This is a genomic window from Pseudomonas sp. M30-35, assembly GCF_002163625.1.
Classification (GTDB): Bacteria; Pseudomonadota; Gammaproteobacteria; order Pseudomonadales; family Pseudomonadaceae; genus Aquipseudomonas.
Map to the genome: position 1 here is coordinate 3,215,293 of NZ_CP020892.1, position 115,343 is coordinate 3,330,635.

108 protein-coding genes, 4 tRNA genes and 3 pseudogenes (2 of these 115 only partly in view) are annotated in these 115,343 nt (G+C 54.4%); 34 read left to right on the top strand and 81 right to left on the bottom strand.

The window, feature by feature from the left end; all coding sequences use genetic code 11:
- The 46 genes from B9K09_RS14810 to B9K09_RS15035 all read right to left on the bottom strand — a co-directional run.
- Positions 1–179, bottom strand: the start of a protein-coding gene (locus B9K09_RS14810; protein ID WP_087517534.1) for a chemotaxis protein CheA. The gene continues 2,071 nt to the left of window position 1, outside the view; only the first 179 of its 2,250 coding nucleotides appear in the window; the start codon lies at positions 177–179; the stop codon falls past the left edge of the window.
- A gap of 12 nt (positions 180–191) precedes the next feature.
- Positions 192–980, bottom strand: a complete 789-nt coding sequence (locus B9K09_RS14815) for a protein phosphatase CheZ (RefSeq protein ID WP_087517535.1) — start codon at positions 978–980, stop codon at positions 192–194.
- A gap of 19 nt (positions 981–999) precedes the next feature.
- Complete coding sequence (locus tag B9K09_RS14820; RefSeq protein WP_177345177.1) at positions 1,000–1,374, bottom strand: chemotaxis response regulator CheY; 375 nt, start codon at positions 1,372–1,374, stop codon at positions 1,000–1,002.
- Between the two features lie 148 nt (positions 1,375–1,522).
- The gene (fliA, locus tag B9K09_RS14825; protein ID WP_087517536.1) at positions 1,523–2,269 is read right to left on the bottom strand and encodes an RNA polymerase sigma factor FliA; all 747 of its coding nucleotides are present in this window, start codon (positions 2,267–2,269) and stop codon (positions 1,523–1,525) included.
- Positions 2,266–3,096, bottom strand: a complete 831-nt coding sequence (gene fleN / locus B9K09_RS14830; protein ID WP_177408670.1) for a flagellar synthesis regulator FleN — start codon at positions 3,094–3,096, stop codon at positions 2,266–2,268. The genes fliA and fleN overlap by 4 nt, the downstream gene beginning before the upstream one ends.
- Positions 3,097–3,209: 113 nt before the next feature.
- Positions 3,210–4,508 carry a flagellar biosynthesis protein FlhF gene (gene flhF / locus B9K09_RS14835; RefSeq protein ID WP_087519122.1) on the bottom strand — a complete coding sequence of 433 codons (1,299 nt, stop codon included), beginning with the start codon at positions 4,506–4,508 and terminating at the stop codon, positions 3,210–3,212.
- A gap of 55 nt (positions 4,509–4,563) precedes the next feature.
- Positions 4,564–6,693 carry a flagellar biosynthesis protein FlhA gene (gene flhA / locus B9K09_RS14840; RefSeq protein WP_087517537.1) on the bottom strand — a complete coding sequence of 710 codons (2,130 nt, stop codon included), beginning with the start codon at positions 6,691–6,693 and terminating at the stop codon, positions 4,564–4,566.
- Positions 6,694–6,843: 150 nt separating this feature from the next.
- On the bottom strand, positions 6,844–7,980 hold the full coding sequence (gene flhB, locus B9K09_RS14845) for a flagellar biosynthesis protein FlhB (RefSeq protein ID WP_087517538.1): 1,137 nt from the start codon (positions 7,978–7,980) through the stop codon (positions 6,844–6,846).
- Positions 7,981–7,989: 9 nt separating this feature from the next.
- Positions 7,990–8,766: a flagellar biosynthetic protein FliR gene (fliR, locus tag B9K09_RS14850; RefSeq protein WP_087517539.1), complete on the bottom strand. Its 777-nt coding sequence runs from the start codon at positions 8,764–8,766 to the stop codon at positions 7,990–7,992.
- A gap of 2 nt (positions 8,767–8,768) precedes the next feature.
- Positions 8,769–9,038 carry a flagellar biosynthesis protein FliQ gene (gene fliQ / locus B9K09_RS14855; RefSeq protein WP_087517540.1) on the bottom strand — a complete coding sequence of 90 codons (270 nt, stop codon included), beginning with the start codon at positions 9,036–9,038 and terminating at the stop codon, positions 8,769–8,771.
- Positions 9,039–9,040: 2 nt separating this feature from the next.
- Entirely contained in the window at positions 9,041–9,787 is a 747-nt protein-coding gene (gene fliP, locus B9K09_RS14860; protein WP_256574320.1) for a flagellar type III secretion system pore protein FliP, read from the bottom strand.
- A gap of 8 nt (positions 9,788–9,795) precedes the next feature.
- Positions 9,796–10,224: a flagellar biosynthetic protein FliO gene (gene fliO / locus B9K09_RS14865; protein ID WP_087517542.1), complete on the bottom strand. Its 429-nt coding sequence runs from the start codon at positions 10,222–10,224 to the stop codon at positions 9,796–9,798.
- Between the two features lies 1 nt (position 10,225).
- Positions 10,226–10,705, bottom strand: coding sequence for a flagellar motor switch protein FliN (gene fliN, locus B9K09_RS14870; protein WP_087517543.1), 480 nt, complete (start codon positions 10,703–10,705; stop codon positions 10,226–10,228).
- 117 nt (positions 10,706–10,822) lie between these two features.
- A complete protein-coding gene (fliM, locus tag B9K09_RS14875) occupies positions 10,823–11,794 on the bottom strand; it encodes a flagellar motor switch protein FliM (protein ID WP_087517544.1) in 972 nt (323 codons plus the stop codon).
- Between the two features lie 13 nt (positions 11,795–11,807).
- Complete coding sequence (fliL, locus tag B9K09_RS14880) at positions 11,808–12,326, bottom strand: flagellar basal body-associated protein FliL (protein ID WP_087517545.1); 519 nt, start codon at positions 12,324–12,326, stop codon at positions 11,808–11,810.
- A 216-nt stretch (positions 12,327–12,542) separates the two neighbouring features.
- Positions 12,543–13,823: a flagellar hook-length control protein FliK gene (locus B9K09_RS14885; protein ID WP_087517546.1), complete on the bottom strand. Its 1,281-nt coding sequence runs from the start codon at positions 13,821–13,823 to the stop codon at positions 12,543–12,545.
- Between the two features lie 164 nt (positions 13,824–13,987).
- Positions 13,988–14,338, bottom strand: coding sequence for an Hpt domain-containing protein (locus tag B9K09_RS14890; RefSeq protein ID WP_087517547.1), 351 nt, complete (start codon positions 14,336–14,338; stop codon positions 13,988–13,990).
- A gap of 106 nt (positions 14,339–14,444) precedes the next feature.
- Positions 14,445–14,894 (bottom strand): flagellar export protein FliJ, encoded by a 450-nt coding sequence (gene fliJ, locus B9K09_RS14895; protein ID WP_087517548.1) that lies wholly within the window; start codon positions 14,892–14,894, stop codon positions 14,445–14,447.
- Positions 14,891–16,258, bottom strand: a complete 1,368-nt coding sequence (fliI, locus tag B9K09_RS14900) for a flagellar protein export ATPase FliI (RefSeq protein WP_087517549.1) — start codon at positions 16,256–16,258, stop codon at positions 14,891–14,893. The genes fliJ and fliI overlap by 4 nt, the downstream gene beginning before the upstream one ends.
- Positions 16,248–17,054 (bottom strand): flagellar assembly protein FliH, encoded by an 807-nt coding sequence (fliH, locus tag B9K09_RS14905; protein WP_087517550.1) that lies wholly within the window; start codon positions 17,052–17,054, stop codon positions 16,248–16,250. The genes fliI and fliH overlap by 11 nt, the downstream gene beginning before the upstream one ends.
- A 6-nt stretch (positions 17,055–17,060) precedes the next feature.
- On the bottom strand, positions 17,061–18,077 hold the full coding sequence (gene fliG / locus B9K09_RS14910; RefSeq protein ID WP_087517551.1) for a flagellar motor switch protein FliG: 1,017 nt from the start codon (positions 18,075–18,077) through the stop codon (positions 17,061–17,063).
- Positions 18,070–19,866, bottom strand: a complete 1,797-nt coding sequence (gene fliF, locus B9K09_RS14915) for a flagellar basal-body MS-ring/collar protein FliF (RefSeq protein WP_087517552.1) — start codon at positions 19,864–19,866, stop codon at positions 18,070–18,072. Before fliF ends, fliG begins: the two co-directional genes overlap by 8 nt.
- A gap of 16 nt (positions 19,867–19,882) precedes the next feature.
- On the bottom strand, positions 19,883–20,212 hold the full coding sequence (fliE, locus tag B9K09_RS14920) for a flagellar hook-basal body complex protein FliE (RefSeq protein ID WP_087517553.1): 330 nt from the start codon (positions 20,210–20,212) through the stop codon (positions 19,883–19,885).
- Between the two features lie 234 nt (positions 20,213–20,446).
- Positions 20,447–21,862 carry a sigma-54 dependent transcriptional regulator gene (locus tag B9K09_RS14925; protein ID WP_087517554.1) on the bottom strand — a complete coding sequence of 472 codons (1,416 nt, stop codon included), beginning with the start codon at positions 21,860–21,862 and terminating at the stop codon, positions 20,447–20,449.
- A 5-nt stretch (positions 21,863–21,867) separates the two neighbouring features.
- A complete protein-coding gene (locus tag B9K09_RS14930; RefSeq protein ID WP_087519123.1) occupies positions 21,868–23,043 on the bottom strand; it encodes a PAS domain-containing sensor histidine kinase in 1,176 nt (391 codons plus the stop codon).
- Positions 23,044–23,280: 237 nt separating this feature from the next.
- A complete protein-coding gene (locus B9K09_RS14935; RefSeq protein WP_087517555.1) occupies positions 23,281–24,753 on the bottom strand; it encodes a sigma-54 dependent transcriptional regulator in 1,473 nt (490 codons plus the stop codon).
- Between the two features lie 270 nt (positions 24,754–25,023).
- A complete protein-coding gene (gene fliT / locus B9K09_RS14940; RefSeq protein WP_087517556.1) occupies positions 25,024–25,320 on the bottom strand; it encodes a flagellar protein FliT in 297 nt (98 codons plus the stop codon).
- A 175-nt stretch (positions 25,321–25,495) separates the two neighbouring features.
- A complete protein-coding gene (gene fliS, locus B9K09_RS14945; protein WP_087517557.1) occupies positions 25,496–25,873 on the bottom strand; it encodes a flagellar export chaperone FliS in 378 nt (125 codons plus the stop codon).
- Between the two features lie 240 nt (positions 25,874–26,113).
- The gene (gene fliS, locus B9K09_RS14950; RefSeq protein WP_087517558.1) at positions 26,114–26,497 is read right to left on the bottom strand and encodes a flagellar export chaperone FliS; all 384 of its coding nucleotides are present in this window, start codon (positions 26,495–26,497) and stop codon (positions 26,114–26,116) included.
- A gap of 3 nt (positions 26,498–26,500) precedes the next feature.
- Complete coding sequence (gene fliD / locus B9K09_RS14955) at positions 26,501–27,913, bottom strand: flagellar filament capping protein FliD (RefSeq protein ID WP_087517559.1); 1,413 nt, start codon at positions 27,911–27,913, stop codon at positions 26,501–26,503.
- A 123-nt stretch (positions 27,914–28,036) separates the two neighbouring features.
- The gene (locus tag B9K09_RS14960; RefSeq protein ID WP_087517560.1) at positions 28,037–28,408 is read right to left on the bottom strand and encodes a flagellar protein FlaG; all 372 of its coding nucleotides are present in this window, start codon (positions 28,406–28,408) and stop codon (positions 28,037–28,039) included.
- Positions 28,409–28,484: 76 nt separating this feature from the next.
- Positions 28,485–29,663 carry a flagellin gene (locus tag B9K09_RS14965; protein WP_087517561.1) on the bottom strand — a complete coding sequence of 393 codons (1,179 nt, stop codon included), beginning with the start codon at positions 29,661–29,663 and terminating at the stop codon, positions 28,485–28,487.
- Between the two features lie 368 nt (positions 29,664–30,031).
- Positions 30,032–31,279: a flagellar hook-associated protein FlgL gene (flgL, locus tag B9K09_RS14970; RefSeq protein WP_087517562.1), complete on the bottom strand. Its 1,248-nt coding sequence runs from the start codon at positions 31,277–31,279 to the stop codon at positions 30,032–30,034.
- 106 nt (positions 31,280–31,385) lie between these two features.
- Positions 31,386–33,422, bottom strand: a complete 2,037-nt coding sequence (gene flgK, locus B9K09_RS14975; protein ID WP_087517563.1) for a flagellar hook-associated protein FlgK — start codon at positions 33,420–33,422, stop codon at positions 31,386–31,388.
- A gap of 8 nt (positions 33,423–33,430) precedes the next feature.
- Positions 33,431–34,645 (bottom strand): flagellar assembly peptidoglycan hydrolase FlgJ, encoded by a 1,215-nt coding sequence (flgJ, locus tag B9K09_RS14980; RefSeq protein WP_087517564.1) that lies wholly within the window; start codon positions 34,643–34,645, stop codon positions 33,431–33,433.
- An 11-nt stretch (positions 34,646–34,656) separates the two neighbouring features.
- Positions 34,657–35,760 (bottom strand): flagellar basal body P-ring protein FlgI, encoded by a 1,104-nt coding sequence (locus tag B9K09_RS14985; protein ID WP_087517565.1) that lies wholly within the window; start codon positions 35,758–35,760, stop codon positions 34,657–34,659.
- A gap of 11 nt (positions 35,761–35,771) precedes the next feature.
- Positions 35,772–36,467, bottom strand: a complete 696-nt coding sequence (gene flgH, locus B9K09_RS14990) for a flagellar basal body L-ring protein FlgH (RefSeq protein ID WP_087517566.1) — start codon at positions 36,465–36,467, stop codon at positions 35,772–35,774.
- 61 nt (positions 36,468–36,528) lie between these two features.
- Positions 36,529–37,314 (bottom strand): flagellar basal-body rod protein FlgG, encoded by a 786-nt coding sequence (gene flgG, locus B9K09_RS14995; protein WP_087517567.1) that lies wholly within the window; start codon positions 37,312–37,314, stop codon positions 36,529–36,531.
- A 46-nt stretch (positions 37,315–37,360) separates the two neighbouring features.
- The gene (locus B9K09_RS15000) at positions 37,361–38,101 is read right to left on the bottom strand and encodes a flagellar basal body rod protein FlgF (RefSeq protein WP_087517568.1); all 741 of its coding nucleotides are present in this window, start codon (positions 38,099–38,101) and stop codon (positions 37,361–37,363) included.
- Positions 38,102–38,298: 197 nt separating this feature from the next.
- Positions 38,299–39,606, bottom strand: a complete 1,308-nt coding sequence (gene flgE, locus B9K09_RS15005) for a flagellar hook protein FlgE (RefSeq protein WP_087517569.1) — start codon at positions 39,604–39,606, stop codon at positions 38,299–38,301.
- Between the two features lie 44 nt (positions 39,607–39,650).
- A complete protein-coding gene (flgD, locus tag B9K09_RS15010) occupies positions 39,651–40,328 on the bottom strand; it encodes a flagellar hook assembly protein FlgD (RefSeq protein WP_087517570.1) in 678 nt (225 codons plus the stop codon).
- A gap of 21 nt (positions 40,329–40,349) precedes the next feature.
- Positions 40,350–40,793 (bottom strand): flagellar basal body rod protein FlgC, encoded by a 444-nt coding sequence (gene flgC, locus B9K09_RS15015; protein ID WP_087517571.1) that lies wholly within the window; start codon positions 40,791–40,793, stop codon positions 40,350–40,352.
- A gap of 14 nt (positions 40,794–40,807) precedes the next feature.
- Positions 40,808–41,215 (bottom strand): flagellar basal body rod protein FlgB, encoded by a 408-nt coding sequence (gene flgB / locus B9K09_RS15020; RefSeq protein WP_087517572.1) that lies wholly within the window; start codon positions 41,213–41,215, stop codon positions 40,808–40,810.
- 306 nt (positions 41,216–41,521) lie between these two features.
- On the bottom strand, positions 41,522–41,986 hold the full coding sequence (locus tag B9K09_RS15025; RefSeq protein WP_087517573.1) for a bacteriohemerythrin: 465 nt from the start codon (positions 41,984–41,986) through the stop codon (positions 41,522–41,524).
- Positions 41,987–42,182: 196 nt separating this feature from the next.
- The gene (gene cheR, locus B9K09_RS15030; RefSeq protein ID WP_087517574.1) at positions 42,183–43,010 is read right to left on the bottom strand and encodes a protein-glutamate O-methyltransferase CheR; all 828 of its coding nucleotides are present in this window, start codon (positions 43,008–43,010) and stop codon (positions 42,183–42,185) included.
- Between the two features lie 148 nt (positions 43,011–43,158).
- Positions 43,159–44,094, bottom strand: coding sequence for a chemotaxis protein CheV (locus tag B9K09_RS15035; RefSeq protein WP_087517575.1), 936 nt, complete (start codon positions 44,092–44,094; stop codon positions 43,159–43,161).
- Positions 44,095–44,166: 72 nt separating this feature from the next.
- On the opposite strand from B9K09_RS15035, the gene flgA reads away from it, so the two are divergent.
- From flgA to B9K09_RS15055, 4 genes are all read left to right on the top strand, one after another.
- Positions 44,167–44,925 (top strand): flagellar basal body P-ring formation chaperone FlgA, encoded by a 759-nt coding sequence (flgA, locus tag B9K09_RS15040; protein ID WP_087517576.1) that lies wholly within the window; start codon positions 44,167–44,169, stop codon positions 44,923–44,925.
- 282 nt (positions 44,926–45,207) lie between these two features.
- Positions 45,208–45,549: a flagellar biosynthesis anti-sigma factor FlgM gene (gene flgM, locus B9K09_RS15045; protein ID WP_087517577.1), complete on the top strand. Its 342-nt coding sequence runs from the start codon at positions 45,208–45,210 to the stop codon at positions 45,547–45,549.
- A gap of 72 nt (positions 45,550–45,621) precedes the next feature.
- The gene (locus B9K09_RS15050) at positions 45,622–46,089 is read left to right on the top strand and encodes a flagella synthesis protein FlgN (RefSeq protein ID WP_087517578.1); all 468 of its coding nucleotides are present in this window, start codon (positions 45,622–45,624) and stop codon (positions 46,087–46,089) included.
- 87 nt (positions 46,090–46,176) lie between these two features.
- Positions 46,177–46,926 carry a flagellar brake protein gene (locus B9K09_RS15055; protein WP_087517579.1) on the top strand — a complete coding sequence of 250 codons (750 nt, stop codon included), beginning with the start codon at positions 46,177–46,179 and terminating at the stop codon, positions 46,924–46,926.
- Positions 46,927–46,984: 58 nt separating this feature from the next.
- On the opposite strand, the gene B9K09_RS15060 is transcribed toward B9K09_RS15055, so the two are convergent.
- The 4 genes from B9K09_RS15060 to B9K09_RS15075 all read right to left on the bottom strand — a co-directional run bounded on the left by B9K09_RS15060 (position 46,985) and on the right by B9K09_RS15075 (position 51,420).
- Complete coding sequence (locus B9K09_RS15060; protein WP_087517580.1) at positions 46,985–47,599, bottom strand: TIGR04282 family arsenosugar biosynthesis glycosyltransferase; 615 nt, start codon at positions 47,597–47,599, stop codon at positions 46,985–46,987.
- On the bottom strand, positions 47,596–48,288 hold the full coding sequence (locus B9K09_RS15065; RefSeq protein WP_087517581.1) for a TIGR04283 family arsenosugar biosynthesis glycosyltransferase: 693 nt from the start codon (positions 48,286–48,288) through the stop codon (positions 47,596–47,598). Before B9K09_RS15065 ends, B9K09_RS15060 begins: the two co-directional genes overlap by 4 nt.
- A complete protein-coding gene (locus B9K09_RS15070; protein ID WP_256574045.1) occupies positions 48,285–49,826 on the bottom strand; it encodes an MFS transporter in 1,542 nt (513 codons plus the stop codon). Before B9K09_RS15070 ends, B9K09_RS15065 begins: the two co-directional genes overlap by 4 nt.
- Positions 49,827–50,178: 352 nt before the next feature.
- The gene (locus B9K09_RS15075; protein ID WP_177408729.1) at positions 50,179–51,420 is read right to left on the bottom strand and encodes a glutamine synthetase family protein; all 1,242 of its coding nucleotides are present in this window, start codon (positions 51,418–51,420) and stop codon (positions 50,179–50,181) included.
- A gap of 443 nt (positions 51,421–51,863) precedes the next feature.
- Here B9K09_RS15075 and B9K09_RS15080 point away from each other — a divergent pair, with 443 nt between their 5' ends.
- Positions 51,864–52,400 carry a phage infection protein gene (locus B9K09_RS15080; protein WP_087517583.1) on the top strand — a complete coding sequence of 179 codons (537 nt, stop codon included), beginning with the start codon at positions 51,864–51,866 and terminating at the stop codon, positions 52,398–52,400.
- A 72-nt stretch (positions 52,401–52,472) separates the two neighbouring features.
- Here B9K09_RS15080 and B9K09_RS15085 read toward each other — a convergent pair whose 3' ends face one another.
- Positions 52,473–53,138, bottom strand: a complete 666-nt coding sequence (locus tag B9K09_RS15085) for a YceH family protein (protein ID WP_087517584.1) — start codon at positions 53,136–53,138, stop codon at positions 52,473–52,475.
- 317 nt (positions 53,139–53,455) lie between these two features.
- Here B9K09_RS15085 and sstT point away from each other — a divergent pair, with 317 nt between their 5' ends.
- The gene (gene sstT / locus B9K09_RS15090; RefSeq protein WP_087517585.1) at positions 53,456–54,682 is read left to right on the top strand and encodes a serine/threonine transporter SstT; all 1,227 of its coding nucleotides are present in this window, start codon (positions 53,456–53,458) and stop codon (positions 54,680–54,682) included.
- Positions 54,683–54,734: 52 nt separating this feature from the next.
- Here the strand turns inward: sstT and B9K09_RS15095 are convergent.
- From B9K09_RS15095 to B9K09_RS15105, 3 genes are all read right to left on the bottom strand, one after another.
- Positions 54,735–54,809: transfer RNA gene (locus B9K09_RS15095), tRNA-Arg, on the bottom strand.
- Between the two features lie 141 nt (positions 54,810–54,950).
- Positions 54,951–56,006 (bottom strand): Glu/Leu/Phe/Val dehydrogenase dimerization domain-containing protein, encoded by a 1,056-nt coding sequence (locus B9K09_RS15100; RefSeq protein ID WP_087517586.1) that lies wholly within the window; start codon positions 56,004–56,006, stop codon positions 54,951–54,953.
- A 75-nt stretch (positions 56,007–56,081) separates the two neighbouring features.
- Positions 56,082–59,549: an indolepyruvate ferredoxin oxidoreductase family protein gene (locus B9K09_RS15105; protein WP_087517587.1), complete on the bottom strand. Its 3,468-nt coding sequence runs from the start codon at positions 59,547–59,549 to the stop codon at positions 56,082–56,084.
- A 197-nt stretch (positions 59,550–59,746) separates the two neighbouring features.
- Here B9K09_RS15105 and B9K09_RS15110 point away from each other — a divergent pair, with 197 nt between their 5' ends.
- On the top strand, positions 59,747–60,214 hold the full coding sequence (locus tag B9K09_RS15110) for an Lrp/AsnC family transcriptional regulator (RefSeq protein ID WP_087517588.1): 468 nt from the start codon (positions 59,747–59,749) through the stop codon (positions 60,212–60,214).
- Positions 60,215–60,237: 23 nt separating this feature from the next.
- Here B9K09_RS15110 and phnN read toward each other — a convergent pair whose 3' ends face one another.
- Together phnN and phnH are read right to left on the bottom strand one after the other, a co-directional pair.
- Positions 60,238–60,804: a phosphonate metabolism protein/1,5-bisphosphokinase (PRPP-forming) PhnN gene (gene phnN / locus B9K09_RS15115; RefSeq protein ID WP_087517589.1), complete on the bottom strand. Its 567-nt coding sequence runs from the start codon at positions 60,802–60,804 to the stop codon at positions 60,238–60,240.
- A 126-nt stretch (positions 60,805–60,930) separates the two neighbouring features.
- Positions 60,931–61,578 carry a phosphonate C-P lyase system protein PhnH gene (gene phnH, locus B9K09_RS15120; RefSeq protein WP_087517590.1) on the bottom strand — a complete coding sequence of 216 codons (648 nt, stop codon included), beginning with the start codon at positions 61,576–61,578 and terminating at the stop codon, positions 60,931–60,933.
- A gap of 508 nt (positions 61,579–62,086) precedes the next feature.
- Here phnH and B9K09_RS15125 point away from each other — a divergent pair.
- Positions 62,087–62,413, top strand: a complete 327-nt coding sequence (locus tag B9K09_RS15125; RefSeq protein ID WP_087517591.1) for an Arc family DNA-binding protein — start codon at positions 62,087–62,089, stop codon at positions 62,411–62,413.
- 104 nt (positions 62,414–62,517) lie between these two features.
- Here B9K09_RS15125 and B9K09_RS15130 read toward each other — a convergent pair whose 3' ends face one another.
- The 4 genes from B9K09_RS15130 to mgtE form a co-directional block, all read right to left on the bottom strand.
- Positions 62,518–63,654: a sodium ion-translocating decarboxylase subunit beta gene (locus tag B9K09_RS15130; protein ID WP_087517592.1), complete on the bottom strand. Its 1,137-nt coding sequence runs from the start codon at positions 63,652–63,654 to the stop codon at positions 62,518–62,520.
- Between the two features lie 9 nt (positions 63,655–63,663).
- A complete protein-coding gene (gene oadA, locus B9K09_RS15135) occupies positions 63,664–65,448 on the bottom strand; it encodes a sodium-extruding oxaloacetate decarboxylase subunit alpha (RefSeq protein WP_087517593.1) in 1,785 nt (594 codons plus the stop codon).
- 24 nt (positions 65,449–65,472) lie between these two features.
- Positions 65,473–65,727 (bottom strand): OadG family protein, encoded by a 255-nt coding sequence (locus B9K09_RS15140; RefSeq protein WP_087517594.1) that lies wholly within the window; start codon positions 65,725–65,727, stop codon positions 65,473–65,475.
- Positions 65,728–65,989: 262 nt separating this feature from the next.
- Positions 65,990–67,432 carry a magnesium transporter gene (gene mgtE / locus B9K09_RS15145; protein WP_087517595.1) on the bottom strand — a complete coding sequence of 481 codons (1,443 nt, stop codon included), beginning with the start codon at positions 67,430–67,432 and terminating at the stop codon, positions 65,990–65,992.
- Positions 67,433–67,903: 471 nt separating this feature from the next.
- Here mgtE and bamE point away from each other — a divergent pair, with 471 nt between their 5' ends.
- Positions 67,904–68,383: an outer membrane protein assembly factor BamE gene (bamE, locus tag B9K09_RS15150; protein ID WP_087517596.1), complete on the top strand. Its 480-nt coding sequence runs from the start codon at positions 67,904–67,906 to the stop codon at positions 68,381–68,383.
- Between the two features lie 79 nt (positions 68,384–68,462).
- Here the strand turns inward: bamE and B9K09_RS15155 are convergent.
- The 16 genes from B9K09_RS15155 to B9K09_RS15230 form a co-directional block, all read right to left on the bottom strand.
- A tRNA-Arg gene (locus tag B9K09_RS15155) sits at positions 68,463–68,539 on the bottom strand.
- Positions 68,540–68,611: 72 nt separating this feature from the next.
- A tRNA-Arg gene (locus B9K09_RS15160) sits at positions 68,612–68,688 on the bottom strand.
- A 107-nt stretch (positions 68,689–68,795) separates the two neighbouring features.
- A tRNA-Ser gene (locus B9K09_RS15165) sits at positions 68,796–68,886 on the bottom strand.
- A gap of 61 nt (positions 68,887–68,947) precedes the next feature.
- Positions 68,948–69,133: a carbon storage regulator CsrA gene (gene csrA / locus B9K09_RS15170; protein WP_010490393.1), complete on the bottom strand. Its 186-nt coding sequence runs from the start codon at positions 69,131–69,133 to the stop codon at positions 68,948–68,950.
- A gap of 187 nt (positions 69,134–69,320) precedes the next feature.
- Positions 69,321–70,556, bottom strand: a complete 1,236-nt coding sequence (locus B9K09_RS15175; protein WP_087517597.1) for an aspartate kinase — start codon at positions 70,554–70,556, stop codon at positions 69,321–69,323.
- Positions 70,557–70,638: 82 nt separating this feature from the next.
- Complete coding sequence (gene alaS, locus B9K09_RS15180) at positions 70,639–73,263, bottom strand: alanine--tRNA ligase (RefSeq protein ID WP_087517598.1); 2,625 nt, start codon at positions 73,261–73,263, stop codon at positions 70,639–70,641.
- A 226-nt stretch (positions 73,264–73,489) separates the two neighbouring features.
- On the bottom strand, positions 73,490–74,494 hold the full coding sequence (gene ltaE, locus B9K09_RS15185) for a low-specificity L-threonine aldolase (RefSeq protein ID WP_087517599.1): 1,005 nt from the start codon (positions 74,492–74,494) through the stop codon (positions 73,490–73,492).
- A 115-nt stretch (positions 74,495–74,609) separates the two neighbouring features.
- Positions 74,610–75,617, bottom strand: a complete 1,008-nt coding sequence (astE, locus tag B9K09_RS15190) for a succinylglutamate desuccinylase (RefSeq protein ID WP_087517600.1) — start codon at positions 75,615–75,617, stop codon at positions 74,610–74,612.
- A 114-nt stretch (positions 75,618–75,731) separates the two neighbouring features.
- Complete coding sequence (locus B9K09_RS15195; protein WP_087517601.1) at positions 75,732–76,022, bottom strand: topoisomerase II; 291 nt, start codon at positions 76,020–76,022, stop codon at positions 75,732–75,734.
- 14 nt (positions 76,023–76,036) lie between these two features.
- The gene (gene astB, locus B9K09_RS15200) at positions 76,037–77,386 is read right to left on the bottom strand and encodes an N-succinylarginine dihydrolase (RefSeq protein WP_087517602.1); all 1,350 of its coding nucleotides are present in this window, start codon (positions 77,384–77,386) and stop codon (positions 76,037–76,039) included.
- Complete coding sequence (gene astD, locus B9K09_RS15205; RefSeq protein WP_087517603.1) at positions 77,383–78,846, bottom strand: succinylglutamate-semialdehyde dehydrogenase; 1,464 nt, start codon at positions 78,844–78,846, stop codon at positions 77,383–77,385. Before astD ends, astB begins: the two co-directional genes overlap by 4 nt.
- 72 nt (positions 78,847–78,918) lie before the next feature.
- Positions 78,919–79,935, bottom strand: coding sequence for an arginine N-succinyltransferase (astA, locus tag B9K09_RS15210; RefSeq protein ID WP_087517604.1), 1,017 nt, complete (start codon positions 79,933–79,935; stop codon positions 78,919–78,921).
- A 9-nt stretch (positions 79,936–79,944) separates the two neighbouring features.
- Positions 79,945–80,964, bottom strand: coding sequence for an arginine/ornithine succinyltransferase subunit alpha (aruF, locus tag B9K09_RS15215; RefSeq protein ID WP_087517605.1), 1,020 nt, complete (start codon positions 80,962–80,964; stop codon positions 79,945–79,947).
- 196 nt (positions 80,965–81,160) lie between these two features.
- Positions 81,161–82,381 carry an aspartate aminotransferase family protein gene (locus tag B9K09_RS15220; protein WP_087517606.1) on the bottom strand — a complete coding sequence of 407 codons (1,221 nt, stop codon included), beginning with the start codon at positions 82,379–82,381 and terminating at the stop codon, positions 81,161–81,163.
- 238 nt (positions 82,382–82,619) lie between these two features.
- Positions 82,620–83,828 (bottom strand): patatin-like phospholipase family protein, encoded by a 1,209-nt coding sequence (locus tag B9K09_RS15225; RefSeq protein ID WP_087517607.1) that lies wholly within the window; start codon positions 83,826–83,828, stop codon positions 82,620–82,622.
- A gap of 58 nt (positions 83,829–83,886) precedes the next feature.
- On the bottom strand, positions 83,887–84,825 hold the full coding sequence (locus tag B9K09_RS15230) for a lipid A biosynthesis lauroyl acyltransferase (protein WP_087517608.1): 939 nt from the start codon (positions 84,823–84,825) through the stop codon (positions 83,887–83,889).
- Between the two features lie 313 nt (positions 84,826–85,138).
- On the opposite strand from B9K09_RS15230, the gene minC reads away from it, so the two are divergent.
- The 4 genes from minC (at position 85,139) to B9K09_RS15250 (ending at position 87,826) form a co-directional block, all read left to right on the top strand.
- Positions 85,139–85,885 (top strand): septum site-determining protein MinC, encoded by a 747-nt coding sequence (gene minC, locus B9K09_RS15235; protein WP_087517609.1) that lies wholly within the window; start codon positions 85,139–85,141, stop codon positions 85,883–85,885.
- Between the two features lie 101 nt (positions 85,886–85,986).
- Positions 85,987–86,802 carry a septum site-determining protein MinD gene (gene minD, locus B9K09_RS15240; RefSeq protein WP_087517610.1) on the top strand — a complete coding sequence of 272 codons (816 nt, stop codon included), beginning with the start codon at positions 85,987–85,989 and terminating at the stop codon, positions 86,800–86,802.
- Positions 86,799–87,053, top strand: coding sequence for a cell division topological specificity factor MinE (gene minE / locus B9K09_RS15245; RefSeq protein ID WP_087517611.1), 255 nt, complete (start codon positions 86,799–86,801; stop codon positions 87,051–87,053). The genes minD and minE overlap by 4 nt, the downstream gene beginning before the upstream one ends.
- A gap of 137 nt (positions 87,054–87,190) precedes the next feature.
- Positions 87,191–87,826, top strand: a complete 636-nt coding sequence (locus tag B9K09_RS15250) for an RluA family pseudouridine synthase (RefSeq protein ID WP_087517612.1) — start codon at positions 87,191–87,193, stop codon at positions 87,824–87,826.
- A 109-nt stretch (positions 87,827–87,935) separates the two neighbouring features.
- Here B9K09_RS15250 and B9K09_RS15255 read toward each other — a convergent pair whose 3' ends face one another.
- Both B9K09_RS15255 and B9K09_RS15260 read right to left on the bottom strand, forming a co-directional pair.
- Entirely contained in the window at positions 87,936–89,540 is a 1,605-nt protein-coding gene (locus tag B9K09_RS15255) for an ATP-binding protein (protein ID WP_087517613.1), read from the bottom strand.
- Positions 89,537–90,256: a winged helix-turn-helix domain-containing protein gene (locus B9K09_RS15260; protein WP_087517614.1), complete on the bottom strand. Its 720-nt coding sequence runs from the start codon at positions 90,254–90,256 to the stop codon at positions 89,537–89,539. Before B9K09_RS15260 ends, B9K09_RS15255 begins: the two co-directional genes overlap by 4 nt.
- A gap of 832 nt (positions 90,257–91,088) precedes the next feature.
- Between B9K09_RS15260 and B9K09_RS15265 the strand changes: the two genes are divergently transcribed.
- Complete coding sequence (locus tag B9K09_RS15265) at positions 91,089–93,998, top strand: ribonucleoside-diphosphate reductase subunit alpha (RefSeq protein WP_087517615.1); 2,910 nt, start codon at positions 91,089–91,091, stop codon at positions 93,996–93,998.
- 407 nt (positions 93,999–94,405) lie between these two features.
- Positions 94,406–95,659: a ribonucleotide-diphosphate reductase subunit beta gene (locus B9K09_RS15270; protein ID WP_087517616.1), complete on the top strand. Its 1,254-nt coding sequence runs from the start codon at positions 94,406–94,408 to the stop codon at positions 95,657–95,659.
- Between the two features lie 292 nt (positions 95,660–95,951).
- On the opposite strand, the gene B9K09_RS15275 is transcribed toward B9K09_RS15270, so the two are convergent.
- Positions 95,952–96,731, bottom strand: coding sequence for a class I SAM-dependent methyltransferase (locus B9K09_RS15275; protein WP_087517617.1), 780 nt, complete (start codon positions 96,729–96,731; stop codon positions 95,952–95,954).
- Between the two features lie 727 nt (positions 96,732–97,458).
- On the opposite strand from B9K09_RS15275, the gene B9K09_RS15280 reads away from it, so the two are divergent.
- Positions 97,459–98,715: an OprD family porin gene (locus B9K09_RS15280; protein ID WP_087517618.1), complete on the top strand. Its 1,257-nt coding sequence runs from the start codon at positions 97,459–97,461 to the stop codon at positions 98,713–98,715.
- A gap of 86 nt (positions 98,716–98,801) precedes the next feature.
- Here B9K09_RS15280 and B9K09_RS15285 read toward each other — a convergent pair whose 3' ends face one another.
- Positions 98,802–99,545 carry a class I SAM-dependent methyltransferase gene (locus B9K09_RS15285; RefSeq protein WP_087517619.1) on the bottom strand — a complete coding sequence of 248 codons (744 nt, stop codon included), beginning with the start codon at positions 99,543–99,545 and terminating at the stop codon, positions 98,802–98,804.
- A gap of 306 nt (positions 99,546–99,851) precedes the next feature.
- Between B9K09_RS15285 and B9K09_RS22965 the strand changes: the two genes are divergently transcribed.
- The 3 genes and pseudogenes from B9K09_RS22965 to B9K09_RS22975 all read left to right on the top strand — a co-directional run bounded on the left by B9K09_RS22965 (position 99,852) and on the right by B9K09_RS22975 (position 101,418).
- Positions 99,852–100,289, top strand: a complete 438-nt coding sequence (locus B9K09_RS22965) for an MCP four helix bundle domain-containing protein (RefSeq protein ID WP_371917409.1) — start codon at positions 99,852–99,854, stop codon at positions 100,287–100,289.
- A gap of 1 nt (position 100,290) precedes the next feature.
- Positions 100,291–100,512, top strand: a pseudogene (locus B9K09_RS22970) (methyl-accepting chemotaxis protein); the annotation flags it as partial.
- Between the two features lie 201 nt (positions 100,513–100,713).
- Positions 100,714–101,418, top strand: a complete 705-nt coding sequence (locus B9K09_RS22975; protein ID WP_371917465.1) for a methyl-accepting chemotaxis protein — start codon at positions 100,714–100,716, stop codon at positions 101,416–101,418.
- A 44-nt stretch (positions 101,419–101,462) separates the two neighbouring features.
- On the opposite strand, the gene B9K09_RS15295 is transcribed toward B9K09_RS22975, so the two are convergent.
- The gene (locus B9K09_RS15295) at positions 101,463–103,529 is read right to left on the bottom strand and encodes a bifunctional diguanylate cyclase/phosphodiesterase (RefSeq protein WP_087517620.1); all 2,067 of its coding nucleotides are present in this window, start codon (positions 103,527–103,529) and stop codon (positions 101,463–101,465) included.
- 238 nt (positions 103,530–103,767) lie between these two features.
- Between B9K09_RS15295 and B9K09_RS15300 the strand changes: the two are divergent.
- The 15 genes and pseudogenes from B9K09_RS15300 to B9K09_RS15370 form a co-directional block, all read left to right on the top strand.
- Positions 103,768–103,869, top strand: a pseudogene (locus B9K09_RS15300) (GNAT family N-acetyltransferase); the annotation flags it as partial.
- Positions 103,870–103,893: 24 nt separating this feature from the next.
- Positions 103,894–104,553, top strand: a pseudogene (locus B9K09_RS15305) (sterol desaturase family protein); the annotation flags it as partial.
- Positions 104,554–104,643: 90 nt separating this feature from the next.
- Positions 104,644–105,198: a sigma-70 family RNA polymerase sigma factor gene (locus tag B9K09_RS15310; RefSeq protein WP_087517622.1), complete on the top strand. Its 555-nt coding sequence runs from the start codon at positions 104,644–104,646 to the stop codon at positions 105,196–105,198.
- 2 nt (positions 105,199–105,200) lie between these two features.
- Positions 105,201–106,151, top strand: coding sequence for a FecR domain-containing protein (locus B9K09_RS15315; protein ID WP_087517623.1), 951 nt, complete (start codon positions 105,201–105,203; stop codon positions 106,149–106,151).
- A gap of 114 nt (positions 106,152–106,265) precedes the next feature.
- Positions 106,266–108,767 carry a TonB-dependent receptor gene (locus tag B9K09_RS15320; protein WP_087517624.1) on the top strand — a complete coding sequence of 834 codons (2,502 nt, stop codon included), beginning with the start codon at positions 106,266–106,268 and terminating at the stop codon, positions 108,765–108,767.
- A gap of 268 nt (positions 108,768–109,035) precedes the next feature.
- The gene (locus B9K09_RS15325; protein WP_087517625.1) at positions 109,036–109,326 is read left to right on the top strand and encodes a DUF3649 domain-containing protein; all 291 of its coding nucleotides are present in this window, start codon (positions 109,036–109,038) and stop codon (positions 109,324–109,326) included.
- Positions 109,323–110,960, top strand: a complete 1,638-nt coding sequence (locus tag B9K09_RS15330; protein ID WP_087517626.1) for a PepSY domain-containing protein — start codon at positions 109,323–109,325, stop codon at positions 110,958–110,960. Before B9K09_RS15325 ends, B9K09_RS15330 begins: the two co-directional genes overlap by 4 nt.
- Entirely contained in the window at positions 110,960–111,304 is a 345-nt protein-coding gene (locus tag B9K09_RS15335) for a DUF3325 domain-containing protein (RefSeq protein ID WP_087517627.1), read from the top strand. Before B9K09_RS15330 ends, B9K09_RS15335 begins: the two co-directional genes overlap by 1 nt.
- A gap of 123 nt (positions 111,305–111,427) precedes the next feature.
- Positions 111,428–111,676, top strand: coding sequence for a hypothetical protein (locus B9K09_RS15340; RefSeq protein WP_087517628.1), 249 nt, complete (start codon positions 111,428–111,430; stop codon positions 111,674–111,676).
- 92 nt (positions 111,677–111,768) lie between these two features.
- A complete protein-coding gene (locus B9K09_RS15345; protein WP_087517629.1) occupies positions 111,769–112,050 on the top strand; it encodes a peptidylprolyl isomerase in 282 nt (93 codons plus the stop codon).
- Between the two features lie 475 nt (positions 112,051–112,525).
- Complete coding sequence (locus B9K09_RS15350) at positions 112,526–113,227, top strand: YebC/PmpR family DNA-binding transcriptional regulator (protein ID WP_087517630.1); 702 nt, start codon at positions 112,526–112,528, stop codon at positions 113,225–113,227.
- 190 nt (positions 113,228–113,417) lie between these two features.
- Positions 113,418–114,044, top strand: coding sequence for a hypothetical protein (locus tag B9K09_RS15355; RefSeq protein WP_087517631.1), 627 nt, complete (start codon positions 113,418–113,420; stop codon positions 114,042–114,044).
- 29 nt (positions 114,045–114,073) lie between these two features.
- A complete protein-coding gene (locus B9K09_RS15360) occupies positions 114,074–114,508 on the top strand; it encodes an NUDIX domain-containing protein (RefSeq protein ID WP_087517632.1) in 435 nt (144 codons plus the stop codon).
- A gap of 111 nt (positions 114,509–114,619) precedes the next feature.
- Positions 114,620–114,877 (top strand): hypothetical protein, encoded by a 258-nt coding sequence (locus B9K09_RS15365; RefSeq protein ID WP_087517633.1) that lies wholly within the window; start codon positions 114,620–114,622, stop codon positions 114,875–114,877.
- A 158-nt stretch (positions 114,878–115,035) separates the two neighbouring features.
- On the top strand, positions 115,036–115,343 hold the 5' portion of the coding sequence (locus B9K09_RS15370) for an ankyrin repeat domain-containing protein (RefSeq protein WP_087517634.1). Its footprint extends 217 nt past the window's final position; 308 of the gene's 525 nt are visible here — the first part of the coding sequence; its start codon is at positions 115,036–115,038; the stop codon falls past the right edge of the window.

The following is a 115,343-nucleotide window of genomic DNA, read 5'->3' on the forward strand; positions in this document are numbered from 1 at the left end:
AGCTGGAGAAACCCGGCACCGCCTTTAACTGTGTGAAATCCCCGAAAAATCGCATTGAGCAGATTCATATCATCCGGGCGGCTTTCAAGCTCAACCAACTGCTCGGATAATTGTTCGAGTATCTCGCCGGCCTCTACCAGAAAGTCCTGGAGAATTTCTTCATCGGCGCCGAAGCTCATAGGGTCGTGCTCCTAAAATCCCAAACTGGACAACAGATCGTCGACGTCATCTTGACTAGATGCGACGTCATCAAGCTTATCGGCATGAATCTGCGGACCTTCACCCTGAGATGGATTTTTTTCTTGTTGTTTTTCTGCACGCAATGCTTCTTGGTCATGTTCGATGCCCGCATAGCGGTCAACCTGGGTGGCCATTAGCATCAATTTGAGCAAGTTGCTCTCAACTTCAGTCACCAGTTGGGTGACACGCTTGATCACCTGACCGGTTAGGTCCTGATAATCCTGAGCCAACAAAATATCGTTCAGATGACCCGACAGCTTGCCACTGTCACGCTCGCTATTAGCCAGAAACAACTCAACTCGTTTGGCCAGCTCACGGAAATCCTCAGCGCCCATCTCGCGGCGCATGAAACGCCCCCAGTCGGCACTCAGGCTTTGTGCTTCAGTACGAATATCGTTAACCAGCGGCGCACTTTGCTCGACCAGATCCATGGTTCGATTGGCCGCATCTTCGGTCATCGTCACCACGTAATTGAGGCGTTCAGTTGCGTCGGTAATTTGCGAAACTTCAGTTGCATGCGGTAAACGCGGATCAAGCTGGAAGTTGACGATTGCGCTGTGTAGCTCGCGAGTCAGCTTGCCGACTTCATGGTAAAGACCACGGTCGCGCACTTTATTAAGTTCATTGATGACCTGAACCGCATCGCCAAAGTTGCCGCTCTCAAGGCTATCAAGCAATTGGCGAGCATTACTTTTCAGCGTCGACTCAAACTCACCCGCTTGGGAATCATCGTGTTCCATAACAACCTCACCGCAGACATCAGCCGTTTACACGCTCAAAGATTTTTTCTATCTTTTCTTTCAGCACCTGAGCAGTGAATGGCTTCACCACGTAGCCATTCACACCGGCTTGAGCTGCCTCGATGATCTGGTCACGTTTGGCTTCAGCGGTCACCATCAGTACCGGCAACTGTTTCAAACGTTCATCCGCACGCACTGCACGCAACAGATCAATACCGGTCATGCCAGGCATGTTCCAGTCGGTCACCAGAAAGTCGAAACTGCCGCTTTGCAGCATCGGCAATGCGGTTGTGCCGTCATCGGCTTCAGCAGTGTTGGTAAACCCCAAGTCACGCAGGAGGTTTTTGATAATGCGGCGCATCGTTGAAAAGTCATCAACGATGAGGATCTTCATGTTCTTGTCCAAGTCGACCTCCGTACATTCCCCAGCGCATTCAGCAACCTGAATGCACCCTATAATCGTGAAACCGGCCTGGCTGGGCGCCTAGGAATCCCTAGAGCTGCGCCCCGCTATACAAGGTTTTCAGTATCTGACTACACACTTATCTGGCTCGCCACTCACCTAAACGCGCGCGCAAACGAGCGGCGCATTGGCTATGTAACTGGCTAACCCGAGACTCACTCACCCCTAACACTTCACCGATTTCCTTGAGGTTGAGCTCTTCGTCGTAATACAACGAAATCACCAGTTGCTCACGCTCTGGCAGGTTGCCGATTGCATCCGCAAGCGCTGCCTGGAAGCGTTCTTCCTCAAATTCACGTGAAGGCCCGGATTGACTGTTACTGACATCCTCATGCAGGCCGCTGTTTTCACCGTCCTCAAGCAGGTCGTCAAAACTGAATAAGCGGCTGCCCAAAGTGTCGCCAAGAATGCCGTAGTAATCTTCGAGACTCAATTGGAGTTCGGCAGCAACTTCGTGATCTTTAGCGTCACGACCTGTTTTTGCCTCAATTAATCGAATTGCATCACTGACCATGCGGCTATTGCGATGCACAGAACGCGGAGCCCAATCGCCCTTGCGCACCTCATCCAGCATTGAGCCACGGATGCGAATACCGGCAAAGGTCTCGAAACTCGCGCCTTTTGAGCCGTCGTACTTTTTTGAAGCTTCAAGCAAGCCGATCATTCCGGCTTGAATCAAATCATCGACCTGAACATTCGCTGGCAAGCGCGCCAACAGGTGGTAGGCAATTCGCTTAACCAGTGGCGCATAACGTTCGATTAGCTGATGTTGCAAGTCTTTACCTTGCGTTTTGCTATACATTCGAAGTCCCGACGCCGTTGTCATGCCGGCGTGTCAGTAGCGGGTTGTTGCACCAAGCGCTCGACAAAAAACTCCAGATGCCCGCGTGGGTTTGCGGGTAATGGCCAGGTGCAGACCTTCTGGGCAATTGCTCGAAACGCTGCGGAGCATTTTGATCGTGGAAAGGCTTCAAAAACCGCACGTTGTTTCTGCACTGCTTTGCGCACCGACTCGTCATAAGGCACGGTGCCAACGTACTGCAAGGCAACGTCGAGAAACCGATCCGTTACCTTACTCAGTTTAGCGAACAGATTTCGCCCTTCTTGCGGGGTGTGCGCCATATTGGCCAACACACGGAAACGGTTCATACCGTAATCGCGATTAAGCAACTTGATCAATGCATAGGCGTCAGTAATCGAGGTTGGCTCATCACAAACCACCACCAGCACCTCTTGGGCGGCGCGCACGAAGCTGACGACTGAATCGCCGATCCCGGCGGCAGTATCAACAATCAGCACGTCGATATTTTCACTGATATCGCTAAACGCCTGAATCAGGCCAGCGTGCTGCATCGGTGTTAATTGCACCATGCTTTGCGTGCCTGAAGCGGCTGGCACAATACGGATACCGCATGGCCCCTGGATTACCACGTCACGCATGTCGCATTCGCCACTGATGACATCTGCCAGCGTGCGCTTTGGGGTAAGCCCGAGCAGTACATCAATGTTGGCAAGACCCAAGTCAGCGTCCATCAACATGACGCGTCGGCCCTGCTCCGCCAAAGCCATCGCTAGATTGACGGACACGTTGGTTTTACCAACCCCTCCCTTACCGCCAGTAACAGCTATTACTTGAACTGGATGCATAGCCATTTAATTACGCTCCTTGTTCGCGTTAGCCAGGTGCACATTATCCACTGTGCGCCAGCTAAGATGAACACGCCCAGCTTGCATACAAGCTGGGGAAAAATTCATGGGGTACTGCATCAGCTCGCCCGTTTAGCCGGTTGTTGGTGAAGGCCCGCAAAGACGTCAGCCATGGTGTCCTCACTCGGCTCTTCCTGAGCTTGGAGACCCACTGCGCGGCTGACCAACTGATGGCTGCGCGGCAACTGCAAATCATCCGGAATCCGCGGCCCATCGGTCACATAAGCAACCGGCAAACGCTGGCTAATCGCCAAGCCCAAAACTTCACCCATACTCGCAGCTTCATCCAGTTTAGTCAGAATACAACCCATAAGCCCACAGCGCTTGTAGCTATGATAAGCCGATTTGAGTACCTGACTTTGACTGGTTGCGGCCATAACCAAATAGTTTTTCGCATTAATCGATCGACTTGCCAAGGCTTCTAGCTGCATACGCAGCGCCGGATCATTGGCAGGCAGGCCTGCAGTATCAATTAAAACCACACGCTTGCGCATCAACGGCGTGATGACCTGAGTCAGTGACTGGCTTGGATCAACCAAAGTCACAGGCACATTGAGAATGCGGCCCAGGGTTTTCAACTGCTCCTGGGCACCAATGCGATAGCTGTCCAAGCTGACCAGCGCAATATTCTGTGCGCCAAACTTGAGTACATAGCGAGCTGCGAGCTTGGCGATTGTAGTGGTCTTGCCCATACCGGCAGGACCCACCAAGGCGATGACACCGCCATCTTCAAGCGGCTCTTGCTTAGGCACTTGAATAGCATGGGCCAAATGCGCCAGCAACATGCGCCATGCTTGACGTGGTTCACCAATATCGTTGACCCGCTCCAGCAGTGGCCGGGCGACATCGGCTGGCAAGCCCATGCGCTGCAGACGGCGCCACAGATTGGCTTGCTGAGGACGACGGCTTTGCATTTGGCCCCAGGCAATCGAGCTGAGCTGGACTTCAATCAACTCACGCAGCCCTGAAAGCTCAGAGCGCATTGCATCGATAGTGCTTTGATCAACCGCTGCAGCCGCTGCTTTGGATGAGGCACGCACGGCGATATCCAGCGGGCTTTCAACCGGTTCTAACTCGGTAAACAATTGCAGGTCTTTTGCCACCTCAGGCTCAACACGCAAAGTGAGCTCAGCATGGGCCTCAGCAATTTTTGACTGGGTTTTGCGCAGCTCGGCTTCCAATGCAGGATTTGGCTGGCGTGCCGGGGCCGCTGGAATCTGGTAATCCAACGCAGCAGTCAACTCAACTCCGCCGGCAACGCGGCGGTTACCGATGATCGACGCATCAGCGCCCAGCTCTTCACGAACCAGCTTCATGGCTTGACGCATATCGGCAGCAAAAAAGCGTTTAACCTGCATACCTGTGACCTCGGTTTTGCGGCGGCTGGACAACATCTGTGCGACTCAGCACCGCTTAATTCTGACCCACCGTCGCAACGATGGTGACCTGCTTGTTATCGGGTATTTCCTGGTAAGCCAACACATGGGCGTTGGCTACCGCCATTCGTGCAAACCGCGAGAGCATCGCCCGAACCGGTCCAGCTACCAACAGAATCACTGGCTTGCCGAGCATTTCCTGGCGTTGCGCTGCATCAATCAAAGAACGTTGCAGCTTCTCTGCCATACCCGGCTCCAGAAGAATGCCTTCTTCCGAACCTTGACCGGCCTTCTGAACACTATTTAGCAATATCTGTTCCAACCTTGGCTCCAAGGTGATCACAGGCAGCTCGGGCTCTAGTCCCACAATGCTTTGCACGATTGCACGGGATAATGAAACTCGCACCGCCGCAACCATCGCGGCGGGATCTTGACTCTTTGGCGCTACGTTGGCGATGGCCTCGGCAATGGTGCGAATATCACGCACCGGCACTTGTTCTTGCAGCAGCGCTTGCAACACCTTGAGCAAAGTCGATAGCGACACAAGCCCCGGCACCAACTCTTCAGCCAGCTTTGGTGAGCTTTTAGCCAATAACTGCATCAGTTGCTGGACCTCTTCATGGCCCAGCAGCTCATGAGCATGCTTGTGCAAGACCTGATTGAGGTGGGTGGCAACCACGGTGCTGGCATCGACCACGGTATAACCCAGCGACTGCGCCTGGTCACGCTGATTAACGTCGATCCACACGGCCTCAAGGCCAAACGCCGGATCTTTGGCGGCAATCCCATTAAGGGTGCCAAATACTTGCCCAGGATTAATCGCCAGCTCGCGATCCGGGTAAACCTCGGCTTCAGCCACGCTAACGCCCATCAAGGTCAGGCGATATGCATTTGGCTGTAGGTCAAGGTTGTCGCGGATATGCACCGAAGGCATCAGGAATCCCATCTCCTGCGACAGCTTTTTGCGTACACCCTTGATCCGCGCAAGCAACTGGCCGCCCTGGTTGCGATCAACCAGCGGTATCAGCCGGTAACCAACCTCCAGCCCAACCATATCGACAGGCATCACATCATCCCAGCCCAGCTCTTTAACGTCTTGAGCACGCTGCGCAGGCAACAGCTCTTGTTGGCGCTGAACCTCTTTAACTTCTTCCTCGTTGACTTTGCGCTGCTTGTTGGCGATCCAGTACGCAGCACCGGCAGCCACCAGACCCAGGCTGATAAAGGAGAAGTGCGGCATGCCCGGCACCAGCCCCATCGTGATCATAATCGCGGCGGCCACCGCCAACGCACGCGGCGAGGCGAACATCTGGCGATTAACCTGCGCGCCCATGTCTTCCGAACTGGAAACTCGAGTGACCATGATTGCCGCCGCAGTCGACAGCAACAGCGACGGAATCTGCGCAACCAGACCGTCACCAATGGTCAGCAGCGTGTAGACCTTGCCAGAATCAGCGAAGCTTAAGTTGTGCTGGAAAATACCGATGGCGATACCGCCAATCAGGTTGATGAAGAGAATCAGCAGACCGGCAATCGCATCACCGCGAACGAATTTGCTGGCACCGTCCATCGAGCCGTAAAAATCCGCTTCCTGAGACACTTCAGAACGACGTTTTTTTGCCTCAGCCTGCTCAATCAGCCCTGCATTGAGATCAGCATCGATCGCCATTTGCTTGCCGGGCATGGCGTCGAGGGTAAAACGCGCACTTACTTCCGAGATACGCCCAGCACCCTTGGTAACCACCACGAAGTTGATGATCATCAGGATCGCGAACACCACGATACCCACAACGTAGTTGCCGCCGATCACCACTTCACCGAAGGCTTGAATCACCTGCCCCGCTGCGGCATGCCCGTCATGACCGTGGAGCAGCACGACTCGCGTGGAGGCGACGTTAAGCGCAAGCCGCAGCAAGGTTGCCGCGAGCAGGATGGTTGGGAATACCGCGAAATCGAGCGGACGCAAGGCATAGATACTGACCAGCAGCACCACAATTGCCAAGGCGATGCTGAAGGTGAACAGCACGTCGAGCAGAAACGGCGGAATTGGCAGCATGACCATGCCAAGCATGACCAACAGCAATAACGGGATGCCCAGGTTGCCCTGGCGTAAGCCCGAAAGATTACTGCGCACGTTACCAATAATCTGTGAGTGATCTACCGCCACATCGTTACCCCAGCTGGTTCAATCTTTTGACGCAAAGGCGTCTTTAGCTGGGGTTTTGCAAGATCCCGTCCAACTTTGCCCTGCAACTGAAAATTCATTCAACTTGACTGGTTGAGCCGCTCAAAAGCGCAAAATAAACAGGTGTGTCAATCAGTCGTCACGGCGCAAATCAGGAGGAATCGGTAGATCCTTGAGCGTATCTGGACGCTTGGCCTTACCCGCCTGGTACTGGCGCAACTGGTAGACATAAGCCAGCACCTGAGCCACTGCCAAGTACAAACCTGCCGGGATTTCCTGGTCGATATCGGTCGAATAGAACACCGCCCGCGCCAGCGCCGGAGACTCCAGAAGCATGACGTCATGTTCTTTAGCGATCTCGCGAATTTTCAGCGCGGTAAAATCGCCGCCCTTGGCCAGCATCACCGGGGCATTGCCCTTGGTCGGGTCGTACTTTAACGCCACCGCAAAATGCGTCGGGTTGGTGATCACCACGTCAGCCTGCGGCACGGCCTGCATCATCCGGCGCTCGGTCATCTCACGCTGCAACTGACGAATACGCTGTTTGACCTCAGGCTTGCCCTCGCTGTCCTTGTACTCGTCGCGCACTTCTTGCTTGGTCATCTTCAGCTTTTGCTTGTTGTCCCAGATCTGGAACGGCACATCCACAGCGGCAATCACAATCAAGCCACAGGCAATCCACAACGCGCTCCAGCCCACCACTTGCGCGGCATGCATGATGGCGTTTTCCAGCGGCTCATGGGAGATGGCCAACAGCGCATCGAGGTCTGATGCCAGCACCGCGAGAGCAACAATCAAGATCACTGAAAATTTGCCCAGCGCCTTGACCAGCTCGACCAGAGCCTTGGTCGAGAACATCCGCTTAAGCCCCGCCCCCGGGTTCATCCGACTGAATTTAGGCGCCATCGCCTGCGCCGAAAACAACCAGCCACCCAAGGCAATCGGCCCCACAATCGAGGCAATCAACAAGGTTATAAACAAAGGAATCAGCGCCTCGACCGCGACCTGCCCCGCCGCCATCAGCCAGATGCCCATATTGCGCTCATCGAGAATCACTTCGCGGGGCAATGAGAAACTGCCGCGCATGACATTGAGCATGGCATTCCCCAGAGCGCCACCGCTGGCCAGCAAGCCGCCCGTACCGGCCAGCATGATTGCCAAGGTGTTGAGTTCACGCGAGCGTGCTATCTGTCCCTTGTCACGGGACTCACGCAGGCGTTTCTCCGTGGGTTCCTCGCTTTTTTCAGCGCCACTTTCGGATTCAGCCATTGATCGACCTCACCTCGCCTGTGCCAATTCGCGAAGAAACAATAACGCTTCACGGGCGAAGACTTGATACTGCACCAGAATATCGGCCAGACCGATCCAGATAATCACTAAACCCAGCACCACTGTCAGCGGGAAACCGATAGTAAAGATATTGAACTGCGGTGACGCCCGGGTCATTACACCGAAGGCCAGGTTAATCACCAGCAAGGCGGTAATCGCCGGCAAGACCAGAATCAGTGCCGCGCCAAATACCCAGCCGAGCTTGGTCGCGATATCCCAATACTGATTAGTCAAGAATCCGCCGCCGACCGGCAAGGTGACAAAGCTTTCCGCCAGCACCTCAAATACCACTAGGTGTCCGTTCATTGCCAGAAATAGTAGCGTCACCAACATGGTAAAAAACTGGCCAATTACCGGCACTGAAATACCGTTGGTAGGGTCAACCATCGAGGCAAAGCCCAAGCCCATTTGCATCGAAACAATTTGCCCGGCAATCACGAATGCGTGGAAAAAAAGCTGCAAGGCAAACCCGAGCATTACGCCGATAAGGATTTCCTGAGCAATCAGGATCAAGGTTTGCAGGCTAAGCGCATCAACCTGCGGCATCGTCGGCAAGGTCGGCAACAACACCAGACAAATCGCCAGCGACAGGTACAAACGCACCCGCATCGGAACCAACTGAGTGCCGATAACGGGCATGGTCATCAGTAACGCGGCGATGCGAAACAGCGGCAGCAGATAACTGCCAACCCAACCACCAATCTGCGTATCGGTCAGCTCAAGCATGGTCAGCCAATGAGCGAGGGAATGTTCATGATCAAGGTACGCGAATAGTCCATCAACTCACGCACCAGCCAGGGGCCAGTGAAAATCAGCGTGAGGAAAATAACCATCAAGCGCGGTAAAAAGCTCAGGGTTTGTTCGTTGATCTGGGTGGCGGCCTGGAACATCGCAACCAGCAAACCGACGAGCAAACTCGGCACAACAATAGTTGCGACAATCATTGAGGTCAGCCACAACGCTTCACGAAACAGGTCGACTGCCACCTCTGGAGTCATGGCTATATTCCTCCGAAACTGGCGGCAAGCGTGCCCATGATCAACGCCCAGCCATCAATCAACACAAACAGCATGATCTTGAACGGCAGCGAGATAATCAGCGGCGAGAGCATCATCATACCCATCGCCATCAGGATGCTCGATACAACCAAGTCGATAATCAAGAACGGGATAAAGATCATAAAACCGATCTGAAATGCAGTTTTCAATTCAGACGTTACAAACGCTGGCACGAGGATGGTCAACGGTGCTTCATCCGGGCTGGCAATGTCAGTGCGCTTGGACAGGCGCATAAATAAATCAAGATCACTTTCGCGAGTTTGCGCGAGCATGAAATTCTTGATTGGCCCTTCGGCTTTGAGAATCGCCTCCTGCGCCGGTAACTGTTCATTCAGATAGGGCTGCAGCGCGTCCTTGTTAATCTGCTCAAACACCGGCGCCATAATGAACATAGTCAAAAATAGCGCCAGCCCGACCAGTATTTGGTTCGATGGCGTCTGCTGCAAGCCAAGCGCCTGACGCAAAATCGAAAAGACGATGATGATCCGGGTAAAGCTGGTCATCAACATCAGGAACGCTGGGATAAAACTCAGCGCGGTCATGATCAGCAGAATCTGCAGACTGACCGAATACTCCTGCTGCCCCTCAGCATTGGTGCTTAGGGTGATCGCCGAAATAGACAACGGATCATCCGCGCCCAGCGCCATTGGCGCCACTAGCATGAACAACGAAAGCAACAACAGGCGCATCGCGTTCATCAAGTCTTGTCCTTATGGTCTTTCCCCAACAGCTCCATCAGGCGCTGGGAAAACTCGGTCGGCGCAGGCTTGCTCTCGCTACTGTCCACCGGATCTTTAAGCACATGCAAAGGGGTAATCCGCCCCGGTGTCAGGCCCAACAGCACCTGCTCATTACCGACTTGCACCAACAGCAGACGGTCACGCGTGCTCAGCGCCTGACTGGAGATAATCTTGATTGCCTGTCCACCGCGCGGGGTAATCTGCTGCACTCGGCGCATCAGCCAAGCCAGCAAAAAGATCAACCCGATAACCAGTAGCAAACCCAACAGCAGCTGGGTCAATTGCCCGGCGATGTCGCTGCCGGCCATCGGCGTGACCGCCTTGGCAGCAGGTTCAGCGGCCAGCGCAGTTAACGGCAAAGCGAGCAGCAGACCGAGGCTTTTCATGTCAGCGCAGCTTCTTGATTCGTTCGCTCGGGCTGATCACGTCAGTGAGACGGATACCGAACTTCTCGTTAACCACGACCACTTCACCGTGGGCGATAAGTGTGCCATTAACCAGCACATCCAACGGCTCTCCAGCCAGACGATCAAGCTCAATAACTGACCCCTGATTGAGCTGCAACAGATTGCGGATAGTAATGTCGGTATTACCCACTTCCATCGAAATCGACACCGGGATATCCAGAATTACATCGAGATTCGGCCCCTCAAGACTGACCGGCAAGTTGTTTTTCGGCACCCCACCAAACTCTTCCATCTCGGCAAGTGAGGCTGCTGGCGTTGAACTGCCGCCCGCATCACCCACGCCCGCGAGCATCGCATCGATGTCATCCTGATCAGCATCGCCCGACTCGGACAGCGCTGCGGCCCACTCGTCGGCTAATGCCTGCTCTTCGGGTGAAGTCGCTTCATTTTCATCTGCCATGATCTTTCCTCGGATGGCGTAAATAGCTGGAGATTTCCTGCAAGGCTTTGCGCTGGCGCTTATGGCGCTCGGCTGCCCTGCGGAGAATCACCTGATTACTCAGTGTTGCAGCCGACGCTAGCGGCCACGGTTAATCGGGTCGAGCACTTGCAGCGCTAAATTACCTTTATGCGCCCCCAGCTTGACCTTGAATGAAGGCACACCGCTTGCGCGCATAATCACTTCGTCTGGCAATTCAACCGGAATCACATCACCGGGTTGCATATGCAGAATGTCGCGTAACTTTAGTTGGCGACGGGCAACTGTCGCCGATAACGGCACACGGACATCAAGCACGTCTTCACGCAGCGCATTGATCCAGCGCTCGTCATGATCCCCAACATCGGACTGGAAGCCCGCATCGAGCATTTCACGAATCGGCTCGATCATCGAATAAGGCATGGTCACATGCAGATCACCACCGCCGCCGTCCAACTCGATGTGGAAGGTCGACACCACAACCACTTCACTTGGACTGACGATGTTGGCCAACGCGGGGTTAACCTCGGAATTAACGTAATCGAAGTTAATATCCATCACCGCATGCCAAGCTTCTTTGAGGTCGACAAACGCTTGGTCCAACACCATGCGCACCACGCGCAATTCCGTTGGAGTGAACTCACGGCCTTCGATCTTGGCGTGACGACCATCCCCGCCGAAGAAGTTGTCGACCAGCTTGAACACCAGTTTGGCGTCAAGGATAAACAGGCTGGTGCCACGTAAAGGCTTCATCTTCACCAGGTTGAGGCTGGTCGGCACGTACAACGAGTGCACGTACTCACCAAACTTCATCACCTGGACGCCGCCCACTGAAACATCCGCAGAGCGGCGCAACAGGTTGAACATACTGATGCGGGTATAGCGGGCAAAGCGCTCGTTGATCATTTCCAACGTCGGCATGCGCCCACGGACGATGCGGTCCTGGCTGGTCAGGTCATATTGTTTGACGCTACCTGGAACCCCAGCGTCTTCAGTTTCAACCATTCCGTCATCGACACCATGCAGCAAGGCATCAATTTCGTCCTGGGAAAGCAGGTCTTGCACGGCCATCTATGGCTCCCGACTACTGCAACACGAGGTTAGTAAATAACACTTGTTCGACTACGGTCTTGCCGACTTCCTTTTGCGCCAACTCCTGCACGCTGGCAGTCGCTTGTTGGCGCAGCATTTCTTTGCCGACCGGAGTCACTAAACTAGTGAAGTCTTGGCCAGAGAACAACATAACCAAACGGTTACGCAGCACCGGCATATGTACTTTAAGGGCATCCAACGCGGCTTGATCACGAGTCATCAACGCAACGCTGACCTGCATGTAGCGAGCGCGCCCGCCTTGGGTAAAGTTGACGACAAAAGCTGGCGTCAGCTCTTCGTAAATGGCCGCCTGCTTGACCGGGGCAGCGTCCTCTTGCGTAGTTTCAGCAGCTTGCGGCTTGTCATCTTGCTTACTGAGGAACAACCAAGTTCCTGCAATCGTCAAACTTATCACCAGCAACAGGACGACAATGGCCAGAATAATGACCTTGATCTTACCGCCCGACTTGCCCTCGGCTGCGGGGTCTTCCGGTTTATCTTTCTTCGCCATGCCAATAATCCGTCACAAATTCAGGTTAGCTGCTATTAAAGCCTGTTCGAGCAAGTGTTATGCCAGATTAGCTTTATTGCTTTTGATAACTGCATAAACAGCTTTTGATAACTGCATAAACAAGTTCGCCCGACGCTTTTCAACGTCGGGCGAAGTAATCCCAGTTTAACCGGGTATCCCAGCTTTTAGGGAACGGCTACATGCATTCAGGGCAGCTTATGCGTAGTAGTCGACCATGCTGCGAGGAATGTCATACGTCATTGCCCGCTGCTCGACATTGGCAATCGACAATTCCTCGTCATGGCCGCCACCAAGTGATGATCCGGAAGCGTCACGATTGCTGTCACTGCCCGCCTGCTGTTGATTCTGTCCCTGACCTTGCCAACCTCGCCCCTGGTTTGGGTCTGACACGGTAACGTCCTGCAGGTTGATGCCTTGCTGAGTAAACATCTCACGCAAACGATGCATCTGGCCTTCAAGGCTGTCACGTACTGCCGCGTTGGCACTGGCAAAGGAAACCTGAGTTTGATCATTGTTCATGTGTATACGCACTTCCAAACGCCCCAACTCCACAGGATCAAGCTGAATCTCCGCAGACTTGAGGTTTTGGCTCGACAGATACATGACCCGATCCACTACTGCTTCGGTCCAGCCACCTTGCTGCATGGCGATAGGCGTACCCACAACAGGGGTTTTCGGCGTCAGTGCCGTTTGCTGGGTAATCGCCTGACTCAGCGCATTGAGCTTACTGACAAAGTTCTCCGGCGGGGTATCAGCGGAGCTTTCCTTGAGGCTGTCGAGCGCCTCGGCGGTTAGATCAGTCAGGTTGAATTCGCCAGCTAAGGTTTTCTCTGTTGATTGCAGCTTGGAGCCCATTGCACTAGCAAACGTCTGGCCGGGGTTAAGCGCTGCTTGTGCTGCAACTGCACCCGGCGATTTCTGCTCGGCATTTGCCGCCGCCTGCGCTTTGCCGATATCAAGCGCCATCTTCACCGCTGGCAGCTGGTTCATGGCATCCAGATCCGCATCAAAACTGGCATCGGTCATGCTCGCCGGCCCCGAACTCTTGAAGTTCGCCGTGACTGCAGTCATCCCTTCAAGCTGATCGGCATTCAACTGCAAAGCAAACAGCTCGTCACCCTCTTCAGTTGATGGCTGCGTGTCGGTCTGTGCGTCCAGCCCCTCACCTTCGCCCTGCGTCATCGCCGGATCAGTCGGCAAGGAATTGCCGCTATCGGCAACCGCTGGCGTTTGAGTGTCGCCATTGGCCTGTGGCTCAGCATCGTCCGCCGCCTTGGCTTTTTGCTCATTAGCCGCTTTTGCCGAGCTGTGCGCACGCTCAGCAGACTTGGCCTGGCGCTCATTGGCGTAGACCTCAGCAAAGCTCGAAGCCTCGCGTCCACGGGGCTCAGCCGGTTTTGCTTGAGGCTTGGCCGCCGCAACCCTGGGCTTTAAATCAACTGCTGGTTTGAGCAGTAAGTCAGCTGCACCGGACATCGGCACTCTCCATACGGATTGGTTCGTACTGGGAGATAGCAAGAGCCAGGCCAAGTTGACCCGCGACGTTTGAAAAGAGCTTTTAATTACGCGAAGCAGACAAGGAAACAGCCGCTAGCAGGGCTATCCAGCGTATCCGCTGCAACAAAAACGCAGGGTTTGGCTCAGGTGGAAGACGCTTGAATTTCGAGTAGAAAAATGGATTTGACTGCGGCCAGCTCAGTTTTAATCTGGGTAAAAACCGCATCAATCATTGGCTGACTTTGCTGATCAACTGCGAGTTCAAGCTCAAGGCACAAGCGCGCAAGTTCAAGCGCGCCAATGTTGCCACAGCTGCCTTTGAAACTATGAATAGCCAGACTCAAAGCGGCCATATCATGTTCTGCAATAGCCTGCTCAGCCAGTGCTATGCGCTGATCAGAGTCGACCAGATAGGCATCAAGCAAAACCGGGTACTGGTCACCCATGAAGTCCTTTAATCCAGCAATCACTGCCTTATCTACATGCGCATCCACGCGTGACACTCCCTGACCCGCCAACAACAGAAAAAACCTGCGCACACACTAACGTCGCCCATGCAGAAGACCAAATGCTTTTAATCGATTTCATCCAGACGGTCGCTTAAAACCGCTCGCGCCCCGCCAACCGTTGCGACAACTCATCGAGCATTTTTTGCTCACGCTTATCCTCAAGTTGACGCGCTTCATCCTGGTAGCGCTGGATCAACTTACGCAGACCTTCGAGGCGGGCATAACGTTGCTGCCAGGCTTGACGAAATTTATCGACGTTGCTGCGATGCCAATCAAGGCTTTGCTGCTGCTGAGCAATGGCGGTTTCCAGCTGTGATAGAAAACGCTGGTAGTTAAGCAACCATTGCCCGGAAACACCTCGCTGCCCCTCTGTCATCCATTGCTGCTGATAATCGGCGCGATAGCGTTCAAGCTCACCCAGTTTGACCTCTGCCTGCCCCTGTTGTGCTTGCGCACGCCCCAGTTGCACGGCAGCTTCGCGCTCAGCGCGCTCAGCCATATCGACCACTGGCGCCAACTGCTGTGAACGGCGCTTACTCATGCCTGAGCATTGTTAACGGTTGGGTTGAACGTAGTTGCCAGCTGCGAGGTGCTGGTTTGCAAGCTCACACTCTCGTCGAGCGCCTGGCGCAAGAAAGCCACCATTTGTGGACGCTTGGCAATGGCCAAGTCAGTGTCTGCATCGCCACCTGGCACATAAGCGCCAACACTGATCAAGTCACGGCTTTGCTGATAGCGTGACCACAGCTGTTTAAACCGCTGTGCTTGCTGCTGGTGTTCACGGGTCACCACTTGCGGCATTACCCGGCTGACTGAGGCTTCAATATCAATCGCTGGATAGTGACCCTCTTCCGCCAGGCGCCGACTCAATACAATGTGCCCGTCGAGCACACCGCGTGCGGCATCGGCAATCGGATCCTGTTGATCATCACCTTCGCTCAGCACGGTATAAAAAGCGGTTATGGAGCCACCGCCCTCTTCGGCGTTGCCCGCGCGTTCGACCAACTTTGGCAGCTTGGCGAATACTGACGGCGGATAACCTTTGGTGGCTGGCGGCTCACCGATGGCTAAAGCAATTTCACGCTGAGCCTGGGCAAACCGGGTCAGGGAATCCATGAGCAGCAGGACATTCTTACCCTTGTCGCGAAAGTATTCGGCGATTCGTGTGCAATAGGTGGCCGCGCGTAAGCGCATCAGCGGCGCATCGTCAGCGGGCGAAGCCACCACCACTGAGCGTTTAATGCCCTCTTCACCGAGAATCTCCTCGATGAACTCCTTTACCTCACGGCCCCGCTCACCGATCAGGCCGACCACAATAATCTCTGCCTCGGTAAAGCGCGTCATCATGCCCAGCAGCACACTTTTACCCACGCCCGTACCGGCAAACAGCCCCAAGCGCTGGCCACGCCCCACTGTCAGCAGCCCGTTGATTGAGCGAATGCCCACATCCAGCGGTTGATCAATCGGATGGCGTTTCATCGGGTTGATTTGCGGGCCATCCATCGGCACCCAATCTTCGGCTTTCATCCGACCCTTGCCATCCAGAGCCGCACCGGTGCCGTCAAGTACGCGGCCAAGCATCGACATCCCCATCGGCAGACGCCCGGTATCCGGTAACGGCACAACCCGCGCCCCCGGAGCAATTCCAGCCAAACTGCCGACCGGCATCAGAAAGATTTTGCCATTAGCGAAGCCCATCACCTCGGCTTCGACTTGCAGCGGGTGATAACTGCCTTCGTTGATCACCATGCAACGGCTGCCCAACGAGGCGCGCAGACCTTCAGCTTCAAGGGTCAAGCCAACCACGCGAAGCAAGCGGCCCTCGACTACCGGCACAGCAGGTAACTGGATCGCCTCACTGTAGCCACTGAGACGCTTACCAAAGCTTACGCGCTCAAGTCTCACTGGCAGGTGTTTCCGGCGTTACCAGCGGGATATTCATATCGGCCTCAAGCGGATGTACTGCCTGCTCGCGCTGCTGCTCAAATAGTTGCTTGAACGCTTGGGAAATGCGTGTTTCAACAGTCGCATCAATCCGGCAGTTGGCACACTCAACCCGACAGCCGCCGGGCAGCAGTGCCTCATCCTCAAGAATCCGCCAGCTTTCTTCGTGGCGGTCACGCAGGGCTTTGATGATGTCGTAATCTTGCGGGTTAAGATGAATCCGCACGTTGTCATCACCAATCGGCAGCAGCTTTAACGCCTCGCGCAGCACCTGGCGAATCTGGCTGGAGTCACGATCGAGCTCACGCTGAATCACCTCACGGGTGATACGACTGACCAAGTCAATCATGGCCGCTTCAATCTGCTGATCCTGCTCGGCAATGGGTTCAAACAGCTGGCTCATTACCCGTTCAAGCCCTTCCAGCTTGCTGGCCAACGCGGCGTCGGCCTCATGCTTGGCCTTGAGTTGACCGGCGTGGTAACCGTCGCGCTCGCCGGTCAATAAGCCTTCGTTGTAGGCTTCCTGACGAATCGCTTCCAATTCATCCAGCGTCAGCGGTTTGACTTCGTCCAGAGCAACATCTTCGCTGTCGGCGGGTACGCTTGCCGATGCTGCATGCGCATCAGCCTGCTGTTCAGATTCAGTAGAGTTGTGCTCAGCGGTTTCGACGTGCTGATCGAAACTCGGCAACGACCAAACATCGAGCGCATTGATATCGCCGGCGCGAATAAGCTCGCTCTGTACTTCTTTAGCCATGTTGGCTTAAACCATTTCTTCGCCGCCCTTGCCACCAAGGACGATTTCCCCGGCTTCGGCCATGCGGCGGGCGATGGTGAGAATTTCTTTCTGCGCAGTCTCAACATCACTGACGCGCACAGGCCCTTTGGCTTCAAGATCGTCACGCAGCAGTTCAGCCGCTCGCTTGGACATGTTCTTGAAGACTTTCTCCTTGATCGCCTCGTCAGCACCTTTCAGCGCCAGCACCAGCACATCAGAAGACACCTCACGCAGCAACGCTTGAATGCCGCGATCATCTACATCTGCGAGGTTATCAAAGACGAACATCAGGTCTTCGATCTGCGTCGACAAGTCTTCATCGACCTCACGAATCGAATCCATCAACTGCCCTTCAACCGAGCTGTCGAGGTAGTTCATGATATCCGCAGCACGCTTGATCCCGCCAAGGCTGGCGCGACTGGTGTTGGAGTTACCCGAGAACTGTTTCTCCAGAATCAGGTTCAATTCTTTAAGTGCCGCTGGCTGCACGGTGTTCAGCGAAGACACGCGCAGCACGATATCCAGACGCACTTTGTGGTCGAAGTGGCTAAGCACCTCACCGGCTTGGTCCGGGTCGAGATACGCCACGACAATTGCCTGGATTTGCGGGTGCTCGTAACGAATCACGTCAGCCACTGCACGCGGCTCCATCCACTTCAAGCTGTCGAGGCCGCTGGTGCTACCGCCGAGTAAAATCCGGTCAATCAAGTTGCCGGCTTTATCTTCGCCAAGCGCTTGGGTGAGCATTTTGCGAATGTAGCCATCGGCGCCAACGCCCAAGCTGGTCTGATCACCGACAATGTCGACAAACTCGCCCATCACCAATTCAACCTGGTCACGGTTGATATTGCGCATGCCAGCCATGGCCACGCCGACTTTCTGTACTTCTTTCGGGCCGAGATGACGCAACACCTGCGCAGCGTCGGTCTCTCCCAACGACAGCAGCAGAATTGCGGCCTTCTCGACCTTATCTAATTTGGCGTTCGCGCGACCTTCACTCATCGTCGTTGATCCACTCTTTAACTACTTGGGCAACCCGGCCCGGATCTTCGGCAACCAGACTTTTAATTGCGTTGAGCTGCGCGTCATAACCTTCGCTAGGGCTTGGCAGCAAAATGCTTTGCGGGCCGCCAAGGCTAACCCGATCAGCCGCCAAGCCTCCAGCCATGTCACCCAACTCTACATCGCCACCCGCACCACCCGCCACTGACATTTCGCGACTCTTGCCGCCGCCAGTGATGTTGTTCAATACCGGACGCAGCACACCAAATACCAACACCAGAATAAACAGCACGCCCAGTACTTGTTTAACCGTATCCCAGAACCAGGGCTGGGTGTAGAACGGAATGTCTACGATTTCTTCGCCAGTGACCGCGGTGAACGGGGTATTAATTACGCTGACGCTGTCGCCACGGCTGGCGTCAAAGCCGACAGAATCCTGGACCAACCGGGTAAAGCGCGTTAGCTCATCGCTGGTCCAGGGTATGTGGGTGGCTTCACCGGTTGCGGGATCAACCTTGACTTGATCATCAACCACCACTGCGACAGATAACCGACGCAGACGACCTTGCTGTTGCTTGGTGTGACTAATCGAACGATCCAGCTCATAGTTACGCGTTGCTTGCAGACGCTTGTCCGCAGGGAACGGCGCCAACATGGGCTGACCGGTCGCGGGGTCCATCACTTGTTGACCATTGGCGTCGAGCAGCGGCTGACCGGCTGCAACCGGACCAGCCGGTCCTGCTGCGGCGGGCGCGTTAGCTTGCTGTGGCGCATTGGCGGGCACCGGCGGCTGATTGCTCAGCGCGCCCGGCACGCCTTGCGGCGGCAGGCTGCTGCTGCGTTGTTCATCCGTTTTCTGTTCACTGCGCAGAGCGGGTTGGTCTGGATTGAACATCTCTGATGTCGACTCAACGGCACTGAAGTCAACGTCAGCAGAGACTTCCGCTTTATAGCGGCCTGAACCTAAAACAGGCTGCAGAATATTGTGCACACGCTGAGTCAGCATGCTTTCCAGACGACGGCTGTAGTCGAACTGCTTGCCAGCCATGGTCAGCGCAGAGTTCTCTTGCTGATCGCTCAGCAGATTGCCCTTTTGATCAACCACGGTAACCTGTGACTTATCGAGCTCGGGAACGCTGGTTGCCACCAAATTGATGATCGCCATCACTTGGCTCGGCTCAAGCCCACGACCAGAATACAACTCAACCAATACTGAGGCGCTCGGCTTGCGATCATCGCGCACGAACACCGAGCTTTTCGGAATGGCCAAATGCACACGAGCAGCCTTGACGTTGTTGAGGCTGGAAACTGTGCGTGCCAACTCACCTTCGAGGCCGCGACGATAACGCGTAGCTTCCATGAACTGGCTGGTGCCCAGGCCCTGCTCCTGGTCAAGAATCTCAAAACCCATGGTTTTGTCGCTCGGCGCCACACCTGCAGCGGCCAGACGCATGCGTGCACGCGCCATGTCTTCGGACTTGACCAACAACGCGCCTGAGTTTGGCTCGATGGTGTAGGTAATGTCAGCCATCGACAGCGTTTCCATCACTTGCGATGCATCCATACCGTCGAGGCTGCCATAAAGCGGACGGTAGTCCGGCTGCTGCGACCATAAAACCACGGCAAAACCAATCGCCACGCTGGCCGCCAAACCGACCATGAGGCCGACCTGACGAAGCATGGTCATTTCGGATAGATTTTCCAGAAATGTCAGACCAAACAACGGTTTCCTGGAGCCGTCAGAGGCGCCGGTGGTAGCGGGCATATTTGCCGAGAGTGCGTCAGCCATGATTCAAAATCCGCCTTTAAACCGGCATCTGCATGATGTCTTGATAAGCCTGAACCAGTTTGTTGCGTACCTGGGTCATGGCTTGGAATGAAACACTGGCCTTCTGCGACGCGATCATCACGTCGGTCAGGTCAACACCGCTTTTACCCATTTCGAAAGCTGTCGCCAGTTGCTTGGAAGCCTGTTGGGTTTCATCAACCTTGCCAACCGCTTGACTCAGCATGTCAGAAAAGCTCGGAGCGCCTGGCTCGGGTGTTGCTGACACAGGGTTTGGACGCGCCATGGCATCCGCCTGCATGGAGCGCATTTCCAACATCAGTCGATTAAATTCAATGCCTTGGCTCATAACACTTCCTCCACTGGCCGCTTTCTTTTTGACACTTCGCAGCGCTATGCATGGTTATTAGCAACAACGATGCCAGTTAAGCGGTGGCGGATAATAATTCTGGTGCGAACAGATGATTGACGCTTTGCAGCGGCGAATTTCGAAGTATGGGTTGCGCCTTGGTGGACAAGCTTCGCGTTGTCGCACCCTACGCGATGGCGGATGACGCTTTTCATCCACCATTGATGATGGGGCTTAACTGGCGTAGAGGTACGCCTCTACATCCATACCGGCATCCCGCATTTGCGCCAGCTTGTAGCGCAAGGTTCGCGGGCTGATACCCAAGCGTTCTGCAGCCTCTTTACGCCGACCTCGTTCAGTTCGCAGGGTATCGATAATCACCTGAAACTCGCGCCGACGAAGATCCTCACCCAAAGCACCCGACTCCTGCGGAGTCACCTCTTCAATCACCACCTCAGTTGGCGCTGCCATACTGACTGGCGAGGCTGGCACCGCGATATGCGCCAGAGAGCTGGCACCTACCGGCGCCGCTAGACACAGGTCTTGCGGCTGGACCCAACCACCTTGTTGCAAAATCAACGCACGCTGCACAGCATTATCCAGCTCACGCACATTGCCTGGCCAAGCGTGCGCCAACAAACTGGCCTGGGCTTGCGCAGAAAACCGCACCGGCGCGTGATTCATCTTTTTGACGTGCTTGGCCAGCAGTCGCTCAGCCAAAGGTACGATATCCGCCGGACGTTCACGCAATGGCATCCACGCCAACGGAAACACCGAAAGCCGGTAGTACAAGTCTTCACGGAAGCGCCCCGCCGCGACATCGCCCGCCATGTCACGGTTACTGGTGGCGAGCACGCGAATATCCAACTCAATCGGCTTACGCCCGCCAACGCGCTCAACCTCACGCTCTTGCAGCACACGCAGCAGCTTGGCTTGCAGGGCTAACGGCATTTCAGAAATTTCATCGAGCAGAATCGTGCCGCCGTTGGCCAACTCAAACTTGCCCGGCGCGCTGGTAACGGCCCCGGTGAACGAACCCTTCTCATGACCGAACAAGGTCGCTTCGAGCATGTTGTCGGGAATCGCCGCGCAGTTGATCGCAATAAACGGTTTGCTCGCACGCGGTGATTGCTCATGGATATAACGCGCCAGAACTTCCTTACCGGTTCCCGACTCGCCAGTAATCAATACCGTAGAGCCACTGCGTGCAACTCGCGCTGCAAGGTCAAGCAACTGCACGCTAGCGGGTTCAACCGCGATGGGGCCTTCCTGGTCGCCATCAGCGATAACCCCACGCGCGTGACGATCGACCAAAGCCAACAGGGCTTTCGACTCAAACGGTTTAACCAGGTAATCAGCGGCGCCTTGACGCATCGCATCAACCGCTCGCTCAACGGCACCGAAAGCAGTCATCAACAGCACCGGCATTTGCGGCAGACGCTGACGAATAGCCGCCAGCAATTGATGGCCGTCCATGCCCGGCATATTGACGTCAGTCACCACCAGGCCAAACGCTTGCTGCTCCAGCGCCAGTAACGCCGCCTCAGCGCAATCCACTGCCTGGTAGTCATGTCCACCAATACTCAAGGTATCAGCCAGTGCCTCACGCAGTGCGCGGTCGTCTTCGACCAATAAAATTTTAGCGGCCATGGCGGTTACTCCTGAACAATCATTTGCGCCGTGGTAATCAACGGCAGAATCAATAACGCGCTAGTCCCGCGCCCCGGCTTGGACAGCAACTTCAGTTCACCCTGATGGGCTTTAGCCACAGCCTTTACCACCGCAAGCCCGAGCCCGGTTCCTGTGGTTTTAGTGGTAAAGAATGGCTCACCCAGACGTGCCAGAGTCAGAGCATCAATACCGGGACCGTCATCACTGATACACAGTCGCAGGGTGTTAGCACGGCTGTATAAATGTATTTTCAAACGCGCCTCGCGCCCGGAGGCTTGGATGGCGTTCTCAACCAGGTTCAGCGCGGTGCCGACCAGGGTGTCGCGATTACACAGCAACTCGCCGTTGTAACTGTCGCACTGCCAGCGCACTTGCATGCCCTGCACATGGGTTTCACCCGCAGCGCGCAAAGCATTGAATAAAGCCTTTGGCGTGATTCGATCCGGCAACGGTAGATCGCCACGGGCAAAAATCAGCATGTCGCGAACCTGGTGTTCAAGCTCGTGCAGACGCTCTTTCAGGCGCCCGGCAAAGCGCTGTTGCTGCTCTGCTGGCAGCACTTGTTCAGTCAAGTGGCTGGCGTAGAGCAAGGCGGCCGAGAGCGGCGTACGGATCTGGTGAGCCAAGGAAGCGACCATTCTGCCCAGCGCCGATAATCGTTCATGGCGTGACAGCTGATCTTGCAGGCGGCGGGTTTCTGTCAGGTCGGTGAGCAACACCAACTGGCCCGGTTCGCCGTGCAGCGAGCGAGTCGCGATTGCCAGGCGCCGACCATCTTTCAGTGAGACTTCATGGCCATCATCTTCACGCGGGGCGAAACTACGCGCGATGACCTCACGCCAGAGCATGCCAGCAAGCGGCTTGCCTAACAGGTTGCGTGCCACAGGATTAGCTTCGCGCACTACGCCTTGGCCGTCGATAACGATAACCCCGCCCGGCAGCAAATCGAGCAAGCTCTGCAGGCGCAACGCCAAGCGTTCTTTCTCAGCCAACTCCTGCATGCGTTGCGCACTGACCAAAGCCAGCTGACCTTTAAGCTCAGTGACCCGTGACTCAAGCAAGCTATAAGACTCGCTGAGCTGGCTGGACATCTGATTAAACATCTCAAACGCCTGCTCCAAACTCGCACGGCCCGCTTGTTCGACCGGTTCGGCAGGCATCTTTTCGGTGTTTTCAGCAATTTTGGCAGGGCTAGTCATTCTTCTATCTCGCGCAGCGTGCCGTCATAAGACAGTCAGTTGCATGAGTGTTAGCAATACCCGTGCCGGAAAAAATATCGTTTATTATCAAGCGGATAAAAAATAAGGCCGAAGGTAGCGTCAAACCTTCGGCCTTATTTCAAGGGATCGCGCCAAGCGAATGACTCATCAGCCGCCGCGACTTAGTGTTTTTTCAGACTAGTCGTCCATGCCCTCTTCATCGCGACGATTCATGTTGTATTTGCGCATTTTCTCAACCAGCGTCGTACGCCGAATACGCAAGCGCTCAGCAGCCCGCGCAACGATGCCGTTGGACTCATCCAGTGCCTGCTGGATCAAACCTTGTTCGAGGTTACCCAAGTAATCCTTAAGGTCGATCCCTTCGGCCGGAAGTTGCGGTGCCGTTTCCGGGCCTGGCAGACCGGCGAAGATTGCTGCGCGCTCTTCAAACTCGTCCAGCAAGGTTTCGTGCAAGTGCTCATCTTCATCATCGACGTGACGGAACTTCTTCGGCAACTCACCCACACCGATCACCCCGTATGGATGCATGATTGCCATGCGCTCAACCAGGTTCGCCAGCTCACGCACGTTGCCTGCCCAGTCGTGGCGACACAGCGACATGATCGCCGCAGAGTTGAAACGAATCGAACCGCGCTTTTCGTGCTCCATGCGCGAAATCAATTCATTCATCAGCAGTGGAATGTCTTCGATCCGCTCACGCAGCGGTGCCATCTCGATTGGGAACACGTTCAAGCGGTAATACAAATCCTCGCGGAAGGTGCCGGCCTCAATCATGTTTTCAAGGTTTTTGTGGGTCGCGGCAATGATGCGCACATCGGCGGTCTGGGTTTTGTTGCTCCCCACACGCTCGTACGTGCGTTCCTGCAGCACACGCAGCAGCTTGACCTGCATCGGTAACGGCATGTCGCCAATTTCATCGAGGAACAACGTACCGCCGTTAGCCAGTTCAAAGCGCCCAGCTCGGCTGGTGATCGCCCCGGTAAAGGCGCCTTTCTCGTGACCGAACAGCTCGCTCTCGAGCAGTTCAGCAGGGATGGCACCGCAGTTGACCGGAACAAATGGCCCTTCACGGCGCTTGGAGTGGTAATGCAGGTTACGCGCGACCACCTCCTTACCCGTGCCTGACTCACCGAGAATCAACACGCTGGCTTCGGTGTCGGCGACTTGCTGCATCATCTGCCGTACTTGTTGAATAGCGCGACTGGTGCCGACCAGGCTGCGGAATAGATTGGTTTCACGCTGACGGCCGCGAGCGCGAGCTTCGTCATACATTTCGCGGTAAACCTGAGCACGGTGCAGCGAATCAAGCAATTTGTTGTAGCTGGGCGGCATCTCAAGGCTCGCCAGCACACTACGGCGATTATCCTCGGGCCAGTCCGCAGGTATCGACTCGTCGATCAGCAGCACCGGCAAGAACTCGTCCCAACTCACTAAATGCTTTACTTGCTCAAGCAGCTCCCCACTGCCTTGAACATCACCCAGCATGACACAAAGCACTGCGCGACTAGACTCAAGGCCAGCCACCGTGGCTTTCCATGAAGCGCTATCGCACGCCAAATGCTCCTCGCCCAAGAAATTTAAAATCACCGCAAGGTCGCGGCGACGCTCAGTATTGTCATCAATCAACAGAATTTTGGTTTCACGCCACATAGCTTTACTTCATGTCCGGGAGTGAAAAATCGGCTGTCCCACTATTTGAACCGCCAGCATATCGCTATTAAGTTAAATCAATTAACTCGGTAGATGTCAATTTTATGGCGTGTTTTATTTTTTGCCCGACCAACGCCAATATTGACGCTAAATCGTTGGCGTGGATCACACCGCATGGAGAGACACTGAGGAAGGCGCCTTGAGCGAGCGTCAAGGCGAATACACAAGCGCCACACGTAGCGTGTGGCACAACTCAGGCAGATGGCTATATTAGCCGAACAGCTGATAAACCTTGGCACCGCTGTGCGCTTGATTAAGCTGCACCAACTCACCGGCAAGGCGCTTTTGCTCTGACTGGCAAACGTTGACCAGTTCGCGGTACAAGTCGAGCAACTCGGTCATCCGCGTACGCAGCGTTTCTTCGTCATCGGCGACATCCAGCATGGCTTCATCAATGGCCTCGCGGCACTGTAGATCCAGGCTGCCAATTGCAGTCCAATCCTGAGTCGCCAAGGCACTGCGCAGTGCAGTTCCGGTGTCTTGTAGACGCTGTACTGGTGAATTCATAACTTACTCCGCATTCTGAGGGCCCCCCTGAAAAAGGTAGCGAGCGACGATAGGACAAGGCAAAAAACTGCGAAAAATCGACCGAGGTCGCGCTCGACTTTACGTATTGTAAATGAGCATTTTGAGCAGTTTTTTAACGCAGTAATATCGAGCGCAGTAGTTTTTCAGAGGTTCCTTAGCCGATCGCGTCCCAACCGGATTTAATATTACGCAACAGACCTGCAACTTCTTCAAGCGGCTCAACTTGGTTCTTGACGTTGGCCTCAAACAAACGCGCCGACATGTACTCATACAGACTGTCGAGGTTTGCTGCCAGTTCACCACCTTGCTGCAAATCCAGACCGTCGCGCAAGCCGCCAACGATAGCAATTGCCTTACCAATCAACTCACCCTTGAGAGCAACCTGACCACGCTCCATGGCGCCACGCGCTTGGGCGATACGGGTCAAGCCACCTTCCATGAGCATCTGAATCAACCGATGCGGGCTCGCATCAACAGCCTGAGCCTGAGTATTAACAGCTTGGTACTGTTTCATCGCTGCCATCGCGTACATTGTCGCTCTCGCTTATATCTGTGCCTGATGCTTAGCTATCGGCGCTGTTGCGAGAAGCTTTAACGATTTCTGATTGAAAATAATGCTTAAAAAATTTGGAGATACCCAGGATGGAAGACGCTTTTTTCATCCACCATTTATGGCGGCGGATTCAATTGAAAACGCAGCGATAAAGAGCCGACCGCTAGACCTATGGTGGACAAGCTTCGCGTTGTCACACCCTACGCGGATGAACCATGGTTAGGCGGTTTCGACTTCAGGCGCGATTGCATCCCAGGCGGATTTAATCTCGCCCAGCAACGCTTCCACTTCGTCCAGCGAGCGCGGGGTTTTATCCAGCGCAACGCCGGCCAGGCGGCGGGTCATGTAGTCGTAAAGTGAGTCGAGGTTTTGCGCCAACTCACCGCCCAACTCCATATCCAGGCTGCCTTGCAGGGCACCAATGATACTGAGCGTGCTGCTGACCGCCTCACCGCGTATACCGGGGTTGTTGTCTGCCTGGGCTTTACGGGCCTTACGTAGACGCTCAATAGCGCCCTCAAGCAGCATCTGAACGGCGCGGTATTGGCTAACCTCTTGGCTGACGGCAACCTGCTTGTACATATCAATCGGTTGTTGGCTCATGCCTTACTTATCCTTTTTGACGAAACCTGGCAGCGCTTCAAGCGACTGGGTCAAGCGATCACTGGTCTGGGTGAGCTGGCTAACCAGTGCATCCATTGCGTTGAACTGCGTATACAGGCGATCCTGAACCGACAGGATACGGCGGTTCAGGTCTTCTCTTTGCTTGGTGATATCGTCTAAGGTGGTTTGCAATCCGCTTATGCGTTGCTCAAGCACACCACCACCTTTAGAAAAGCCATCAACACTTTTATCCAGTCGGCTAGTCAAGCCAGTGTCGCCGGTGAAAAACTTGCCGACGTCATCAAAATTGTTTTCCAGTGCAACCTTCAACTTGTCATCATCAATCGCCAAGGTGCCGTCTTTTTGGGTAGAAATCCCCATATCGGCGAGCACCCGAATACCCGATTGAGCCGAGGGATCAACCAACTCATTGCGCACGGCGCTAAGCAAGTTGCGCACACTGGAGTCACCAACCAGGCCGCCGACAACAGGCTCTTTGCCCTCACCTGCACTGACCACACTGGTTAATTTATTGCTGGTGGTAATCAGCTTGTTGTAAGCATCGACGAATTTCTTGATGTTATCGGTTACAGCAGTTGTGTCTTCGCCTACTTTGACCGTCAGCGGCTTGCCAGCTTCAGTCTTGGCAACCAGCTCCAGCGTCACCTCTGGAATAGCGCCGGTAACACTGTTGGTTGAGCTATTAAGCACCAGACCATCAATGCTGAATTCAGCGTCAGTGGCCTGAGTGATGTAGCCCGCGCTGCCAGGATTCGCGCTGTCCAATGCTTGGCTGCCGTCAGCGTTTAGCGCGGACAAGTTGCCCGTACCGCTGACAATCACATCATTGCCAGCGCCAGTGGTGGTCGAGCTAAAGACCAAACGCGATTCGCCAGTACTTGGATTGCTGACGATGTTTGCGCTGATGCCCTGCTCTTTCAGCGCGGCGTTGAGTTGGTCGCGGGTGCTGGCAAGATCGGAACCTGCGGTAATGTTGACATTGGTCACATCACCGGAAGCGCCGAGCTTGACCGAGATCGTTTGATCGCTTGCGCCGCTGCTGAACGAACCGGCAACCGAAGCTGTAGCCACTTTGCTTGAGCTGGCCAGGCGGATCACATCAATCGAGTAGCTACCGGGTAGCGCGTCCTTGGTGGCAGTCGCCGTCAATGAACTGGTGTTGGATGAGGTGGCCGTGCGGTTCTCAAACAACTTGATGTCGTTGAGCCCGGCCAGTGCGGTCTGAAACTCACTCAAGGCACTCTTGAGCGTCCCCAGCGCAGTAAACTTGGTAGTTGAGGTATCTTCGAGGCGCTTTAGCTGCGCTTCTTTAGGTGCTTTCTCGGCATTAACCAAGGCACCGACAATAGCGTCGATGTCCAGACCGGAACCACCAAGACCTGTAATACCTACCATGTTCTCCACCTCGTCATGGGTTTGACGCTAAATCGTCTAGTACCAAACCCTTTCAAAAATCATGCCGTCTACTCAACAAATCCTACCCAACAAATAAAGCGTCTGAGTAGTAACGCGGCTTTTTTACGCTTCGGCTTTAAACAACAAGCTGCGCACCGCTTCCAGGTTTTCGGCAAGCTTAAGTGCATCTTCAGACGGAATCTGTCTGATGACATCACCGGAAACTGAATCAGTTACTTTGACCACAACCCGGCCAGAAGAATCATCAACTGCAAAGTTCAGGTCACGGCGAATAGACTGCACGTATCCCTGAATGGATGAAGCCGCCTGCTCAACGGTTTGAGCCGAAGACTCGGGCTCTTGCTCGGTTACCCGTTGTTCACTGACCGCAACCGGATCAGTTTGAGCATTATCAGAACGAATACCTGTACCGACCACCGGAGCTTTTGCCCCGCTATTCACCAACGACAACGTACTGCTGATTGCTACGTCCATCGTTAAACCCTCTGAATGGCAAGACGGGGAGAAGCGCTAATGCACTTCCCCCCGCGATGTTTGCCTAAGCTAAAACTTACTGCAGGAGGCTGAGAACAGCCTGTGGCAGTTGGTTAGCCTGGGCCAGAATCGCAGTACCGGCCTGTTGCAGAACCTGGTTCTTGCTCAGGTTTGCTGTTTCAGCGGCGAAGTCGGTGTCTTGGATGCGACCACGAGCGGCCGATACGTTTTCACCGATGTTCTGCAAGTTAGCAATGGTGTTGTCGAAACGGTTCTGCACCGCACCGAGGTCAGCACGCTGGGAGTCGATCTGCTTCAAAGAAGCGTCGATCAACAAAACTGCTTTCTGTGCGCCTTCAGCGTCTGAGATATCAAGATCGTTGATTGACCCAGTAGTTGCAGCGTCATCAGCGGTCGCAGTAACGGTGCCTGGAGCAGCGATACCAGTTGGTGCAGCAACGTTATCGGTGATTACCAAGCTAGTAAATGCGTTAGTTTGATCAGTCGTCTGAGTAGAAATCAGGTTGATACTGTTGTCGTCTTGGACAAATGCACCGATACCAGAGTTGGTGTCGTTGATGGCAGCAGCAATTTTTTGGTTAATTGCCTTCTCATCATCACCGGCCTTGATCGACACACTAAATGTAGTGGCGCCCTGATCAGTTGTTAAAGCGATGTCCAGCTTACCGTCAACAGGAGTACCTGAAACCGCTGTTGCTCCCAGCGCTTGCTCGTAGTATGCACCCTTCAGCGAAGTGGAGCTCATTTCGTCAATGCCGACGCTAATAATTTCGTTAGCAGCCGAACCCACTTGGAAGCCAGTAGTCCCGAAAGAACCGTCAAGCAACTTACGACCACCGAAGGTAGTGGTGTTGCTGATACGATCCAGTTCTTTTTTCAGTTGGCTAACTTCAGAGTTCAAAGCTTCACGCTCTGAAGTGCTGTTCGAACCGTTAGCCGATTGCAGGGACAGGTCACGCATACGCTGCAGCAAGTTAGTCGATTGTTGCAGAGCACCTTCAGCGGTTTGCGCCAGAGAGATGCCGTCGTTGGCGTTCTTGACTGCAACACCCAGGCCGTTGATCTGGCTGGTCAGACGGTTGGAAATCTGCAGGCCAGCAGCGTCGTCTTTAGCTGAGTTGATACGCGAACCAGTAGACAAACGCTGCAAGGAGTTAGCCAGCGAATTGGAAGACGAGTTCAGGTTGCGCTGAGTGTTCAAGGACGCAATGTTGGTATTGACTGTAAGGGCCATGATGTTTGCCTCCAATAGGCTAGTGTCTTAGGTATCTGGGTGTTGCGAGCTGTGGGCTTGAGCCTTGCTCCGGCACCCAGTTACTTCGCATTCGTAAGTTGTATCGGCGCTACTGGCAGGAGCTTTAGATTTTTTTTCAAGGGTTTTCGAATTATTTTTTAAAGCCTTATAAAACAAATACTTAAATTAAAAAACGCCAGCCAGCCTACAGACTTTGTAGGGCGGGCAAGGCGAAGCTTGCCCGCCACGACACTGCGATTAACTGAATATTGAAGGCTGCAAATGGTGGGTGAAAAAGGCGCCACCCACCCTACGCAATGGATACAAGCGAGTAACCGAATTTCAATGGCCAACTTGCCGTGGTCGTATCAGAGCTTATTAAACAGGTTCAGGCTGCTGATCTTCACGTAGCTCTGCTGCGCCGCTTCAAGCACGATGGTTTGGAATGTAAGCCGCGACAGCGCCTCGGCGTAATCCAGCTCGCGCAGATCCGCCTGTACGCTTTTGTTGACCAAGGTGACGTTCTCATTATCGGTCTGGGTCGACTCAATAATGTTAAGACGCGCGCCAATATTGCCGCGCGCTTTATCCACCGTGCCAATACCGTTATCCAGATTGGTTACCGCCAGCGCCAAGGCATCACGAACCTCTCGATTGCCTGTCGGTGTATCGTCGGCAGTTTCAAGCGATTGGCGCAAACTGGCGATGGTATTGAGAATACCGATCGAGCTTTGTGGCGGCGTTGCCGGATTGGCGTCTGGGCCTTCAATGGTGAAACTGGAAGACGCTGGCGGCGTACCGTTGACGAAAAAGGTCGCACCGGAAAAGTGAACCTGTGTGTCGTTTTCATCATCCAGGCGCCCGGTTGTTGTAGTGCCCGGCATTGGCAATGTGGTGATGGTGTAATTGAGCGGATCTACTGCATCAAAGTCGAGTTGAATGCCGCCTGCCGGAAAATTGGCAAAGGCAACATCATCTTCAACCAGCAAACCACTGATACTGTTTGCCGGAGCCGCAGGCACAGAGTTATCGGTCAAACTTAACCGACCACCATTAACCACGTCCTGAAACACCGCCTTGCCGCTGTCGTTAATCGCCAGCTCCAGGGAGCTGGCAACTTGCAACTTACGTTGGCCGTCATCACCGGTGTAGGAATAGGTGCCATCAGGGTTCTGCACAAAGGGTTGCGACTTACCCTGAAAACCTGCAAACAGGTATTCACCACGGGCGTTGCGCGAATTCATCAAACCCAGCAACTCATCTTCACGCTGTCCCAACTCGGCAGATATCGACTGCCGATCCTCTTGGCTCAGGGCACCGTTACCCGCCGACAGCGCTAGCTCGCGCACCCGCTGCAAAATGGTGTTGACCGAGTTAAGCGTGCTCTCTTCCTGAGCCAGGCTGTTCTTGGCTGCCGTCAGGTTCGAGTTGTACTGATTGAGCACATTCTGTTGCTGCTCAAGTTGCAGCAAACGTACTGAGGCCACCGGATCATCAGCGGGCGACAGAATACGGTTGCCGGTGCTGATTTGTTCCTGAGTGCGCGTTACATTCGAATAATTGCGCTGCAGCCCGGACACGCCATTATTGAACGCTTGAATGGTAGAAATACGCATGTCAGGGCCTCATCAAACAATTGGCTTTTCAGCTATTGGTTGCTAACGAATCAAATGGCTCGGGCTGTTATTAGCGCCAAGCCCACAATTAATTTTAAAAACGGAATTATCTAAACGCACCGATCAGGGTATCGAACAAAGAGCGCGCAACTTGAATCACTTGTGCCGAGGCGTTGTAGTACTGCTCGAACTTGATCAGGTTGGCCGCCTCTTCATCCAGACTCACACCCGACAATGAATCGCGGTTGTCGGTTGCTTGCTTGAGGATGGAGCTGGTGGCGTCGCTGTCTTGGCGGGCTTGTGCGGTCAAGGTGCCGACCCGCTCGACCAAATCTCCATAGCCATCGGTAAAGCTCAGCCCGGTGGAGCCAGTGACTGTTGGGTCGATGCCTATGGTTTGCTGGCTTTGCAAATCCGCCAGTTTCAAGGCGTTACGGTTATCCGAAACACCGCCTTCGTTAAAGTCGATGGTGAAGGTATCGCCATTCTCTGGACGACCGCTGACGCTGAATGTGACGATGTTGCCGCCGCCCATATCCAGCTCAAAAGTATTCTTTTGTCCCGGCTGAAAAGTACCGCCGCCAACCAGGGTCAACCCGGGCACCGGCGTACCCGGCGGGTTTTCAAAACCGCCAGCGCCGTTATAAGTCAGCGCCACCGGCAAAGCGCCTTTGATCGCAGCCAAGTCAATTGGACTGGAACCTGCACTGGTTAAATCGGGTTGTGAAATCGCACCGGTACCGCGATTACTACCAGTGATGTTGCCATTGGCGTCCAACGCACCGTTGACCGCGCGAACTGGCGCGGCAAACCCGAGCTGATCCGCCTGATCAAGCACAGTCGAAATAGAAGTTGCGCCGCGGCGGGTTGGCTGCAGCGCAAAGGTATCCCCGGCAGCGGGCGCGGGTGTACCGACGACAATCTGAAAGCCTTGATCGCGCCCACCGCTGTCGGTGAAGCTCAATGTGCCCGGCGGATTTTCAGTCACCGCCATCGCTTGGTTGTCGCTCAAACGTCGGGCGGTGTAGTTGGTGCCGTCAAACTCGAGACGATAATCACTGGTGGTCAAAATCGAGGTATCGGTGATATTCAGCAGTGGCTGGGCGTTGCTGGTATTGCTCGCATAGCTTTTAACCCGCAGTGCCGCCAACTCCGGACTATTAAAGTCGCCAAACAACGCTGAACCCACTTGCCCCTTGAGATCGACACCCTCGCCCAGCTGCGTGTTGATCTGATCGCTCACCGACAACGCTAGCCGCCCAAGCGAGTTAAGCGTTGGGTCAAGGGTTTCTGAACGGTAACGAAGCAAACCGCCCAACTCGCCGCCACTCAGTTGCGTGGTAATACCCTGACGTGAAGCACCGCTGACAAATTCAATCTCAACCCGGTTCGGATCACCCTTACCCGCGACGGTTTCCAGGCGACTGGCCGTGCTGCCGACAACCAACGGCTGGCCACTGCCGATGAACACGTTCATCGAGTTGTCGTCTTGCGGCACAACGGTCACACCGACAAATGACGAAAGCTGGCGAACCGCTTCTTCACGCGCATCAAGCAGGTCATTAGGCGCCTGCCCGGTTGCCGACGCTTTGGCAATGGCATCGTTTAAACTGGCGATGGAGCCAGCCAGACGATTGACCTGATCGGTTATCGCTGACATCTGCTTATTGATGAAGGTGTTTTGCTCATCAATCCGGTCATAAACCGTGTTGAAACGACGACTCAGGCCTTCAGCCTGGGACAGTACCAACTGCCGGGCAGGCCCGTTGGATGGGTCTTCAGCAGCGGTTTGCAACGACGAAAAAAACTCCTGCAACGACGGTGTGATACCGGTGGTAGAGCCCGCCAACAATGAATCGAGTTGTTCAATCTGGCTTTTATACGCTTCTACATCACTGCTCAATGCGGTACTGGTACGCACTTGCGTGGTCAGGAACTCGCTGTAGGTACGGCGAATATCGACCAATGTGGTGCCTGAGCCGATAAAACCAGCCCCACTGAACTGCGGCGCACGCGTGCCTTGCAAAGCGTCCTGACGTGAGTAGCCTGGGGTGTTTACGTTGGTGATGTTGTGCCCGGTGATGGACAGCTGAGTCTTGTTCGACGACAGTCCTGATAAACCGATGTTGAGTAAGTCAGACATTATTCAGCTCATCCACGGGTAGGCGTCGTATCGACGGAGGCAACAGTTTGATAGACCGCCATTTTCCGCGCGATCTGCGAAATCTTGCGCGCGTATTGCGGGTCAGTGGCGTAACCGGCTTTCTGCAATTCTTTAACGAACTGTTCCGGGTTTTGCGTGCTGCCCAAGGCCTTCTCGTACCGGCCATTGGTTTGCAGGAAGCTGACGTAATCCTCAAAGCTTTGGGCGAAAGAATCATAGGAGCGGAACGAAGCCGCCTCTTTCACGGCCTGGCCGCCTTTGTATTCGGTGGTCATCACCTTGGCCGACTCGCCACTCCAACTGTTGTGGCTTTTGATGCCGAACAGGTTATGGCTAACGGTGCCGTCTTGCTGGCGAATAATCGACTTGCCCCAACCCGTTTCCAGCGCTGCCTGAGCCACCAAATAGCGCGCTTCAACGCCGATCTTTTCCGCAGCCTTTTCAGCCATCGGCAACATGGTCGCAATGAAGTCAGCCGGCGAGGTAAATTCCGAGGCACCTTTACCGCCCTTCTGAGCCAAACGAGCGCCGCTAATGGCATCGCTACCGTTAATGCTCAGGCCTTTATCCTTGGGGGCGGCGTGGGCAATTGCCGGAATCCAATCGTTATTAGCCAGGGCCTGCACCGCGGCGGTGTCGGTTGTTGGGGTGATGCCAGCAAGCAAACGATCAGCTAACTTGCCCGGCAATGAAAGGCGACGCTTGTTGATCAGGCTGGAGTCATCGCGACGGCTATCAACCTGAGCAGTCGGTTTAACCGCATCGGTGCTGCTGGCTGCAACTGCGCCAGGCGCCCCGATGCTCGCGCTGGTCACGGCGTTATCTGGATGAGCGAACGGATTAGGCCGGTCACTGTGGCTTTTCATTTTGCTCATCTGGCGGGCCAGTACGTCCGCCAGACCAATACCGTTCTTGTTGTTGGACATGGTCACAGCCAATTGCTGGTCATACATGCCCTGATAGGTTTTACCCTCTTCACTGTTCATGAAGTTGCCTTCGCTAAAACCTTCGTTAGCGGAGCGCATGGCTTTAAGCATTTCATTGAGAAACAGCGACTCGAACTCTTTCGCGACTTTGCCGATATTGGCTTCGCTATCACCACCGACTTTAAATTTATTGAGTCGGTTAAGGTCAGTTGCCGCGCCGCCATCCAGTGAGCTGGTGCCAGCGCTGGCGAGTCCTGCAGAGAGTCGAGAATCCATCGATCCGCCCCTTAAATAACGATCAAGTCAGCCTGCAAAGCGCCTGCTTGTTTCAGCGCTTCGAGGATGGCCATAAGGTCGGAAGGCGCAGCGCCAACCTGGTTTACCGCACGGACGATTTCATCCAGCGTGGTGCCTGGACCAAAGCGGAACATCGGCTTGGCCTCTTGCGTTGCATCTACACGTGAGCGGGGTACGACAGCCGTCTGACCGCCCGACAAAGCGCCCGGCTGGCTGACGATTGGGTCTTCGGTGATGGTCACGGTCAGGCTGCCGTGGGTTACCGCTGCCGGCTGCACGCGCACGTTCTGACCGATGACGATGGTGCCGGTGCGCGAGTTGATAATCACCTTGGCCACCGCTTGGCCTGCAACCACCTCAAGATTCTCGAGGATCGACAAGTAATCAACGCGCTGGTTAGGGTCCAGCGGCGCACTGACGCGCACCGAGCCGGCGTCAATCGCCTGCGCAACGCCAGGGCCAAGCAGCTCGTTGATCTGATCAACAATATGTTTGGCCGTGGTGAAATCTGGACGGTTCAGGTTGAGCGTCAGGCTATTACCTTGATCGAAACCACTTGGCACTGAACGCTCAACCGTGGCGCCAGAAGGAATACGCCCAGCCGATGGGATATTGACGGTGATGCGCGAGCCGTCACCGCCTTCAGCATCGAAGCCGCCGACCACCAGATTACCCTGAGCGATGGCGTACACATTGCCGTCGATACCTTTCAACGGCGCCATCAACAGGCTGCCGCCGCGCAGGCTTTTGGCGTTACCAATCGAGGACACGGTGACGTCGATGGTTTGGCCCGGTTTAGCAAACGCCGGAAGATCGGCATGAATCGAAACCGCAGCAACGTTCTTCAACTGGACGTTGCCACCGACCGGCACTTTGATCCCGAACTGAGCGAGCATGTTGTTGAACGTCTGCACGGTAAACGGTGTTTGCGTGGTTTGGTCACCACTGCCGCTCAAGCCAACGACCAGACCATATCCAATCAGTTGGTTGCTTCGCACGCCTTGAATACTGGCCAGATCTTTAAGCCGTTCAGCCTGCGCTGCAGCACTTAGCAACAGCACAGAGAGCAGTACGAGATATTTGCTTAGGCGCATGGTTGCAGCCCTCAAAACGGAAACAGTGGGCTGAGGAAGAAGCGATCAAGCCAGCCAGGTTGACTGGCGTCGGCAAAGGCGCCAGTTCCGGAATAGGTGATGCGCGCGTCAGCGATACGGGTTGATGACACCGTGTTGTCGGTGGCGACATCATCGGCACGCACCAGGCCGGCAATCCGTACCAGTTCATCACCGGTATTGAGCGTCATCCACTTCTCGCCGCGCACCGAAAGAATGCCGTTTGGCAGCACTTCAGCGACGGTCACGGTTACCGAGCCCGTCAAGCTGTTGCCCTGCGCGGCCTTGCTGTCGCCTTGGGTATCACGATTGCCGCTGTATGACGCGCTCAGCGACAGGTCGCCATCAGAGAATGGGTTGGAGCCTGTTACCGAACCGCCGAACAATGAGGTCAGACCGAGGCTGGTTTTGCTGTCTTTGGAAATTTGCGAACCGGCGTTTTTGCTGGCCTGGGTTTTCTCATTCAAGGTGATGGTGATGATGTCACCCACCCGATACGCCTTGCGATCGGTAAACAGATTGTTATCAAAACCGGTTTGATAGATGGAGCCGTTATTCTGCGCAGCGGGCAGCGGTGTACGCGGCAACACAGGCGAGTAATATGGATCATTCGGCTTGGCTACAGGCGCAACGCAGCCACTTAGCAGCGTGGTGCACAACAGTAAGGAAACAATAATTAGCCGGTTCATAAATCCACCCTCGCGGTGTAACAGTTAACGCAAAGGCCAGCTAACAGCCTGGCCAAAACCATCAAAGATTCTGAGTAATAAAGGACAACATTTGGTCAGCGGTTGAGATGACTTTGGAGTTCATCTCGTAGGCGCGTTGAGTGGTGATCATATTCACCAACTCTTCAACCACGCTGACGTTGGAGTTTTCCAAGGTGTTTTGCAAAGTCGTACCCAAGCCATTCAAACCAGGTGTACCCACTTGTGGAGCGCCGCTGGAAGCGGTCTCAAGAAACAGGTTGCTGCCGATGGCTTCAAGACCCGCAGGGTTAATAAAGTCAGCGGTCTGCAAGTTGCCGATAACTTGCGGCTGAGGATTACCGGCGGTGGTTACCGAAACCGTGCCGTCCTCACCCACGGTGAAGGTTTTAACTTCGTTGGGCAGCACCATGGCGGGCTCCAACGGAAAGCCATTGGAGGTCACAACCTGGCCATCGGAATCCAGGTGGAAGCTACCGTCACGGGTGTAGGACACCGTGCCGTCCGGCATCAACACCTGGAAGAAACCACGGCCGTTGATCGCCATATCCAGCGGCTGCTCGGTAGTCTGCAAGCTGCCAGCGGTGAAGATCTTCTGAGTGCCAACAATTCTCACACCGGTACCCAGCTGCAAACCTGAAGGCAGCTCACTGTCTTGGCTCGACTGGCCGCCTGGCTGACGACGGATCTGATAAAGCAGATCCTCAAATTCAGCGCGATCGCGTTTGAAACCCGTCGTCGAAACGTTGGCCAGGTTGTTGGAAATAGTGGTCAGGTTCATGTCCTGAGCGGACAAACCGGTTTTGCTGACCCACAGTGCCGGAATCATATTGGTTCTCCTCGGGTGACGTTTTCACGTCGCCGCGTACTGATAATTAGCTAAGTTGCAAAACCCGCGCCATTGCCGACGCATTGTCTTCGGCGGTGCGCATCATCTTTACTTGCAGCTCGAATTGGCGGGACAACGACATGATCGCGGTCATCTCTTCCACCGCGTTGACGTTGCTTGATTCGAGAAAACCCGAAGTCAGTCGCACGCTCGCATCGGCCTGCACTCGCTGGCCACTCTTGAGACGCATCATGCCGTCGGTGCCCTTCTCCAACTGCTTAGGGTCCGGGTTAACCAGCTTCAGTCGATCAACCTCTGCCAGCACATTTGGCGCCTCACCCAATGCACGAATACTGATGGTGCCGTCCTGACCGATATCGATCCCCTGCTCTGGCGGCACGGCAACTGGCCCGGCATTGCCCATAACCGGCAAACCATTGCCAGTGCGCAGCACGCCTAGCGCGTCGACATTCAAGCTGGCAGTACGCACATAAGCTTCGCTGCCATCGGGCGCCTGCACGGCAAGCCAGCCATGACCGCCGATTGCAACGTCAAGGTCGCGTCCTGTTTCCTGCATGGAGCCCGGAGTAAAGTCAGTACCTGGACGCTCACTCATTGCATAAACGCGCGACGGATACACATCACCGAATGATGAAATAGCCCGCGCCTGCTCAAAGTCACGGCGAAAGCCGCTGGTTGAAATATTCGCCAAGTTGTTGGCGTGCGCGCGCTGTGCCAGCGTGTTGTTCTGAGCGCCAGTCATGGCGACGTAAAGCATTTTATCCATGGTAACTCTCCGAGATAGGCGTGCTGCCTTGTGCTCTATACAGGCAATATTGCAAAGCCTGTGCCACACTCGAAAATTAACCGTAAACCATTGATAAAATTAGATTTTATAAAACAAAAAAGCTCCAAAAGGAGCTTTTTAATAGAGCGAACGGCGAGACTTTGCCGCGAACGGCAAAGCCATGTCGGCCAGCTGGATCAACGCAGGTTGATAATGGTCTGGGTCACCGCACTTTCAGTCTCGATGGTTTTTGCATTCGCCTGATAATTGCGCTGCGCAACGATCAAGTTAACCAACTGGTCAGACAGTTCGACGTTTGAGTCTTCCAGCGCTCCCGACTGCAAAGCACCCAAGGTGCCGCTGCTTGGCGTGCCGATCACCGGCTCACCCGATTCAAATGACTGCACCCATGCCGTTTTACCCACCGGCGTCAGACCTTGCATATTGGCAAAGTTGGCCAACACCACTTGCCCCTGCACCTTCGACTGGCCGTTGGTGTAGCGCGCAAAAATCACACCGGTGTCATCAATCTCAAGGCCCGCCAGCTCACCCGTGGTGTAACCGTTTTGGTCAACACTATTCACCGCAAACAAACTCGAATACTGGGTCGTGCCACGGAAGTCAAAATTAACCCCAGTCGCACTAGCCGTTGCACCGTTACCACTCCAGACCGGAGGCGTACCACCATCGGATGCGGCGGGAACCCAGTTGGTCATATTCAACGTACCATTTGCAGCCACAGTGAAATCTGCCGATGTCATCGCTGCGGTATCCAACTGGCCTGCCGCATTAAAGGTCAGGTTGGCCGTGTACGGGTCGGTCGATGTCGGGTCCGCCGGGTTGCGCCCATCGACCAACACATTCATCTGCCAGGTATTAGCACCGGTTTTGATGTAATACTGAGTAAATGCGTGTGAGTTGCCCTGCGAGTCGAAGATATTGACCGAGGTCGACGAGTTAAATGTGGTTGGATCATTCGGATCAAACGGCGTTGTCGTCGGCACTTCGTTGGTCGAGTTCAGGTTGAAAGGCTGAGTAATGGTACTCGTCGGCTTCGGTGCCTGGCTGGCCGTCTCAACTTTAAGATCAGAGATGATGCCGTTTTGCAGATTGCCGTTGCCATCCACCGCATAGCCTTGCAGCTTGTAGCCGAAGTTATTGACGATATTGCCAGCGCGGTCAGTACCGAAATAACCGGCACGGGTGTAGCTGATATCACCATTGTTGCTGGTGCGGAAAAAGCCGTTACCGTTAATCGCCAAATCCAATGAGTTCTGCGTGTAGTTGACGTTGCCCTGATTGAATTGTTGCGAAACGTCACTGAGCAACACCCCGCTACCTTGGGCGTTCTTGCCGGAGCCAAGCACCGAAGCCGCATACACGTCAGCAAACTCCGCCCGCGACTGTTTAAAGCCGGTCGTGCCTGCGTTGGCGATGTTATTACCCGTAACGTTGAGATCGCTGGTCGCTGCGCGCAGACCGCTAAGCCCGATATTGAACGCCATGGAAAACTCCTTTGCCGGAACAGCCGGCCATTAAATCGTGATGATTATTGACCGATGACCTGAACCTGCGAGAGCGGCACACTGCCCAGCCCTGCCAAATTCAGCATGAGTTCGCTGCCGCCCAAAGTGACACTGTCAACGTTGGCCGGAAGCATGGTGTAAAGACCCTTGGTTTCACCCGCGTAGGTCGCTTCCGCCTCAAAGGTGTAAGTGCCCGGCGGCATAAGATTGCCGCTTGAATCCTTGCCATCCCAGATGAAGCTGATGTTGCCTGCTTCCTGCTCACCCAGGTTGACTCGGCCAACCACTGACCCGGCGCTGTCTTTAACATTGACGTAGACGTTGCTACTGCTGGTCGGCAGAACCAGGCTGGCCTTGAAGCTCTCACTGGTATCCACTACCGCAGTGTCAGTCGGAATAATAACTTTGCGCCCAACCAGCGACGAAGCCTGCAAGGCCTGCGATGACTGATAACCCGACAGCAATGTATCGACGCTACCGTTCAACTGCTGAATACCGTCTACCGTACTGAACTGTGCCAATTGCGCGATGAACTCGCCGTTACCTTGCGGCTCCAGTGGGTTCTGGTTATTCAATTGGGCGACCAACAGATTCAAGAACTCGTCTTTACCAAGCTCTTTATCTGTACCGGTACTGGACGAGTTAATTTGCAGCTGATCAAGGACCGAACTGCCAACGCCACTGGTGCTATCAACGCTCATTTAGCGTTCCTCATTGATGGCTTACTGACCCAGGGTCAGCACCTTCTGTAACATTTGTTTAGCGGTATTCATCATTTCAACGTTGGTCTGGAAGGCCCGGCTGGCAGAGATCATGTCAGCCATTTCTTCAACCACATTGACGTTGGGGTAGTACACATAACCGCTCTCGTCCGCGGCCGGATGGTTAGGCTCGTAACGTGGCATCAGCGAACTTTGATCCTCAACAATGCCGAGCACCTGAACACCGCTGCCAGCTGCATCTTGCTCAGCAAACAAGGAGCCGCCATCAGAACCCTGGGCCTGATTAAACACAGTGGCGAAAACCGGGTGGCGAGCGCGGTAAGTCTGGTCAATGTTGGAAGACACAGACTCGGCGTTGGCGATGTTGCTGGAGATGGTGTTGAGACGCGTGCTTTGCGCGCTCATACCGGACCCGGCAATATTGAATACACTGGTTAGTGACATGGCATCAGTCTCCGTTAGTCGCCGCGCAGGGCGCTGACCAGCCCTTTGAATTTGCTATTGAGTAAGGTGAAGCTGGCCTGAAAGTCGACGGCGTTTTGCGCGTAATTCGACTGTTCTAGCTGGGTATCGACTGTGTTCTGATCAAGCGAAGGGCTCATCGGAGTTCGATACTTAAGCTCAGCCTCAGCGCTGGCCAGACCTTCAGCACTGATGTGATGTGCATTGGTGCGGTTCAGGCTAAAGGTGCCGCCCTGAGTCTTGGCATTTTGCTCGGCAAGCACTGAGGCGAAATCCAGATCACGCGCTTTGTAGTTAGGCGTGTCTGCGTTCACCATGTTATTGGCCAACACTTCTGCACGCTGAGCGCGAAAGCTCAGTGCTTGTTGGTGAATGCCGAGTGCGCTTGCGAAGCTGATACTCATGGTTTGTACCTTTGCCGTTTGCCGAAGCAGTTTTCCGTGCAAGCAACAAAGCAAACCCTGTGCCAATATATTTAACCGTTTAAATACAATGACTTATGATAAAACCTATTGAGTAAAAAGACTAAAGCGGCAATGGATTTCCGCTTGCGGCAATGCCTCTGCCTATTTACCCGCCCCGCACTTGCCGCTCAAACTGGAGGCAGATAAATGCCTGGCGCCCTCACGCCATTACCAAATGGCCAAGCAATTATCTGTGGTTAGACGTTGAGCGCAATTGGCTCATAAGAAGATGCTGCGCCGCTGAGATTAGCCAAAAAACTTGCGCATTGAACGCGACAACCAGCCCGCAGGTTGCGTGTCCTGAGTAATCCGGTTCATGTTGTCGATAACCACCTTGGCATAAGCGGCGTCGTCATTGCGGATGTGGTTGAACAGCCAGCGCGACAACAAACCGATCAACTCAGTGGTTATATCCTCGCCTGCCTTGAAGCGAGTGTTGTACTCATTAACCTTGCCAATGAACACCTCATGCACACGCTTGTGTGGACGGGTAAAACTGTAGCCGGACTCTTCCAGCAGCGACTCTTCAAAGGCAAAGTGCGAGAGCGTGTAATCAACCAGATCATTAAGCACGCCACCGACTTCGCTGCGGCTATGCCCCTGCTTTTGCGCCAAGATCAGCAAGTTGATCATATCGACAATCCGTCGATGCTGATTGTCGATGACCTCGATTCCGGTGTTGAGGTCACTTTGCCAAACAAGTAATTCCATTAACCCAGTCCTTAAGCGTTCACTCGAGTAGGTTCGAGCGCTGGGCAACTTTATCGACAGTACGTGCGCCAGGGACTGACTTGAATCAAGCCAGTTACCATTATCCGGGCACTAAGGAGCAGGCAGGCAGACGCTTGCACAATCCTATGTAAACAGCAGGCTCTGGGCCTGCTGCTTGCAGTGATCCACACAAGGCTTATTTGACTTTATAAATGATGCCCGGACTGCATTGCACCATCTGATACAGGTCCGGCAGTGCATTGAGCGCCTCGGAAGCGCCCAGGAACAAATATCCGCCCGGCTTCAAGGTCGCATGGATACGCGTGAGAATGTCTTTCTTCACTTCAGCTGAAAAGTAGATCAGCACGTTACGACAGAACACCACATCAAACTTTCCCAAGCCGGCGTAGCTTTCCAGCAGATTTAGCGGACGAAATTCGACACGGCTTTTGATCGGTGCCTTGACCACCCAGCGTCCCGGCGCCTTCGGCTCAAAGTAGCGCTGCAAACGTTCTTGTGAGAGGCCACGACCAATTGCCAGACTGTCGTACTCACCTGATTTACAGTTGGCCAGCATCGTCGGTGACAGGTCTGTGGCGACGATTTGCGCACCACCGCGCAACTGCCCGATATTGCTCTTCTCGAACTCATCAATTGTCATCGACAGCGAATAAGGCTCTTGCCCTGACGAACAAGCTGCCGACCAGATACGCAAACGCTGCCCCGCGTTAGCCTTGAGTAATTCAGGCAACACACGCTTTTTCATCACTTCAAAGGGATAGGTATCACGAAACCACAGGGTTTCGTTGGTGGTCATGGCATCGACCACTTGCTCACGCAAGCCGCTGCGCGGCATGGCCTGCATACGCTGCACCAACTCACCGAGCGTCTTGATACTGTTCTGTTCCATCAACTTATTAAGCCGACTGGAAACCAGATACTGTTTATTGGTGCCTAGCAAAATCCCGCAGGCTTTTTCGAGGAAGCTCCGGAACTGTTCAAAATCCAAATTTCCTGACGTCACTCGCACTGCCCCGCAAAATAATAGTGTTGGTCTATGAGACACCCACCGAATATAAACATTCTAGGCAGCATCTGATGCACCATCACAGCTTAAAGACACAGCTAAACCCTTTGGTTATCCAGCCATTTGTCGCATGGGTTGGCGCAGCTTACTCGCCACGATCAACCGCGTTGATTCGCTCAACCACTCTTGAGGCTAAATCATCGGGCCGGAATTTGGCGAGAAAATCATCCGCACCGACCTTTTTGACCATCGCTTGGTTGAATACACCCGACAATGAAGTGTGTAGCAACAGGTGCAATCCCTGCATCCGCGCATCACTGCGAATAGCAGTGGTCAATGTATAGCCATCCATTTCTGGCATTTCAATGTCAGAAATAATCATCAGCAACTCATCGGCCGGGCGACGCCCTTCATCAGCCATCTTGCGCAAATAATCCAGCGCTTCACGCCCATCATTCAGCGTCGTCACTTCCACACCAACGGCTTGCAAGCAACGTAACACCTGCTTACGCGCCACTGATGAGTCATCAACAATCAACACATGCTGTTTAACCGCTTTACCATGAGTAGCCGCATCCACCACACCCTCAGATATCGCTTCAGAGGTGGGTGAAACTTCAGCCAGAACCTTTTCTACATCGATGATCTCAACCATTTGCTGATCAAGATAGGTCACCGCCGTCAGGTAATGATCACGCCCCGTACCCTTTGGCGGCGGCAGGATCTCTTCCCAGTTCATGTTAACAATGCGCTCAACTGCGCTCACCAAAAAACCCTGAGTCTTGGTGTTGTACTCAGTGATGATCACAAAGCTATTTTGCAAATCAGCCAGTGGCTTGCAGCCCGTCGCCAGGGACAGATCAATAATCGGAATGGTTCCGCCGCGGATATTGGCGACTCCACGCACCACAGAACTGGACTTGGGCATTACGGTCAGGCGCGGGCACTGCAGCACCTCTTTGACCTTGAATACGTTAATCCCATACAACTGTTTGCCATCAAGGCGAAACAACAGCAGCTCTAAACGGTTTTGGCCGACCAACTGAGTGCGTTGATTCACCGAGTCCATGACACTAACCATGCCCATACTCCTTATTTAAGCGCCCGTAAAACTGAAGTTAGCAGGCGGCACGGGCCTTGCACGCTAATATATATGACCGTAGAAACGACGTTTTATCGACATATGTGGGCAAAAAGCCACCAACTGATTCTGGCTTTATTAATACCTGCAGCCGCCTGCTTCAGCTCAACTGCTGTGGCAACTTCAACCCTGCCTGACCAGCTTATCGGCGCCGCCCACACTTTTCTTGAGGTTACTGTGGCCGACTATTTACAACGAAGCGATATCAGCGGCCGGCATGAGATTGAAATCAACCGCCTTGACCCTCGGTTACGACTGCCGCTGTGCGACAGAGATTTGACGACCACGCTGGAAAGCCCAGCAGAACCCATTGGCCGCGTCACATTGAAGGTTCGCTGCGACGGCTCTGCCCCCTGGACTATTTTTGTCCCGGCGCAGGTTCGCCTTTATCGTGAAGTGGTGACGGCAACACGCCCGCTCAAGCGTTCCAGCGTAATTAGCGAATTCGACGTAACATTGGCGGAGCGCGATGTCGGGCAGCTTAATCATGGATATCTGACCTCAGTTCAGCAGGCAATCGGCAAAAAGCTGACGCGCCCTGTCCGCCCGGACCAGGAGTTAACCCCGGTCTATGTCGAGCTAGCTGAAGTTATTCGACGTGGCGACCAGGTCGTAATCAGCGCAAAAACCGGCACGATTAACGTGAGGATGCCGGGCGAAGCGCTGTCCGACGGGGCTTTAGGCAGACAAATTAATGTTCGCAACCAGCGCTCACAGCGTATTATCAAGGCGCGGGTAACCGGTCCAGGACAAGTCGAAGTGGCAATGTAGGCATGAATCTTGATTAGGCTCTTGTATAGTGGTCTTGATAGCGGCCTTGATTGTGTTAGCCAAGACGTTTTCTTGGACGGCGGCATACAGGTCTATAGATTCAGAACTTATTGCAGCGTTTATGGCTCAAAGAAATGCTCTGAAATTTATCGCCAGCGACGATTTAACTGAGCATTTTCAGTACTGACTCAGCAATGTAATATTTTTCAGAAAGTCGCTAAAGTTTTATCGCGCACGGCCGACAGACAGGTAAGCGTCCAAACAAATCAGAGGTTTACGATCATGGTCATCGACTTCAACCGACCAAGCAACGCACCTACCCCGGCTAACTCCGGGCGGACCAGCGGCGCCCAGTCAGGAGTTCGCAGCACAGGAGCGGATGAAAAAGCATCCAACCCGGCAAGCGTAACCAATACCCCTGCCGAGTCGAGCAAGAGCGGTGAGTCTGTGCACCTCAGCCAAGAAGCTCAGCAACTGCAGAGCATTGGCGATAAACTTAATGAGCTGCCAACCGTGGATAAAGAACGCGTTGCCCAGATCAAGCAGGCCATTGCTGACGGCACCTATAAAGTAGATGCCCAGCGTACAGCCAGCAAACTGCTCAATTTCGAGTCCCAGCGCTGAACCTAAAGCCTGTTTCATCAGGCTTTAGCTGCTGCACTGGAATGTTGGACGCCTAACTTCCAAGAGCCTACGATGTACGACTCAACAATGCTTCAGCTGTTCAAAGACGATATCGGCATCAGCGAGCAATTGCTTGAACTGATCGACAGCGAGCATCAGGCGTTGGGCGAGCGTGACCTCGACAGCCTGCAGCACATTCTCAATGCCAAGCAGCCTCTCCTCAGCCAGCTCGCACAGCACGCGCAGAGCCGCGCGCAGCTCCTGCAGAGCTTGCAGCTAAGCGCCGACCTTGAAGGCTTGCAAGCACTTGCCGCGCGCAGCCCACTGGGCAGCGAATTGCTCGTACAAAGCGATACGCTGACCCAATTACTAGAACGCTGCCAAACCGGCAATCTGCGTAATGGCCGCTTGATCCGTTCGAGCCAGACGTCTACCCGCAGCATGCTCAGCATTCTCAGCGGCAATGAAACACCAAGCCTCTATGACAGCAGCGGCAGCGCCTCACGCGGTGTTAACCAGCGACCTCTGAGCCAAGCTTAATATCTCTGCACTTTGCGTACCCATAATGTCATTTTGACAGTATGCTAGCGCCATAATAATTAGTTTGGATTTGGAGTAGACAGTACCGTGTCCAACCCATTTGCCGAAGAAGACGGCCCTCAACCCCCAAAAGTGCTAAAAGCGCCAATGGAAATCGCAGCCACACTGCGTCAACTCGAACAGAACCATGATCCGTTGGTAATTAGTTTTCATGAAAGAAGCCAACGCTTTCAAAGCTTCTTGATTGAGGTTGATCCAGATAAAGGCCGGCTGATTTTTGACGAATTAGTGCCAAATGATGGTGAGCGCTTCCTGAAAAATGCTGAGCCATTCAGCGTTGAGTCATCCCGTGACGGCGTACGCGTTGCCTGGAAGTGTGAAGACTCTGCACAAATTAGCGAACACAACGGCTTGCGCTGCTATTTCTGTGCAACACCTTCAGAGGTTATATATCACCAACGTCGCAGCGCCTTCCGTGCGGAGTTGAAGCGCAGTGAGTTGGTAGCAATCACCCTCACAGGTGAGAAGTTAGTGAAGCCGTTAAACGGCCACATGCTGGATATATCGGCAACTGGCTGCAAAATCCGCATCGCTGGCGATGCAACTCACAGTCTCAAGCCGGGCATGGTCTATGAAGAGTTGGTGGCTCAATTGCCCTTTGGCGCAATGACTGCACCGATAGAGCTCCGCCATGTGCACTACAACGACAAGCTCGATATCAGCATGCTTGGCGTGCGGTTCTATCAAATGAGTGGATTGGTTCAACGTCAGGTCGAGCGCTTCGTATATCAGTTGCAACGTGAAGCCAAACGCCTCGAAAGCGACACCTTCCTCTAACGACTATGCGCACAGCGCTCCTGGGAGAGTCGCTTGCAGAGCAGCGCACAGAGACGCCTTAACCAACCTGGATACCTAAACTCGCCAAGCGCGGCAGGTCTTCAGGGCGGTCAACATCCCAAAGCACTGGCAATAACTGATAACGCCACTCCATCTCGGCTAAACGCGCTTGCGTGAGGCGCAGCACTTCGTCTGTTCCCCAAGGCATATTACTGAACAAGCGTGAATCGTTTTGCCGCAGCCCCAGCAGCACATAACCGCCGTCCTCGGCCGGGCCCAGCACTGCAGGCGTATCAACCAGAGCGGCTCGCGCTTGCATCAGGTAATCGGCACTCAGTGCAGGGCAATCATTGCCAATCAACATAACCGCATCACTTTCAACCAAGCCCAATGCAGTGATACAACGCATACGCTCACCAAGATCGCCCGCTGGCTGCTCTACGACCGTCCAGCCATGTTGCTCCGCCAGCGCTTGCAGCGCAGTATCGGGACCATCATCGAGCCACAAAAAGCGCTGGGAAAAACCATCACCTAAACGGCTCAATGCGCGCTCGACCAAGCGCCGCTGCAAGTCGCAGGCACCTTCAGGCCCAAGCGCTGGAATTAATCTGGTTTTGACCTGACCAGGGCGCGGCGCACGCGCCAACATATGTAAAGAAACAGCTAAGCTCATGACCGTGGCCCTCGGTGATACTGGCGTGCCAATGACTCAGGACTCACGCCAAAATAATACCCAAGCCGTATGCGCCACATTAATACGACTGTGCGCAAGATGCCATTCTGCTCCCAACGTCGGCTGGATGTTAGTAAAGCCGGACGCAAACACCTTGGCCGAACAAGTACCCTGAGCCGACGGCAAAGGTCAACGTCTTCCATCAGCGGAATACTGGCGTAACCGTTCAACGACTCAAAGGTCTTGCGCGCAACAAAAATCCCTTGGTCACCTGTAGCAATCGCACTCACTCGCGAGCGAAGGTTAATCATCGCGCCAATTAACCGCAACAGCATGCCCTTCCCCGACAAACGCACATCAAAGCGACCCCAAAGAGGCTGCTCCAGCAAAGTATCAAGCAAGCTTTGGATTGACCCGGGGTCAACCCGCGTATCAGCATGGACAAACCACAGGTAATCGCCATGTGCTGCCGCAGCGCCTGTGTTCATCTGCAGCGCTCGCCCAGGCTTGCTCGACAGCAGCTGATCGACCCATGAAGCAGCAACTGCGCAAGTCGCATCTTCACTGGCGCCATCGACCAAGATTATCTCAGCACCTGCCGTGCGCAGCGCAGCTAAGTCACGCAACAACAAAGGCAAGGCTTGAGCCTCGTTACGAGCCGGAATGATGATGCTAAGCAGCGGCCTCACGCATTACCATCCTTGGACGAGTCAGGCTGTTCAGGATCCTGCGTCGAAGCTTCTTGTGTATCACTATCGACCGAAGCGACGACAGCCTCCTCAGTTGAAACCGGCTCAGCTCCATCGGTGTACGCAGCAGTATCTACATCAGCATCCGCTGCCACAGCTGCCGCCGCGACCGCTGAAGCTGTCACCACCGCAGCAGCAATGGTCGCCAGTTCAACCTCCGCAGCGCTAGCGTCAGCCATAGCTTGCGCTGCAAGCTGCTCATCTTCGCCGTCGACGTGGTCATCGCACATATGCTCTTGCACATACTGTTCTTCGTTACGCGGATCAAGCGCGGCAACCAGCGGCGAGCTGGCCATACCTTCAGGCATGGCAATGTGATGCAGCGGCGCTTCATCAACCTGATGCACATGCGTAACCTTGGCTGTGCGCACAAAACCAACCAGCACCAAACCACTTAAAGCAGTGAATGCATAAAGCATGTTGGCGCCGAGAAAGCGCATTAAAAAACCGACCAACATCGGCCCAATCGCCGCACCCACACCAAACACCACCAACAACATCACCGTCAGCGATACCCGGCGCTCACTCTCAACGTGGTCATTGGCAAACGCCACCGCCAGAGGGTAAAGACTGAACAACATAATGCTCACCGCAAAACCGCACGCAAACAGCAGCTCGACAGGCGCTTCCTGCAACACCGCAAGCGGCAGTGCGGTCACACTCAACAACCCGGCACAACCACGAATCAGTTTGACCCGGTCGGCACGGTCAGATAACCAACCTAGCGGCACCTGAGCCAGCAAGCCGGCGAGAATGCAACAGCCCATGAACAGACCAACCTGTTCGGTACTCAAGCCCATGCGTGAGCCGTACAAGGGACCCAGGCCATAAAAGGAGCCGATCAGCAAACCAGCAACACCGATGGTCAGCAACGACAACGGCACGCGCTTAAGGAAGAAGCGCATTTCCAGCGGCGCAGGATGCAGCGGTGCCGGGTGAAGTTTGCGAGTCAGCGCGACAGGCACCAGACACAACGCAAAACACAGGGCAACCATCATCAACAGCTCGACGCTGAGCTCAGGGTGCACGACCAGAACGAGCTGGCCCAGAATCAAACCAAGATACGAAGCGCCCATGTAACCCGCAAACACCTTGCCACGCTGACTTGGCCCTGCCTGCTCGTTCAACCAACTCTCGATCACCATGTATTGGCACATCATGCATAAGCCTACGACCAGTCGCAGCGCCAGCCAGACAGGTAGAAAAGCAGTCATACCGTGGCCGAGCACCGCAGCCGTGACGATACCGGCACAGGCAACATAGGCTCGAATATGGCCAACCCTGGCAATCAGCCGGTGTCCCAGCTTGCCGCCGAGTACCAAGCCCAGATAGTTCGCGGTCATCAACGCACCCACCCAAAGACCATCCGCGGTCTCGGCAAGGCGCAAGCCTAGATAAGTACTCAGCAAACCCGAACCGAGCAACATCAACAACGTAGCAAAATACAACGAACTAAATGACTTGAAGATCATCGTCATGGGCAGTGCAACTCTCCTGGAACACCTCGACGACCCTGATGATCGACGTAATAGTCCAAAATAAAATGTCGGCGCCCTTCTATGCGGCGACGATCAGGCTAGACCAATGCGCTGCCCTGCATGCAAACACGATTACATGACGCGGTTTCGCGCAAAAATTTTAGACGCACCAATGAGATGCCAAGTAACGATAAGGCTGTCGGATGGCGACAACCCTACGTTTAGAGAGCTCAATGCAGCAAATGCTACATGAGTAGATGAGTCATTATTGTTCAACTCCAGCTTAGGCCGGAGTTGCAGGCGCTGCCAGTTCTCACATGCAGCAACGCCTGCCGTCCAATTGTATTACGCGCTAGGCGTGTGCCGCCAGAACGCGTCGCTCCCAAGGTGTAATTTCATCAAAGAAACTGGTCAGCTCCATCGACTTGGTGGCGATATAACCTTCAACAAACTCTGCACCAAACAACTCAACAGCCGCCGAGCTGGCACGTAGTTTTTCGATTGCTGCATGCATGGTGCACGGCAAGGTCAACTCTTGCGGCACATCAAAGTCTCCTTGAATCGGTTCGCTCGGCTGCAACTCATGTTCAATCCCGTACAAACCCGCCGCCAAACTGGCAGCCAGTGCCAAGTAAGGGTTGGCATCGGCACCCGGCAAACGGTTTTCAACGCGACGCGCAACCGGCGAGCTCGCGGGAATACGCAAACCTGCTGCACGGTTATCTTCTGACCAACACGCATTATTTGGCGAAGCGTAAGGGTGGCAGAGGCGCTGATAGGAGTTGACGTGCGGCGCGAACAACAAGGTGAAGTCAGCCAACAATGCTTGCTGACCACCGATAAAGTTGTAGAACGCAGGTGTCGCCTGATCATCTGCCGCGGTGAAAATGTTCTTGCCACTGCCCTGCTCAATCACGCTCTGATGAATGTGCATCGAGCTGCCTGGCGTATGCGCCAGCGGTTTAGCCATGCATACCACGGTCAAGCCATGTTTAAGCGCAACCTCTTTGAGCATGTGCTTGAACATGAAGGTCTGATCCGCCAGCAACAGTGGATCACCGTGTAATAGATTAATTTCAAACTGGCTAACGCCCATTTCATGCATAAAGGTATCGCGCGGTAATCCCAGCGCTTCCATGCATTTATACACTTCACTGAAAAACGGACGCAGACCATTGTTGGAGCTCACGCTGAATGCCGAGCAGCCATCCTCACGACGCCCATCCAAGCCGAGTGGTGGCTTGAACGCCTGCATTGGGTCTGTGTTCGGTGCGAATACGAAAAACTCGAGCTCAGTGGCAACGATTGGCTGCCACCCCTTCGCGGCATAGCGAGCGATCACTTGCTTGAGCAGGCCCCGCGTCGAAAGACCTGAGATTTGCCCGTCGAATTCATCCGCATCACATATAGCCAGCGCGCGCGGCGACTCACTCCAAGGCAAGCGGTGTATCTGCGTAGGCTCGGCAATCAGTGCAAGGTCACTGTCATCGCTGCCGTAAAACTTCGCGTCAGGGTAGCCGCCCATCATGCACTGCAACAGCACTCCACGCGCCAACTGCAGACGGCGCCCCTCAAGAAAGCCAGCGGCGGTCATCACCTTGCCACGCGGCACACCATTGAGGTCAGGGGTCACACATTCAATTTCATCAACCCCGTGAAGTAACTCTTGCAGCTCTGGACGACTCGTACTGCTCATCTTGCATTCCTTGTTATTGGCGGTGCCCGTCTGCGACGGCTAGGCGCACAAAATAAGCATCACATGTTCGAAATATCAAGCACTGGAATGCAGCAAACCGTGCATATATTTAGATAGCTTGCTATTACATCTATTAAATTGATTTTATAGATTCAAACTAAAAGCCTCATAGCTAACGCCTAAAATCGTCTAAAAAAATACAATATATTCATATATATCAATTACTTAACACAACTATTAAGTGCATCGATATTTACCATTCACCAAGTCAACTTTTTAATCGATTTTTTGTGAGTAACATGGAACCCATACCTACTTACCGCCCCCACAAGGAGCCACACATGAAAAAGCAAATTCTCGCCAGCCTGATCCTGGTCACTTTGTCCGCTAGCGCTTTCGCACTCCCAGAAACCGCTCAACAGTCAATTAACATCACCCCGATCGCTGCTGATGGTGCCGACCGCACTGGTGTTAACCGTGTCGCTGAAGACGGCTTCGATCGCACCAACATTAACCGTGTTGCCGAAGATGGCTTCGATCGCACCAACATTAACCGTGTTGCCGAAGATGGCTTCGATCGCACCAACATTAACCGTGTTGCCGAAGATGGCTTCGATCGCACCAACATTAACCGTGTTGCTGAAGATGGCTTCGACCGCACCAACATTAACCGTGTTGCTGAAGATGGCTTCGACCGCACCAACATTAACCGTGTTGCTGAAGATGGTTTCGACCGCACCAACGTTAACCGTGTTGCTGAAGATGGCTTCGATCGCACCAACGTTAACCGTGTTGCTGAAGATGGCTTCGATCGCACCAACGTTAACCGTGTTGCCGAAGGTGGTTCCGACCGCACTGCAATCGGTCGCATCAGCTAACACCACCGCTACAAGCTCTAAAAACAAAAGGCGCCTATCAAGGCGCCTTTGTATTTTTACCAGCCAAAGCATTTAACCTTCCAAACGCTCCAGTCGCTGCTCTAGCTCGGCAATTTTTAACTCGAGTGTCTGTAGCCGTCCTTCATATTGGTCTTTTGCCACACTTCTGCTTTCTTGCCCGGCTGCGCTCGCCTCTATCGATGCTTGCAAGTGCGCCGCGTCACCCAGCAAATGCATATACCTATCTTCGCGCTGCCCAGCCTGTTTGGGTACATGACATACCAATTGACGGCCGATTAACCGCTCAAGGTTGTACTGCACCTGTTCGGCATCATCGAAAGCGTGCAAACGCAGGCTGCGCGTCAGCAGCTCATTGATCGTTTGCGGACCTCTGAGCAGCAACAGCCCCGTCAACGCAAGCTGCGGCGCAACCAATTCAAGGGTTTTATCAGCGCGTTGCTCCCAACGATCCGCCCGACTGCCCATTACCAAGCGCGCCAGTTGCTGCGTCTCCAAACTGCGCAGCGCTTGACCCACCTCGCCTTGAGTCATATTCATCAGCGGTTCGCGATTGGTTTTCTGGTTGCAGGCCAGGACCAATGCGTTCTGGGTCAACGGATAAACTTCGGGGGTTGTCGCTTGCTTCTCAATCAGACACCCCAGCACGCGCAGCTCATTGGCGGATAATTGCAGGCCCGCCTGTTCACTGCCTTCAGTCTCAAGCACTTGGTCATTCATAGTGACGAATCTCAAACTGGTGATAGCCCAGCCTAACCCGAGGCGAAGCAGGCGACTATCAACATCTACATATGCGCAACCCTTTGTCTGCCCGCAATGATCTGGCAGACGCCCTTTTGGCGGCATTGTGCTAGAGTCCGCCGCTGATTTTTAAGCCAAGACTGCTTACTAAACCCAAGCAGTACTTGGCGAATCGCTGGACGCTGCCGCTCCAAACCTACTGAGACATGACAAAAGCCTCTAAAACGGTCCGTTTCAAGCTATCCGCAAGAGGTTTGAGCGCGCAGCTCACTCGCAGACAATACGAGACGCATGCTATGACTGATGTCCAACAAAATCCTTTGCTACGCCTGCTTAACCGCACCAGTTTGGTTAGCCAAATTATTATTGGCCTGATTGCCGGTATCGCGCTGGCCTTCTTCCTGCCAAGCCTCGCCTTGAAAGTTTCACTACTCGGCAATGTTTTTGTATCCGCACTGAAAGCCGTCGCGCCGGTGCTGGTATTTATATTGGTCGCTGCATCCATCGCCAATCACCAGCACGGCCAACAGACGCACATCCGTCCCATTCTATTGCTTTATCTACTGGGCACTTTTACTGCAGCCATTATTGCTGTGATCGCCAGCTTTGCCTTCCCATCAAGTCTGACACTGGTGAGCAACAGCGCTGAACTGTCGCCACCGGGCGGTATCAGTGAAGTACTCACCACCCTGCTGATGAATATCGTCGACAACCCGGTCAACGCACTGCTCAACGGCAACTTCATTGGCATTTTGGCGTGGGCAATCGGCTTGGGCTTTGCCTTCCGCCACGCCGCACCCGGCAGCAAGCAAATACTCAGCGATCTCTCGAGCGCTGTGACCTCAATTGTCAAAATGGTAATCCGCCTAGCACCACTGGGCATCTTTGGTCTCGTCGCAGCAACGCTGGCTGAAACCGGCATGAGCGCCCTGCTCGACTACTTGCACCTGCTGCTGGTATTGGTCGGCTGCATGCTCTTCGTTGCCTTGGTGGTCAACCCGATCATCGTCTTCTGCAAGATCCGCCGTAACCCATACCCGCTGGTCTTCACCTGCCTGCGTGAAAGCGGTATTACTGCGTTTTTCACCCGCAGCTCGGCGGCCAACATTCCGGTAAACCTGCAGCTTTGCCAGCGTCTGGGTCTGCATGAGGAGACTTACTCAGTCTCGATCCCACTGGGCGCAACCATCAACATGGCGGGCGCAGCCATCACCATTACGGTGCTAACCCTGGCGGCAGTTCACACGCTGGGTATTACGATTGACCTGCCGACAGCTATCCTGCTGAGCCTGCTGGCTTCAATCAGTGCCTGTGGTGCCTCTGGGGTTGCCGGTGGTTCGCTGCTGCTGATCCCGCTGGCATGCAGCCTGTTTGGCATTCCGAATGATGTGGCCATGCAAGTTGTGGCAGTTGGCTTCATCATCGGGATTGTGCAGGACTCTGCCGAAACCGCACTTAACTCTTCGACCGATGCCCTGTTCACTGCAGCGGCCTGTCTCGGCCACACGCGCAAAACTGGCTAAACTGACGTCGCTGAAATGAAAAAGGCTTACGCATTGCGTAAGCCTTTTTATTTGGCGTCCCCTACTGGAGTCGAACCAGTATCTAGCCCTTAGGAGGGGCTTGTTCTATCCATTAAACTAAGGAGACAGAGCGGATAAGCAACCCACAGCATTTGTGCAAGGTTACTCGTAACCGGCCGGCATGTTACCCAGCCTCGATAGATTTGTCATGCATGAGCAACGTCAGCATAAGCAAATCATCCGCACTAAACCAGGCAAGCGACTCAGTCTACTGACCGCCAAAACGCTCTTCAGCCAGTTGATCAGCAACGGCTGTGGTGGTTTTGCCTTCACTTTCGGCACGCTTGAATATCTGCTCAAGCGTCGTACCAATGCCTTCGATATGTGTCTTCAGCTCAAGCGCGCTGCCGCCGCTACGCTCAAAGTAGATATCAATAATTCCGCCAGCATTAATCGCGTAATCCGGTGCGTACAACACACCTTTACTGAGTAACTCTTGCGCCAGCTGTGCATCAGCCAATTGATTATTCGCCGCACCCGCAACAATCGGTGCACGCAAGACATCCAAAACTTGCAAATTGATGATGCCACCCATGGCACACGGCGCGAAAACATCAACATCCAATCCATAGATATCACTCTGCGTTACCGCTTTAGCGCCCAGTTGCTCGACTGCCCGGCGCACATTGGCTTCAACAATATCGCACACCCACACCTGCGCCCCAGCGTCACGCAGATGCTTGGCCAAGCTGAAACCAACTTGGCCAACCCCCTGAATAGCGACGCGTAGACCGTTAAGATCATCACGCCCCAGACGTTGTTTGACCGCAACTTTGATCCCCACAAACACACCGTAAGCCGTCGCCGGTGATGGATCACCGCTGCGCTGACCACCTTCAAGGGTTTCACGTACGCCAGCGCCAGCAACATGACGCGTACGCTCAGCCATAATCTGCATTTCTGCAACACCGGTGCCAGAGTCAGCTGCGGTGATATAGCGGCCGCCTAAACTGTCGACAAAATCGCCCATTGCTTGAAACAAGGCAGTGCTTTTAGCGGTATGCGGATCCCCAATAATCACCGCTTTACCACCGCCCAGCGGCAAATTCGCCAGCGCTGATTTATAGGTCATGCCGCGTGACAGCCTGAGCACATCACGTAACGCGGCTTGATCATCGACGTAAGGCCACATCCGGCAGCCGCCTAGCGCTGGCCCCAGGTTGCGGTTATGAATCGCAATTATTGCTTTTAACCCGCTCGCTTTATCGTGACCAAACACCACCTGTTGATGGTGATCGAACTCGACATGTGAGAACACTGACATTAACAATCCTCAACTTATAGTTATTGATGGCGAGGGCTAACCGAGCCCTCGCCAGATAGGTGTGATCAGCCCGTGCTAGGCGGCTGGTTCGTAGAGTTTGACTGCGGATATTTCGCTGACCAGCATGCGTGCCTGCAACTCGCTGGCGAGTATTTTGGCCTGCGCAGTCGCGTGTTCCTTGATATGGCCATAACCACGAATCTGCTCAGGAACCTCCGCCAGAGCCACCGCTGCGTCGTAGTTACCTGCGTGCAGGTTAGTGATGATGAAAGCCACAGTCTGCTGATATTGCTCCAGCAGTTGATGCTCCATTTTGCGTTCGACGCTGTAACCGAATGGGTCCAGCGGCGTGCCACGCAGAAACTTAAATTTAGCCAACACAGCAAAGGCCTTGAGCATCCACGGACCAAATTTTCGTTTACGCGGCTCACCGGTCGTTGATGAACGATCACTCAACCAAGAAGGCGCCAGATAAAACTGCAGCGTGTAATCACCTTCAAACTGCGCTTGCAACTGCTTGATAAACTCACCGTCGCTATACAGCCGCGCCACTTCGTATTCATCTTTGTAAGCCAAGAGTTTGAAGTAATAGCGCGCCACCGCTTTGCTTAGACGCTGCTCTGCATGGCTATCAATTTTCTCTACCTGCTCGACCAACTTGCGATAACCCTGCGCATACGCAGCGCTTTGGTACTGGGTCAAATAGCCGACCCGGAACTCAACAATCTCCTTCAGGGTTTCACTACGAGGGACTTGGCTAATTACTGGTTTGGCCAAGCGCTCAACTGCAGCGATGTCATGCGCCGCACGGCGCCCCCAGAGAAACGCCTGCTGGTTAAGTTCGACCGCAACGCCATTTAGCTCAATAGCCTTGTTGATTGCCTCGGCAGAAACCGGAACAAAGCCTTTTTGATAGGCATAACCGAGCATGAATAAGTTGGTTGCAATGGTGTCGCCCAACAAGCGAGTTGCCAGACTCGTTGCATCAACAAAATGAGTTTTAGCAGCACCTACTGCCTCAACCAACGCCTCGCGCATCTGCGCCCCCGGCACTTGCGCGTCAGGGTTACGGGTGAATTCAGCCGTTGCCGCTTCATGACTGTTGATCACCGCATGGGCGATTTGATCATTAAGCTTGGCCAATGCGTCTTCGCTGGCTGCAACCACGAGATCGCAGCCCAGCAGCAAATCAGCCTCGCCAGCCGCAATACGCACGGCGAAGATATCGTCCTGCTTGGCAGCAATACGAATATGGGTCACCACCGGACCAAATTTTTGTGCCAATCCGGCTTGGTCCAGCACGCTGCAACCTTTGCCCTCAATATGCGCGGCCATGCCCAGCAGTGCGCCAACGGTTGTGACACCACTACCGCCAACACCCGGCAGGAGGATATTCCACGGCCGCTTCAAGTCTGGCTTACGCGGCTCAGGCAATGCGATGAACAGCGCGTTCACACCCACAGCTTCAGGCTTGCGCAAGCTACCGCCATGCACGGTTACAAAGCTTGGGCAAAAGCCCTCAACGCAGCTGAAATCCTTATTGCAGGCGTTCTGATCAATCTCACGCTTGCGCCCCAACTCTGTTTCCAGCGGCAACACCGCCAGACAGTTGGATTTAACACTGCAGTCGCCACAGCCTTCGCAAACTGCGGGGTTGATAAAGGCGCGCTTTTGCGGATCAACCAACTTACCGCGCTTGCGCCGGCGACGTTTTTCAGTGGCACAGGTTTGGTCGTAGATGATCACCGAAACGCCTTTGAATTCACGTAACTCACGCTGAACTGCGTCCAGGTCAAGGCGATGGTGAAAGCTGACGATCGGTGCAAAGCCATCACGACTCGGGTATTTATCCGGCTCATCACTGACCAGAGCGATACGTTTGACCCCTTCGGCAAACACTTGCTGGCTGAGCTGGTCGACACGTAGCTCACCATCAATCGGCTGGCCACCGGTCATGGCCACCGCGTCGTTGTAGAGGATTTTATAGGTAATGTTGACCCCGGCAGCGACAGCCGCTCGCAGCGCCAACTGCCCTGAGTGAAAGTAAGTGCCGTCACCCAAGTTCTGGAAAATATGCGGTGTATCGGTAAATGGCGCCTGACCGATCCACGTAGCGCCCTCGCCGCCCATCTGGGTGAATGTATCGGTGTTGCGATCCATCCACTGAGTCATGTAATGACAACCAATGCCGCCCTGCGCACGACTGCCTTCAGGCAGTTTGGTCGAGGTATTATGTGGGCAGCCTGAACAAAAATGCGGCGTGCGCACGGTGGTGTGTTTTGGCGCGGCAAGCGAGGCTTCTTTGGCAGCCAAAAACGCCAGTCGGGCCTGAATTTGCTCGCTGCTGTAAATCGGTTCAAGACGCTTGGCGATTGCTCGCGCAATCATCGCTGGAGTCAGTTCACTGAGGTTCGGCAACAACGACTTACCGGTTTCATCAAACTCGCCAACCACCCGCGGACGCTTGCCCACTGGCCAGTTATAAAGCTGGCCGGTAAGTTGGTCCTCAATAATGCCGCGCTTCTCTTCCACTACCAGAATTTCATCAAGACCTTCGGCAAACTGATGCACCGAAACAGGTTCCAGCGGCCAGCTCATCCCGACCTTGAATACGCGCAACCCAACCTGAGCACATAAATCCTCGTCTAACCCTAGATCCTCAAGGGCTTGGCGAACGTCCAGATAAGATTTCCCCGTGGTGATAATGCCCAACCGCGGGTTAGGTGAGTCGAGCTTCACCTGATTCAGGTTATTGGCCAAGGCAAACGCCCGCGCGGCGTAAATTTTGTAGATATTTAAGCGTTTTTCCTGCACCAGCGGTGGATCTGGCCAGCGGATATGGACACCGTCTTCCGGCAGTTCGAAATCGGTTGGATACTTGACCTCTATGCGCAGCGGATCGACATCAACCACCGCAGATGAGTCAACATTTTCGGCGATGGTTTTCAGTGCAACCCAGCAACCGCTGTAGCGCGAAAGCTCCCAACCGATGATCCCGTAGTCGAGAATTTCCTGAACATTGGACGGGTTCAGTACCGGGATAGAGGCTGCGATAAACGCGTGCTCACTCTGGTTGGCGATACTCGATGACTTACAGCCGTGATCATCACCTGCCAGCAATAACACGCCGCCATGCTTCGATACGCCTGCGGAGTTACCGTGTTTGAACACATCACCACAGCGATCAACACCGGGGCCCTTGCCGTACCACATGGCAAATACGCCGTCGTAGCGCGCACCGGGAAACAGATTGGTTTGCTGACTGCCCCACACCGAGGTAGCTGCCAACTCTTCGTTGACCCCTGGCTGGAAGTGGATGTGGTTGTCTTTGAGAAACTGCTTGGCTTCCCACAGGCTTTTATCCAGGTTGCCCAGTGGCGAGCCGCGGTAGCCGGAGATAAAGCAGGCGGTACTCAGCCCTTGAGCTACGTCGCGCTGCTTTTGCAGCATGGGTAAACGAGTCAAAGCTTGAGTGCCAGTCAGGTAAAGATGACCAGTTGCAAGGCGATACTTGTCATCCAGGCGGATTTCGGCCAGAGACATGTGGGCGCTCCTTTTATTATTTTGGCGACCTAGGCGGCATCGGTTATTGCCACCTTCATTTATCAGCGCAGGATCTCCGCGCTGACATCTGCCTAAGAATATGACTCGTCGGTACTGATTTTTTATTTCTAAATTGGCAGAAAAACGTCAATACTGAGCATGAGCTATCCAATAAAAACAACCAAACTGGATTATTCATGCAAGAAAAATTGAGTCCCATCGATCGCAAGATTTTGCGCTTGCTGCAACACAATGCCGACCTGTCGGCTGCTGAGATCGCAGAACGGGTTGAGTTGTCACAATCACCTTGCTGGCGGCGGATTCACCGCATGCAAGAAGAAGGCTTGATTGAGCGCAAAGTTGCCCTGCTCAGCCATAAACAACTGGGCTTCAGCACAACAGTGTTTGTCGACATCAAATTATCGGCGCACGGGCGCAACAATCTAGAAGAGTTTGAGAAAGCTATTGTTGGCTACCCGCAAGTATTGGAGTGCCACACCATGGCTGGTGGCTCGGACTATTTGCTTAAAGTCGTGGCCAAGGACATCGCGAGTTACGAGCGCTTCTTACGCGATCATTTGCTACAGCGCCCGCATGTACAGGAAGCGCACTCACACATCGCCATGAGCGAGGTCAAGCGCACCACAGAATTGCCCTTGGATTAGCCAATAACTAGATTAGCCAATAACTAGGCGCATGCGCGTTTGGGTCCGATCAGACTGATCAGGCTCGCAACTGTTTGCTCGAAGTCATTGGAGTTGTCCAGCACCACCAACTGCTCATCACCTGCAGCCACTTCGTTGGTGAATCGCGCATTGCGCGCTAATCGCTGTTCGATCTCAGGCTCACTTTCACGCCCACGCTTGAGTAGACGCTCACGTAACACCGCGTCATCAACCTTAAGCAATACGGCCAGCATGTCTGGATAACGCACTCGCGCCTCAGACAAATACGCACGTGAGCCGTTAACCAACACGTTATCACCAGCGGCCAGCCACGCATTTATTTGCCTGGGAATGCCGTACGCCAAGCCATTCGCCTGCCAACTCATGGCGAATGCACCCACCCATTTCTGCTCATCAAAGGCGGTAGGCGACAGCGATATCGCATCCTCACCCACAGCCTCAGCAGAACGCGTGATAACTCTGCGTGCAACGCGACAACCCATCTCAGCCAGTTGTTCGCGGGCAGCATTTAATAGGCTGTCCTTGCCGGACCCCGAAGGACCAATGAGATAGATCAACCTACCCGCCATCAAAACACCTTAATGCTAAAAACAGTGACTATCCGAGAGGGAATCATAGGCCTTGTCACGCCCAACAAACACCCCTGCTGCGACCGTCTGGATGTTTTATCACCACGCCGGGCGAATGTTCATGGCTCAAGCACCTAATTCTGTATCGGCCTCGCTCGCAAACACATGAGTACTGCGCGGCAAAGCCAACAACTGTCGACCCGCTGAAAAATATATATCCAGGCCTTGGGGGAAATTATTGCGGGCGCTACGTTGCTCCCAGAACGTTTCAGCTAACGGAAGACGCACACGCCTGACGTCAATCACGCCATTGCGCTGTACTTGTTTGATACCGGGGCCGCGCCAACGCAACTCGGGCCCAGCAGCTAAATTATCCAGCTGAACAATCAAGGTGCATGCACGGCCCGGGCAGGCATCAAGTCCATTGTCGAAATCAGCCAGATTATCCAGCTCAGCCACTCCCAACAATGCAAAACGCGCTGCCTGGCGCAACTCAACAAACGTACAGCCGCAATGAATAGCCAAAGCCATGCGCAAACCTGGAGTGTCCAAGCTTGGCCCTAGCCACACCTGCGAATCCACATCCAACAAGGCCACGCACAAAGCAAATGTCGCCTCATCAAGCGGCGACTGCACATACATCCACTCATCAGCCCGCTGAATCTGCCCCGGTGCAGCCATCGCCTGCCGTGCAAGTGAGAAGCTGGCCCTGACCTTCAGCACTGGCGAGTCGAGCTCGCGTTTCAAGCACATCACACTGAGTGCCGCACTCATCAGCCTGTCTCCTCTGCATCACATCTTCAACACTAGCCAGTTTGACTTGAAGCGCCATACACCGCTGGTCAGTAGCTACCTGCTTTTAGCTGACGCGCACTCGCCAAAAGCCAAAATGATGTCAAAATAGAACTACACTTCAAAGTAATCACTAAGACTCAAGTACCTAGCTTTCGAACAAAACTAGCACTCAAAGGTGTCAATGAAGTGACCCTTTACCGCCAACAAACAATTCACTCTGGCCTTTATTCACGGGCTAAAAATGTGGGAGTTGGCCTATTTATGCCGAGCAAAGCTCAAATAAACCATGCTCGGCTGGCAATCGGTTTTAGATTCAATGAAAATACGCCGTATAATTGGCGTCAAAAAGTCACCTGAATTTCCACTGCATCTTAATGATATGGATTGCATTTCTAGCTGAACGGCTAGGCAGAAATATGGTCATAACCGGTGACAATTATGCAGCTCAACGCACGCATCGATCCTCTGACTAACCGGTTTCCAAAGTATGCGACCTATGAAACAAGCTACCTACTCCAGCCGCACAGCTGACAAATTTGTTGTTCGTTTACCTGACGGTATGCGCGAGCGTATTGCTGATGTAGCGCGGAATCACCACCGCAGCATGAACTCGGAAATTATTGCCCGCCTGGAGCAAAGCATGCTTCAGGAAGGCAGTCTGGACGACGAACTCAATGTACGCCTAGACAGCCCTGAGCTGTCGCTTCATGAGCGCGAGCTGCTTCAGCGTTTTCGTCAACTCACGCGCAGGCAACAAAATGCTCTTGTGGCACTCATTGCCCACGATGCCGAAATGGCGGCAGAAGAAGCTTAAGCAACACAATTAAAAAACCGGCCTTAGCCGGTTTTTTATTGCCTCAAATAAACTGAATCAGTGCCGCACTAGCGGCGACACTTGCTGCCATCATCAGCGTAAAGCTAGCCAACGAAACTGAGCAATACCCCAGCCGCAACGGCTGAACCAATCACTCCCGCAACATTTGGTCCCATGGCGTGCATCAGCAGGAAGTTCTGCGGGTTAGCTTCCAGGCCAACCTTATTCGACACTCGCGCCGCCATTGGCACTGCCGAAACCCCAGCCGAACCAATCAATGGATTAATCTTGTTGCTGCTGAACAGGTTCATTGCTTTAGCCATCAGCACGCCAGCTGCCGTACCGCCGCAAAAAGCCACCATCCCCAACGACAATATGCCCAATGTCTTTAGCTGCAGGAAAGACTCGGCTGAAAGCTTGGAGCCCACGGTCAATCCCAAGCAAATTGTGACAATGTTGATCAGCGCATTGCGTGAGGTCTCAGCCAATCGCTCAACCACGCCCGCCTCGCGTAACAAGTTACCAAAGGCAAACATGCCCACCAGCGGCGCCGCATCTGGCAGCAACATGCCCACCAGCAGACACAGGATCAACGGGAAGATAATCTTTTCAGCCTGACCCACAGGTCGCAGCTGCTTCATTACGATCGAGCGCTCTTCTTTAGTGGTCAGTGCGCGCATGATCGGCGGTTGGATCAACGGCACCAGCGCCATGTAAGAGTACGCAGCGACGGCAATAGGCCCGAGCAGATCTGGCGCCAGCTTAGCCGTTACGAAAATGGATGTTGGGCCATCCGCACCACCGATAATCGCAATAGAAGCCGCTTCGCGCAGGGTAAATTCAAGCCCTGGAATACCCAACGATGCTAAAGCCAGCGCACCAATCAGTGTGGCAAAAATACCGAACTGCGCAGCTGCGCCAAGAAACAGCGTTTTGGGATTCGCCAACATCGGACCAAAATCAGTCATGGCCCCAACACCCATAAAGATCAGCAATGGGAACACGCTGGTAGGCAGGCCCACTTCGTAGAACAGGTGCAGAATGCCATTGCCCTCAGCCATACCCGCAACGGGAATATTGGCTAGCAAGCCGCCAAACCCAATCGGTATCAACAACAGCGGCTCAAAGCCTTTCTTGATAGCCAGATAAATCAGCACCAAGCAAATCACGATCATCAGTGCCTGACCAGGCTCCAGATGATACAAGCCGGTGCTCTGCCATAACTTCAGGAGCTTTTCCATTAGTCTCCCCTAGCCGATAGTCAGCAGGCTATCGCCCACTGCCACAGCATCACCCACCTTGGTATTGACCGCACCGATGGTGCCCGCCCTGAATGCACGCACCTCAGTTTCCATCTTCATGGCTTCAAGGATGATCACCAATTGCCCCTCCTCAACCACATCGCCCGGCTTAACCAGCACCTTAAAGATGTTGCCTGCCAGTGGTGCAACTTGAGGCTCGCCACCCGTTACCGGCGCAGCGGCCGCAGGGACAGGTGCGCCATTACCGAGCGACTTGAGACCGGTGATATCACCGCCCTCGTTAACTTCAACGACGTAGTCCTGACCTTTGACCGAAACGGTGTACACCGCGGGTTTTCCTGGCTCAGCCTGAACAACTTCCTGACCACTCGGCGCAGGCTCGAAGGCCGATGGATTACCGCGATTCTGCAGAAACTTGAGGCCAATCTGCGGGAACAGTGCATAGGTCAGAACATCATCGACCGCATCAGCCGCCAAGGCGAAGCCCTGTTCTTTGGCAATAGCCGCAAGTTCTGCGCTGAGCTTGTCCATTTCATCGTCGATCAGGTCGGCAGGACGACAGGTAATGGCCTGCGCCCCGTCGAGAACACGCTCTTGCAACTGCTTATTGAATGGCGCAGGCGCCGAACCGTATTCCCCCTTGAGAATGCCAGCCGCTTCTTTAGTGATGGACTTATAACGCTCGCCTGTCAGGACGTTGATCACAGCCTGAGTGCCGACGATTTGTGAGGTAGGCGTAACCAATGGAATAAACCCAAGGTCCTCGCGCACACGCGGGATCTCTGCCAGCACCTGGTCAAATTTGTCCTGGGCGCCCTGTTCCTTGAGTTGGCCTTCCATGTTCGTGAGCATGCCACCCGGCACTTGAGCGACGAGGATTCGCGAGTCGATGCCCTTCAGGCTGCCTTCGAACTTTGCGTACTTTTTCCGCACTTCACGGAAGTACGCAGCAATCTCTTCTAGCAACAGCAGGTCGAGCCCAGTATCGCGCTCAGTCCCTTGGAACATCGCCACAACAGACTCAGTGGGTGAGTGACCGTACGTCATCGACAACGATGAGATCGCGGTATCGACGTTATCGATTCCCGCCTCAACCGCCTTCAGGATGGCCACACTGGACAAGCCAGCAGTCGCGTGGCATTGCATGTGAATCGGAATCGACAGGCTGGCTTTCATCCGCGTCACCAACTCAAACGCGGTATAAGGCGTCAGGATGCCGGCCATATCTTTGATAGCGATGGAGTCGGCCCCCATGTCCTCGATCTGCTTGGACAGGTCCAGCCACATATCCAGCGTATGCACCGGGCTGGTGGTATAGGAAATCGTGCCCTGTGCATGCTTACCTTGCTGCTTAACGGCTTTGAGCGCCGTAGCCAGGTTGCGCGGATCGTTCATCGCGTCGAACACACGGAATACATCAACACCATTAACTGCCGCACGCTCTACGAACTTCTCAACTACATCGTCCGCATAGTGGCGATAGCCGAGTAGATTTTGTCCGCGCAGGAGCATCTGCTGGCGAGTATTGGGCATCGCCTGCTTCAACTGGCGGATGCGTTCCCACGGGTCTTCGCCGAGATAACGAATGCATGAGTCAAAGGTTGCACCACCCCACGACTCAACCGACCAGAAGCCGACCTTATCCAGCTTCGGAGCGATTGGCAGCATGTCCTCAAGGCGCACACGCGTTGCCAGAATCGATTGATGTGCATCACGCAGCACTACATCGGTAATACCTAACGCACGCTGATTAGCCGTGTTGGTAACTGTCATCACTAAATCCCTGTCTACTGTAGATCAACCGCGGCGTGCGCGATGCTGATGAATAGCGGCCTGAATCGCTTCCAGCACATCGGCTGGGGGCTCCTGAGCATTACTGATCACTGCAGCCGGAGCGCGAGCTGGGGTCGGCACCGCAGCGGGTGCAAACCGCTCTAGCAGTCGCGACATGATGCGAATCGACAGCACCAGAAGCGTCAGGAAAACAAACACCGACCCCATGCCAAACAGCATGAGCTCGACACCTTCGAGCACAAGATTAGTTGAAGCCATGACCCGTCCTTTTAGCGACAATTGCTACTATCTGGCCTACTTGAACGCCAAGCAAAGTTGCCGAACCTTAGCTTGAAACAAGCGTTTGAGCAAACCCCTTAATACTGGTGAATATGCAGCCACAAGTAGGCCAGCTCCAGGCCTAGCGAACGACTAGGCCACAGAACCAAAACAATAAGGCGAACAATGACAGCACACACCATTGGCAGCGCGCGCATCGGGGCTCATACCGAGCCCCGGATGCAGGAACCTGAGTAGGCCCCTAGATAAGAAACAGTGAAGCCAGCCCGAGGAAGATAAAGAAACCGCCGCTATCAGTCACTGCAGTAATCATCACGCTAGCCCCCAACGCAGGGTCACGCCCCATGCGCACCAACGTCATCGGAATCAGCACACCCATCAGTGCTGCAAGCAACAAATTAAGCGTCATCGCTGCGGTCATCACTATGCCCAGCGAATAACTGTCATAGAGAATCCAGGCCACAGCGCCAATCACGCCCCCCCAGACCACTCCGTTGATCAGTGATACCGCCAGCTCTTTGCGCAGCAAGCGCGAGGTATTACCGGTACTCACCTGATCCAGCGCCATCGCACGCACGATCATGGTGATCGTTTGGTTACCGGAGTTACCGCCAATACCCGCAACAATCGGCATCAGTGCCGCCAGCGCCACCAGCTTCTCAATTGAGCCTTCAAAGAGGCCAATCACGCGTGACGCCATGAAGGCGGTGATTAGATTGATCGCCAACCACGCCCAACGGTTACGCAGTGATTTCCAGACCGAGGCGAAGATGTCCTCCTCTTCGCGCAGACCCGCCATATTGAGGACTTCGCTTTCGCTCTCCTCACGGATCAGGTCGACCATTTCATCGATAGTCAAACGACCAATCAGCTTGCCGCCTTTATCCACCACCGGCGTTGAAATAAGGTCATAGCGCTCAAATGCCTGGGCGGCGTCGTAGGCATCTTCGTCCGGGTGAAAACTCACCGGATCAGTGGCCATGACTTCACCGACTATTTTTTCTGGGTCATTAACCAACAAACGCTTAACCGGCAAAACACCTTTAAGCACGCCATCGTGATCGACGACGAATAATTTATCGGTGTGCCCCGGCAGTTCTTTCAAGCGGCGCAGATAACGCAACACGACTTCAAGGGAGACATCCTCACGGATGGTCACCATTTCGAAGTCCATCAATGCACCGACCTGATCCTCTTCATACGACAACGCTGAGCGGACGCGCTCACGCTGTTGCGCATCAAGGGTTTCCATCAGCTCATGAACAATGTCACGCGGTAACTCAGAGGCCAGATCAGCCAGCTCGTCAGCGTCCATCTCCATCGCGGCTGCAAGGATCTCGTGATCCTCCATGTCAGCCAGCAAGGTTTCACGAACGGCATCGGACACTTCGAGCAAGATATCGCCGTCACGCTCTGCCTTGACCAACTGCCAGATAGTCAGGCGGTCTTCAAGCGGCAAGGCTTCAAGGATGTGCGCAACGTCAGCCGAGTGCAGCTCATCGAGCTTGCGCTGGAGTTCGGCGAGGTTTTGCCGGTGCACCAGGTTTTCAACCAAGTCCCGGTGATGGCCTTCCTGACGATGCGCCAGGTCTTCAACGAGCTTTTGCTTATGCAACAGCTCAACCACCTGAGCCAGGCGATCCTGCAGGCTTTCTTGTGGCTTTTTAGCTTCTACTTCAGTCATGTGGCGCACTCCATCCCCAGCGACGGTGCACGCCAAAGGGGATCAATCAGTCAGTCCGTGATTGCACAATCGAGATTCGATGTAACTACTGGGTAAGTCCATGGTGGTATTCCACAAGCCTCGGCGAGGCTGACGCAAACGATGATAACACTGCTCTGACGCATTGCACGTTACAAAAGTTTCCAAGAACAAATGGTTACACGGAAAACCTCAGCGCTGGAATAGCTCGCCAACGCTGCCGGAATCACGCAAGACAGCCTCATGCAAACCAATCTCATACAAACAACGCTAACGACACCTGAGACAACTTCGCACGGCAACGCTGTCCATTCGTTAGGCTGCTAAACGAAGCGTTGATCAACGTTAATAGATCTTGCCCAGCAATGCGACGCACGCCCAAAGCTGCAAGACACTTACACGGTAAACAGCCTAGCGACTCACGCGCATTGCGACCGTCAAGGAGGACGATCCATGCATAAGTTTGCGCTCTTCGCGCTTTACGCACTAATAACCCTGCCACAGAGCTTATATGCGGCGAGTGTTTATCGCTGCGAAGATAGCCAAGGCAACCTGACATTCACCAGCCACGGTTGTCCTCCTGAGCATAGACAACAGCTTGAGAACCCGCGAAACCTGACTCCAGGTAGCGGCAAACCCATCCCAATGGCAACACCCAAACGCCGCATCAGCAAACAAACCAATACGTCTGCCACGATTGTCGGTGAACGCCAGGATGGTTGTGGCAATCGCGTCACAGGCAAGCCAAGGCGCACTGCGATGATCAAGAAACAGATACTGGCGGGAATGACCAAGACCGATGTAGAGAGCGCGCTAGGCAGCCCGCAAAAGGTCGATCGCAGCAATGGGCGGCTCACCTACTACTATCAAGACTTGCAGGGCAACAAAAGCAAAGTCAGCTTTGATCAAGCAGGCTGCGTCAAAAGCAAGTAAACACCTACAGCAGACACGTTTTTTTGCGCACAATAAAAAAGGGCCTGCATCGCTGCAGGCCCTTTTTTGTACCGCTATATGGTGCACTCAGGAGGATTCGAACCTCCGACCGCTCGGTTCGTAGCCGAGTACTCTATCCAGCTGAGCTATGAGTGCATTTGTGCTTTTTTAAACCAGTTCACCTCTGGTTAAACGAGTAGCCTTACCGCAGTAAGACAACTTCGAATATGGTGCACTCAGGAGGATTCGAACCTCCGACCGCTCGGTTCGTAGCCGAGTACTCTATCCAGCTGAGCTATGAGTGCACTAAAGCGTGCGCATTATAGGGAACTTAAAACTAAATTCAACCGTTAAATTTAATAATTTCAATAACTTATCAAACTAACGAGGACCAACCCTATACTGCAAAATATGGCGGAGAAGGGGGGATTCGAACCCCCGACACCCTTTTGAGATGTACTCCCTTAGCAGGGGAGCGCCTTCGGCCACTCGGCCACCTCTCCGCAACACGGGGCGCATGATAACCATGTTTTCCCCGTTTGCAAAGCCAAAATTTCAATTAAATTAATGGCTTGGTTCTTCGTCTTTCTCTTTTTGGATTCGCTGGTAAATTTCTTCACGGTGCACGGCTACTTCTTTCGGGGCGTTAACCCCAATGCGCACCTGATTACCTTTGACGCCAAGTACGGTGACAGTGACTTCATCACCCACCATTAGGGTCTCTCCGACCCTGCGAGTCAGAATCAGCATTCCTTTCACCTCATGGAAATTGAACGGGACAACAGTCTGCAAATATAAAATGGTGTCGGCGCTACGAATTACAAGTAAAGCCTTCACCCAAGTATTGACCAGTAAAGCAGAAAAAAAATTTCCTACCCTCGTGGTCAAAAAAGACAAAAGGCGCAGGTTTTAAGCCGCGCCTTTTGAATATCTTGATCTAGTCGCCCTGACGAGTCGGGGCATCTAGATCGAAAGCTGTATGCAACGCGCGCACTGCCAACTCCAGATACTTCTCTTCGATAACCACCGAGACCTTTATCTCAGAGGTCGAAATCATCTGAATATTTATGTTTTCTTTCGCCAACGCTTCAAACATTTGACTGGCAACTCCCGCGTGCGAGCGCATACCAACCCCAACGATAGAGACCTTGGCGATTTTGGTGTCACCCACTACCTCGCGAGCACCCAGCTCACGCGCGGTGTTTTCCAACACCTGCTGAGCATTCAGGTAATCGTTGCGGTGCACGGTGAAGGTAAAGTCGGTGGTGTTATCGTGCGCGATGTTCTGCACGATCATGTCCACTTCAATGTTTGCCGAGCTAATCGGCCCTAGAATCTTGAAGGCAACGCCCGGAACATCCGGAACTCCACGGATAGTCAGCTTGGCTTCGTCGCGGTTGAAAGCGATGCCGGAGATGATCGGCTGTTCCATGGTTTCCTCTTCATCAATAGTAATGAGGGTACCTGGCCCCTCTTGAAAGCTGTGCAGCACGCGCAGCGGAACGTTGTATTTGCCCGCGAACTCAACGGCGCGAATTTGCAGCACCTTCGAGCCTAAGCTGGCCATTTCAAGCATTTCTTCAAAGGTAATCTTATCCAGGCGCTGGGCCTGCGAGACAACCCTTGGGTCGGTGGTGTAAACGCCATCGACGTCGGTATAAATCTGGCATTCATCGGCTTTCAATGCCGCAGCCAGTGCAACACCGGTGGTATCCGAGCCGCCACGCCCCAGCGTGGTGATGTTGCCGTGCTCATCAACCCCCTGAAAACCTGCAACCACAACCACACGCCCCTCCTTTAGGTCGGTACGCAGCTTGTTGTCATCGATCTGTAGAATTCGCGCCTTATTATGCGCGCTATCCGTCAAAATTCGTACCTGATTACCGGTATAAGAAATAGCCGGAACACCGCGTTTGATCAGGGCCATGGCCAACAGGGCAATAGTCACCTGCTCACCCGTTGAAACCATGACATCCAGTTCACGCGGGACTGGCTGATCGCCAATCTGTCTAGCCAACTCAATCAGACGATTGGTTTCGCCGCTCATGGCAGAAACCACGACGACAATGTCATCACCGCGCTCGCGGAATTTCTTAACCTTTTCGGCAACCTGCTCGATACGCTCGACAGTGCCGACCGAGGTGCCTCCAAACTTCTGTACGATCAAAGCCATTTCAATGCCGCCTAAGCCCGCGAAGGGCGCCCATTAAACTTGTAACCACCCGCCAGCATTGGACGGGCACAAATCACAGCTGTTACAGACCTTGCTCGGCAAACGTTGCCGCAAGTGCCAGTGCAGCGTCCACAGCGCCAGCGTCAACACCACCGCCTTGCGCCATATCTGGACGACCACCACCCTTACCGCCTACGGCTGCTGCCGCTTGCTTCATCAGGTCACCGGCCTTGAGTTTGGCGGTCAAATCCTGAGTTACACCCGCGACCAGTACCACCTTGTCGTCGAGCACCCCACCGAGCAGGATCACTGCGCTGCCGAGCTTATTCTTGAGCTGATCAACCATTGCCAGCAAGGCCTTACCATCAAGGCCATCAACACGGGCGCCAAGCACCTTGACGCCTTTGATTTCAACTGCCGAACCGGCCAGGTCGTTACCGGCGGCGCTGGCGGCTTTAGCCTTGAGCTGCTCCAGCTCCTTTTCCAGTTGACGATTACGCTCGATCACGCCCGATAATTTGTCCAACAGGTTTTCACGGCTGCCTTTAACCAGCGCAGCGGCTTCCTTTAATTGCTCTTCGGCGCCATTCAAATAGGCAAGTGCCTGCGCGCCGGTAACCGCTTCAATACGACGAACACCAGCAGCCACACCGGCTTCGCTGGTGATCTTGAACAAGCCAATATCACCCGTACGTGAAACGTGAGTACCGCCACACAGCTCAACTGAGAAGCCGTCACCCATGGTCAATACACGCACATCGTCACCGTACTTCTCACCAAACAGGGCCATCGCGCCCTTGGCTTTAGCGGTTTCGATATCAGTTTCGTCGGTCTCGACTTCGCTGTTCTTACGCACTTCGGCGTTAACAATGTCTTCCAGCGCCTTGAGCTGCTCTGGCCTGATCGCCTCAAAGTGGCTGAAGTCGAAGCGCAGTCGCTGGCTATCAACCAATGAGCCTTTCTGGGTAACGTGATCACCCAACACCTGGCGCAGCGCGGCGTGCAGCAAATGTGTGGCCGAGTGATTCAAAGCGGTTGCCTGACGCACCTCCGCAGCCACTTCAGCCTTGACTGATGCACCAACAGCCAAGCTGCCTTGAGTGATAATACCGTGGTGCAAGAATGCACCACCCGCCTTGGTGGTATCCCGCACATCAAAGCGCACACCAGCACCTTCCAGATAGCCGCTGTCACCGATCTGCCCGCCGGACTCTGCATAGAAAGGCGTTTGATCGAGAACAACCACGCCCTCCTCGCCCGAAGCTAGCGTGTCGACAGCCTGGCCATCCTTAAACAAAGCGATAATCTTGCCGCTACCCGAAGTGCCCTCGTAACCGAGGAAACGCGTGTCGCTGTCGACCTTGACCAGGTTGTTGTAATCCATGCCGAAGGAGCTAGCCGAGCGCGCACGTTCACGTTGAGCCTGCATTTCGCGCTCAAAGCCATCTTCGTCAATGGTCAGCTCACGCTCACGAGCGATGTCAGCCGTAAGGTCAACCGGGAAACCAAAGGTGTCATAAAGCTTGAACACCACATCGCCCGGAATCACATTGCCTTTAAGCTCAAGCAAGTCTTGCTCGAGGATTTTAAGGCCCTGCTCCAGCGTTTTCGCGAACTGCTCTTCTTCAGTTTTCAGCACGCGCTCGATATGTGCCTGCTGCTGCTTGAGCTCAGTAAATGCCTCGCCCATTTCAGCCACCAGTGCAGCGACGATCTTGTAGAAGAAGCTGCCTTTGGCGCCCAGCTTGTTACCGTGACGGCATGCACGACGGACGATACGGCGCAACACGTAGCCACGACCTTCATTCGACGGGGTGATGCCGTCAGCAATCAGAAAGCCGCACGAACGGATGTGATCAGCCACAACCTTTAACGAAGCCTGACCGTCATTGGTACAACCAATGGCTTTGGCCGAAGCATGTAACAAGCTTTGGAACAGGTCGATATCGTAGTTCGAATTGACGTGCTGAAGCACAGCGCTGATGCGCTCAAGACCCATGCCGGTATCAACACTTGGCGCTGGCAGTGGGTGCATTACACCGTCTGCTGTGCGGTTGAACTGCATGAATACGTTATTCCAGATTTCGATATAGCGGTCGCCATCTTCTTCAGGTGAGCCCGGAGGACCACCCCAAATGTGCTCGCCATGATCGAAGAAAATCTCAGTGCATGGGCCACAAGGGCCGGTATCACCCATCGCCCAGAAGTTATCCGAGGCGTACGGCGCACCTTTATTGTCGCCAATGCGGATCATCCGCTCGGCAGGCACACCTACTTGCTGAGTCCAGATATCAAACGCTTCGTCGTCGCTGGCGTAAACCGTGACCCAAAGTTTTTCCTTTGGCAGGTTCAGCCACTTATCGGACGTCAGAAACTCCCACGCGTAATGAATCGCATCACGCTTGAAGTAGTCGCCGAAGCTGAAATTGCCGAGCATCTCGAAGAAGGTGTGATGACGCGCGGTGTAGCCGACGTTTTCCAAATCATTGTGCTTACCGCCCGCACGCACACATTTCTGACTGGTGGTAGCACGGGTGTAGGCGCGTTTTTCCAGACCGAGAAAGCAATCTTTGAACTGATTCATACCCGCGTTAGTAAACAGCAGGGTCGGGTCGTTACCCGGAATCAGTGAGCTTGAGGCGACGCGAGTGTGCCCCTTTTCTTCGAAGAAGCGGAGGAAGGCTTCACGGATTTCTGCGCTTTTCATAGACTTTTCCACGGAATTAGGCGGTATTTCGTAGCATTCAAAGCATAGAAGGCGACGGCTAGCATCAGCCAAAACAGCTCGACTACGCTCATGACATAAGGTAAACGCACGCTCCAGAGCAGGTTACAAGCGCAAATTCAGCGCACGCGAACAAATGCCGGAGCGACGGCAAAGGGCCGCATTATATAGGGCCTGAGCAATCGGTACAGCGTTTGTGCGATAAAGGTCAAGATTGTTTGAAATCTGCAAAGCCTTTAAGCACCCGTTTGATGTCATCAGCACTGACATCCAGATGCGTCACCATACGCAAACGTGCAGCGGCTGTGAGCTTAACGCCACGCTCAGCAAAAAAGCTTTTCAGCGCATCCGCCTGCTCACCAACCTGCGCATAAACCATGTTGGTTTGCACCGGCTCAACGCTGTAACCCAGCGCCCGCAAGCCTTCACCGAGCGCCTGAGCATTGGCATGATCCTGCGCCAGACGCTCAACCTGATGTTCCAGCGCATACAAACCTGCTGCCGCGAGTAAACCGGCTTGGCGCATCCCGCCACCCACCATTTTACGCAGGCGCCGAGCCTTGCCGATAAGCGCTTCGGAACCACAGAGAACCGAGCCAACAGGCGCGCCAAGGCCTTTGGACAAGCACACAGACACCGAGTCGAAGTGACGGGTTATTTCCCGCGGCTCAACACCTAGCTTGACTGCCGCGTTGTACAGGCGCGCACCATCAAGATGCAGGCTGAGACCATGCTTGTGAGTAAGTTCACGCGCAGCGGCCAGATACTCCAGGGGCAAGACTTTACCTTGCATGGTGTTTTCCAGGGCCAGCAAACGGGTGCGGGCAAAATGGAAATCATCCATTTTTATCGCCGCAGCCACCTTGGCCAGATCGAGCGTGCCATCCGCTTCACCCTCAATGGGCTGCGGTTGAATTGAGCCCAGCACGGCTGCACCGCCACCTTCATACTTATAGGTGTGAGCTTGTTGGCCAACGATATATTCATCGCCCCGCTGACAATGTGCCATCAGCCCAAGCAGGTTGCTCATGGTCCCTGTCGGCACAAACAGACCGGAATCAAAGCCAAGCTTGTCCGCCAAATAGACTTCAAGGCGGGTGACAGTTGGATCTTCACCGTAGACATCATCACCCAGTTCCGCCGCCTGCATCGCCTCGCGCATGCCTGAGGTGGGTAATGTAACTGTATCGCTACGCAGATCGATAATTGGCATGATCAGGGTTCCTTGAAGTCGCCAGAAATGACTAAAGCACTGATGCTAAAGGCTGTCAGCACGACTCACAAGGTACAGCTGCGGGTAAAAAAGCCTGAATCAAACACAGCCCAAATCAGGCGAGCTCGGCGCCATCGCTGGGCACTATCAATATTCCGGCACGCAAACCATTTTTCACTGCTGGGTTTGGAAAAATGATCCGCTCGCCCTGCTCGATAACCCAACGCACATCGTTAACGTCTTCAGCCAGCAAGTAACCCACCGGCAACTCACTAAAATTTTCGATATCAGCAGGCAGGTGAAACCTGAATGCATCGCTGTGCTTGATGACTTCACGGGCGACAGTGAATATTTGCAAGCCGTCGAGCCCGGCGGTTTCCTGCTCCGGCTCCTGGCCTTCAATAATCTGCTGCATGCGCGTTTCCAGCAGGTCAAGATTGACCAGCTGGTTATCGCCAAAGGCCCGCGCCTTACCCAGTTCCAGGGTGAAAGCTTCGGCATTCAGGGTTTCGTAAGTAAAAGCACTAAAAGTGATCGAACGCTTACGTTGCAGGAGCACCGCATCAATACCGCCAGCGTTCAAACGCTCCAGCTCTCGACGCGAATGCGCGCGCCCCTCAACCCAAGGGTACATTGCAAACTGCTCGATTTTTGAGCCGCGAATGGCCGTATGCAAATCGTAATGCAAGCGTGAGCGCTCAGTTTCACGGAAGAACGCTGTGGCCAGATGCTCAAGCTCGCTGGCGCGAATAGCCTCAAAGCCTTCAGCCTGCTCGTGACGACCATTGAACAGACGGTTGAGGTCTTGCTCGATATAACGCTCACCCTGGCGAATAGCTTGCGGATTGCCGAATAGAATCAATATCCGCACACGCGGCTTGATTTCGCTGCGGGCAATTTGATGAAGCAGGCGATCGAGCAACTCGATAGGCGCCGTTTCATTGCCGTGAATACCGGCAGACAAAAGCAGATCAAGGCCATTGTCCTTGCCCGCTGGCGGGGTAATCTCTAATGCGCCCTCGGCCAACCAACGCAAACGCGTGCCTTCAGCCGTTACCTGGATCTTCGATGCAGGCTCGCGCCCGGCCAACGTCAGTTCAAGCAGTTTTCCTAAGGCAAGCATATAAAACTCCAATTATGTGCCGAGTGAACTCTGGCCCTGGCCAATTCGTCCGTTGGCTCAGCCAAGCAGAACCGGGCGAACCGGCCCCGCCAAGCGCAACCACAACAACCAAGCTTAGTGGTTGCAGTCCGGGCCGTGCACATGACCTTGTTGGTCATCGTCAAGATCAGCACTTTCCATTTCCAGCTCAAGGCTAACCAAGTTGGTCGCCAGCGGACGCAGCAGTAAGTTGGCGTACTCAGTGTCGCCTTCAGCAACATCTACACCGATCATCAACTGGTTGTTACCGACTTGCTGAATCCATACTTCTTTACCCTGCCAGACCACAGCAAAGCGCGTGCAGGAGGTTTCCAGCTGGGTGCCGTCTGTGTCTTCAAGAATCAGTTGCAGGGCATCATTGGACATGGTCAAAGCTCTCTTTAAGCGAGTTGGAATGAATAAACCGAGCCTAGTTTAAGGATCTGCGTCAGTTCATCCAATGCCGTGCGGCATTCAATTAACAATTGCGGGTCAGCCAGATCGTTTTCACTCAAGCGATCACGGTAGTGTTTATCGACCCAAACATTGAGCGTGTCATACAAACTCGGGGTCATGATCACGCCTTGATTGACCGCTTGCAGCTCGTTGTCTTTAAGCGCTACGCGCAAACGCAGGCATGCAGGGCCGCCGCCGTTTTGCATGCTTTGCTTAAGATCAAATACTTTAACTTCACGGATAGGCCCGTTGCCGCTGGTCAGTTGCTGCAGGTAATTCCAGACGTTGGAATTATTGCGGCACTCTTCAGGAACGATCAGCAACACGCCGCCATCGGCACGGCTCAGCAATTGGCTGTTGAACAGGTAGGATTTGACTGCATCATCAACCGTGACCGCATCACGCGGCACGCACACCGGCTTGAAGTTCGCACCCCGGCGCGACAGCTTCTCGGCAAGCTCGGCCAGTACTGTTTCGGTGTCGAGAAAGGCGTCCTGGTGATAGAACAGCACTTCACCATTTCCGACGGAAATCACATCGTTATGGAACACACCCTGATCAATCACTGCTGGCGTTTGCTGTGCATAAACCACGCCGTCATCACTCAGGCCATGTAAGCGCGCAATCGCCTGTGACGCTTCAAGGGTTTGCCGGGCCGGGTAGTTTTGCGGCGCCGGGAAACGGCTGTCGAATGCACTGCGCCCGAACACAAAGAACTCAACGCCTGCGTCACCATAACCTTTGCAAAAACGCGTGTGGTTAGCTGCGCCCTCATCGCCAAACTGGGCAACGGCAGGCAAAGCCGGGTGATGGGCAAAGTGCTGCTGATCAACAAACATACCCGCCAGAATACGGCTGGTTGTCGGGTGTTCGATCGAACGGTGAAACTTGCAATTAAGGTTGGCAGCAGTGAAATGTACACGCCCATCAGCGGTATCCGCACTCGGGCTTACCGTGCAGGCATTGGCGGTCCACATGCTCGATGCCGAGCAGCTTGCTACCAACAAGGGCATGGCTTCTTTAGCCGCGCGACTGATCACCTCTGCGTCAGAGCCGGTGAAACCGATAGCGCGCAACACATTGACGTCCGGTCGTTCTTGCGGAGCCAGTACGCCCTGCTTGAACCCCATGTCCATCAGCGCCTTCATTTTGGTCAGGCCCTGCTTGGCAGCCTCTTTGGGGCTGGAGCCAGCTTGACTGTTACTTTGCGATGCGACGTTGCCATATGACAGACCGCCATAGTTGTGCGTCGGCCCAACCAAACCATCAAAGTTCACTTCAAACGCATTGCTCACAGGCTTACTCCTGGGGTCAGAGTGGCAGGCAGGCTCAGGGTTTCAGTCTCCAGCGAAGCGACCGGGTAGGCACAATAATCGGCGGCGTAATAAGCGCTCGCACGGTGATTGCCCGAAGCGCCAACACCGCCAAATGGCGCAGTGCTTGCGGCGCCGGTCAGCTGCTTGTTCCAGTTGACGATACCCGCACGGCTTTCAAGCCAGAACTGCTCATAACGCGCTTTCGAGTCAGACAACAGACCCGCAGCCAAACCGAACGCAGTGTTGTTGGCCTCGCGAATTGCATCAGCAAACTGGTCATAGCGAATCACCTGCAACAGCGGGCCAAAGAACTCTTCATCGGCACGCTCAGCCACAGCAGTCACATCGATAATACCCGGTGTAAGTAACGCTGCAGTCGCTGAAGGCTGAGTCATTTCTAGCAATGCAGTGGCGCCATTAGCCAATAACTGCTGCTGCGCCGTCATCAAGTGCTGCGCCGCCGCCAAGGAAATCACCGACCCCATAAAGGGTGCTGGCTGGGCATCAAAGGCACCAACTTTGATATCCGCTGCAACACTGACCAGACGCGCCAGCAAGGCATCGCCCCACTCGCCTTGCGGCACCAGCAAGCGCCGTGCGCAGGTGCAGCGTTGACCTGCGGAGATAAACGCCGACTGGATAATGGTGTAAACAGCGGCGTCAACATCAGCCACCTGATCAACCACCAGCGGGTTATTGCCGCCCATCTCCAACGCCAGAATCTTGTCCGGGCGACCCGCAAACTGGTTATGCAATAGGTTGCCGGTGCGGCTGGAGCCGGTGAAAAACAAACCGTCGATGGCGTTATTCGCAGCCAGCGCCACGCCAGTTTCACGCGCCCCTTGCACCAGGTTAAGCACGCCTTCTGGCAAGCCCGCCTCGATCCAGCACTTGACCGTGATCTCAGCAACTTTAGGCGTCAGCTCGCTGGGTTTGAACACCACCGCATTGCCGGCCAGCAAGGCCGGTACGATATGCCCATTGGGCAAGTGACCGGGGAAATTGTAGGGGCCAAACACGGCAACAACACCGTGCGGTTTGTGGCGTAGCACAGCGGTTGCATCAGCCAATGGGCCGCTCTTTTCGCCGGTGCGCTCACGGTAGCTCTGCACCGAGATAGCCACTTTATTGACCATACTGCTGGCTTCTGTTGCCGACTCCCACAACGGCTTGCCGGTTTCTTCACCGATAGCCCGGGCCAACTCATCAGCATGTTGCTTGAGGGTAGCGGCAAAGGCTTCAAGCACTTCAATACGTCGCTCAAGGCCGAGCAACGCCCAGGCAGGGAATGCAGCGCGTGCGGCTTCAACCGCAGCATTGACTTGTTCTGTGCTGGCTTCGCGGCCTTCCCAGAGTACATCCTGAGTCACCGGGTTTAGCGATTGAAACGCCGCGCCCTGCCCGTCCTGCCAACGCCCTGCAATGTAATGAGTGCTCATCTTGTTTTACCACTCCCAGCAATTCTCGCGACCCGGCGAAACGCCGAACGCCTGATTCGTATTAGCCCCGGCTTAACCGCGCGCCGACAAACTGACTGCTCGCACCTGATCGCCCGCCGACAACTGCAAGCGCTTGGCAGTCAAGGCATCAACCACCAGAGTGCCAGCCGCCAAACGGGCCGGTGCCGCTGTGATTCGGCAGTTCTCGCGCTTACGGTTATGTATGACGAAGGGGCTTGCATCGTCGCCCGGCGTACCAATCGCCAGCACCAGCGTCTGACTGTCACGCACGGCACGGATTTTCTGCGTTTCGGCTTCAACCGCGGGGCCAGCATCAAAGATGTCAACATAGCCCTGATAGCTGAAGCCTTCACCTTTGAGCATGGTCAGCGCAGGCTCGGTATCGGGGTGTACACGGGCGATGCTGTTACGCGCATCCTCGGAGAGAAAGCAGGTGTACAGCGGAAACTTAGGCATCAACTCAGCGATAAAAGACTTGTTACCAACGCCGGTGAGGTAATCCGCCTGACTGAACTCCATCTTGAAGAAGTGGCGCCCCAAGCTTTCCCAAAATGGCGAGCGGCCATGTTCATCCGACATGCCGCGCATTTCAGCCATGACCTTGTCGCCAAATAGCTCAGGAAACTCGGCGATAAACATAAAGCGCGCTTTCGACAACATGCGACCATTGATGCCTGTACGGTGATCGGCACGCAAAAACAACGAGCACAGCTCAGAGTTACCGGTCAGGTCATTGGCCAAAAACAACGTCGGGATCTGCCGGTGAATATTCAATTCCTGCGAGGCACTAACCGTCAGGCCGACCCGGTAGTTGTACCAAGGCTCACGCAGGCCAACTGCACCCGCGATAGCGGAAATACCAACCACTTCGCCGTCATCGGTTTCGAGCACGAACAGATAATCAGCATCCGCTCGCTCGGCTTCGCCACGGAAGGTTTTTTCAGCCCAGCCAACGCGATGCGACAAGCGCTCTTCGTTGGCTGGTAATGTGGTCAAGCCTGCGCCGGTGCTGCGCGCCAGGTCGATAAGGGCCGCGAGATCGGCACTGCGTACTGGACGAACGATCATGCTGACTCCTTAAATCGCGACCAAACGGACGCTGACGCCTTCACCGACACCCAAGGCCTCGGCGGTTTGCATATCAAGAGTGACCGGACGGCCCGGCACCCAATCCAACTCAACAACGATGGCGCGAAAATCCTGCAGCTGGCCGTTACTGACCAAATACATGCGCCCGCCACCTTGCACGTGCTCACCCAACAACACTGGCACCATTCGGCTTTGGGCGATGGTGCGAATACCCGAGGTGCGCGCATGTAGCGTTGGGCCACCGTCGAAAATATCAATGTAGTGATCGGTCTCAAAACCTTCGCGCATTAGAATGTCGAAAGTAATTTGCGCACGTGGATGCACCTGCCCCATGGCTTCCTGTGCAGTGTCGGGTAGCAGCGGCACATAGATTGGGTAATGCGGCATCAATTCGGCGAGGAAGGTGCGGCTCTTCAAACCGCACAGGCGTTCGGCCTCGGCGTAGTTCATGTCGAAGAAGTTACGCCCAACCGCATCCCAGAACGGCGAGTCACCCGACTCATCACTGTGGCCGACAATCTCAACCACAACCGCATCGGCAAAACGCTCAGGATGCGTGGCGACAAACAGCAAGCGGGCGCGGGAATTAAGCTCGGCGAATACCGTGCTGACCAACGGCCGCTCGACATAAAAGCTGGTCAGCAGGCTATTGCCGGTCAAATCGTGACACAACGAGAGCACGTGGGTTTTATTGTGAATTTTCAGCTCGCGCGAGTTATGCACAAAGGTTTCGTTGCGAAAGCTATAAAACGGTTCGGAATAACCGGTCGAAGCCATAATCCCGGAACACCCCACCAAGCGGCCGGTCTCGGTATCCTCAAGCACAAAGAAATAGCTTTCTTCACCGTTAAAGCTGACCTCAGCCGCAAATGAGGCTTCAGACGCCTCGATTTTATCGCTGAGGCGGCCAATATCATCCGGCAGTGAAGTCACACCAACCGGGCTGTCCGCGGCTAGACGCTGTACTTCCGCAAGGTCAGCCATTTGCGCGGGGCGCATCACCAGCATGGTGTCACTCCTATCAAGAAAAGCCCCAGAACACTCGCGCAGAGTGGCCTGGAGAAAACTGCAGCCAATGACTGCAACACACAAGACATTCATCCTTGAGACGTCTCAGGCGATCCATATGGCCTGAGCGAGTGAACAGCAGACAGCAGCGCGACTCATCCGCAAACCGCAGTAGCGGCTTGCGGATGAGGCCGTATCACGCCTGAGTCAGTTTGGCGACTGCACGTTCGAAACGTGCCAGGCCTTCATCGATATCTGCATCTTCAACCACCAGGCTCGGCGCGAACCGCACCACGTCCGGGCCAGCTTGCAGAACCATCACATTTTCAACGGCAGCGGCCTCGAGGATGGTTTTGGCTTTGCCCTTCCACGCGTCGCTCAGCACGCAACCGATCAACAAGCCCATGCCGCGGACTTCAGTGAATACGCCGTACTGCTGGCCGATCTGCTCAAGTTGGCTTTTAAAACGCTCATGCTTGCTGTGCACACCCGCCAACACCTCTGGGGTATTGATGGTGTCGATAACCGCTTCCGCCACCGCACACGCCAACGGGTTGCCGCCGTATGTCGTGCCGTGAGTGCCGACAGCCAAATGCTTGGCCAACTCATTAGTGGTGAGCATAGCTCCGATTGGGAAGCCGCCGCCCAACCCCTTGGCGCTGGACAAAATGTCGGGGGTAACGCCGTAGTGTTGGTAGGTAAACAGCGAACCACTGCGGCCCATGCCGCTTTGCACTTCATCGAAAATCAGCAGCGCATTGTGTTTATCGCACAGCTCGCGGGCACCTTGCAGGTAAGCCAAGTCAGCTGGAACCACGCCGCCCTCGCCCTGAATCGGCTCAAGCACAACCGCGCAGGTTTTGTCCGAGACAGCCGCTTTCAACGCATCAAGGTCGTTGTAAGGGATATGGCTGATGCCTTTGATCTTCGGACCAAATCCATCGGAATATTTCGGCTGGCCGCCCACACTGACGGTAAACAGCGTGCGGCCGTGAAAGCTGTTAACTGCCGCGATAATCTCGAATTTGTCTTCACCAAACTTATCAAATGCAACACGACGGGCCAGCTTGAAAGCGGCCTCGTTGGCTTCAGCGCCGGAGTTACAGAAGAACACCCGCTCAGCAAAGGTTGCGTCGATCAGCTTTTTAGCCAGGCGCAGCGCAGGCTCATTGGTGAACACGTTCGACACGTGCCACAGCGTATTGGCCTGCTCTGTCAGCGCCTTGACCAGCGCTGGATGCGCATGACCAAGCACGTTAACCGCAATGCCGCCGGAGAAGTCGATCAGCTCGCGACCGCTCTGATCCCAGACTCGCGATCCTTCACCGCGCACGGGAATAAACGCAGCGGGCGCATAGTTCGGAACCATAACCTGATCGAAATCGGCGCGTTGCACCGGGTCGTGCTGAACAGACATCTGAACTCTCCTGACAAGGAAATACCTACTTTTAGCAGCAGGCGATGAGAAGGATTGTAGGGATTGCTATGCGGATGGCATTGCCGTCATGCGACAACTTCTTATAGCGCCATCCCCTGAATAACCGATGCTTATGGAAATGCGACAGAAAGCATCGGTATGGCGCAGTTTAAACTGCTGCCCCCAGCACATGCGCCTTGTGCTGAGATTTTTTTCGTCGAAAACTAGCGATTAAGGTTTAAATCACTACCTGCTCAGCCGGAAGCGGCTTATGCGTAGAAGTACCGCCCAGCGACAAAAATGCGCAGAGTTTAGCTTTCTGCGCCAGGGCATCCTGATAGCCAAGCTCAATCAGTTCACTGCAATAACCGGGTTCAAACAATAAATAACTGAGCACCCCTGCGCCACTATCGCGAGTTGCCCCAGGGCCACGCAAAAACAGACGCACCGCAGCTGGCATTTCACTGCGATGGCGCGCCGCGATCTCATCCAGCGGCTGACTGGGCGCAATCACCAGCACCTCAACCGGTTTCAGATGGCTTATTTGTTGCTGTTCCGGCGTGAGCATGCCGCTCAGGTGATTAATCCTTTCCAGCAGTTCAATATCACCCTCAAGACTGTCAATAAAGGTGCTATTGAGCAGGTGCCCGCTAATCTGCGCCAGTGTTGGCGGCTTTGCGGCGCCGTTATGCCTCGGCATATGGATCGCACGCTCTTGTTGAAAGTGATCACTCACCCCCACCACGAGCACCCGATTCGCCCCTAAATGCAGGGCCGGACTGATCGGTGCAGATTGACGCACCGCACCATCACCAAAATACTCGTTATTGATTTTGACCGGCGCAAACAGCAGTGGAATCGCCGAACTTGCCAGCAAGTGATCAAGGCCAAGGCGGGTCGGAATCCCAATGCGTCGATGCCTGAACCACGAATCAATGTTGGCCCGGCCTTGATAGAAGGTTACCGCCTGCCCTGAATCATAGCCAAAGGCGGTGATCGCAACTGCATTCAACTTACGGCTGCGCACGGCTGCAGAAATCCCAGTGAAGTCCAGCTCGTTGACCAGCAACTCTTTTAAGGGAGAACTATTAAGCAGCGCTACCGGAACATGTCCGCCAACTCCCAGTACGCTGTTGCCGATGAATCGACTGGCCTGCGCCAGCACGCCAGGCCAATCACTGCGATACACATCAGCTGTACTAAAACTCTGCCAGACATTGCTCAGGCGTTGCACCGCTTGAGCAAAATGCATCGCCCCGCAAGCCAGGCTGACTGCATTGATAGCGCCCGCCGAAGTGCCGACGATAATCGGGAAAGGGTTGCTTTGTGGGTCCGGCAACAATTCAGCAATCGCCGACAACACTCCAACCTGATAGGCCGCCCGCGCCCCACCGCCCGAGAGAATCAACCCGGTAACGGCTTCGTTCTTGCTGGGCATCATGGTCATCCGTACACCTTAAATAATTCCGTCAGTATAGAGAGTCGACCGCCGCGGCCAGTCCGCGTTACTTACGCTTGCGCTTTTTATAGAGCTTGGGCTCACCCACTGGACGTGTTTTGAAGCGCCGGTGCGCCCACAGATACTGCTCAGGACAAGCATTGACGGCCTGCTCAACCCACTGATTGATACGCAAGCAATCAGCCTCTTCATTTTCACCGGGGAAATCACTCAACGGCGGATGAATCACCAGCCGGTAACCATTGCCATCAGCCAGACGCTCCTGAGTAAAGGGCAACACTCGGGCACGACCTAACCGGGCGAACTTGGTCGTAGCCGTTACGGTTGCGGCCAACACCCCAAACAAGGGTACAAAAACACTCTGTTTGCGACCGTAATCCTGATCAGGCGCGTACCAGATGGCGCGCCCAGCGCGTAGGACTTTGAGCATGGCCCGCACATCTTCACGCTCAATCGCTGTGGCATCAAGATTGTGTCGCTCACGTCCACGCCGCTGTATGTAGTCAAACACCGGGTTATCGTGCTCACGGTACATGCCATCGATAGTGTGCCGCTGCCCCAACAGCGCCGCGCCGATCTCAAGAGTAGTGAAATGCAGAGCCATCAAAATCACACCCTGACCTTCGGCCTGGGCCTGTTGCAAATGCTCAATACCTTCAATTTTAGCCAGCGTTGCCAGGCGCGGCTTTGGCCACCACCAGCTCATGGCCATTTCAAAAAAGGCAATTCCGGTTGATGCGAAGTTTTCACGGATCAGACGCTCACGTTCAACATTGCTCATCTGCGGATAACACAGCTGCAAATTACGCGTAATGATCTCGCAACGCTCTTTAGCGAAGACCTGCATCACCGCGCCAAGCATGCGCCCCAAGCAGAGCAGCACCTTGTACGGCAACTGCACGATCAGCCACAACAAGCCAAGCCCAAGCCACAGCGGCCAAAACCTTGGGTGCAAAAACTCGCGGCGAAATACGGGACGATCCATGAACAATTCCAATCAAAAGCACAATTGGCCGGCATTCTATCAGGACTTTCCTCTCTGCCTGTTGTCTATGCCGGTGTGCGAGAATTGACCCGCAGCGTTTAAAACCCGCTCATGCAGCCTGCTTAGCCAAAGTGGCTATATATAAAAGTGGCTATTTATAGATGCACAGTGATCAATACTAGCGTGATGAAAGGCGCCTGGCCGCTTGCGGCCCAGCAACGTTCTCGCTATAAACCCCACAGCTTCTGTCATTGCGCGCAAGCAACCATCTTGCTCACGCGCAGCTCAACCGAAAAGGCGTTCCAGGCACACCATGAGTCAAGCTGACCTACTCGACCAAGTTCCAGTTTTCCAACTAAAAGGCAGCATGCTGGCCATCACCGTGATGGAGCTGTCGCGCAACGACAGCGCGCTGCTTGATCAACAACTGGCCGCCAAAGTCGCCCAAGCACCTAATTTTTTCAGTAACACGCCACTGGTGCTGGCGGTGGACAAGCTACCCACCACTGAAGCCAAACTCGACCTCAGCGAGCTAATAGCCGTTTGTCGCAAGCATGGTTTGCGCACCCTGGCCGTGCGTGCCAGCAGTGAAGAGCATATTGCTGCGGCCAACGCGCTGGATTTGCCGGTGCTACCGCCATCTGGCGCACGTGAGCGGCCGCTCGACCCGGCCCCCACGCCCGTCGAGAAAAAAGCTGAAAAACCGCAAAAACCTGCCGAGCCAGAGCATAAACCGACTAAAGTTGTGACCAGTCCTGTACGTGGCGGCCAGCAAGTCTACGCTCAAGGCTCAGATTTATTGGTTTTGGCACCGGTCAGCGCCGGGGCGGAACTTCTCGCCGATGGCAACATCCATGTTTACGCACCTATGCGCGGGCGCGCCCTTGCAGGAATCAAGGGCAATCTCAAAGCGCGTATTTTTTGCCAGCAGCTGGGCGCAGAACTGCTCTCGATTGCCGGCCATTACAAGGTGTCCGAAGATCTTCGGCGCGATCCGCTGTGGGGTAAGGGGGTTCACGTCAGCTTGTCTGGGGATGAGTTGAACATCACCCGTCTTTAACGGATACTGCCGCCAATTTCTAGGACACATATAAGGGCATCTGGACGCCTCACAAGGCAGAACGATTCCCGCTTTTATTTCACATTTTGGGGTGAATCACCTTGGCCAAGATCCTCGTAGTTACTTCCGGCAAGGGTGGCGTAGGCAAAACTACCACTAGCGCCGCCATCGGTACCGGTCTCGCTCTGCGCGGGCACAAAACCGTCATCGTCGACTTTGACGTTGGCCTGCGCAACCTTGACCTGATCATGGGCTGCGAACGCCGCGTGGTATACGACTTCGTTAACGTCGTAAACGGCGAAGCGACACTGACTCAGGCGCTGATCAAAGACAAGCGCCTGGAAAATCTTTACGTGTTGGCCGCCAGCCAAACCCGTGACAAGGATGCACTCACCCTTGAGGGCGTCGAAAAAGTTATCAAAGAACTGTCTGAAAATTTCGAATACGTGGTCTGCGACTCGCCTGCTGGTATCGAAAAAGGCGCCCACCTGGCCATGTACTTCGCTGATGAAGCGATTGTCGTGACCAACCCGGAAGTGTCTTCGGTACGTGACTCCGACCGTATGCTCGGCCTGCTTTCTAGCAAGTCGCGCCGCGCAGAGAAGGGTGACGAGCCAATCAAGGAGCACTTGCTGCTGACTCGTTACAATCCAGAGCGCGTGGTCAAGGGTGAAATGCTTGGCGTTGAAGACGTCGAAGAAATCCTCGCGATCCGCCTGATTGGCGTTATCCCAGAATCACAAGCCGTACTCAAAGCCTCCAACCAGGGCGTTCCGGTGATCCTTGATGACCAGAGCGACGCAGGCCAGGCATACAGCGACGCAGTTGATCGCCTGCTAGGCAAAACCGTTGAGCATCGTTTCCTTGATGTTCAGAAGAAAGGATTCTTACAACGTTTATTTGGAGGTCGTGAATGAATATTTTTGACTTCTTTCGTGAGCGCAAAAAGGGAACAACTGCTTCTATCGCGAAAGAACGCCTGCAAATCATCGTCGCCCACGAACGTGGCCAGCGCAGCCAGCCGGATTACCTTCCGGCCCTGCAACAAGAACTGGTTGATGTGATTCGCAAGTACGTCAACATCGATTCAGACCACGTTCAGGTCGCATTGGAAAATCAGGGCAGTTGCTCGATTCTTGAGCTAAATATCACCCTGCCCGAGCGTTAATTAAGCCGGCCACAGATGATACCCCCAACAAAATGGCGGCCTTGAGCCGCCATTTTGTTTTTCCGCCCAATGAATGCACTGCCCCGCCAGACTGGTAAGATTAGCGTTCGCCCTTGCCCACCCACACTAGAAGTCTCATGCCTCTCAGCCAGATCGAAATTCTCCATCAGGACGCCGCACTGCTGGTGATCAACAAACCCACCCTGCTGCTCTCGGTGCCAGGTCGTGCCGAAGATAACAAGGATTGTTTGGTCACTCGCCTGCAAGAAAACGGCTACCCAGAAGCCCGCATCGTCCATCGACTCGACTGGGAGACGTCAGGGATTATCGTGTTGGCACGCGACGCCGACAGCCACCGCGAGCTGTCACGGCAATTCCATGACCGCGAAACCGAGAAAGCTTACAGCGCGCTGTGCTGGGGCCAACCAGAACTCGACAGTGGCAGCATCGATTTACCGCTGCGCTACGACCCTCCAACCAAGCCACGTCATGTAGTTGATCATGAGCAAGGCAAGCATGCGCTGACCTTCTGGCAAGTAACTGAGCGCTGCGGTGATTATTGCCGAGTAGAACTCACACCCATTACCGGTCGTTCACACCAGTTGCGCGTTCATATGCTGTCGATTGGCCACCCACTGCTGGGTGATGGCCTCTACGCACACGAGCAAGCACTTGCAGCGTATCCACGCCTGTGCCTGCATGCCAATATGCTTACGCTGACTCACCCGCAGACCGGCGAGCGCATGCGTTTTGAGTGCCCTGCCCCGTTTTAAGGCTTGAACCCCGTCCCGTAGGGTGAGGCAACGCGAAGCTTGTCCACCCAGATCGCACCATCAGCCCACTATTCGCGCAACCGGATAGTGGGTAAAAGCGTCACCCACCCTACGCCTGACGGCGCGGCCAGACCAAACTGAAATGCGCGCCGCCCAGCGCCTCACTGTGGCTGAGTTGCGAGCGCCCACCGTGCCAATAGATGATTCGCCGCACAATCGACAATCCCAAGCCGTGGCCGCCAGAGGCCCGCGTACGACTGTCATCCAGACGCAGGAACGGCGTAAATATTCGTTCCCACTCCTCTTCGGGAACGCCGGGCCCGTCGTCCTCAACATCCAACTGACAGCGCTGAGCGTCTACCTGATAACGAATGCGTACCCGCGACTCGGCATGACGCAAGGCGTTACTCACTAGATTTTGCAGTGCACGGTGCAAGTAACGCGGCTCTGCCTCAACGAGCGCGCCATGTTCACCTTGCGCATTGAGTGAAGGACCACACTCGATTTGCACCTCAGCACGCAGCGGCGTCAATTCATCTGCCACTTGTTCAATCAACCGCTGTAAATCGACGGACTGGAAGTTGATCGCCGGTGCGCCCTGCTCCAGTCGAGCATAGGTGAGCATCTCATCGACGAGCTCATCGAGATCATGGATATCGCTGTCCATGCCCTCAAGGTAACGCTGGCGGTCTGTCTCGGCAGTGGCGTTTTCCACCATTTCCAGGCCAAAGCGCAGGCGTGCCAAAGGGGTGCGCAATTCATGTGACACGGCGCGAACCATTTCGCGCTGAATCCCTAGTGAGCGTTGCAAGTGCTCAGCCATATCATTGAACGCCGATGCCAAGCGCCCGATCGAGTCCGCCCCATGGGCCGCCACCCGCGCATCGAGCTTGCCACTGGCAATCAAGCTGGCCGCACCTTCCATACCGCGTAAACGTCGTTCCAGTGGTCGCACCAAAAAATACACGGTGACACCGATCAAGCTCAGCCCAAGCATGGCGATCAATACCAATAACTGCGGCGGGTATGGGTTCATTTGATACAGCGGGCCGATTTCCAGCACCCACGGCGTATCGACAATCCCAGAAAACACATGAATGGTGTCTCCGCCCTTGCCCAAGGCCATCACCGTATCGCTTTCATCAATACGCCGGCGCTGATCAACATCCAGGTTGGCGTCCTCAATGCGCACCAGTCGCAAATCAAACCCAAACTGTTTGCTCTGTTTGATATCGGCCAGACGCTTGGGTTGATCTTCAACGGGGAAACGCACCAACTCATCGATCAGCAGAAAGATCGTCGCACGCGCCAACTGTTCACTGATCTGGCGCACCTCGCCGACCAACAACAACTGCTGTGACTCACTGATTAACGTGGCGACTTGTACGGCATGCGGGCCAAGCAGCTTGACCACCACTTGACCACGTAGCACTCGACTACGTGCAGTGCTGTCGAGCGCAGAGTCAGCCACCGAGACAATTTGCAGCGGAATACCCAATAGTCGCGACCAGGTCGCAATAGCCCGGCGCCGCTCGACATCAACCATCGGCTGCAGGTTGTCGGCCATCAGATTGAATGTACCGCGCGCCAAATCTTCACGGTATTGATCGCTGCGCACTTCGTTGACCAAGTGCAAGGTACCGACACCCAGCAGCCCGACCAGTACCAAGACAGCCAGCATAACGCCGTAGATACGCAGAAATATTGAGTTCATCCGCGCTCGACAGCCGCCTCAGCTACAAACAAGTAACCTTTGCTGCGCACGGTTTTGATTAAACGTGGGTGCTCTGGATCATCACCGATTTTGGGGCGAATGCGCGAAATACGCACATCAATCGAGCGGTCTTGACCGTCGTACTCAATACCGCGCAAGGCCGTGAAAATCTCCTCGCGCGAAAGAATCCGCCCCGCGTTAGCGGTCAGCAACCAGAGCAAATCAAACTCAGCACCGGTCAACTCGATATGCTCGTTGGCCAGCCAGGCTTCGCGCAATGCGTTATCCACCACCAGCGGCCCGAACTGCAGGCGCCGTGGCTGACCGGATACGGAAGACGCGGGCTCAGAGCGTCTGAGCAAGGCGCGAATACGCGCCAACAACAAACGCGGTCGCACCGGCTTGCAGACGTAATCATCGGCACCGGTTTCAAGGCCGAGTACATGGTCGGTATCGTCGGTGCGCGCAGTCAGCATCAGGATCGGCCCCTGATAATCAGCGCGCACCTTGCTGCAAATATCTAAACCGCTTTCCCCCGGCAGCATCAGGTCAAGAATCACCACATCAGGCTGCTCACGGATGATCCGCTCAGCCGCTTGCGCACCGTCTGCTTCAATTTCGGCCAGAAAACAGTTACTCCGCAGGTAATCGCGAGTTAACTCTGCCAACCGCTGATCATCCTCGACAATCAGTACGCGCGGTGACTCTTGCTCCACAGCTTGCTCCTTAAGCACAATCCACAACCCGCACCGGTGATGCAGTTCAATACTGCATAGTGCCCCTTCACAACGACGCATGCCAGACCATTAAACCGTACAGTTTATACGAGCATTAATGGCGCACAGTTCACAGCCGTTATCGCGTCGCGTAGAGTGCGCCGCCGCGCCTGCACAAAACGCTCCAACTCTTGTAATAAAAAACCTACATATTGTGTTTATGCGATTGACTAAAAACTTGGCGTCAGAGACTAAAAAAACATTTCTTACAACGACGAACGGTGTAAGGGGAGAAATCCCAGCAATCTCGGGGCTTTGCGAAAACTACCCCACGTTAACCCACAGCTTTATCCACAGGCTGATGCAATATGTCGGCTTGCCATCCCCCCAACACCGCACTATCTTGTATCTAACGCGCGCAAAACACCTACATATAGGGTTTTGGCACAACAAACAACCAAGCATACTTGCACCTAAAATATCCAGTCCCTGAACTGAAAAAATGCAATTTAATGCTGTTAAACCTGTTTTTGAGCAGCACACGCCGGTCACACTGTGAATAACGCCAGCAGAGCGTTCCAAGCGTGACCACACTGCAAAGTCAAAACAGGCCGACCACTACATCTAGTATCGCCAGCCACAAGCTGACACAAGATTTAAAGAGCCAGGAAGGCGTTTATGAGCCACACCTTCCCTGCCCTGTTTTGCAAGCCCCATGCGCGCAGTGATTCTGCTCAGCGCATGGTGTTGTTGAAATGGAATGAACGACAGGACACTTGCAGTAATCAGCTGCAAATGCCTGTCTACATAAATACAGAACACGGAGACATCCATGCATACCGACACCAATCGCGAGAACCCGCAGGCCCAAGCGCCGCAGGCTTCTGACGCCACCCAAGACCTGGCAGCAACCGCTCCAGGTCAGCTGCGTGTGATCAAGCGTAACGGCACTGTTGTGCCGTATACCGACGACAAGATCACCGTTGCCATCACCAAGGCGTTTCTCGCAGTTGAAGGTGGCACTGCTGCCGCCTCGTCACGTATCCATGAAACAGTGGCGCGCCTGACTGAACAAGTCAGCACCACCTTCAAGCGCCGCATGCCTTCAGGCGGCACCATTCACATTGAAGAAATTCAAGATCAGGTTGAGCTGGCGCTGATGCGTGCCGGAGAGCAAAAAGTTGCGCGCGACTACGTAATCTACCGCGAATTGCGTTCACAAGAGCGTAAACGTGAAGTCGGCAGTGACATTGCCGAGCCGCACCCAAGCATCCGCGTTACCCATGCTGATGGCAGCGTTGCGCCGCTGGACATGGGCCGCCTGAACACCATCATCACCGAGGCCTGTGAAGGTCTGGCTGAAGTTGATGGCGCGCTGATCCAGAAAGAAACCCTGAAAAACCTCTACGACGGTGTTGCCCAGAGCGACGTCAATACTGCGTTGGTCATGACCGCGCGGACCTTGGTAGAGCGCGAGCCTAACTACACCTACGTCACCGCTCGCCTGCTGATGGACAACATTCGTGCCGAAGGCCTGACCTTCCTTGAAGTCGCCACCAGCGCCACTCACCACGAAATGGCTGACCTGTACGCCAAGGCACTGCCTGCTTACATCGCCAAAGGCATTCAGTTCGACCTGCTCGATCCTAAGCTGCAAGACTTCGATCTTGAGAAGCTCGGCAAGGCGATCAACCACGAGCGCGATGGCCAGTTCACCTACCTCGGCCTGCAGACACTATACGACCGCTACTTCATCCACAAAGACGGTATTCGTTTCGAACTGCCGCAGGTGTTCTTCATGCGCGTGGCCATGGGCCTGGCGATGGAAGAGCAGCAAAAAGAAGACCGCGCCATCGAGTTCTACAACTTGCTGTCGTCGTTCGACTACATGAGCTCGACCCCAACCCTGTTCAACGCTGGCACCCTGCGTCCGCAGCTGTCGTCGTGCTACCTGACGACCGTGCCGGATGACCTGTCAGGCATCTACCACGCGATCCACGACAACGCCATGCTGTCGAAATTCGCTGGCGGTCTGGGCAATGACTGGACACCGGTTCGCTCGCTGGGCGCCTACATCAAAGGCACCAACGGCAAATCGCAGGGCGTTGTACCCTTCCTCAAAGTGGTCAACGACACCGCTGTTGCCGTAAACCAGGGTGGCAAGCGTAAAGGTGCGGTGTGCGCCTACCTTGAAACCTGGCACATGGACATCGAAGAGTTCATCGAGCTGCGCAAGAACACCGGTGATGACCGTCGCCGCACGCACGACATGAACACCGCTAACTGGATTCCTGACCTGTTCATGAAGCGCGTCTTCGACGACGGCAAATGGACCCTGTTCTCGCCAAGCGAAGTGCCGGACCTGCACGACCTGACCGGTAAAGCCTTTGAAGAGCGTTACGAGTACTACGAAGCGCTGATCGAATACGGCAAGATCAAACTGCACAAAACCATTCAGGCTAAAGACCTGTGGCGCAAAATGCTGTCCATGCTGTTTGAAACCGGCCACCCATGGCTGACCTTCAAAGACCCATGCAACCTGCGCAGCCCGCAGCAGCATGTTGGCGTGGTCCACAGCTCGAACCTGTGCACCGAGATCACCTTGAACACCAACAAGGACGAGATCGCGGTCTGCAACCTCGGCTCGATCAACCTGCCGAATCACATCGTCGATGGCAAGCTTGACACCACCAAGCTGCAAAAAACTGTCAACACCGCTGTGCGTATGCTCGATAACGTTATCGACATCAACTACTACTCGGTGCCACAGGCGCGTAACTCCAACTTCAAGCACCGTCCAGTTGGCTTGGGCATCATGGGCTTCCAGGACGCGCTGTACCTGCAGCACATTCCTTACGGCTCTGACGCGGCAGTTGAGTTCGCTGACAAGTCGATGGAAGCGGTCAGCTACTACGCGATTCAAGCCTCGTGTGACCTCGCTGATGAGCGCGGCAGCTACGAGACTTTCCAAGGTTCGTTGTGGTCGCAAGGCATTCTGCCGCTCGACTCGCAGCAGATCCTCATCGAGCAGCGCGGCCAGAAGTACATTGATGTAGACCTGAATGAAACCCTCGACTGGGCACCGGTTCGCGCCCGTGTACAGAAAGGCATTCGTAACTCCAACATCATGGCCATCGCACCGACCGCAACCATCGCCAACATCACTGGCGTGTCGCAGTCGATCGAGCCGACTTACCAGAACCTGTACGTGAAATCGAACCTCTCCGGCGAGTTCACCGTGATCAACCCATACTTGGTTCGCGACCTTAAAGCCCGCGGCCTGTGGGACTCGGTCATGATCAACGACCTGAAGTACTACGACGGTTCCGTGCAGCAGATCGAGCGCATCCCGCAAGAGCTGAAAGAGCTTTACGCCACCGCGTTTGAAGTTGAAACCAAGTGGATCGTTGATGCCGCCAGCCGCCGCCAGAAGTGGATCGACCAGGCGCAGTCGTTGAACCTGTACATCGCTGGCGCATCGGGCAAAAAACTCGACGTGACCTACCGCATGGCTTGGTACCGTGGCCTGAAAACCACTTACTACCTCCGTGCCTTGGCCGCGACCAGCACCGAGAAATCGACAGTCAGCACCGGCAAGCTCAACGCGGTATCGAGCGGCGGTAATGACGGTCTGAGCGCAGCGCCAAGCAAGGCCGCACCAGAAGTCGAAATGTCGGCCGGTCCAGCGCCAGTGCCTAAAGCCTGCGCCATCGATGAGCCTGATTGCGAAGCTTGTCAGTAAAACCGCACGCGGTCCGCAGAGTGGACCGCGCGTTGTTGCCTATCAGCCCTGCCCCCATCACGTACATGCGTACGCTCAGGGGTTCAGGGCCAGCCGGCGCCTAGCTGCTACTCTCTCAGTCTCACGCTTGGGTTGTTGTAAGCAAAGTGATTCAGATCAAGAGACCCAGCTCAGTAACACAGGAAGATTGCGAGGCTTGGTTATCAGCTCGCGATAAATACAGCGTTAGAGCTTTTGAGTTCTAACTACAGATTTAGAGTATTGCGAGCGACGTTCAGGCAAGACAAACACGGTTGAGCCCGCGCAGTGTACGGCTGTACATGAGCAGGCGATTACCGGGTTTAACGCAGTATGAACGGCGCGCAGCAGACTCGGATGTCCACCCACCTGAAAGGAGCCAACCTACCATGTTGAGCTGGGACGAATTCGAAAAGGAAGACGGCGCAGAAACTGCAGCCGCTACCGGTAACAACGCTGCCGCGATGGCAGACATGAACATCGACAAGCTTGACCAAGTTGGTGGTGCAGCGGCCGAAGAAGCCCGTGCGGTTTCGGCTGAAGACACCGCGGCGATCGCCCGTGCCAAAGCGGCACTGGACGAGCTCGACGTTGCTGAAGGCTTGGCTGAGCTGGAAGGCACTGCAGCCCGTGTTGCGGTTGATGAGAAGCGCATGATCAACTGCCGCGCTGACCTCAACCAACTCGTACCTTTCAAGTACGACTGGGCTTGGCAGAAGTATCTGGATGGTTGCGCCAACCACTGGATGCCGCAAGAAGTAAACATGAATGCCGACATCGCGCTGTGGAAAAGCACCGACGGCCTGACCGACGACGAGCGCCGCATTGTCATGCGTAACCTCGGCTTCTTCTCCACTGCCGACTCACTGGTTGCCAACAACCTGGTGCTGGCCGTGTACCGTTTGATCACCAACCCGGAATGCCGCCAGTACATCCTGCGCCAAGCATTTGAAGAGGCGATCCACACCCACGCTTACCAATACTGCATTGAATCGCTGGCCATGGATGAAGGTGCAATTTTCAACATGTACCACGAGATTCCTTCGGTCGCGAAGAAAGCCTCCTGGGGTCTGAAGTACACCCGTTCGATCTCCGATCCGAAGTTCGAGACCGGCACCGTTGAGACCGACAAAGAACTGCTGCGCAATCTAGTCGCCTACTACTGCGTTCTGGAAGGCATCTTCTTCTATTGCGGCTTCACCCAGATTCTGTCGATGGGCCGTCGCAACAAGATGACCGGTGTTGCCGAACAGTTCCAATACATCCTGCGTGATGAGTCGATGCACCTGAACTTCGGTATCGACGTGATCAATCAGATCAAAATCGAAAACCCACACTTGTGGGATGCGCAGATGAAAGAAGAAGCCACGCAGATGATTCTGCAGGGCACTCAGCTTGAGATCGAATACGCACGTGACACCATGCCCCGCGGTGTATTGGGCATGAACGCAGCGATGATGGAGGACTACCTCAAGTTCATCGCTAACCGTCGCCTGACCCAGATCGGCCTGAAAGAAGAGTACCCAGGCACCACCAACCCATTCCCATGGATGAGCGAAATCATGGACTTGAAGAAAGAGAAAAACTTCTTCGAGACCCGCGTAATCGAGTATCAAACTGGCGGTGCGTTGAGCTGGGATTGATCCTGCTCAACCGCTCAGAATCACTAAAACGTGAAAGTTTCTTAGTTAATGTGAAACGGACGCACAAAAAAGGGCTGCCAAATGGCAGCCCTTTTTTATGTCCTGGATATTCATACTCCATTGCAAGGGATGAGTTATACACAAGAATCCGGCACGCCTGTGCAAGCCACGATTATTACCCTGTACTACAACTGACAAATAATCCAGGCAACCCCTGATTGGCCCAATTACCGTGCACATAGACGCCTTTGTATAGGGCCGAGCGGCCCTAGCCACGCTCTGCACCGAACCGTTAGCGTTTCGCCACAGCGATCAGAGCGGTTGAGGGAATGGCAATAAAGAGCTGGTCACCGGCCATTTGCCTGACTTCGGCGATCACTGCTGCTTTATCTGAATCACTCAGGCTGACCCAATCAGGCGACATACCAAACAAAGTGTCGGGCTCATCAAGGGCTGCGACATCGAGTTGGTAATCGTAAGTCACGCTTTCAATAACTGGATCTCGATAGCCCGCCAAGACCAACTCGTTGTTGAAGTCCTGCGGCTCCCCCAGCGCCTGTACGGCTTCTGGCATGGCCATGGATGAACGCTCGGGAAACAGCTTGCGACGTATATTGCCGAGTAGCAAAAATGTCGCGGCGCCCTGCTCCCTCCATGTGGCGACTATCCCGTAGCCGCCTGGGCGCGTAACCCGCTGCATCTCTCTCAGGCCTTTACGCCAGTTTGGGAACATAATTACGCCAAAGATCGAGAAAACCGCATCAAAACTGGCATCAGGCAGATCAAGAGCCTGGCCGTCCATTACTCGCGCATCGACATTGTCCAGCCCAACGCTAGCCACACAGGCAACCATCCCAGCAGAAAAGTCTGTCGCCATAACCCTTGCGCCGGTGCGCGCAGCGGCCAATGCCAGCGCCCCTGTGCCCGTTGCCACGTCGAGCACCTGGCTGTCTGGCGTGAGCGGGACTCGGGCTAGAGCAGCCTCCGCAAAATGTGCGGTGAATGGATGTGCGCTCTGCCGATAGTGTTTGGCCGCCGCGTTCCAGCGATTCGGATCTTCAAACTCGTGCATTACCTTACCTAAGCTCTTTTATTTTCATGTAACTTTATAAGTATCATGAAATCACATATCTGCCAACGCCCCCCCTTATGTATGCGCTGGGTAACGAGCATTCCAATCCCGGTTGCGTGATTGAGCAGATCTTCAATCAAACGGTGGCTGATCCATTAGACGAGGCGGAGTCATTTTTGATTGGACGCTTAGCTGCCATCAGCCTTAGCCAACTAAGCAGAACATTTGAGATCTACTGTGTAACTGCGGCCACTCCCCGCAATATAAGTCAAACCAAACCTGCAGTTCATCAGTGCCTAACAGGGTGTTCGACAATCGTGAATATCGAGCCTCGGACCTCTGCGTTAGAGTCCTCGCACTGAGTGTTTCAAACAATTACAAAACCCGGCAAGGAGGCCCTTCATGAGCATATCTGCATCATTTCGCAAAAGGCTTTATCCGCTTTGTGCTGAAAGTCATGACCAGGGAGAAATTCCCTCAGGCCAACCACCACTCTTTGTACCCCACCTCATTACGAGCTCGTTGGAAATAAGCGGATAGCTCTGCTGGCGAGAGCTGTGCGCGCGGCGTCCAGCCACCGCAATCAGCATAAACCTGATACCTGAAGCGTAATCACCATGGCTGCAGTTAGTGCGCTAGAGGTTGTGCTGCCTGAAATTCGCCCTGCCGCTCGGTCATAACCGGCTAGGGGAATACGCCAAACCTTTGAAACGTGGAGAACAGTAAGATGATAAAAACCCGCCTCAGCCTTGCCGTAACTACCAGTATCTTTGGCTTGTCATTAAGCCCTATTGCGAATGCCGAGTTTATCAAGGACACCACCGCCACCCTTGAAGCACGTAACTACTATTTCAATCGAGACTTCCGCCAGGAAGGCGCCAGCCAGAGCAGACGCGAAGAGTGGGCCCAGGGCTTTATCATGCGCGTGGACTCCGGTTACACCGAAGGCGCGGTGGGTGTTGGCCTGGACGCCATCGGCATGTTTGGCTTCAAACTCGACAGCGGTGGCGGGACTGCCGGAACCAATCTGCTGGTGCCTGACCGCTCGGGCGGCTCGCAAGACAACTCATCTGACTTGGCGGTAGCCGCCAAGGCTAAGTTCTCAGATACAGCTGTGCGTGTCGGCAGCATGCAGTTCAAGAACATGGCGATTAGCTCAAGTGATGGCCGCCTGTTGCCACAAGTGTTCAGAGGGGGGCAATTGATCTCAACAGAATTCGAAAGACTCTTACTCGATGGTGGTTACCTGAGCCAGGTTAATCATCGTGATTCGGGCGATTTCGAAGACCTGAAAGTGAAGGCCGGAGGCAAGCGGGGAATCAATGTGGGCGGCGACAACTCCAGCGACGCCTTCAAATTCCTCGGGGGTAACTACAGGGTCACCGAAGACATGACCGCCTCATACTACTACTCCAATCTGGAAGACCTCTACAAGCAGAACTCCTTCAACTTGGTGCAGGTGCTACCGCTAGGCGAAGGCCAGAGCCTAAAAGCAGACCTGCGCTATACGCGCTCAACCGATGATGGCCGCAGCAACGTCGACAATAAAGCGCTGGGCGCTATGTTCACCTATAGCCTGGCTGGCCACAGCGTCGGCCTTGGTTACCAAAAGATGAATGGCGATACCGGCGCCGCTTATATCGGCGGTACAGACCCGTTCTTGGTCAACTATGTGCAAATCAGCGACTTCGCCAACAAGGATGAGTCCTCTTGGCAAGCGCGTTACGACTTTGACTTCAAGGGCGTAGGCATCCCCGGATTGAAATTCATGACCCGCTACCTGAGCGGCGATAATGTCGACCTCGGCGCAACCGCCGGTGATGGCAAGGAATGGGAACGTGACATCGAATTAAAATATGTATTTCAGCAAGGCCCCTTGAAGAACCTTTCAGTGCGCTGGCGTAACGCGATGGTGCGCTCCAACTTCACCAACGATGTTGACGAAAACCGCCTAATCCTCAGCTATACCCTTCCCCTGCTTTGATGCAGAGGCAGTGCACGAAAGAGTACTGCCAGACGCTCTCAGTCACCGGAAAAGGTGGCTGAGGATGCGTGATTGACGCGGCTTGATCAGATTTTTACGCAGGCAAATATTGCGTTGCCGGAGGCTAGGTTCCAAGGCGCGATTGTCTGGTAATCATGCGCCAGCACATACACCTCGAAATATGGCTGCAACAACGCCTTTAACTCGGCGAAACTGACCGCCACCATCGGATGTTCGTCGCGCCAGACTTGAGTTTCATCCGCCGTGGTCTTTTCAATGCGTAACTTCAGCGACTGCTGCGCACCAACACCTCGGTAGTGCCACGCGGAACTGAAATTGAACAGGCTGCCATCGTGCTTGGCGCTGTGCGACACGAACGAATGGTTGTCGATCATATTTTTGTCGACGGCGTTGAAACAGAACAGCCCATTGCTTTGCAGGGCTTTATGCACGCTGGCGATACAGGCCTTAAGCCGCTCTATGTCGGCGCTGTAATGGATCGAATACAAAAAGCAGGTAATCAGGTCAAGCGGCTCACCCACTATGAACCCGCACATATCCTGCATCGAAAACTGCGCTTCAGGGCACCGTATAGAAGCTCTATCGAGCATCGGCTGATTGATGTCGAGCCCGCTGCACTGATAACCGGCATCGATGAAATAGCGAACATGTGGCCCAGTTCCGCAGGCCAGGTCGAGGTGGCGCTTACCGGCATTACCGAATAGCTGCTGTAGCCGGTGAATACAGTGGCTTTGCGCCTGATAGTCGATATCCGCGCACATCAGATCGTAATAGCCCGACAAGTCGGTATATAAAGCGTTGCCGGACATAGTGACCTGAGAGATTAAGCGGGATTTTAGAGGGCGCGAATCATATCCCAACTCGAATAATTCCGGGCACGAATAATCGACGCCAACACCTGCGATTTCTTTCTTTGAAGTGTTCTATGGCGTAACGCTGAACTGGGGGAAACGGCATCCGCCAAAACTAAGATCTATCGGCCCTCAGTTTGAGAAAGCGTTGGCAGCTCAATCCGAGTTACTGTGCGTGGTATAGACTGGGTTATTAAGCAATCACCCAGGAGATCCAACATACTTCGTGCATTCGCCGATTTGGGGTTTCGTTGGAAAATTGCATTGCCAATTCTGCTGCTGGCAGTGCTTTTGGTGACGATGGGTGTTCTGGGGATGCGCGGCATCACTCAGGTTGCAGACTCCAGCAGCAAATTAACCAACCGCTATTTACCTGGCATCAGCTTGCTGTTGAATGCGGATCGTGATCTTTATCAGGCGTTTGTAGCCGAACGCAGTTTGCCCGGTGAAGCGGTTGGCAGCCGGGCGCAAGCACTGAGCGCAGCGCATGCGGAGAACGTGCTACAGGCTTACTATCGCGTGCATAAGTTCGCGGACATGCAACCCGGCAGCGAGGCGATGAAGTTGGTCGCGCAGCTTGATGCTGGCTTCGAGCGCTGGAAAACCACCTCACAACAGGTCGTGCAACTGGCCACCAGCGATCCACAGGCAGCAAGTGACTTGAGCTTTAGCGCCGCGTACAGCTATCGACAAGTTCGGTGAAATGGACGATCAAGCAGCAAATGCTGAAGGGCTTTCAGCTATTGAGCTGGGCAAAACACTGAGCTGGCAACAAGGTTTGATAATCGCCATTGGTTTATGCGTGTGTCTGGTGTTGGTCATTGGCTTTCCGATTTTGGTGACCGGCCCGCTACACAATCTGCTTAATCGTATCAATCAGATCGCAGACGGCGATGGTGATTTACGTGTGCGTCTGGATGTTGTCTCCAACGATGAATTGGGCAAGCTAAGCCATGCCTTCAACCGCTTTCTTGATAAGTTGCAACCGCTAATAAAAGAGGTGGGACGGGTCACTTACGAGGTTGAAAGTTCGGCGCAGAATCTGGCCGACTTAGTAGTCGCCAACGACCGCCTTATTAGCAGCGAATATGCCGCGGTCGATCAAGTAAGCACCGCCGCCACCGAAATGAGTTCTGCGGTTCATGAAGTGGCGCGCAACGCACAAAACGCGGCCGACACAGCACGCAGCGCCGAAATCCAATCGCGTCAAGGAGCGCAGGTGGTTGGCGGGGTGATCAATTCAATTCGTCAATTGGCCGAAGAAGTTGAGAGCGCCTCTGCCAGCATTCAGACCCTTGAGCAGGAGGCTGGCAATACCGGTGCGGTGCTGGCGGTTATCAAGGGCATTGCCGAGCAGACCAACTTGCTCGCGCTGAACGCTGCCATCGAAGCTGCACGTGCAGGCGAGCAAGGTCGAGGATTTGCAGTAGTAACCGATGAAGTTAGGGCTTTGGCCGCGCGCACTCAAGACTCGACCAAAGACATTCAGGTAATGATCGAGCGCTTGCAAATTGGCGTGCAGAACGCGGTCAAGGCCACTCACTCAGGCAGTAGCATGGCTCAACAGAGCGTTGAGCAGGCGGCGGGCGTGGATCAAGCACTGACGGACACCAGCGACTCAGTACAGCGCATCAATGATATGGCCGCGCAGATCGCCACAGCCTGCGAAGAACAAAGCAGCGTAAGCGAGGAGATTGCGCGCAATATCAGCGATATTCGCGACCTATCGAATGAAGCGGCGCAGACCTCTGAGCAAAGTGCGCAAGCCAGCAAACACCTTTCAGAGTTGTCGCACGGTTTGAGCACACTGGTCGGTCGCTTCCAGGTGTAGAGCATCGGGCTTGTACTTGCGCAAACGATTTGTACTTGCGCACACTAACAGGATGCCAGGATGGGAGCTCCCAGACTACTGAGCAACATATCAGCCGGTTGTGGCCTGCCTAAATGAAAGCCCTGCAGCGTATTGCAGCCTAAACGGGTAAGCAGGTCCTTTTGGTCGCTTGTTTCCACGCCCTCGGCAACAATCTTCATGTCCAAGGTTTGGCCCAAGGCAATGATTGCCGAGACGATCGCTGCATCATCATTACCCTGCGCCAGCGCCATGATAAAACCACGATCGATCTTCAATTCGTTAGCTGGCAAACGCTTGAGATAAAGCAGGCTTGAGTAACCGGTACCGAAATCATCGATTGAGATACTCACGCCCAGCGCCGATAAACGATTGAGTACATCCAGACTGGCCTCTGCATCACGCATGGCGGTGGACTCGGTGACCTCAAGGATTAAATACCGTGCATCGATCGCGTAGCGCTCCAAGGCTGAACGCACCACATCCACGAGGCTTACGTGAGCCAACTGAACCGTGGACAGATTGACCGCCATGTTCCAGCTGCCATGCCCTGCATCATGCCAAAAGCGTAGTTGTCGACAGGCTTCATTGATCACCCAATTACCAATTGGAATGATCAAGCCAGTGCGCTCCGCAAGCGGCAAAAATACATCCGGTTGAACCAAACCATGCTCCGCGCTTTGCCACCGCAGTAACGCTTCAACCCCGACAATCAAACCATTAGGCGCCAGCATTTTAGGTTGGTAATGCAGACAAAATTCCTGACGCTCAAGTGCTAATCGCAAGTCTTGCTGCAACTGCATTTGCTCATGGGCATTGACGTTCATGGTGCTTTCAAAGAAGCAGTACGCGTTACGCCCCGTCTCTTTGGCGTGGTACATCGCTGCGTCGGCATTGACCATCAACTCATGGGCTGTCGTGCCGTCAGCGGGGAACAAGGCAATACCGATACTGACGGAAAGATTAAGGGTGTTGCCGTCAACACTGTAAGGCTCGGCAATGACCTCGACCAGCCGTTGTGCCAGCGCTGCGGCATCCCCGGGTTCGCTGGGATCAACCAATACCACGAACTCGTCGCCGCCCAGGCGGGCCACCGTATCTTCTCCACGCTTAGCGTCAAGGATGCGTTGTGCGATCTTCATAAGCAGGCGATCACCGGTGAAGTGTCCATAAGCATCGTTGACGGCTTTAAAGCCATCAAGGTCCATAAATAACAGTGCAAATTGATGTTTTTTCCGAGCGGACTTATTGATCGCCTGCTCCAAGCGGTCATTCAAAAGCAGCCGGTTAGGTAGCTTTGTCAGATTGTCGTGCAGGGCGAGTTGCACCAACTCGGTATTGGCGCGATCAAGCGAGGAAGCTAACAGGTTGGTGCGTACATCGAGCATGGAAACGATCAAGGCAATGGCGAACACCGCCAAGCTCACCACAATCACCAATACCGCCAGCCACTTGGTATCGATGCCGCTGTTGGCCGCGCCGCAAAAGCTACCCACAGGGAATTGCGCAGCCGCCATACCGGTGTAATGCATACCCACGATGGCACAGCCCATGACCAATGATGCGCCGATGCGCGCATAGGTATTGACCTCTGACTCTGTACGCAAACGAAAGGCAATCCACAACGATGCCCACGAAGCGGTTGCCGCGATCACAATCGACAACACAAAAAGCCATGGAATATAGACAACATCAGGGCTCATCAACATGGCTGCCATGCCGGTGTAATGCATGGCAGCAATGCCAATCCCCATTAACAAGCCGCCCAACCACAAACGCGCGCAGGGCAGGTTCTCCTGACAAACCAACCACAAGGCGAAGGCAGACGAGAAGATCGCAATGATCAGCGAAAGTAGGGTCAGCGTTACGTCATAGCCCAACGATATTGGCAGGCTGAACGCGAGCATACCGATAAAATGCATCGACCAGACGCCAAAGCCCATGGCGAATGAGCCACCAATCAACCACAAGATTGCCGCGCGTCCTTTGGAACCTGAGACCCGGCCAACCATGTTTAGCGCGGTATAGGCAGCAAGAATGGCGACGATCAAAGAAAATACGACGAAAACGCCGTTATAGCTGCTGACGAGCATGAATGACTCACTGACTGAAGAGTGCGACGCAACACAAATGATATCAAAAGGACATCAATGATTAATCACATGTATTGACTCGATAAGACCAGCGGTAGCGAGCCAGAGGTCTTCAAGCCCGATATGTCGACCACAGCGACTTCGTTAAAAAGATGGCAAATACCCACCTCGGAACATAAGTTACACAAGCCCGCCATCTGTATTTCAAAGGACGAAAGACAATGAACACATCGACTGTCGAAAATTTGCCTTCGAGACTGAAGGACAACTGCGTGATTATGCAGTGCGTGATGGCGCCTTTGTCGATGTTCTAAGCATGGCCCGAATCCGTCAGCAGTAAGTGCTTAACAACTGGGGCAGCCCCATGAAATTCGACACCACAGATTTTCGCCAGCGCTATCGCGCAGCGATTCATCCTCGCTATAACGCTTGGCTGCATGCGGGTTTCGTGCTGCTATTCGGTGCCTTGAGTATTGCTTTTTTCTGGAGCCACGCGCAAAACGTTCGCCCTTGGGAGTGGTTGGCAATACCTGCGGCCTTGGTGTTGCACAATTGGGGCGAGTACATGGTGCACAAAAATCTGGGGCATCAAAAACGAAGCTACGGCGCCATGTTTTACAAGCGCCACAGCGGTGATCACCATAGTTTCTTTGCCCGTGGCCAGATGAGCTATGAGTACATGCAAGACTGGCGCGTGATCTTATTCCCGCCTTGGCTAATCGTGCTTTTTACCGCGCTTATTTTTCCGCTCTGGTGGCTGCTAGGGACTCTCAACGAGAATATTGCAGCCTTGTTCTGCGGCTCAATGTTAATCGGCTATCTGAGCTACGAAATATTCCACGCCTGCGAACACTTACCCGCTAGCCATCCTGTTTCGCGCCTGCCGTGGATACGCCAAATGCGCCGGTTGCATGAGTTGCACCATGACCGCGATTTGATGCAAACGCACAACTTCAACCTGATTTTCCCGCTCTGGGACTGGTTCTACGCAACCCTCACCTGGCAGGAAGATAAGGCCGAGGAGCCCAATGCTGCGCAAAAGACTCGCCAGCCACACTGAGCCGGCTCGCGACAAATACAGCGGCACTTGCGTGAGACCTGTAATCCATAGAAAATGAATGATATTAATTATCATTCAGAGTCTGTGGTGTTCTCTCCGCCTCCCTCAACTGAGCCAACCGCCCAGCAAACGCTGCATTCGCTCTACCGCGAACATCATGCCTGGTTAAGGTTGTGGCTGCGTAAACGCCTGCCATGTGCAGAAAGCGCTGCGGACTTGGCGCAGGACACTTTTGTACGGGTCCTGACCAGCCGTAAAACCCAGGATCTACGTGAACCGCGTGCTTATCTAAGCAGCATTGCGCGTAGTTTGATGATTGATGGCTTTCGCCGCCGTGCTCTGGAGAACTCCTACCTCGAAACCTTGGCATTGATGCCCGAGCCACTGGAAATCTCCCCAGAAACCCGTGTATTGATTCTCGAGACACTGCTGGAAATCGACCGCATGCTCGATAACCTGGGCGCGCGCGGCCGTGAGATTTTCCTCTTGGCTCAACTCGAAGGCCTAAGCCAAGTCGAAATTGGCCGTCGTCTGGGCGTTTCAACCAACACTGTGCGAAAACATCTGGTGCGCGCTCTGACTCAGTGCCTACTCCTGATAGAAGATTAAGCATGAGCACTAACGCCGCCCCTTCCACAGCCGTTCTACAGGCTGCCGCCAACTGGTATCTCGACCTGCAAGAGGCGCCGAATAACACAGTCTTGCTTGACGCGCACCAGCGTTGGCTAGCTGCCGATAGCGCTCATGCCCAAGCCTGGGCACGCCTGGAAAAACTCCAAGGCAAGCTAGCGATTTTACCCGCAGGACTGGCTCAGCCAACGCTGTCGTCTGCCAGTAATAAAAGGCGCGAAAGCCTCAAACTACTCGGGCTGTTGCTGGTGGCTGGGGGCGTATCGAGCTTAGCCTGGCAATCGACAACGTTGAGCAGCCTGCGCGCGGACCAGCGCACCGCCACCGGTGAACGACGCGATGTACGCTTGGACGACGGCAGCACTTTGCAACTCAACAGCGCAACCGCAGTGAATATTGACTACAGCAAACAGCTACGGGAAATCAGCTTGCTGCAAGGTGAAGTACTGGTGCAAACCGCCGCCGATCAACAAGCCCGTCCCTTTGTTGTGCATACCGACCAAGGCAGTATCCGTGCCCTCGGCACGCGCTTTTTAGTGCGTAGCGAGGGCGATCGTAGCCAAGTTCAAGTGCTCCAGCATGCCGTTGAAGTCCGCTCGACAAGAAACCAGCCGCCGCTGCGAGTGGATGCCGGTCAACAACTCTGGTTCGGGGCTGACAAAGCACTGGCTGTCGAGCCGCTTGAAAGTCATGCAGATGCTTGGGTCAATGGCATGTTGGTGGTCAGCAATTGGCCGCTACCCAGGTTCATCGCTGAGCTTGCCCGTTACCGCTCGGGCGTCCTGCGTTGCGATCCTCGGCTGAGCAACCTGCGTATCTCAGGCGCATTCCAGCTTGCCGACACCGATGCAATCCTCGACAACCTGACCACTACGCTGGCCCTGCGAATTCATCGAGTCAGCCGTTATTGGGTGAACGTGGAACCAGCCTGATCCAGACATTGAAAAATATTTTTCCGAAGTGTTGTTGATTCGTATTCTCACTCGTCCTGGTAGTTAAAGCGCCAACAGTGCGCAACCAACAAAACCACTACCAAAGGACTTTCCATGTCGCTCCAGACTGTCACGCGCCACGCCCGGTTGCTGGGTTCCGCCCTGTCTGATCCGCTGTGCGTAGCTATTCATCGCGCCGTCCTGGGCAGCGTACTTGCTGTTCCTCTGGTGACGGTATTACAGGCCCAGCCCGCCTTTGCTGAGTCTGTGGTGGCAGAGCAGGAATACAACATAGCTGCGGGCACTCTGGAGTCAGCACTGAATAGTTTCGCCGCCACTGCGGGTGTCAGCGTATCGTTCACCCCGCAAGCCCTCCAAGACTTGAGTTCAGCAGGCTTGCGCGGCCGTTATACCAGCGATCAGGCGCTGGAAAAGCTACTGATGGGCAGTCGTTTGAAAGTCGTTCGCCAGACTAACGGCAGCTATTCATTATTGCCGCTAGCCACAGATGAGGCGAGTAATAGCGCGCTAGAGCTGGATGCAACCTACGTCACCGGGGTCAGCCTCGGCGCAACCACCGAAGGCACAGGCTCCTACACCACTGGATCGACCAGCACCGCAACGGGCTTGCCATTGTCGATCAGGGAAACCCCGCAATCAGTGAGTGTGATCACCCGCCAGCGCATGGATGACCAAGGTCTCACCCAGCTTAATGATCTGGTGCGACAAACGCCGGGGCTGAGCATTAACCAGAGCGGTAACGGCGGCTCGGATACCAGCATCATCTACTCGCGCGGCTTTGCCGTGGAGAACTATCAAATCGACGGCGTGCAGTCGCTCAACAGCAACTATACGTCGATCATCCAAAGCAACGATTTGGCACTGTATGACCGTGTCGAAATCATTCGCGGTGCCACCGGTCTGACCAATGGAATCGGAACTCCGGGCGCGACCCTGAATATGATCCGCAAGAAGCCAACATTCGAGCCACAAACCAGCCTCACGGTCACAGGTGGCTCCTGGAATTACCAGCGCACCGAGCTGGACACCAGCGGTCCGCTGACCGAGAGCGGCAATATTCGTGGTCGTTTGGTTGGGGTGTATCAGGACAACGAGTCGTACATCGACCGATTCAATGAGCGTAAAAAAATCTTCTATGGTGTCATCGAGGCAGATCTTACGCCCGACACCCTGCTCACCGTTGGCATGGATTATCAAAGCCATCAGGCCGATGACCATGCGCGCAGCGGTTTACCGTTGTACAACCAAGATGGTTCGCTCGCCAACTGGTCCGACTCGGACTCGGCGGGTGCAGCCTGGGCTTACTCAAACCGCACATTCAGCTCGGGGTTTGCCACCTTGGAACAACGCCTGAACGAGCGCTGGAAAGCCAAGCTGACACTCAACCAAGGCCGCTACAAATATGACGAAGTAATAGGTTACGCAGCCAGTGGTTATCCCGACCCGGCGACTGGCGCAGGCATGGGCTTGTGGGCGGGTCGCTGGGAAGCCAAACCGGTGCAAAACAGCATCGACCTGAATATCGCCGGCAGCTTTGACCTATTTGGCCGCGAACATAATGCAGTCTTCGGTTACAGCCAGCAAAACACCGACTATCGCACCAACGGTTATCCCCTTTGGCGCTTCGCTGACTGGGATAACTCAATTGATGACATCTACAACTGGGACGGCAAAAACCCAGGAAAACCAGCACTGCCTGCAACCAGTCGGAATGATTACAGTGAAGCCCAAACGGCGGCATATGGCAGCTTGAGGTTGCGCGCAACCGACGCACTGTCAGTCATTCTTGGTGCCCGCGTTAGCGACTGGGAGAACACCATCAAAATTGATTACTACGACCCGACCTCAACCGACACCGATGACAAACGCACTGAAACCGGTGTGGTGACCCCTTTCGCTGGCCTGGTTTACGACCTCAACGATAACTGGTCGCTCTACGGCAGCTACACCAGTATTTTCAAGCCGCAGAGCAACATGACCGAAACAGGCAATTACCTCGACCCGCTGGAAGGTGTCGGCTATGAAGTCGGCAGTAAGGCGGCATTCTTTGATGATCGCCTCAACCTTGGCTTGGCCCTGTATCAAATCGAGCAAGACAACTTGGCCGTCGCGATTCCCGGCGTCTTCGCTCCAGATGGTAATCAGGCTTACAGGGCCGAATCAGGCACCAAAACCCGTGGTTTTGAAGTCGAAGTATCGGGTGAATTGGCTCCAGATTGGGAAGCCAGCGCCAGCTTCAGCCGCAACATCGTGCAAGACAGCGACGGTGCCAAGCTCAACACCAACGTTGCTCAAAACACCGCCAAACTGTTCAGCACTTACACCCTGCGCAACATCGGTAACGGCCTGACGCTGGGCGGCGGTGTCAATTGGCAGAGCGAAATTTACAGCGACGGCATGGGCCCGCTCGGCGTGCGCTTCACCCAGGATGACTACGCCTTAGTCGATGTGATGGCGCGCTACCCGTTAACCGAGCAACTCAGCGCCACCCTCAATCTGAATAACCTGCTTGATGAGGAGTATTACACCAGCACCTCTTCCAGTTATTTCGGTACACCGCGCAATGCAACACTGGGTTTGCGCATGGACTTCTAAAAGCCTCTGAAAACAACGCCCCTGAAAACAACTGTGCAGGTATTTCTGTTGAGCATTTCCCGCCTGATATAACACCGCATTGTTGGAATCGGTGATGTTTACACTGCCGAATGAAACATTTTGTCACAGCTTGACAGCCTGTTTCCCTTAGAGTTTTGCCTGTGTCGTTCGTCTTTGATTTATACGCAACTGATTCTTGTTAAGATTACTTTTCATTCCTCGGCCCAGCCGAGGGACCTCCTTTGTTTCGAACGATGGCTGCTTGCTGATGAAACCGACCTCTCCTTCCCGTGGCCGCATTTTGTGGTCACGCGTAGCCGCCGCGATTTTCGGCGGCTACGCGCTGACCTCGGCTAGTGTGATTTTTCTCGGTGCGGTGCTGCCGCTACCAAAAAGTCAGGCGATTCTGGCCTCTTCATTGGCCAGCTTTGCGGTTTATACCGCGGCGATCATTTGGGTCTTTGCGGTACAGGACAACCGTCGTGCGTGGCTTGGTCTGATGTTGCCAGCAATGGTTCTGGCTCCGCTGGGCTGGTGGCTTGGGAGGGGCATGGTATGACTCAGGAAATCAAGAAGGACGGCCTGCGTCAGTCGATGGCGTGGCTGCACACTTGGGGTGGGCTGTGGGCTTGCTGGGTGCTGTTTGTGGTGTTCCTCACCGGATCACTCGGCGTGTTCGATGAAGCCATTACCCGTTGGATGAAGCCACAACTGCCGCAAGCAGGCGAAATCCGTGGCATGGACGACGGCGTTAACCGTCCTCAAGCGGTGCGTGTCGGTCAGGCGTATTTGCGTGAGCATGTGCCAAGCAGTCACTTCTGGGGCATCGGCCTTCCAAGTGATACTGATCCTGCAGTACGGGTTTTCTGGCAAGACCAAAAGGAGCAATTCCAAAACCTGCGCCTGGATGCCGTCAGCGGCGAGCCAATCAAAGCCAGTACCGAACGCGAAAGTGAAGGCGGCCACCACTTCGTGCACATGCACTTTGAGTTCCATGGCGGCACTGCAGGTATCTGGTTCGTCGGGTTCTTCACCATGGCCATGCTCGTTGGCTTGGTCAGTGGCGTGATCACCCATAAACGCATCTTTAAAGACTTCTTCACCTTCCGTCCTGGTAAACAGCAACGCAGTTGGCTAGACGCACACAATGCGGTGTCAGTGCTGAGCCTGCCTTTCCAGCTGATGATTGCCTACACCGGTCTGGCGACCTTCTACATGCTGTATATGCCAGCGGGTATCGAAACCCATTACAACACCGACGACGCTTACTTCGCCGACCTACTGACTCAGCCGTCTCCGCGCGAAGAAACCGGCATCAGCGCCGAAGTCACTGCGCTCGATCAAATACTGGTGAACAGCGAAAAGCAGCTGCAACGACCGCTCAGTTTCATCAGCGTTGAGCACCCCGGTGACAGCAGCGCTTCAGTGGTGACCTTTGGCCGCTTTATCGAAAAAACCGGTGAATACCGTTTGCTCGGCGACGGCGGTGGCCAGGTGTTCTTCGATGGTGTGACTGGCGAGCAACAAGATATTCAAGCACCCGGCGAATTACGCGGCGGCGCAGCCCAGGACGTGCAATCGGTAATGCGTAACTTGCACTTCGCCGCCTTCGGTGGGCTCACCGCCCGCTGGCTCTATTTCATCTGCGGCTTGGCTGGAGCAGCAATGATGGCAACCGGAGCCATTCTATTCATGGTCAAGCGCCGGCAACGTTCTCTGCATGAATTTGGCGCTCGCACGCCACAGGTCTATCGGATCATCGAGGTGCTGAACATAGGGTCCATCAGCGGCATCAGTTTGGCTTGCGTCGCCTTCTTCTGGGGTAATCGCCTGATTCCGTTAGGTATCGCTGACCGCCCAGAGTGGGAAGTTGCCGCCTTCTTCGCAGTCTGGCTACTGAGCTATGTCCACGCAGCACTGCGCCCGGCATCTCAGGCCTGGATTGAACAATTGTTGGCAACCGCAGCGCTGTGTCTGGCGTTGCCACTGCTCAATTGGTTGGTGGTCGGCGACCAGTTCGTCACGTACCTGCAACGCGGTGATGGCGAGCGCGCCGCTGTCGAGCTTACCGCCATATTCCTAGGCCTGTTAAATGTATGGGCGGCACGTCAGCTCTGGCGCAAAAGCCTAAATAAAGCCAAGAGCAAGGCGCCCCGACAAAATCTGAATACTACTGAAGTAGAGGTGGCTTGATGGACATGGTGCTCGCTCTGCTGCTCGGCGCAGCCTTGAGTTACGCCGGCATGGCTGCGCTATGCCTGGGGATGGATCGGCATCACCGACAGGTCTGGACGCGCACAGCGCCAGCCCTTCAGCGGGTATTGCGCGTACTCGGCTGGCTGCTGCTGGCCGCAGCCATTTGGCCCTGTGTTCGCGCCTGGGGCAGTTCGGTTGGTGTGGTCATCTGGTTTGGTCTGCTCAGCGCTGCAGCACTCATTCTGGTGCTGCTTCTGCCCTACCGGCCAAAAGCTGCAGCCCTGCTAATGGGCTTGGCAGCCGCTGGTAGCCTGCCCGCGCTGTTGTGGAGTGTCAGCTAGGTTAAAGGGCCTGATGCGCCAATCAGGCCGATGATATCTAGCCGCGCACTGTTCTCCTGAACGCTAAAAGCCAGCAGCGCGTATACTCGCGCCCTCACTCATCTACTGCAGCACATGGATCACATGAAAACCACTCAGTCGCCAGCCCCAGCCCTCGACGCCAAGACCGTTGATGCAACCGTCACCGAGGCAACTGGCGAAACGGCTGCCAAGCCTGCAATTCCAGCCTTCAAGTTTCCGTTCTCACCCGCCACCTTTGCACCGGGCAAGAACGAGGGTCAGGCGTGGCATGGCAAGGGCAATAAATCGGCTCACGAGAAGAAAATCGGCCCAGCACCAAGCGGTACACGCCGTTCGATGGGTAAGCGCTAGAGCTATCTACGTGGGTCGGTGATGCATTCGGCGTTTGAATCATCGACTGATTACGGTAGGCTCAGCAACTTATTCGATAGGAGTACATCCCCATGGCTCGAGCCACTGCCCGCCACATCCTGGTTTCCAGCGAAGCCAAATGCAACGAACTGAAAGCCTCAATCGAAGGCGGCGCTGACTTTGCGCAGGTCGCTAAAGATAACTCCAGCTGCCCATCAAGCCGCGACGGCGGCAACCTGGGTACTTTTGGCCCAGGCCAAATGGTTAAAGAATTCGACACTGTCGTATTCAGCGCCCCGGTTAATGTCGTGCAGGGTCCAGTGAAAACCCAATTCGGTTATCACCTGCTCGAAGTCACAGATCGCCAAGACTGATGACTCTGCTACGCGCCGTTGCATAACGGCGCGCTTGCTTAAACGCCCCGCCCCAACAAAACCTGATCTAAATCGAAGCCTGCTGAATCCAACAAGCTTCTTAATTCAGCATGCACGTCAGCGACATTGTTAATGGCGCTGCAAGCCTCGCTCCGACCCGATAGACCAAACCAGTGCCCACATGGCATCACTGAAGACCTATACAGTTTGCTGTTGTCCTTGATAGGCGCCGCAGGTGCGGTCGTGGCGATGGCATTGCCGGAAATTGAACATATTTCAAATCGATAATCGCTAGCCGAGAGTCTCAAACTAGAGGCGCTTGGGCTTTAAACACCCGTGTCTGTGAATTTGATGGGTGTCAGCCTCGCTCGGAACGATTAAAATAACCCACTAACTTTTTGATGCCCAAGCTCCATGCCCTCAAGGCTGCTGTGTCTGGGTGAACCTATCGTATTACTGACTCAAGAGAATCCCCATGGGCGCACAGTGGAAAGCCAAACCTAAAGAAGCCGCAGCCAACGCACGCGGTAAGATTTTTGGTCGCCTGGTCAAGGAGATCATGATCGCTGCCCGTAATGGTGCCGATCCGGACATGAATCCTAAGCTGCGCCTTGCTGTGCATCAGGCGAAAAAAGCCTCCATGCCCAAAGACACACTGGAACGCGCTATTAAAAAAGGTGCTGGCCTACTGGGTGAAACAGTCAACTTTGAACGCACTACCTACGAAGGCTTTGCGCCCCACCAGGTACCGGTGATCGTTGAGTGCCTGACTGACAACATCAACCGCACGGTTGCCGAAGTTCGCGTGCTGTTCCGTAAAGGCCAGATGGGCGCGTCCGGTTCTGTAGCTTGGGATTTTGATCATGTCGGCCTGATCGAAGCCTCACCCGAAGGTGAAGCGGATGCTGAATTGGCTGCTATCGAAGCTGGCGCTCAGGATTTTGAAGAGGCGGATGAAGGCAACACCCTATTCATCACCGAAATAACCGACCTCGATGCGGTATCCCGCGCCTTGCCAGAACACGGATTTACCGTGAACTCGGCAAATATCGGTTACCGGCCGAAAAATCCAGTGACCAGCCTGAGCGCTGAACAGCTTGAAGAAGTCGAAGCTTTCCTTGAAGCGATCGACGCTCACGATGACGTGCAGAATGTCTATGTAGGTCTTGCAGGCTAAATCCAGTTCGCAGAGCGACAGTTCTCGGTGTGCTTATCGGCATGCCGAGGATGCGAACCTGCCCCCTCAAATATGCAAGAGTTGCTGTTTTGCCACAAGTAGCACAATGCCAGTACGTCATTACAGGTTAAAATCTTCATTACATATACAGAAATGTGATTCCCATCAGGGATATCCCCAGGAGTTTGCTTTGCACAGGTTTTTAATCCTCGCGTTAAGCGTCTTGCTTACCGCGTGCGCCAGCACTGCCCCAAGCGACATACCGCGGCACGCGGCCTATGAGCATTCGGTCGCCAGCCCCATGGCAAAAACCACCCTTGAAGCGCTGCATAATGCCGAGGCTATCCCTCTGCCGGTAAATCCGGGTGTCGCCGTACCTTCATGGACCATCACTGCCGACCAGCCGCGCTTGAACTTTGGCAGTTCGATTTCAAACTACCGGGTGTTTTCACTGGCCCTGAAAAAGGGTGAGCACTTCAATCTGAATGTGAATTCGCGCTGCAACAATTCGTGCCTGGGCGTGAGCAAATTCGCCATCAAGCCGCGCGCCATGCTACTCGACAGCTACGGTGTGGTAATTGCCAATAAACCATCGCACACAACAACCGGTGTCGGTCAGATGAGCATGGGCTGGGAAGGTGAAGCGCCAGAGAGCGGCACTTATTACCTGCTGGTTGCAGCGGATAACGAAGACATTGGCAAAACCATCGTGATTGACGACGTGTGGTTGAATAACTCGCCACTGATGTCCGTCAAAGTCGGCCCGAACAGCCTGTCACTCGGCGAAACCAGTGCGTTCTCCAACACACTGCAGTAACCCACATGCCTCATAACCAATAGCAGCGCATGCCAAGCGAACTTCCAATCCTCAACATCGCTGCTATTTGCTTATTCGATTTGAATGGGCGCTTGCTGCTGGTGCGCAAGCGCGGCACTCAAGCCTTTATGCTCCCGGGTGGCAAGTGCGAGCCAGGAGAAAGCTCGCTTAACGCGCTACAGCGCGAACTGCTGGAAGAACTAGAGCTGCGCCTCGATGTGAACAGCATCAGTTTGCTCGGCCAGTTTTCAGCGCCAGCCGCCAACGAGGCCAACACCCGCATTACCGCCACGGTATACCGTGGCGCCCTACCGCATAGGGTTTATCCAGCGGCTGAGCTTGAGCAACTCGAATGGTTAGAGGCGCAACAGCCACGGCCAGATAACCTTGCCCCACTCCTTTCTGAGCATGTTTTGCCTGCACTTGGCGGCATCTGGCTTAGCCATACCACTGCGAATCTCTGAACCAGCCTTACAAAACCTCAATAGCCACTATCAGAACGATCGATTTCTACTCTGCAGCGCCGCTGAATAATCTATATGCATCCCGAAATGCTCAGATCAACAGGTGCTTAGATGAAACATTCAATCGCTCTTTTACTGGCTGTATTAACTGTGGTTCTCAGTGGCTGCGCCTCGCAACCGGAACCCAGAGAGCCTGCCTATAGCGACGCCGAGGTTAAGCAATTTGCACTTGAGGTCCTGAGCCGCAGCAGCCTGTCGATGGAAGATTACGAGAAAATTCGCAAGGCCCTGCTCAACCCGAACCACTCCATGTCCAACTCGATCAGGAATGTTAAGACCGCATCAGAATTTAGCCCTGAACGAGGTTGAATGGCACACTTCATCCAGGCTTTTATCTAGGCATGGCGATTTCGCTGAATAAATCACCATGATCAATAAAGCCAATCAACATGCCAACGCCAACCTCGTTATGCTATGGGCAGACTGATTGCCGAGTTTTACCGTTTTTATCAAGGAAGGAGAATTCTATGACCGATCAACCAAGCAATCCAGGTGAACAACTCGACGACGAAGCCTTGGCCTTCGCTGAGCGAGTTTTCGACCATGCGCGTTGCGGTGATACCGACACATTGCGTGCAATGATCGAACAAGGACTGCCGGTAAATCTGCGTAACTACAAAGGTGACAGCCTGTTAATGCTGGCGAGCTATCACGGGCATATCGAAACCTCAGAAATGCTCCTTGCGGCCAAGGCTGACCCGGATCTGCGCAATCAAAACGGTCAAACACCGCTGGCAGGTGCAGCCTTCAAAGGCAATCTCGATATCATCAAAAT

Excerpts from the sequence above, each read along its gene's own strand:
- B9K09_RS14815 (WP_087517535.1), bottom strand. The coding sequence starts at position 980 with ATGGAACACGATGATTCCCAAGCGGGTGAGTTTGAGTCGACGCTGAAA.
- B9K09_RS14820 (WP_177345177.1), bottom strand. The coding sequence starts at position 1,374 with ATGAAGATCCTCATCGTTGATGACTTTTCAACGATGCGCCGCATTATC.
- fliA (WP_087517536.1), bottom strand. The coding sequence starts at position 2,269 with ATGACAACGGCGTCGGGACTTCGAATGTATAGCAAAACGCAAGGTAAA.
- fleN (WP_177408670.1), bottom strand. The coding sequence starts at position 3,096 with ATGGCTATGCATCCAGTTCAAGTAATAGCTGTTACTGGCGGTAAGGGA.
- flhF (WP_087519122.1), bottom strand. The coding sequence starts at position 4,508 with ATGCAGGTTAAACGCTTTTTTGCTGCCGATATGCGTCAAGCCATGAAG.
- flhB (WP_087517538.1), bottom strand. The coding sequence starts at position 7,980 with ATGGCTGAATCCGAAAGTGGCGCTGAAAAAAGCGAGGAACCCACGGAG.
- fliR (WP_087517539.1), bottom strand. The coding sequence starts at position 8,766 with ATGCTTGAGCTGACCGATACGCAGATTGGTGGTTGGGTTGGCAGTTAT.
- fliQ (WP_087517540.1), bottom strand. The coding sequence starts at position 9,038 with ATGACTCCAGAGGTGGCAGTCGACCTGTTTCGTGAAGCGTTGTGGCTG.
- fliP (WP_256574320.1), bottom strand. The coding sequence starts at position 9,787 with ATGCGCCTGTTGTTGCTTTCGTTGTTCATGCTAGTGGCGCCAATGGCG.
- fliO (WP_087517542.1), bottom strand. The coding sequence starts at position 10,224 with ATGAAAAGCCTCGGTCTGCTGCTCGCTTTGCCGTTAACTGCGCTGGCC.
- fliN (WP_087517543.1), bottom strand. The coding sequence starts at position 10,705 with ATGGCAGATGAAAATGAAGCGACTTCACCCGAAGAGCAGGCATTAGCC.
- fliM (WP_087517544.1), bottom strand. The coding sequence starts at position 11,794 with ATGGCCGTGCAAGACCTGCTTTCCCAGGACGAAATTGATGCCTTGCTG.
- fliL (WP_087517545.1), bottom strand. The coding sequence starts at position 12,326 with ATGGCGAAGAAAGATAAACCGGAAGACCCCGCAGCCGAGGGCAAGTCG.
- B9K09_RS14885 (WP_087517546.1), bottom strand. The coding sequence starts at position 13,823 with ATGTCCGGTGCAGCTGACTTACTGCTCAAACCAGCAGTTGATTTAAAG.
- fliJ (WP_087517548.1), bottom strand. The coding sequence starts at position 14,894 with ATGAGTAAGCGCCGTTCACAGCAGTTGGCGCCAGTGGTCGATATGGCT.
- fliH (WP_087517550.1), bottom strand. The coding sequence starts at position 17,054 with ATGGCTAAAGAAGTACAGAGCGAGCTTATTCGCGCCGGCGATATCAAT.
- fliG (WP_087517551.1), bottom strand. The coding sequence starts at position 18,077 with ATGAGTGAAGGTCGCGCGAACGCCAAATTAGATAAGGTCGAGAAGGCC.
- fliF (WP_087517552.1), bottom strand. The coding sequence starts at position 19,866 with ATGGCTGACGCACTCTCGGCAAATATGCCCGCTACCACCGGCGCCTCT.
- fliE (WP_087517553.1), bottom strand. The coding sequence starts at position 20,212 with ATGAGCCAAGGCATTGAATTTAATCGACTGATGTTGGAAATGCGCTCC.
- B9K09_RS14925 (WP_087517554.1), bottom strand. The coding sequence starts at position 21,862 with ATGGCCGCTAAAATTTTATTGGTCGAAGACGACCGCGCACTGCGTGAG.
- B9K09_RS14930 (WP_087519123.1), bottom strand. The coding sequence starts at position 23,043 with ATGCCTGCCGAACCGGTCGAACAAGCGGGCCGTGCGAGTTTGGAGCAG.
- B9K09_RS14935 (WP_087517555.1), bottom strand. The coding sequence starts at position 24,753 with ATGTGGCGTGAAACCAAAATTCTGTTGATTGATGACAATACTGAGCGT.
- fliT (WP_087517556.1), bottom strand. The coding sequence starts at position 25,320 with ATGAATTCACCAGTACAGCGTCTACAAGACACCGGAACTGCACTGCGC.
- fliS (WP_087517557.1), bottom strand. The coding sequence starts at position 25,873 with ATGTACGCGATGGCAGCGATGAAACAGTACCAAGCTGTTAATACTCAG.
- fliS (WP_087517558.1), bottom strand. The coding sequence starts at position 26,497 with ATGAGCCAACAACCGATTGATATGTACAAGCAGGTTGCCGTCAGCCAA.
- fliD (WP_087517559.1), bottom strand. The coding sequence starts at position 27,913 with ATGGTAGGTATTACAGGTCTTGGTGGTTCCGGTCTGGACATCGACGCT.
- B9K09_RS14960 (WP_087517560.1), bottom strand. The coding sequence starts at position 28,408 with ATGGACGTAGCAATCAGCAGTACGTTGTCGTTGGTGAATAGCGGGGCA.
- B9K09_RS14965 (WP_087517561.1), bottom strand. The coding sequence starts at position 29,663 with ATGGCCCTTACAGTCAATACCAACATTGCGTCCTTGAACACTCAGCGC.
- flgL (WP_087517562.1), bottom strand. The coding sequence starts at position 31,279 with ATGCGTATTTCTACCATTCAAGCGTTCAATAATGGCGTGTCCGGGCTG.
- flgK (WP_087517563.1), bottom strand. The coding sequence starts at position 33,422 with ATGTCTGACTTACTCAACATCGGTTTATCAGGACTGTCGTCGAACAAG.
- flgJ (WP_087517564.1), bottom strand. The coding sequence starts at position 34,645 with ATGGATTCTCGACTCTCTGCAGGACTCGCCAGCGCTGGCACCAGCTCA.
- B9K09_RS14985 (WP_087517565.1), bottom strand. The coding sequence starts at position 35,760 with ATGCGCCTAAGCAAATATCTCGTACTGCTCTCTGTGCTGTTGCTAAGT.
- flgH (WP_087517566.1), bottom strand. The coding sequence starts at position 36,467 with ATGAACCGGCTAATTATTGTTTCCTTACTGTTGTGCACCACGCTGCTA.
- flgG (WP_087517567.1), bottom strand. The coding sequence starts at position 37,314 with ATGATTCCGGCACTGTGGGTCAGCAAAACCGGTTTGTCCGCTCAGGAC.
- B9K09_RS15000 (WP_087517568.1), bottom strand. The coding sequence starts at position 38,101 with ATGGATAAAATGCTTTACGTCGCCATGACTGGCGCTCAGAACAACACG.
- flgE (WP_087517569.1), bottom strand. The coding sequence starts at position 39,606 with ATGGCGTTCAATATCGGGCTTAGCGGTCTGCGCGCAGCGACCAGCGAT.
- flgD (WP_087517570.1), bottom strand. The coding sequence starts at position 40,328 with ATGAGCGTTGATAGCACCAGTGGCGTTGGCAGTTCGGTCCTTGATCAG.
- flgC (WP_087517571.1), bottom strand. The coding sequence starts at position 40,793 with ATGTCACTAACCAGTGTATTCAATATTGCCGGGTCCGGTATGAGCGCG.
- flgB (WP_087517572.1), bottom strand. The coding sequence starts at position 41,215 with ATGAGTATCAGCTTCGCAAGCGCACTCGGCATTCACCAACAAGCACTG.
- B9K09_RS15025 (WP_087517573.1), bottom strand. The coding sequence starts at position 41,986 with ATGGAATTACTTGTTTGGCAAAGTGACCTCAACACCGGAATCGAGGTC.
- B9K09_RS15035 (WP_087517575.1), bottom strand. The coding sequence starts at position 44,094 with ATGGTTAGTGTCATGGACTCGGTGAATCAACGCACTCAGTTGGTCGGC.
- flgA (WP_087517576.1), top strand. The coding sequence starts at position 44,167 with ATGACCGTAGAAACGACGTTTTATCGACATATGTGGGCAAAAAGCCAC.
- flgM (WP_087517577.1), top strand. The coding sequence starts at position 45,208 with ATGGTCATCGACTTCAACCGACCAAGCAACGCACCTACCCCGGCTAAC.
- B9K09_RS15050 (WP_087517578.1), top strand. The coding sequence starts at position 45,622 with ATGTACGACTCAACAATGCTTCAGCTGTTCAAAGACGATATCGGCATC.
- B9K09_RS15060 (WP_087517580.1), bottom strand. The coding sequence starts at position 47,599 with ATGAGCTTAGCTGTTTCTTTACATATGTTGGCGCGTGCGCCGCGCCCT.
- B9K09_RS15070 (WP_256574045.1), bottom strand. The coding sequence starts at position 49,826 with ATGACGATGATCTTCAAGTCATTTAGTTCGTTGTATTTTGCTACGTTG.
- B9K09_RS15075 (WP_177408729.1), bottom strand. The coding sequence starts at position 51,420 with ATGACCGCCGCTGGCTTTCTTGAGGGGCGCCGTCTGCAGTTGGCGCGT.
- B9K09_RS15080 (WP_087517583.1), top strand. The coding sequence starts at position 51,864 with ATGAAAAAGCAAATTCTCGCCAGCCTGATCCTGGTCACTTTGTCCGCT.
- B9K09_RS15085 (WP_087517584.1), bottom strand. The coding sequence starts at position 53,138 with ATGAATGACCAAGTGCTTGAGACTGAAGGCAGTGAACAGGCGGGCCTG.
- sstT (WP_087517585.1), top strand. The coding sequence starts at position 53,456 with ATGACTGATGTCCAACAAAATCCTTTGCTACGCCTGCTTAACCGCACC.
- B9K09_RS15100 (WP_087517586.1), bottom strand. The coding sequence starts at position 56,006 with ATGTCAGTGTTCTCACATGTCGAGTTCGATCACCATCAACAGGTGGTG.
- B9K09_RS15105 (WP_087517587.1), bottom strand. The coding sequence starts at position 59,549 with ATGTCTCTGGCCGAAATCCGCCTGGATGACAAGTATCGCCTTGCAACT.
- B9K09_RS15110 (WP_087517588.1), top strand. The coding sequence starts at position 59,747 with ATGCAAGAAAAATTGAGTCCCATCGATCGCAAGATTTTGCGCTTGCTG.
- phnN (WP_087517589.1), bottom strand. The coding sequence starts at position 60,804 with ATGGCGGGTAGGTTGATCTATCTCATTGGTCCTTCGGGGTCCGGCAAG.
- phnH (WP_087517590.1), bottom strand. The coding sequence starts at position 61,578 with ATGAGTGCGGCACTCAGTGTGATGTGCTTGAAACGCGAGCTCGACTCG.
- B9K09_RS15125 (WP_087517591.1), top strand. The coding sequence starts at position 62,087 with ATGCGACCTATGAAACAAGCTACCTACTCCAGCCGCACAGCTGACAAA.
- B9K09_RS15130 (WP_087517592.1), bottom strand. The coding sequence starts at position 63,654 with ATGGAAAAGCTCCTGAAGTTATGGCAGAGCACCGGCTTGTATCATCTG.
- oadA (WP_087517593.1), bottom strand. The coding sequence starts at position 65,448 with ATGACAGTTACCAACACGGCTAATCAGCGTGCGTTAGGTATTACCGAT.
- B9K09_RS15140 (WP_087517594.1), bottom strand. The coding sequence starts at position 65,727 with ATGGCTTCAACTAATCTTGTGCTCGAAGGTGTCGAGCTCATGCTGTTT.
- mgtE (WP_087517595.1), bottom strand. The coding sequence starts at position 67,432 with ATGACTGAAGTAGAAGCTAAAAAGCCACAAGAAAGCCTGCAGGATCGC.
- bamE (WP_087517596.1), top strand. The coding sequence starts at position 67,904 with ATGCATAAGTTTGCGCTCTTCGCGCTTTACGCACTAATAACCCTGCCA.
- csrA (WP_010490393.1), bottom strand. The coding sequence starts at position 69,133 with ATGCTGATTCTGACTCGCAGGGTCGGAGAGACCCTAATGGTGGGTGAT.
- B9K09_RS15175 (WP_087517597.1), bottom strand. The coding sequence starts at position 70,556 with ATGGCTTTGATCGTACAGAAGTTTGGAGGCACCTCGGTCGGCACTGTC.
- alaS (WP_087517598.1), bottom strand. The coding sequence starts at position 73,263 with ATGAAAAGCGCAGAAATCCGTGAAGCCTTCCTCCGCTTCTTCGAAGAA.
- ltaE (WP_087517599.1), bottom strand. The coding sequence starts at position 74,494 with ATGCCAATTATCGATCTGCGTAGCGATACAGTTACATTACCCACCTCA.
- astE (WP_087517600.1), bottom strand. The coding sequence starts at position 75,617 with ATGCTTGCCTTAGGAAAACTGCTTGAACTGACGTTGGCCGGGCGCGAG.
- B9K09_RS15195 (WP_087517601.1), bottom strand. The coding sequence starts at position 76,022 with ATGTCCAATGATGCCCTGCAACTGATTCTTGAAGACACAGACGGCACC.
- astD (WP_087517603.1), bottom strand. The coding sequence starts at position 78,846 with ATGAGCACTCATTACATTGCAGGGCGTTGGCAGGACGGGCAGGGCGCG.
- astA (WP_087517604.1), bottom strand. The coding sequence starts at position 79,935 with ATGATCGTTCGTCCAGTACGCAGTGCCGATCTCGCGGCCCTTATCGAC.
- aruF (WP_087517605.1), bottom strand. The coding sequence starts at position 80,964 with ATGCTGGTGATGCGCCCCGCGCAAATGGCTGACCTTGCGGAAGTACAG.
- B9K09_RS15220 (WP_087517606.1), bottom strand. The coding sequence starts at position 82,381 with ATGTCTGTTCAGCACGACCCGGTGCAACGCGCCGATTTCGATCAGGTT.
- B9K09_RS15225 (WP_087517607.1), bottom strand. The coding sequence starts at position 83,828 with ATGACCATGATGCCCAGCAAGAACGAAGCCGTTACCGGGTTGATTCTC.
- B9K09_RS15230 (WP_087517608.1), bottom strand. The coding sequence starts at position 84,825 with ATGGATCGTCCCGTATTTCGCCGCGAGTTTTTGCACCCAAGGTTTTGG.
- minC (WP_087517609.1), top strand. The coding sequence starts at position 85,139 with ATGAGTCAAGCTGACCTACTCGACCAAGTTCCAGTTTTCCAACTAAAA.
- minE (WP_087517611.1), top strand. The coding sequence starts at position 86,799 with ATGAATATTTTTGACTTCTTTCGTGAGCGCAAAAAGGGAACAACTGCT.
- B9K09_RS15250 (WP_087517612.1), top strand. The coding sequence starts at position 87,191 with ATGCCTCTCAGCCAGATCGAAATTCTCCATCAGGACGCCGCACTGCTG.
- B9K09_RS15255 (WP_087517613.1), bottom strand. The coding sequence starts at position 89,540 with ATGAACTCAATATTTCTGCGTATCTACGGCGTTATGCTGGCTGTCTTG.
- B9K09_RS15265 (WP_087517615.1), top strand. The coding sequence starts at position 91,089 with ATGCATACCGACACCAATCGCGAGAACCCGCAGGCCCAAGCGCCGCAG.
- B9K09_RS15270 (WP_087517616.1), top strand. The coding sequence starts at position 94,406 with ATGTTGAGCTGGGACGAATTCGAAAAGGAAGACGGCGCAGAAACTGCA.
- B9K09_RS15275 (WP_087517617.1), bottom strand. The coding sequence starts at position 96,731 with ATGCACGAGTTTGAAGATCCGAATCGCTGGAACGCGGCGGCCAAACAC.
- B9K09_RS15280 (WP_087517618.1), top strand. The coding sequence starts at position 97,459 with ATGATAAAAACCCGCCTCAGCCTTGCCGTAACTACCAGTATCTTTGGC.
- B9K09_RS15285 (WP_087517619.1), bottom strand. The coding sequence starts at position 99,545 with ATGTCCGGCAACGCTTTATATACCGACTTGTCGGGCTATTACGATCTG.
- B9K09_RS22975 (WP_371917465.1), top strand. The coding sequence starts at position 100,714 with ATGAGTTCTGCGGTTCATGAAGTGGCGCGCAACGCACAAAACGCGGCC.
- B9K09_RS15295 (WP_087517620.1), bottom strand. The coding sequence starts at position 103,529 with ATGCTCGTCAGCAGCTATAACGGCGTTTTCGTCGTATTTTCTTTGATC.
- B9K09_RS15310 (WP_087517622.1), top strand. The coding sequence starts at position 104,644 with ATGAATGATATTAATTATCATTCAGAGTCTGTGGTGTTCTCTCCGCCT.
- B9K09_RS15315 (WP_087517623.1), top strand. The coding sequence starts at position 105,201 with ATGAGCACTAACGCCGCCCCTTCCACAGCCGTTCTACAGGCTGCCGCC.
- B9K09_RS15320 (WP_087517624.1), top strand. The coding sequence starts at position 106,266 with ATGTCGCTCCAGACTGTCACGCGCCACGCCCGGTTGCTGGGTTCCGCC.
- B9K09_RS15325 (WP_087517625.1), top strand. The coding sequence starts at position 109,036 with ATGAAACCGACCTCTCCTTCCCGTGGCCGCATTTTGTGGTCACGCGTA.
- B9K09_RS15330 (WP_087517626.1), top strand. The coding sequence starts at position 109,323 with ATGACTCAGGAAATCAAGAAGGACGGCCTGCGTCAGTCGATGGCGTGG.
- B9K09_RS15335 (WP_087517627.1), top strand. The coding sequence starts at position 110,960 with ATGGACATGGTGCTCGCTCTGCTGCTCGGCGCAGCCTTGAGTTACGCC.
- B9K09_RS15340 (WP_087517628.1), top strand. The coding sequence starts at position 111,428 with ATGAAAACCACTCAGTCGCCAGCCCCAGCCCTCGACGCCAAGACCGTT.
- B9K09_RS15345 (WP_087517629.1), top strand. The coding sequence starts at position 111,769 with ATGGCTCGAGCCACTGCCCGCCACATCCTGGTTTCCAGCGAAGCCAAA.
- B9K09_RS15350 (WP_087517630.1), top strand. The coding sequence starts at position 112,526 with ATGGGCGCACAGTGGAAAGCCAAACCTAAAGAAGCCGCAGCCAACGCA.
- B9K09_RS15360 (WP_087517632.1), top strand. The coding sequence starts at position 114,074 with ATGCCAAGCGAACTTCCAATCCTCAACATCGCTGCTATTTGCTTATTC.
- B9K09_RS15365 (WP_087517633.1), top strand. The coding sequence starts at position 114,620 with ATGAAACATTCAATCGCTCTTTTACTGGCTGTATTAACTGTGGTTCTC.